Source organism: Photobacterium rosenbergii (assembly GCF_033022775.1).
In the GTDB taxonomy this organism is placed as follows: domain Bacteria; phylum Pseudomonadota; class Gammaproteobacteria; order Enterobacterales; family Vibrionaceae; genus Photobacterium; species Photobacterium rosenbergii_A.
Window position 1 is genome coordinate 1 of the sequence record NZ_JAWJZI010000008.1, and the last position, 115,343, is coordinate 115,343.

The window sequence follows — 115,343 nt, forward strand, 5'->3', positions numbered from 1 at the left end:
GCCGACTTAGCTCAGTAGGTAGAGCAACTGACTTGTAATCAGTAGGTCACCAGTTCGATTCCGGTAGTCGGCACCATCCTTTGAAACCTCATCTTTGATGAGGTTTTTTTTCGCCTGTTGTAAGCCTCCAGAACATTACGCAACATTAGTCATATTGGGGAAATATACTCAGTTAGGTAGAATTGCACTCTGTTTTCAACACGTTGCACGGACGTCATGGCCAGTATCAAACTTTCTGTAGAGCGCTTAACCGAAGGCCTGTATATCAAGCTGCCAGTGCAATGGACTGATCACCCTTTTCTGCTGAACCATTTCAAAATCAAAGATAGCCAGCAAATCAGGCTGATAAAAAACCTCGGGATAAAGCATGTCTTTGTCATTCCGGAAAAGAGTGATACCCAACCTCTTGATCCTGACAATACCTTAGAGGCCATCAGTGAGCATGAAAGCCGTTTTCTAGACCAGCAAGCTGAAAAACTATGGCAAGAAAAACAAGGCCGTATAGAGAAGCTAAAGAACTACAAACGCAAACTGCAACGTTGTGAGAAGAACTTCTCCCGCTCAATGGCACAGCTGCGCTCGATTGTTGGAAAAATAAAGAGCCGCCCGGTAACCGCCGTAAAAGAGGCTGAACTGCTGGTCGAGGAGATGGTCGACGCCCTGCTTGAGTCTGACAATGTCGCCCTCCACCTGATGAACGAGGGTAGCGACAATGAAGATATCTACAGTCATTCGCTCAATGTCGCTATCATGGCGATGATGCTGGCCCGCTCCAGTGGTATGGCTGGGCAGGACATCAAGACTATCGCTATCGGCGCCCTGTTCCATGACATGGGCAAAATCAAAGTACCGACCGCCATTATTCGCAAGACCACGCCGCTCACCGAACCAGAAGAGAACTATTTAAAACTCCACCCAAAATACAGTGTTGATTTGGCAGATTTATCAGACAGCTTTCCCAAGCAAGCTAAACCTATCCTTAGCCAGCACCATGAGCTGCTTGACGGTAGCGGCTACCCCAAACAGCTCAAAGCAGAGCAAATCGATCCCAAGGCTCAGCTGGTATCTGTAGTCAATGCCTACGATAATCTCTGCCACCCGCAAGACCCGGCCAAAGCGCGAATCCCCTATAGCGCCCTCTCATACTTGTTCAAGCACAAGAAAGAGCAATACAACAAGGATTATCTGGCGCTACTCATCCGTCTGCTTGGTGTCTACCCTCCGGGCAGCGTGGTCCAACTTTCCAACCAACAACTGGGGCTGGTGATATCGGTCAATTCGGAAAGCCTGCTGACACCCAATATCTTGCTCTATGATCCAACCGTGCCTTCAAACGAAGCACCGATCATTGACTTGGAAGAGAGCCACCTGCGCATCGAGCAGGTTATCCATCCAAGCAAGCTGCCGGACAAAGTCCATGCTTACCTCAATCCCCGCAGCAGGATCTCTTTCTACTTCGATCCTGATGACTAGTTTTTCTTCCAAAATACAAAACGCCCCTGTCACGGAAATCCGTAACAGGGGCGTTTGGGTTTAACGATATCTGCCAATAGGCTTACCAGCTGAACATCTCTTTGATCCAGCCTGCCGGTTTGCTACCGTCACAGTAGCCTTTGACCACACCGTCCTGATCCCACATCGGCAGAGAATGCTGCCCTGCGCAATCCCTCACCAGGGTGCCGTTGGGCATCTGGCTGAACTTGGCCGTCGTCAGCTTCTGCGGCCATGGCAGCGCCAAGCGCTCGGGCTGACGTCGTTTGAGGTAATCACCATACAAACGCAGCGCACCGGCAGAGCCCGTCAGGTTAACCGGTTTATTGTCATCCCGACCAACCCAGACAGTCACGACTTCACGGCCATCAGCACCGACATACCAGCTGTCGCGGTTTTTATCGGTGGTGCCCGTTTTACCGGCCAAGGCCGCCCAACCAAACTGCGGCTGAAGAAAACGTGCCGTCCCCTGCGAGACCACATTCTTCATGCCGTATGTGGTTAGCCATGCAGCCTGCTCCGGTACCGCCTGGCTGGCCCTTGGTATCCATCGGTAAAGCTGGTTGCCCTGTTGGTCTACAACGGCCCTTAATGCCGTTAGGTCGGCCTTGAGCCCACCGCTGGCAACCGACTGGTACATCTGGGTCACTTCAAATGGCGTCAGGGTGAAAGCGCCTAACAGGATAGAAGGCAGCTTAGGCACTTCGCCACGATCCACCCCCAGATCGACCATGGTATCAATCACCTCGTTGAGCCCCACCTGCATTCCTAGGTTGACCGTTGGGACGTTTAGCGACTTGGCCAGCGCGAAATAGAGCGGCACTTCCCCCCGGAACTTGCGATCGTAGTTACGTGGCTGCCAGTTTTTCCCTTTGCTGCCACTGAGCATAATTGGCTTATCTTCAACCGTAGTGGCCAGAGAAAAGGTCTCTGGGTGGCGCAATGCAGCCAGATACACCGCCGGCTTGACCAAAGAGCCGATCTGTCGGCTGGCATCCAGTGCGCGGTTGAAACCGGCATAGCCCGGATTGCTGCCACCAATCATCGCCCGGATCTCACCCGTTCTGCGATCGGCAGCCACCAAGGCGGTTTCAAGCCCGACACCAGCTTTCTGCTGGAGCTTGGGCACCATGCTGACAACCGCTTCTTCAGCCTCTTTCTGCGACAGGGGATCTAAGGTACTGAAAACTCTCAAACCAACACCCGATGTGTAGTTATTGCCTACCCGCTGCTGTAATTCACGACGCAACTGCTGGAAATAGGCTGGCTGGCGGCGCGCAATCATTGGCCGGGACTGGATGTCCAACGGCCTAGAGGCGGCCAGCTCATAATCCGCACCGGATAGGATCCCGCTATCCATCATCAGTCTCAGTACTAAGTCGCGGCGCTGCTTGGCACGCTCAGGGTTACGCCATGGGTTGTAGTAGGAGGGGCCTTTGGCCATTGCCACCAGCAAGGCCTGTTGGTCGATTCTAAGCTCCTGCAGCGGACGTCCGAAATACAATCTGGCGCCAAGGCCAAAACCATGAACTTCCTTGCCGCCATTTTGACCGAGATAAATCTCATTGAGGTAGGCTTCGAGGATCTGATCTTTGCTGTAGCGGTAATCGATAATAATGGCAATGTAAGCCTCCCGGATCTTACGCCACAGCGAGCGTTCACGAGAGAGGAACATATTCTTGGCAAGCTGCTGGGTCAGGGTACTGCCCCCCTGCACAGTCCTGCCCGCCTTGAGGTTAACCACCATAGCGCGGGCAATCGCCAGAGGCGAGACACCCTCATGATGATAGAAGTCCCGGTCTTCGGTAACCAGCAAGGCATCGACCAGCACCTCAGGGAACTGCTCACGCGGCAGGAACAAGCGCTGCTCGCTCTCTCCGGTTTCCAGCATCCCGAGCATCTTGGGTTCAATCCGCAAGTAACCCAGCTGTCGCTTGGAGCCAGCCTCCTGAATGCTCTTGAGCTCATTGCTATCAAAGGTCAGCATGATATGTCGGGCACCCTCGAAGCCATCGACAAAATCAAACGGGCGGCGGATCAGCTCGATACGTGTCGATGACGAAGAATACTCACCGTTACGCTGCGGGGTTCGTACCTTGTGGTACTGCAAGATATCCAGCTCACGGCGGACTTCCTCTAAGGTGATCGCCTGTCCCGGTTGCAGATCCAGCACCCGGCCATAGACAACCGCTGGCAAATTCCATAGCTGGCCGTCAAAACGGTCACGAACAATATTATCGAGGTATATGCCGACCACCAGCAGCACCGCAAGTACGGCAACAGATAACTTCAGGCCAAAGCCAAGCAGCCACTTGAACCAGCCCGGCAGGCCCTGCCGTTTCCCTTTCGGACTCTTCTTGCGGCTACGGGTCGATTTGGCCGGGCGCTTCTTGGCTGGTGCCTTGGCCTTGCTGGCTGCCGCCGGTTTGCGCTTGCGCACCGGTTTCTTGGTACCGTCCTTGTCCGCAGCGGGCTTTTTCGGAACCTGTTGTTTAGAGGGCTGATTTTTAGCAGCCTGTTTTTGAGCTGCCCGCACCACCGAGCGCATTACTTGCTCTGTCATCATGATCTTCTATTTCTACATGTATTTTTTAGTTTTTTTGGTCGGCTCATGGTTCGCTGGATCATCCGGCCACGGGTGTTTAGGGTAACGCCCTTTCATCTCTTTTTGCACCTCACGGTAAGATCCCTGCCAAAAAGCCGCCAAGTCGCGGGTGATCTGCAATGGTCTCTGAGCAGGCGACAACAACTCCAGCACCACCGCCACCTTGCCATTGGCAATCATCGGCGAGGCTTTCTCACCAAACATTTCCTGCAATTTTACCGCCAGCACAGGGTACTGCCCGGGCTGGTAGCGAATGGCATAGCGCGAGCCTGTCGGTACACTGTAATGGGTCGGCAACGCCTTATCGAGCTGCTGCTTTTTATCCCAGCCCAAGCGAGCTTCCAGTGCTGCCACCAGATCTATACGTTCAAGAGCCTTGAGAGTTTTCATCCCGTTCATGTAAGGCAACAGCCATTCATCCGCAGCCGCCAGCAAGGCCTCATCGTCCATTGCAGGCAAATCCAGCTCTGGCAACCATTCGGCAGCACAGCGGGCACGATTGAGCAGCCCCTCGGCGGCCTTGCTCCATGGCAAAACACCCAGCCCCTTGCGCTGGACGGCATTGAGCAGGGCTTCGCTGGCCTTGGCCGAGTCCGGCTCGCCCATCAACTGACGTTCAACGACCAACTTGCCACAGCACAAGTGCTTCTCTGCGGTCAGTCGACCTTTCTTGTCATCCCAGTCGAGCCATTCACGCCAGACGAAAAGATGCGGCAGTTTGTCTTGCAGTTCCGCGAGTTGGGCTGGTACCGCAGAGAAGATCCGGCTGTCCCCCTGGCGGGTCTTGACGATATCGGCCACCACCAGTAATTCTTCATCTGCCAACGGCTCATCAGGCATCATCATTGCCCCCTGACCATTAGCGAGCTGATATCGGCTATCTTTACCACGAGACAAGGCGATACGGTCCGGAAAGCCTGCCGCCAGCAAAGGAGCAACCCATTCACCCGCCACTTTGATAGCGGTCTTGTTTGCACCTGACTTGTTATTTCCCAATTTAGCCAAATGCTGCGACGCCCGCTGCAGGTAAGCCCTGCTCCGTGATTGCTTGCCACTTTCCACCAAGTTGAGCTGGAACTGCAAATCAGGGTTGTTATTCCCCCGAGGCGGCTCTTCCAGCAAAGCAACCAACAGCGCAGCGGTACTCATCGCCTTCTCACCGTGCTGTTTGGCCAACAGTAACATTGCGGCATGGCGGGGCTCGACACCGAGTTTTTGTATTGCGCCGCCCATTTCGGTCATCCTGCCGCCCTCATCCATTGCTCCCAGAGCGACCAGTAGCGCATGAGCTTGTTTCAGAGCTGGTACGGGCGGCAAATCCAGCCAATGCAGCTCAGTGGCAGACTGGCAGCCCCATTGGGCCAATTCCATCGCCAGCGAAGTGAGGTCTGCCCGCAAAATCTCTGGCTGAGGCGTGGCAGGCTGACGCGCCAACATTTCTTCGCTGTACAATCGCAGGCAGATCCCCGGCTCCAAGCGGCCGGCACGACCTGCCCGCTGCTCGGCAGATGAGCGAGCAATACGCACCGACTCCAGTCGGCTGATCCCAGTTTTCGGATCCCACAGGGCGATACGCTCCAGACCGCAATCCACCACCATCCGGATCCCCTCGATGGTCAAACTGGTCTCGGCAATGTTGGTGGCCAGCACCACCTTGCGCTTGCCTTTGGGTGCTGGCGTAATGGCTTGCTGTTGCTGACTACCGGTAAGCTGGCCATAGAGCGGGCACACTAGTACATCATCACCAAGAAGGCCTTCAAGTTGCTCTGCCAAACGGCGGATCTCCCCAGCGCCCGGCAAGAAGACCAGCATCGAGCCAGGCTCCGAAGACAGCAGGGTTGAAATCTCCTTTGCTGTCGCGTCAATAAGGTGGGTATTTTCCGCCAGCTTTTTGTAGCGTAACTCAACCGGGAAACTACGGCCTTCCGACTCAATATAGCCAGCCTCTGGCAACAGCCCCGTCAGGGCATCTTCATCCAGTGTCGCCGACATCACCAGCAGCTTGAGATCGTCACGCAGCGCTTCCTGTACCTCCAACGCCAGAGCCAGCGAGGTATCGGCATGAATACTGCGCTCATGGAATTCATCGAAGATCAGCAGATCAATGCCAGTCAGCTCCGGATCTTGCTGCAGCATCCTGGTCATCACGCCCTCGGTGACAATTTCCAGCTTGGTCTTGCTGCTAGCGCGGGTCTCCCCCCTCACCCGCAGACCCACGGTATCCCCCACTTGCTCACCGAGCTGAGAAGCCAGGTAGCGGGCAATATTCCTTGCCGCCAAGCGACGGGGCTCCAGCATTACTATCTTGCCGGCTACTGCCCCCTGCTGTAGCAATACCAAAGGCAAACGAGTTGATTTACCGGCTCCGGGAGGGGCTTTGAGGATCAGTTGCGCACGGGCATCAAGTTGGGTCAGCAGTGCTGGAAGCACATCATCAATAGGCAGCTGTGACAATGGGAACACCTTGTGTCATATTCAATTTAGGCTTGGCCATTGTAGCTTACTTAATCTTATGAAAGAGAAAAAACAGCGCCTGTTCTTTGCCTTATCGCCCAACCGCAGCAGCGAAGACTTCCAGCGTCTCGCCCGGCTTTCTTCACAATGCGGCCAGTTCGGCCGTTCGGTTGCCACCGACAATCTCCATATCACCCTCGCATTCCTCGGCATGGTCACTGACGAGCAGGCCGCGAGCGTCGTGGCAGCAGCCGAGCAACTAGCGGCACCACGAGCTTTCTCCCTGAAGTTAGATACATTGGGCTACTGGAAGCGCAGCAAGGTCATCTGGTTGGCTCCAGAGCACCCTCCGCAGGCTTTGCTGACACTGGCACAGCAACTCAAGTCCCTCGCTATAGAATGCGGCCTGGATCAGGAATCACGCCCCTACAAGCCCCATATCACTCTTGCCAAATCAGTCGCAAGGCGTCCCGAGCAACTGCCGCCGCTTGGCAAAATAGATTTTCACTTCAACCACTTTGGCCTGTATATTTCAAAACCAGTCAGCCATAACGGCCGCCAAGGCGTGCAATACATCCAGCTTGGCAAGTGGCCCCTCGGCAATACATAGCAAGAACAATCAAAGGACAAGGCATGAAGTTCAACCCGCCACTGCAATCAGCCACCCTCATCAAACGCTACAAGCGGTTTCTCGCCGATATCACCTTGCCCGACGGCTCAACCACTACCATCCACTGTGCCAATACCGGCGCCATGACAGGGTGCGCCGAGCCGGGCAATACGGTGTGGTATTCAACCTCTGATAACCCAAAACGAAAATATCCGCATAGCTGGGAGCTTTCGCAAACCCAGGAAGGACACGCCATCTGCGTCAACACGGCACAGGCAAACCGGCTGGTGGTTGAGGCCATTAACAAGAATGCCATCACAGAATTGACAGGCTATTCATCACTTCGTACCGAAGTTAAGTATGGTAGTGAAAACAGCAGGATAGATGTTTTATTACAAGACGAATCAAAACCTGATTGCTATATTGAAGTAAAGAGTGTCACTCTGCTGGATCAAGCAAAGGAAGGGCAGGGTTATTTCCCAGACGCGGTGACCACCCGGGGGCAGAAGCACCTGCGAGAATTAATCGAGGTGGCACAAAACGGTGAACGTGCCATACTTTTTTTCGCAATTTTACATTCGGGGATTGAAAAAGTATCTGCGGCACACCATATAGACCCGGACTACTTTTCATTAATACAACAAGCAGAGCGGGCTGGCGTAGAGATCCTTTGTTACAAGGCGGTATTGAACCCAACGGAACTCTACCTCGCGCATCGCATAAAATTCAACCAGTAAGTACCGCAAAGTGATGCTTTCTTCACATTGGTATAAAATTGAATATATGCAGCAATTGCCACACCACTCCCTTTCTGCTATAGATACCGCCCAAATTTAACCAGTGACGGTTATTAGGTATATTAGGAGATGCTATATGCCAGAGAGCAACGTTAAAAAATCGCTAGGCATCCTGGCTATTGCTGGGGTTGAACCTTACCAGGAAAAGGCTGGCGAAGAATACATGGGTGAAGCTCAGCTAGAGCACTTCCGTAAGATTCTTGGTGCTTGGCGCAACCAGCTACGCGAAGAAGTTGATCGTACTGTAAACCACATGCAGGACGAAGCAGCCAACTTCCCAGATCCCGTTGACCGCGCCGCTCAGGAAGAAGAGTTCAGCCTAGAGCTTCGTAACCGCGACCGCGAACGTAAATTGATCAAGAAAATCGAGAAGACCCTTCAGCGTATTGAAGATGATGACTTCGGTTTCTGTGAATCTTGCGGTATCGAGATTGGTATCCGCCGTCTGGAAGCCCGTCCAACAGCCGACCTATGTATCGACTGTAAGACGCTGGCTGAAATCAAAGAAAAACAGATGGCAGGCTAGTACGATTCGTACAGCACCATGATAGTCAAGAGGGAGCGCTAGCTCCCTTTTTCGTTTTAATTGATTTTCTTATGAGTACAAACAAACACTATATCGGCCGTTTCGCCCCATCCCCGTCAGGCCCATTGCACTTTGGCTCGCTGGTTGCTGCCTTGGGTAGTTATTTGCAGGCCAGAGCCAAACAAGGCACTTGGCTAGTACGGATGGAAGATCTGGATCCGCCACGGGAAATGCCCGGTGCTGCGGATGATATCCTACGCACCCTCGAAGCCTATGGCCTCGAATGGGATGGTGGGATCATGTACCAAAGCCAGCGTCACGACGCTTACCAGGCCCAGATTAATACGTGGCTAGATAGCCAACAGGCCTATTACTGCCAATGTACCCGTAAGCAAATCAAGCAAGCCGGAGGCTTCTATCCGGGTCACTGCCGCGACAAGCAACTCGAGGCTGCTGGCAATGCCATCCGACTCAAGGTGGATGCACCCGTATTTGCCTTCGATGACCTGCTGCATGGCCATATCAGTATCCCGGCCCCGCTGGCTGAAGAGGATTTCATTATCCGCCGCCGCGATGGCCTGTTCGCCTATAATCTGGCTGTAGTACTGGATGATATCGAACAAGGGGTTACCGAGGTTGTCCGCGGCGCAGATTTGATTGAGCCGACCGGCCGCCAAATTGGGCTCTACCGCCTGCTCGGCCAACCGGAGGTCAGTTACCTGCACTTGCCGCTGGCGGTGACCGAGAACGGCAACAAGCTTTCCAAGCAGAACCATGCTCCGGCCATCGACAAAGCCAACCCAAGGCCGGCACTGGTAGAAGCGATGCGATTCTTGGGCTTGCAGCCACCAATAGATCTGGCAAGCTCGACAACCCGCGAGATTTTGTGCTGGGGGATTGCCCACTGGCAGATAGCTAACCTGCCGGCAACCACAGCCATTACTTTCGACCCTTCACACGGTTGAAACCAAGTCTCTGCAGTATTGTTGCCCAGCTAAACGTTAACTGCCTTGCTGCCCCCGATATGCCCGCAAATTGCTGCCAAAATGCGAGGGAAACAAGCGCTAGGATTCTAAAATGGCCTGCTGTGATATATGATATGCGGCTGTTTGTTGAATCCGAACCACATGAATGAGGTGTATTATCTTTAATCGAGTCGCCAGCTTTTGCCGTAAGGTACTGAATCGAGACGCAAGTGATCTCGACCATGAGGAACTCGCCTTGCAAATTTATCAGCGCCAAGAGCACGGTATTTCACGTAAAGATATCAGCGAGAATGCGCTGAAAGTCCTTTACCGCCTAAATAAAGCCGGATATGACGCATATCTGGTCGGTGGTGGTGTTCGCGATCTCCTTTTGGACAAACAGCCCAAAGACTTCGACATTGCCACCAACGCCACGCCGGAAGAAATCAAGCAGCTGTTCCGCAACTGCCGCCTGATCGGCCGCCGTTTCCGCCTTGCCCACATCCTGTTTGGCAGGGACGTCATTGAGGTTGCCACCTTCCGCGGCCATCACTCTGACGCCAAGCCGAGCATCAAAGACAAGAAGAATGTCTCGGCCCAGAGCCAGGAAGGCATGCTACTGCGTGACAATGTCTATGGCAGCATCGAAGAAGATGCCGAGCGCCGTGACTTCACCATTAATGCACTGTACTACAGCATCAAAGATTTCACCGTTGCCGATTACGTCAACGGGGTGGAAGATCTCGACAACCGTATTGTCCGCCTGATCGGCGATCCGGAAACCCGCTACCGCGAAGACCCAGTGCGCATGCTGCGAGCTGTGCGCTTTGCCGCCAAGCTGGATATGGATATCGAACCGGCGACCGCGGACCCGATCAAGCCGCTGTCGACTCTGCTGCAGGATATTCCTGCTGCCCGCCTGTTTGAGGAAAGCCTTAAACTACTGCAATCTGGTGATGGTGTAGCGACTTATAAACTGCTGCGCGAGTACAACTTGTTCCAGCAACTGTTCCCGCTGCTGGCCGAGCACTTCACCGAAGATCACAGCAGCCAGACCGAGCGAATGATCGAGCATATCCTGTCGGCCACCGACAAGCGTATCGCCGACGGCAAGCGTGTGAACCCGGCCTTTATGTTTGCCGCTATGCTATGGTACCCATTGGTAACCCGTGCAGAAGAAGTCGCCTTTGCCAGCGGCCTGACCTACTACGATGCCTTCATGGTCGCGGCCAATGATATCCTCGACGAGCAGGTCAAGACGATTGCCATTCCGCGCCGCTTTACCACCACTATCCGTGATATCTGGCAACAGCAGACTCGCTTCAACCGCCGCAGCGGTAAACGCGCCTTCAAGATGATGGAGCACCCGAAATTCCGCGCCGCCTTCGATTTCTTGGAGATGCGTGGCAATTTCGAAAGCGAGGATATTGCTGAGCTCGCCCAATGGTGGGATAGCTTCCAGCACGGTGACCGCAACCAGCGCAGCAAGATGGTGCAGCAAATCAACGAAGGTGGCTCCGGATCTCCTCGTCGCCGCCGCCGTCGCCCGCAGCAGCGTCGCAAAAAGCCACAGGCTAAATCGTCATGACCCTAGCCTATATTGCTATCGGCAGTAACCTTGCCGATCCTGTTGCCCAGTCCAAAAGCGCGATCGAGGTGCTCAAGCAGCACCCCGATCTCAAGGTGGTTGCCGTATCATCGCTCTACAGCAGCACCCCGATGGGGCCGCAGGACCAACCTGACTACATTAATGCCGTCATCGCTGTCGAGACCGAGCTTAGCCCGCTGGCCCTGCTTGACTGCACCCAGTCCATCGAGCAAGAGCATGGCCGGGTCCGCAAGGCTGAGCGCTGGGGACCGCGTACCCTGGATCTCGATATCGTGCTGTACGGCGACCTTGAACACCACTGCGAGCGCCTGACCGTGCCGCATTACGGAATGAAAGTCCGCGAGTTCGTGCTTTACCCACTCGCGGAGATTGCCCCTGAACTGGTACTGCCCGACCACACTCAGCTGAAATCACTGCTGGAGCAGGTAGACCGCAACGGGCTGAGCATCTGGACTCAGTAACCGTTTCTCAGGATTAAAGGGAGAACACATGAAAAAGATCACTATCAACGACCTGATGAAATGGAAGCAGGAAGGTCGTAAATTTGCCTCGGTTACCGCTTACGATGCCAGCTTTTCCCAGCTGTTCGAACAGCAAGGCGTACCAGTCATGCTGGTTGGCGACTCGCTGGGCATGGTACTGCAAGGCAAGCCTGATACCCTGCCGGTAGCGGTGGAAGATATCGCCTACCATACCCGCGCGGTTCGTGCCGGTAGCCCGAACTCACTGCTAATGGCCGACATGCCATTTATGAGCTACGCCACGCCTGAACAGGCTTGTGAGAATGCCGCAACGCTAATGCGTGCCGGTGCCAACATGGTGAAGCTCGAGGGCGGTGCCTGGTTGGCAGAAACCGTGACCAAACTGACCGAACGCGCTGTACCTGTATGTGCCCATTTGGGGCTAACCCCTCAATCTGTCAATATTTTTGGCGGCTATAAAGTGCAAGGACGTGACTCCGACCACGCTGAGCAGATGGTAAAAGATGCTATCCTGCTGAAAAACGCGGGAGCACAAATCATCTTGCTGGAGTGCGTACCAGCCAGCCTGGCAGAGCGTATCACCAAAGCCGTTGAAGTACCGGTGATCGGTATCGGTGCAGGTAATGTCACCGATGGCCAGATCCTGGTCATGCACGATATGTTCGGGATCTCAGCCAACTACATGCCCCGTTTCTCCAAGAACTACCTGGCAGAAACCGGCGAGATGCGCGCAGCCGTCACCAAATACCTAGAAGATGTCGAGGCCGGAACCTTCCCGGGCCCAGAACATACCTTTGAATAAGGAATAAAAATGCAAACATTCGCCGAGATTGCCCAGATCCGTGAGCAGATCCGAAGCTGGCGCCGTGAAGGCCGTCGGATTGCTTTCGTTCCGACCATGGGAAACCTGCATGAAGGCCACTTGACACTGGTCCGCAAGGCCCGTGAAATGGCAGATGTGGTCGTGGTTAGCATTTTTGTCAATCCGATGCAGTTCGACAAAGCAGACGATCTCGACAACTACCCGCGTACTCTGGAAGAAGATCTGGCCAAGCTGAACAACGAAGGCGTGGAGCTGGTCTTCACCCCGACTCCGGACATCATGTATCCGGAAGGTCTGGATCGCCAGACTTTCGTTGAAGTCCCTGGCCTATCGACCATGCTTGAAGGTGCCCTGCGTCCAAGTCATTTCCGAGGCGTTTCGACGATTGTGACCAAGCTGTTCAACATTGTTCAGCCGGATATCGCCTGCTTTGGCGAAAAAGACTACCAGCAGCTAGCCCTGATCCGCCAGATGGTGATCGACCTTGCGATGGATATCGAAGTAGTCGGCGTTGCCACTGTCCGCGAAATGGACGGCCTGGCCATGAGCTCACGCAACGGTTACCTGACTGTCGATGAGCGCCAGCGTGCGCCAGTCTTGGCCCGCACCATGCGCTGGATCAGCAGCCAGATGCGCGGCGGCCGCACCGACTACGCCGAGATCGTGGTCGATGCCAACGACCAGCTGCGAGCCGCAGGCCTACAACCGGATGAAATCTACATCCGCGATGCTGTCAGCCTGCAGCCTGTCAGCGAAGAGACACAACAGGCAGTGATCCTGATGTCCGCCTTCCTCGGCAAAGCCCGCCTAATCGACAACCAGGTAGTTGAGCTGAGCACGGCAACAGCCTCGGCGACAGAAGAATAAGCAGCTGTTTAGAGATAAAAAAATCCCGGCTTTGGCCGGGATTTTTTATATCTAAAGCTTAGATTCTTCTATAGGCTAAACGTTAAGAGCGCAGGCCAATACCGCGGGAAATCAAGTAGTAGCAGATGCTATACAAGATGACAGTGAACACACCCAATACTGCAAACGACGTACCAATGCCGACATCCGACACACCGAGGAAGCCGTAGCGGAACGCATTAACCATGTAGACTATCGGGTTCAGTTTCGACACGCCCTGCCAGAACTCCGGCAGCAAGCTCAGTGAGTAGAACACCCCGCCAAGGTAGGTCAGCGGCGTCAACACGAAGGTCGGGATAATGCTGATATCATCAAACGTCTTGGCAAAGACAGCATTGATCAAACCGCCTAGCGAGAACACCACAGAGGTCATCAATACGGTAGCGACAATGACGCCGATGTGGGCGATCTGCAAATCGACAAACAGCAGGGAAACCACCGAGACAATCACACCAACACCGAGGCCACGCAGTACCCCGCCGCCGACAAAGCCGGCAATGATGATGTAGTTCGGCACCGGTGCCACCAGCAACTCTTCGATGTTGTGCTGGAACTTGGCACTGAAGAACGACGACGCCACATTGGAGTATGAGTTGGTGATCACCGACATCATGATCAGACCAGGCACAATGTATTCCATGTAGCTGAAGCCGCCCATCTCGCCGATCCGGCTGCCGATCAAGCTTCCGAAGATCACAAAATACAAAGTCATGGTAATTGCCGGCGGCACCATGGTCTGCACCCAGATCCGGGCAAAGCGGTTCACTTCTTTGGTGATAAGGCTTTTGAAGGCTATCCAGTACTGCCGATTCATGATTGGACTCCTTGCTTGCTGTTGGCTACCAGCGTCACGAACAATTCTTCTAGCCGGTTTGCCTTGTTGCGCATTGAGATAACATCGATCCCCTGCTCTGTCAGCAAACTGAACACATGATTGAGACTATCCCCTTTGTTGATATCAACCTCAAGGGTATGGTTATCCGGCAGTTTCCAATTGATACCTTCCAGCTCGGGTTTGTTGCCGTTCAATTTGACATCCAGGATAAAGGTTTCAACCTCTAGCTTACCCAGCAGCGCTTTCATCGAGGTGTTCTCGATAAGCTCACCGTGATTGATGATACCGATGTTGCGGCACAGCATCTCTGCTTCTTCGAGGTAGTGGGTGGTCAGGATAATCGTCACCCCTTGGCGGTTGATTTCACGCAGGAAATCCCACATCGAGCGACGCAGCTCGATATCCACCCCAGCCGTTGGCTCATCGAGGATCAGCAGGCGCGGCTCGTGCATCAGCGCACGGGCAATCATCAGGCGTCGCTTCATCCCCCCCGAAAGGTTACGAGCACGCTCTTTGCGCTTGCCCCACAAGTCCAGCTGGGACAGGTACTTTTTCGCCCTCTCCTTCGCCAGCTCCTTCTCAACCCCATAGTAACCAGCCTGGTTGATCACGATCTGCTCGACGGTCTCGAACTGGTTGAAATTGAATTCCTGCGGCACCAGCCCCAGCTGTTTTTTGGCCTCGACCAACTGGGTATCCAGATCATAGCCGAACACCTTCACCTCGCCCGAGCTTTTGTTAACCAGCGAGCTAATAATGCCAATTGTGGTTGATTTACCAGCACCGTTTGGGCCTAAGAGCGCGAAAAAGTCACCGTCCTTAACACATAGGCTCATATTTTTCAGTGCATTAACGCCACCTTTATAGGTTTTGTTTAAATTTTTTATTTCCAAAGCGTTCATAAAATGCGATCTTAATGTTAGAAACTTTCTTCGGACAACTACTCCGATTTGATACCGAGATAGCTTGTGTATAGTTACATCCGGTTTACATAGGTCTCAGGACTGCAAGCAGGACTGATACCTATGTAAATTTGTTTATCCCCAGCCTCAGGAATGCTTCCCTGAGCTGTGGGTATAAAATATCAGAGAAAGGCATCATCATGGCAGATATTAAACAGCTATTCGCAAATAACGTTGCTTGGTCAGAGAACATCAAGGAAGAAAACCCGGAGTTCTTCAGTCATCTTGCGAAAGCCCAGCACCCTGAGTACCTATGGATCGGTTGTGCCGACAGCAGGGTGCCCGCCGAGCGTCTAACCGGGTTGGACTCCGGCGAGCTCTTTGTTCACCGTAACGTGGCCAACCAGGTCATCCATACCGACCTCAATTGCTTGTCAGTGGTCCAGTACGCCGTCGACGTACTGAAAGTTCGCCATATTATTGTCTGCGGCCACTACGGCTGTGGCGGTGTCACTGCCGCTATCGAAAACCCACAGCTCGGCCTTATCAACAACTGGCTGCTGCATATCCGCGATCTGTACATGAAGCACCGTGATGACCTTGCCCAACTGCCCCGTGAAGAGTGGGACGACAAGCTGTGCGAACTCAACGTCGCCTACCAGGTCTACAACCTGGGCAACTCGACTATCATGCAACAAGCCTGGGAGCGTGGTCAGCAAGTGAAAATCCATGGTTGGATTTACGGTATCGGCAATGGCCAGCTACGCAGTCTTGGCGTAACCGCCACCAGCCGAGAGTCGCTGGAAGCGTCATACAATGCTGCGATGGCCGAGATCCTGCCGCACAAAGCCTAATAGCCCGGGTATCAAAGACAAAAAAAGCGACTGTAGCCAGTCGCTTTTTTCATGCAGTGAGATCAGTATCAATCTTCCTGCGGAACCACTTTACCGATGAACGGCAGGTGACGGTACTTCTGAGCGTAATCGATACCGACACCAACCACAAACTCATCAGGAATTTCAAAGCCGACCCACTTCACGTCAACATGGACTTCGCGGCGCTCCGGCTTATCTAGCAGGGTACAGATCTCAATCGAGTTTGGCTCACGCAGAGACAGGATTTCACGTACCTTGTTCAAGGTATTACCGGTGTCGATAATATCTTCAACCAGCAGTACATCCTTACCCTTGATGTCATCATCCAAGTCTTTAAGGATGCGAACATCACGGCTACTTTCCATGGTGTTGCCGTAGCTTGATGCGGTCATGAAGTCGACTTCATGAGGAAGTTCAATCGCACGAGCCAGATCAGCCATAAATACGAACGAGCCACGTAGCAGACCTACCATGACGAGATCTTTGGAATCTTTATAATGTTCAGTGATTTGCTTTCCCAGCTCTGTTACACGTGCCTGAACGTCCTGCTCAGAAATCATTACTTCAATGGTATGTTTCATCTTTATCTCCATCAGAACGGCTGATCTGCCGCCTGTCGGCTTGCGGTAAAACGGAGCCTTATTCTATCACCACTACAAAGTAATAGTTATTTTATCGACACTGTCAATTATATGATACAGAACGAATAAAACATGATTGAATATAGACAGTTGCTGCTGTAAAGTGAACACGCGTACAAATCATAACCAAAATAATGACAATTGAGCTAGGAATCAGAGACATGGATACGATCGCGAAAAGAACAAGGACTCGTCTATCCCCGGAAAAACGTAAAGAACAGCTACTCAACTTCGCTCTAGATGTGTTTGCCAGGCGTGGCATCGGCCGTGCAGGGCACGCAGATATCGCCGATATGGCCAACGTTTCGGTTGCCACCGTATTTAACTATTTCCCTACTCGTGAGGCTTTGGTCGAGGAAGTCTTAACCCAGGTCGAGCATCGTTTCGAGCTAATGATGAATGAATCCTTTGATAGTGGAGAACCTCTTGAGCAGCAACTTTCCGGTGCCTGCTATCATCTTATTGATGCGGTAATCGAGCAGCAAGACTGGATCAAAGTCTGGTTCGAATGGAGCACCTCTGTACGAGAAGAAATTTGGCCGCACTTTGTCAGTAGCAACAAGGATAATTTCAACAAAATTGCCGAGCGGTTCGAACAGGTCAATCTGCCTGATGACTTTTCCGCTTGTGACCGCGCTTGGCAATTCCAGGGATTATGCTATGTGCTTTACCTACAAACCAATATCACCCCTGAGCGAGAAGAGATGCAGACATTGGCAGACAACCATATCAAAGCGCTTTTTCGAAAATAATCTGCATTTTAACTGATATAAAACCAAACGAGGCCGATCACAATGACCGGCCTTGTTGTCTTCTATTCATAGCATTGAGGTCGACGTCTAGCTTGCCGCTGCAAATACGACTGGATCGTGTGGCTCTAGAGTCACTGCAACACGCTCGCCTATCTGCAGGATAAGGTGCGAGTTCACAATCAGGCTATGGCCCTGGAACTCCACTGTATAACGGCAGATATCACCCATAAACAGTTGCTCGGTGATCACCCCTGCGCCATCTTCTGCTGGCTGTACATTGAGGTTCTGCGGACGAAGCAGCCACTCGGCATCGCCGTTGCTTGCTGGGGCGCTATTCACATTAATCGCCCCAAATGGCGTAGACAGGGTCTGGTTATCCGCCAGTGTCACCGGCAAGTATGAACCAGTGCCAAGGAACTCTGCGACAAAGCGGCTGCTCGGCCGGTAGTATAGATCAGTTGCTGTACCGAATTGCTCGATAACCCCGTTGTTCATTACCGCCATGCGGTCAGCAAAAGCAAAGGCTTCCTCGCGGCTGTGGGTAACGAAAATTGCCGTCACTCCCTGAGCCTTGAAGATACGGCGGATCTCTTTGATCAGGCCATGTCGTACCTGGGTATCGATATTGGAAAACGGTTCATCGAGCAAGATCAAATCCGGCTCGCAAGCCAAGGCACGGGCAATCGCCACGCGCTGTTGCTGGCCACCAGATAGCTGGTGCGGGTAACGGTCGTCAAGGCCAGTCAAACGCACCAATTCAAGCATTTGCTGGATCTTGGCTGCCACTTTTTCCTTGCTCCAATCGCGCAGGCCAAAGGCAATATTTTCGGCAACCGTCAAATGCGGGAACAAGGCATAATCCTGGAAGATCATCCCGATGTTACGCTTTTCAGGCGGCAACCAGGTGTTCTCATCGGCAATCGTACGGCCATTGATATGGATTACCCCGCTTTCCAGCGGCAGCAGGCCAGCGATGGCCTTGAGCAGTGTTGTCTTACCACAGCCACTGGCACCGAGCAGGCAGACAATTTCATTATCCTCAACTGGCAGGGACAGGTTTTCCAATATTGCCTGGCCGTTGTATTTGCAGGTCAGGTTACTTACAGATAATGCGTGAGTCATCAGTGTTTCTGCTCCAAAGAACGGTTAACCATCACCAGTGGGATCAGGCCAACAATGACCAGTAGGATCGCCGGCAAGGCAGCCAGCTCAAGCTGCTCGTCAGAAGCGAAGTTATAGACATAGGTTGCCAGTGTCTCGAAGTTAAACGGGCGCAACAGCAAGGCGGCATTGAGCTCTTTCATCGACTCAATGAACACCAGCAGGCCGGCAATCAAGCAACCACGGCGGATCAAAGGCAGGTGGACACGGCGCAGCATCGCCATCGACGCATAACCCATGGTTTTAGATGCCATATCAAGTGACGGCGGTATCTTGGCAAGGCTACTTTCGATACTCCCCACCGCTACCGCGGCAAAACGCACCACGAAGGCAAAGATAATCGCAAACATGGTACCGGAGAAAATCAGCCCCGGCCTACCCAGCCCGTTGGCAATGGTGAAATCGTTAAGCAGGTGGTCGGCACTGGTCAGCGGGATCATCACACCGATTGCCAGCACGGTACCCGGCACCGCATAGCCCAGCGACGAAATCCGGGTTGGTACCACGGTAATACTGCGACCATCCAGGCGACGGTAGAAATTCACAATCAACGCCAGGGCAACAGCCAGCACAGCAGTAATAAGCGAGACTTTTAGGCTATTGATACTGTATTGCTGGAACTGGCTGGTCCAACTGTCACCAAAGTAATGCCAGGCATAGTAACAAAGCTGCATCAGCGGCAATAGGAAGGCAAAGCCAATCAAGCCCCAACACCAACCCATAGCTACCCACTTCTTCCATCCCGACAGGGTGTAACGGATATCATCGCCATGTTCGAATTCCTGCTGGAACATTTTCTGTTTGCGGCGGCTGAAGCGCTCGGCGCTGATCAGCACGAAAATCACCAACAGCATGATGGCCGAAATCTTGGCGGCAGCATTGAGGTTGGAGTACCCAAGCCAGGTATCGTAGACCGCGGTGGTCAGCGTGTTCACCGCAAAATAGCTGACGGCCCCAAAATCCCCCAGGGTTTCCATCGCCACCAGAGACATCCCCACCGCGATAGACGGGCGGGCCAACGGCAGAGAGATACGGCGGAAGCTGTCCAGCGGATTGCATTTGAGCAAACGGGCCGATTGCAACAGGCTGGTACTTTGTTCCATAAACGCCGCACGGGCCAGCAGGTAAATATAAGGATAAAGTACCAAGGCCAGCACCAGGCAAGCGCCACCCAGCGAGCGGATATTCGGGAACCAATAGTCATGAATGGTTTGCCAACCAAAAATATCACGCAGCAAGATTTGCACCGGGCCGGCATAATCGAACCAGTCGGTATAGATATAACCGATGATATAGCCCGGCATGGCCAAAGGTAACACCAACCCCCACTGCAGTACCCGCTCACCGGGAATGCGGCACATGGCCATGATCCAAGCGGCTGGCAAACCAAACAGCAAAGCCAAAATCAGGGTACCTGCCACCAGCCAAAACGTATTGGCGGCATAGGTCGACATCACGGTTCCCATCAAGTGAGAGAAGACGTCATCGGTTTCACCGAGGGCGGTGTAAAAAATGGCCAGAATAGGCAAAACCAGCAGCAGGGAAAAGCCCCAACCGCTGGTTCGCCAAAAGAGATATTTTTCTTTCATTGCTAACTACTTAGTACCTTTTGCAATCAAGATGTGGCACTGCTGCACGTCTTCTGCAGCTGATTTCCGCCTAAGGGGAAAAACCTTGCTACAGGAGGGGAGAAACTACCACAACTTATTGGAAAAAGTACTTAGCCTTGAGCAATAAATGGGGCATTACGCCCCATTTTTTGTAACCAATTACAGATCAAACTTCACTTCGTCTAGAAGCTTGATAGCTGTGCTGTGGTACTCGGCTACTTTATCCAGAGAAACTTCGTCTGCTTTGAAGTCACCCCAAGAAGCCACTAGCTCAGAACGCTTAACACCTTCTTTCACTGGGTATTCGTAGTTCACTTCCGCGTACATCTGCTGTGCTTTGTCGCCAGTCAGGAATTCCATCAGTTTCAGGGCGTTTTCCTGGTTAGGCGCGTATTTCGCCATTGCCATGCCACTTACGTTGACGTGGGTGCCGTTGTTTTCCTGGCCTGGGAAGTTGATGTATACCGCTTCAGCCCAAGACTTCTGCTTGTCATCGTTAACCATTTTGCCCAGGTAGTAGCTGTTACCGATAGCCAGATCACACAGGCCTTCTTTCACAGCTTTCACCTGCGCACGGTCGTTACCCTGCGGCTTGCGAGCTAAGTTTGCTTTGTAACCTTCTAGCCACTCTTTAGTTTCAGCTTCACCGTAGTGGGCAATCATCGAAGAGACTAGAGAAATGTTGTATGGGTGCTTGCCAGAGCGAGTACAGATTTTGCCTTTCCACTCAGGCTTAGCAAGATCAGCGTAATCGAAATCAGCTGGTAGACGGCCTACACGGTCACGTGAAGAGTAAACGTTACGCGTACGTAGCGTCAGCGCGAACCACTCGTCTTCGTTATCGCGGAACTGTGCCGGTACGTTGGCGTCAATCACTTTGCTGTCAACTGCCTGTACCAGTTCTTTGTCTGAAAGCTCAACCAAGCGGCTGATATCCGTTGTCAATACGACGTCTGCAGGGCTGTACTGGCCTTCCTGCTGTAGCTTTTCTGCCAAACCTTCTTTAGCAAACTTAACGTTTACTTTAATGCCCGTTTCAGCAGTAAATTCCTTGAACATTGGCTCAACCAAGAATGGCTGACGGTAAGAGTAAACATTCACTTCTTCAGCCGCGATTGCCGCCTGAGGAGCCGCCAAGCCTACTAGAATTGCCGATGCCAACAGCTTTTTCATTATAATCCTTCCCTTAAACGCAAAATGTAATGATAACGGTTATCAATATCGCTCAATTATACTGTAGACGAAAAGCAAAACAATGCGCAAAAGCAAGAAAAAACAAAAAACGCCGCCTTTCGGCAGCGTTTTTTAAAAGATGCGAACTAAATATATGTTACTTATTTCACACTGACAAACTCAGGGTAAGCATCAATACCACAGTCGTGAAGGTCCATACCCGCCAGCTCTTCTTCTTCGGTTACTCGGATACCTACTGTGTACTTAAGCACTGCCCATACCGCCAAGCTTGCCGCGAATACCCAGCCGAAGATAACGGCTGCACCCAGCAGCTGAGCACCGAAGGTCGCATCGCCGTTGCTGAATGGAACAACCATCAGGCCGAAGAAACCACACACACCGTGTACCGAGATAGCACCAACTGGGTCATCAATCTTGATCTTGTCGAAGCCGATGATGCTGAAGACCACTAGCGCACCGGCAATCACACCGATAATCACAGAAGCAATTGGCGATGGAGACAGTGGGTCTGCCGTAATGGCAACCAGACCAGCCAGCGCACCGTTGAGGATCATGGTCAAGTCAGCCTTACCCCAAGTCGTCTTACACACTGCCAGTGCAGCAATCGCACCTGCCGCCGCAGCCGCATTGGTGTTCAGGAAGATTTGGCCAACCGCAGTTGCGTTCTCGAAGTCAGAAACCATCAGCTGCGAGCCGCCGTTGAAGCCGAACCAGCCCAACCACAGGATGAAAGTACCCAGCGTTGCCAGTGGCATGTTAGAACCTGGGATTGGGTGAACCGCACCGTTCTTGCCGTATTTACCCTTACGAGCACCCAGTAGCATCACACCTGCCAACGCTGCCGCAGCACCTGCCATGTGAACAATACCTGAGCCAGCGAAGTCACTGAAGCCCGCTTCAGACAGGAAGCCGCCGCCCCACGTCCAGTAGCCTTCCAGTGGGTAGATGAAGCCAGTCAAAATGACAGAGAAAATGAGGAAAGACCACAGCTTCATACGCTCGGCAACCGCACCCGATACCACAGACATGGCCGTTGCAACGAATACCACCTGGAAGAAGAAGTCAGATTCGAGCGAGTGGTCAGCACCTTCAGCCTGGGTACCAATCAGGGCACCAATCGATGGCAGCCAGCCGCCTTCACCGTTGTCGACATACATGATGTTGTAGCCAACAATCAGGTACATGGTACAAGCGATGGCATACAAACAGAAGTTCTTGGTCAGAATTTCAGTGGTGTTCTTGGAGCGCACCAAACCTGCTTCAAGCATGGCAAAGCCAGCTGCCATCCACATCACCAGTGCACCAGAAATCAAAAAGTAAAAAGTATCGAGCGCGTAACGCAGCTCACTTACAGTTGTTGCTAGTTCCATAATCTTCGTCCCCTACGCTTAATTCTTATAACGCTTCTAAATCCGTTTCACCGGTACGAATACGTACTGCATGGTCTAGGTCGTAAACAAAAATCTTGCCGTCACCGATCTTGCCGGTCTGTGCTGCCTTTGAAATGGCTTCGATAATGGCTTCTAGGTTTTCTGCCTGAGTCGCAATTTCCAGCTTTACTTTTGGTAGGAAATCCACCTGATACTCCGCCCCACGGTACAGTTCGGTATGGCCTTTCTGGCGACCGAAGCCCTTGACCTCTGAGACTGTCATCCCCTCAACACCAACATCTGCTAGCGCTTCACGTACATCGTCCAACTTGAATGGTTTGATTATTGCGTTGATTAATTTCATTGCCTGCTCCTCGAAAACAGAATTCCTTCTCAATCACAGTTCAATAACAAACAAGCAACGTGCCAACTTTTTTAACTCTTTACTTTCAAGCACTTAATTAATAATGTAATTTTGATACAAAAAAGGCCGCACCTAAATGGTGCAGCCTTTTCACTGAAATGAAGCATTTTTAGCCACTCGGGCGTATCAGAGATCAAAAACGGGTAACGAACGCACGCCAGGCCGTCAAAACCTGTGCAAAGTCCTCGAACCCACACACTGCTACGGCTTCTTCATCATAGAAGTCGAGATTGTCTTCCAGCTCGGTGTCATCTTCTGAAAACAGATAGTTAGCCTGTACCACAGCTTCATTGTCCTGCAAGCTCAGGGTCAGCTCGTCACCAATAATCCGCCACTCCTGGGTGCTGTTTTTCAATGCACCAAGCTGGGACATCACGGTATCCATCTTATCGAAGTCCTTGCCGATCTCTTCCACCAGCCAGCGGCCCAAGGCTTCATGCCCCATCGAGAAGACCGCATGATAGCTACCGTCCAGGGTATTTTTCTTAAAGTCGTAGTCCATAGCTATCCTCTGTGTGATGTCAGTGATCTAAAGTGCAATGATGGTAAACTTGGTAGAGCGGGACGGTGATCCCGCCCTTCGCGCAAGAGCGCACATTTTCAGGATCTGACACAGAAATGCAACTCAATGCGACCATTGCCCGCCAAATTGTCGAACGGGCAATGAAAATCATCCAGCACTCGGTCAACGTCATGGACGAATACGGCCGGATCATCGGCTCCGGCGATCCCAGCCGTCTCAACCAGCGCCATGAGGGAGCCGTCTTGGCGATCACCGATAACCGGGTGGTCGAAATCGATCCCGGTACCGCGCTGCAGCTCAAGGGGGTCAAGCCCGGGATCAACCTGCCAATTGTGTTCCGCGACCAAATTATAGGTGTGGTGGGGATCTCCGGCACGCCGGATCAAGTGCGTAACTACGGTGAACTGGTCAAGATGACCGCCGAGCTGATCGTCGAGCAGGAAGCCCTGATGTCGCAGGTGCAGTGGAACAAGCGCCACCGCGAAGAGCTGGTACTACAGCTGATCAAAGATACCGAACTCAATGATGCCCAACTCAACTCCATCGCCCTAAAACTGGATCTTGACCTGGCCCAACCGCGAATTGCAGCCTTAGTCAAAGTGATCCCTGCTGCCGGCGAATCGCTCTCACTGGAGCACCTGCAAAAAATGGTACACCTGCTCGAATACCCCGAGCGTGACAACCTAGTCGGGATCCACTCGGTCTCGCTCAATGAGATCGTGGTGCTCAAACCGATCACCCTGGAAGATTCAGGCTGGTCACGGTCTATCGAGCAAAAGCGGATCAACAAGCTGATGCGGCGAGTCGCCAAGGAGAGCCACTTCTCAATCCAGATCGCCCTAGGCGACTACTTCCCGGGGCTTCAAGGGCTGTCGCGCTCTTTCCAAACGGCTCAGGCTACCCTCAATGCCGGCAACAGTGAAGAAAGTGTGTTGTTCTACCAAGATCACCTGCTGCCTGTTCTGTTAAGCGGCCTCAAAGATGACCCTTGGCGCTATGAACAACTGATGCAACCCCTTGAAGCCCTCAAGGCCAATGATCCCAAAGGCACCCTGATAAAGACCCTTAAGGTATTTTTTGCTCAGAATTGTGATTTAGCTCAAACATGCGAAATGCTCCATATTCACCGCAATACCCTACGCTATCGGCTCGATCGGATAGAACAGGAAACAAACCTAAGTTTCAATAGCTTATCAGACAAAACCCGGTTATACCTTGCCCTCTCCTGTTAGCTGAAAAAAACACCAATTGTGCAAGTGCACAAAAATTTTAAATCTAGGTAATGATTTTTCGTCACCTCGCCTAAAGCCAAACGCTGCTCACCCGAGTACATTCCACCGCAGTTAGGAATTTTGATTTTATCTTTTTTAATTTGACGTGGAATAGAACATGGTAGAAGTATCAACACTGGGCGCGTTGGCCGCGCTGGTAGTGGCCATTAGCCTGATCCTGAAAAAAGTCCCGCCCGCCTACGGCATGATCATCGGTGCCCTAGTCGGTGGTATCGTCGGTGGCGTCTCGCTGACCGATACCGTAAACCTGATGATTGGCGGTGCCCAGGGCATTGTTACTGCGGTATTGCGTATCCTGGCTGCAGGTGTCCTGGCCGGTGTCTTGATTGAATCCGGTGCCGCGACGTCTATCGCTGAAACCATCGTCAAAAAAGTCGGTGAAACCCGTGCTCTGCTTGCATTGGCTGTTGCCACCATGATTTTGACTGCTGTCGGCGTCTTCGTGGACGTGGCAGTGATCACCGTAGCTCCAATTGCACTGGCCATTGCCCGCCGCGCGGATCTGTCGAAAATGGCTATCTTGCTGGCCATGGTCGGTGGTGGTAAAGCCGGTAACATCATGTCGCCGAACCCAAATGCCATCGCCGCAGCCGATGCCTTCAATGTCCCGCTGACTTCTGTCATGGCTGCCGGTGTGATCCCTGGTCTTTGCGGTATGGCTTTCGCCTACTTCATTGCCAAGAAACTGGTTAACCGTGGCAGCAAAGTTGCCGCGCACGAAGTCGTCGAAATCGACCACAGCCGCCTGCCAAAATTCGGCGCGGCGATTGTCGCTCCGCTTATCGCTATTGCCCTGTTGGCACTACGCCCTATTGCCGGTATCAATGTTGACCCGCTGATCGCCCTACCGTTAGGTGGCTTGGTCGGTGCCGTTGTTATGGGCCGTTTCCGCGATACCAACCACTTTGCTGTATCTGGCCTGACCCGAATGGCCCCTGTTGCGGTCATGCTTTTGGGTACCGGTACACTGGCTGGCATCATTGCCAACTCAGGCCTTAAAGATGGTCTGATTGATCTGCTAACGGCTTCTGGCCTGCCATCTTACCTACTTGCACCTATTTCTGGTTCGATGATGGCACTGGCTACCGCTTCAACCACAGCCGGTACTGCCGTTGCTTCTAGCGTATTCAGCCACACCATCCTTGAGCTCGGCGTCCCTGCGCTAGCCGGTGCGGCGATGATCCACGCGGGTGCAACTGTACTGGACCACATGCCTCACGGTAGCTTCTTCCATGCCACCGGTGGCGCTGTACATATGGACATCAAAGAGCGCCTCAAGCTGATCCCTTATGAATCAGCCGTCGGCCTGATGATTGCCGTCGTCTCAACGCTTATTTTCGGTGTATTCGGTTTCTTCGTTTAAGGATTTATAGCCATGAAAATTATTATTGCCCCAGATTCATACAAAGAAAGTTTGACGGCCATGGAAGTGGCAACGGCTATCGAAGCGGGTTTCCGCCAAGTCCTGCCGGAAGCGGAGTACCACAAGCTACCTATGGCTGACGGCGGTGAAGGCACCGTGCAGTCTCTGGTTGATGCCACCAACGGCTCTATCATCAAGCAGTCTGTTACCGGCCCACTGGGTGAGCAGGTAAATGGCTTCTACGGTGTCATGGGTGACGGTCGTACTGCGATTATCGAAATGGCTGCGGCATCTGGCCTGCACCTTGTTGAGCCTGAACGACGCAACCCACTGAAAACGACAACTTTCGGTACTGGCGAGCTCATCAAAGCCGCCCTGGACAATGGTGTTGAGCACATCATCGTCGGTATCGGCGGTAGTGCCACCAACGACGGTGGTATCGGTATGGCTCAGGCATTGGGTATCCGCCTGCTTGACGAAAACGGCGAAGAGATTGGTTTCGGCGGTGCTGAGCTAGCCCGTATCGCAACCATCGACAAGACCAACCTAGACCCGCGCCTTGCAACCGTGAAACTAGAAGTGGCCTGTGACGTCGACAATCCGCTATGCGGCCCGAAAGGCGCATCGCACATCTTCGGCCCACAAAAAGGCGCGACGCCGGACATGGTCGAGCAACTGGACGCCAACCTAGCCCACTACGCAGGTATCATCAAAGATCAACTAGGCCGTGATGTGAAAGACATGGCAGGTGCCGGTGCCGCGGGTGGCCTTGGTGCCGCCCTACTTGGCCTGCTTGATGCCAGCCTGCGCCCGGGGATCGACATCGTCATGGATGCGGTGAACCTGCTGGACGTCTGCGCGGATGCTGATCTGGTGATCACCGGCGAAGGCCGTATCGACAGCCAAACTATCCATGGCAAAACCCCAATCGGTGTTGCCCGTACTGCCAAACGCTTCCATATCCCAGTCATCGGTATTGCTGGCTGCCTGGCAGCAGACTGCGACGCGGTTTACGACCACGGCATCGACGCGGTATTCAGCGTCACCCCGCGTGCTATGGAACTAAAAACAGCTATGGAAGAAGCAGCGTTCAACGTCGAGATGACCGCACGCAACGTAGCCGCCATGCTGACTGTCGGCAAACGCTAATCCAATCCGTTTAGCTTGCAAATTGATAAGGCCGGTATAGATATACCGGCTTTTTTGTTTGCCCCAAAATCATCTCCCCTCCTCTTGCACCAGCTAGGATTTAATCTCTGATTAATACCCAGAGCCCATCGCCACGTGCCCCTGGCCTAAATGGTGTTAGCTCGCTCACAGAACCACGTTTTGATCGGCGTCATTCAGATTAAAGTCATCTCCCCCGTAGTCTAATAGGGCAAGCTACTCTTTCTCTCTAAAGGATCTGTCATGGACAAACTACTTGCTCTCCTATCCGGCCGCAACGGATCTCACCGCATCGAAGATCTGCTTCTGCTATTGCTCCGTTTGGCTATCGGTGGCGCGATGCTGACCCACGGTATCGGCAAGATCATGAACTTCAGTGAGCTGGCACCGACTTTTATCGACCCGTTTGGCATTGGCTCAACCCCAAGTCTGGTATTGGCTATGCTGGCCGAAGTGCTGGGCTCTATCGCCCTGATGCTCGGCGTGCTGACCCGTGTCAGTGCGTTGGTCTTGCTGTTTACTATGGGCACGGCAACCTACGCGGTAGGTATGCTAAAAGGCTGGGCAGGTGCTGAACTGGCCTTTATCTACTCGCTGGTCTACCTCACCCTGATGGTACAAGGTGGCGGCCGTATCGGCCTCGAGCACTTCTGGCTCAGCAAGCGCCGTAAAGCCAAGGCATTGGCGAAAGAGAAAAGCGCTTAATTAAAGGCAAATACTTAACTAACTGATAGAAACAAAAACGCCTCCAAATGGAGGCGTTTGTATTACTATCAGTCAGTTAACCCTTAGGCTGGCTGCTGGATAATCACATCATCCGCTTTCTTGGTGTACTGCTCCATGCGGTGGAAGTTGAGGTAACGGTAGGTATCCGCTGCCGTCGCATCGATCTGCTTGGCGTACTCCAAGTACTCTTCCTTGGTCGGGATACGGCCAAGGATTGCACCCACTGCCGCCAACTCTGCCGAAGACAGGTACACATTGGCTCCAGTACCCAGACGGTTCGGGAAGTTACGTGTTGAAGTCGACATCACTGTTGCCTTGTCGGCTACGCGGGCCTGGTTACCCATACACAACGAACATCCCGGCGTTTCGATACGTACCCCAGCACGGCCGAAGATACCGTAGTAACCTTCTTCAGTCAGCTGATCTTTGTCCATCTTCGTCGGTGGAGCAACCCATAGGCGGGTATCAAGCGTACCGCCAAACTTCTCTAGCAGTTTACCTGCCGCACGGAAGTGACCGATATTGGTCATACACGAACCGATGAACACCTCATCGATAGATGTGCCCTGTACCTCAGATAGCAGGCGCGCATCATCCGGGTCATTCGGTGCACACAAGATAGGCTCATTGATTTCAGCCAAGTCGATTTCGATAACATGTGCATATTCGGCATCGCCATCGGCTTCCATCAGCTCAGGGTTGGCCAACCACTCTTCCATCGCCGTGATACGGCGCTCGATAGTACGACGATCGCCATAGCCTTCAGAGATCATCCACTTGAGCATCACGATGTTCGAGTTCAGGTACTCGGCAATCGACTCTTGCGATAGCTTAACAGTACAACCAGCCGCACTACGCTCGGCCGATGCATCCGACAGCTCGAACGCCTGCTCTACAGTGAGGTGCTCAACACCTTCGATTTCCAGCACGCGGCCAGAGAATTCATTGATCTTACCGGCTTTCTCAACGGTCAGAAGACCTTGCTGAATAGCGTAGTAAGGGATGGCATGAACAAGATCACGCAGGGTAATACCTTCCTGCATCTCGCCTTTGAAGCGAACCAGAATTGATTCAGGCATATCCAATGGCATCACACCGGTTGCCGCGGCAAAGGCAACCAGACCAGAGCCTGCCGGGAACGAAATACCCAATGGGAAACGGGTGTGCGAGTCACCGCCGGTACCTACGGTATCAGGCAGTAGCATACGGTTCAGCCACGAGTGGATAACACCGTCACCCGGACGCAGCGACACACCGCCACGGTTCATGATGAAATCAGGCAGGGTATGGTGGGTGTTGACATCAACCGGCTTAGGATACGCCGAGGTGTGACAGAACGACTGCATCGTCAGTTCGGCCGAGAAGCCCAGACAGGCCAAATCTTTCAGCTCGTCACGAGTCATAGGACCCGTGGTATCCTGCGAGCCCACCGTCGTCATCTTCGGCTCACAATATGTGCCTGGGCGAACGCCTTCAACACCACATGCTTTACCGACCATCTTCTGCGCTAGGGTGTAGCCTTTGCCTGAATCTTCAACCGCAACCGGACGGCGGAAAACATCAGAAGATGCCAACCCCAGAGACTGGCGGGCACGGTCAGTCAGACCACGACCGATGATCAGAGGAATACGGCCACCGGCACGGACTTCGTCAATCAATACATCGGTTTTCAGCTCGAAGGTAGAAACCACATCGTCGCTGCCGTGAAGGCGGACTTCACCCTTGTAAGGGTAAACATCAATCACATCACCCATGTTAAGCGCGGTAACGTCTACTTCAATTGGCAGTGCACCGGCATCTTCCATGGTATTGAAAAAGATTGGCGCGATCTTACCGCCAAGTACGTAACCACCAGCACGCTTGTTAGGCACATTAGGGATATCATCACCCATGAACCACAGTACCGAGTTGGTCGCAGATTTACGGGAAGAGCCCGTACCGACGACATCACCCACATAAACAAGCTGGTGACCTTTCTCTTTCAGTGCTTCAATCTGCTTGATAGGACCGATCGAACCCGGCTGCTCAGGCTCGATGCCTTCACGTTCGTTCTTCAGCATCGCCAGGGCGTGCAGCGGGATATCTGGGCGCGACCATGCATCCGGTGCCGGAGACAGGTCATCAGTATTGGTTTCGCCAGTCACCTTGAACACTGTCAGGGTGATCTTTTCAGCCAGCTCAGGCTTGGACAGGAACCACTCGGCATCGGCCCAAGACTGGATCACTTGTTTAGCAAAGGCATTGCCGGCTTTGGCTTTTTCTTCGACGTCATAGAAGGCATCGAACATCAATAGAGTATGAGACAGCGCTTTTACCGCAATTGGCGCCAGGGCGTCATCGTCCAGCAATGAAATCAGCGGCTCGATGTTGTAACCACCTTGCATGGTGCCCAATAGCTCGGCAGCTTTTTCCTTGCTGACAATTGGGGATTGCGCTTCGCCTGTCGTCAGTGCGGCAAGAAAGCCTGCTTTAACATAGGCGGCTTCATCCACACCAGGGGGAATACGATTTTCCAGGAGATCTAGCAGAAAGGCTTCTTCACCGGCTGGCGGGGTCTTTAGTAATTCAACCAGGGCGGCAACCTGCTCAGCATCGAGCGGCTTTGGAACAATTCCTTCTGCAGCACGTTCTTCGACGTGTTTACGGTAGGCTTCAAGCACGACATATTCCTCATTTTAGGTTTGGCCGCGATGGCCAAACATCCTTGGAAGTGATTGATCTGCCGTTAGCATGTCTGAAGGGCTTGCTATTCCTTCCGTCACATAAGAAATGTTACTATTTCAGCCAACGGAGACCAAAACCGTTCCTCGAGCATACCAGATTTAACGTAATATTAAAATCCAGTCGTTTTTTACAACATTCACAATTTTTGAATAAATGTAAGCAACTGTTGTAGCCTCAACCAGTCTTTCAACTCTATTTCAGCCAGTTATATTACAGCGCCCCACCGAAGAATACATAGAATGCATGGTTCGACTGCTCTGTACGGCCATACGCCAAGATCAGCGGCCCCACAGGGGTCGTGATCCCCGAATACAAGCTGCCTGCGGTATAGAGCGGCACATCCTTGAAGCTCAGATCTGAATCGTTATATACCCCGCCATACTCCACCGACCCGCCAAAGAAAACCGAGGATTTGAACAAGCCAAAATCTTGCTCCATCAGGTTGTAGCGATAAATGGCCGCAGTGAATATTTTGTTGTTACCAGATAAGCTGTTCTTAGGAATACCGGAGAGATTGAGGAAACCGCCCAATTCCTTAGGATCGAGCCGCAGATCAAAGTCTGAACGCACCCGGCCATATTCCGCCTTGCCCATGAAGGTATGGTCGCCATAGGTCACCGCCCCCTTCCAGTTCGCGTCCATATGGACCGAGAAGTCTTCATACTCAGTTCCACCAAATCGGCTGTTATCATCCGATGCCGCCAGCTCTAGCTCGAGGAGATTACCTTGCTTGGGCAACATAATGTCGTCGAGGGTATCGAGGCTGTAGCGGATATAACCAATTTGGCTCCTGCGCTTGTCGACCCCGAAATCCGGAAAACCCAACACCTCAGTTTCACCGCTGAGATAGCGCATCCCGATCCGGAACTCTTGCCACAACCGCGGCTGCCAGCCAAACGAGGCATCGAAAATGGTATCGGTATAGGTGGCAGGAATGAAGAAATCAATATCTTCCAAAGCCGGCTCTTCGCCGAATAACGGGATATTGTAATCCGTATTTTTATACTCGGCGGTTATCAGAGAAAACCAGTCGTTGTCTTTGACAAACGGCAAATAAAGCCCGGTGGCAATACGCTTGTCCGAGCCGTACTCCAACTCGGTACGCCACTCTGCGCCAGCCCGGCTAAGGCCGGTGACATTGAACGCAACCCCGAAGGAATAATCGGTACTGTTTTCGAAATCGTCCTCAAGGGCAAAGCGGAAATCGATAAAATTCGGCCCCCAGCTTTTCTCCCTCACATCGAGCAAAATGACATTGTCACCGTCAATTTGCTCGATACGGTAATCCACCCGCTCAAAACGATCCAAGGCATAAAGGCTGCGCACACTCTCATCCAACTCTTCAGAGCTGATCACCTTACCGGCCTCCAACTGCATTCGCTCAAGCAACACTTCATCAGAGTAGCTACTGTTGTTTTTCAACCGGATCTCATCAACCGCCATCTCATCGAGCGGGACAAGACGGCGGCGGCGCAGCTGCTTGTGGTCGACATAGTCCTGGAACCAAGTACTGCGGCCTAGGTGAGCAAGCTCATCGGCCATTGCCATCACTTCGACATAACCACTTTCAAACGCCAATGGCATACGGGCAAAATCGGCAGTTTTAATGCCGCGAATATTGGGACGGATCAAAAAGTCTTCATCTGACAACAAGGCAATCTGGCGGTCAGCATTATCACGCACCATAAAGTCCGTCAGCTGATCCATCACGGCAAAATAGTTGCTGAGCTCATCGCGTTTTTTGAATTCGTTACTGATATCAACCGCGATAATGATATCGGCCCCCATATTGCGGACCACTTCAATCGGCAGGTTATCGGTGATCCCACCATCAACCAAGAGCTTGCCATTGAGCTCTTTGGGCGGCAGCAGGCCGGGAATCGACATGCTGGCCTCCATCACTTCAGCCAAATCGCCCTTATCAAGCACCACAGGCTCTAAGTTTTCGATATCTGTTGCCACGGCACGGTAGGGGATCACCATGTTGTCAAAGCTTTCAAAGACCGGCAGGTTGCCCGAGGTCGTACGCAGGATCTCCCCCATGGTCTGGCCCTGAACAATACCTCTTGGCGCTTTTAGCTCCCAGAAGCCAAAGCCCAACTCACTGGTCACTTGGTACCTGTCTTCCTGCTGCTTTTCCCGCACCCGGCGGTCGCCACGCATCACCCGATCTTGGTAACCTTGCTCCCAGTCGACACTGGTCAGCAAGGCTTCAATCTCATCGGCACTCATCCCGGCTGCGTACAAACCGCCGACATAGGCCCCCATACTGGTACCGGCAATATAGTCAACGGGGATCTGCAGATCTTCCAGCGCCTTGAGCACACCAATATGGGCCGCGCCTTTGGCACCACCGCCACCGAGCACCACCCCTACCTTGGGCCGCTCCTCGGCAAGCACGGAAGAAGAAAAAGATACGCTGAACAAGCACAAAAATGTGATACTAAGCACTAAAGTTCTGCAACAGAACTGCAGATAACACAATACGCTGTGAGTTGCCGCAAATGGCTGTTCTTGGGTCATGGGCTACTTATTCCGTGAACGCACGCTACGTTCACATCTTCAGACAAAACTATAAAGACTATGAAGTTCAACCAATTCACAATCAAACAAAAGCTGATCCTAGCTATGGTCCTCGCGGTTCTCGCTTCTACCTTGCTGGTTGGCATCATTAGCCAAAAGCAATCAAGGCAAGTGGTCGAAAACCGCTTAATGCAGTCGGAGCTTCCGGCTACCCTGCTGCAAATTCGCAATACCATTGATAAAGAAGTGTCGCTTATGCTGGCTGCAGCCGAGCAATTGGCCACCAGCCATTTTATTACCGACCTTTATCATGATGGCAGATCGCAAGCCGATGAAAACAAAATCATCCAGCGGCTGAATGATATCAAAAACCAGTACCAATTGTTCGATGCCTCAGTTGCTGATCGTACCAGTGGCGATTACTGGAACCAGAACGGTTTCCTGCGCCGCTTGACGCCACAGCAAGACGCTTGGTTCTATAACTTCACCCAATCCGGCCAAGCCCGCTCGCTGAGCGTTTTCCGTGAGAATAACGGCGATGTGAAACTGTTCGTCAACTACCAGCAGCTGCATGGTAAAGGGATGGCAGGCCTATCGAAATCGCTGGGCGAAATGGTGCGTTTTATCAACCAGTTCCAACTGGAACAAACGGGTTTTGTGTTCCTTACCGATAGCCAAGGCCTAGTCCAGATCCACCGTGACAAAGGTGTTATGGGCAAAATGAAGCTATCCAACCTCTATGGTGCCCAGGCAGCGGCAAGCTTGATGGCAAAAGATGATTTCAATATCGTCCAGCACGTTATCAATGGCAAAGATGTGTTGGTGGCCACCAGCTACATCCCCTCCATGGATTGGTATGTAGTTGCTCAACTGCCGCTGGAAGAAGCCTTTGCCGAGCTGAATCAAGCCCGCCAGGAAATCATGCTGTGGACCGCCGGGATCGCTGCCGTCTTTGTCCTGCTAGCCATCTGGCTTGGAACAAACATCACCCAGCCAATCTCGCGACTGGCTGCAATGTTCAAAGATCTCGGTGAAGGCGAAGGCGATCTGCGCCACCGTATCGATGTCTCAGGCAACGATGAAATCGCCCAGCTATCGGCGGGATTCAACAGCTTCATTGGCAAGATCCACTATTCGGTCAAGGAAGTGGCCGAGACCGGCAACAGCCTGCGCGAAGCCGCTGAGTCCGTCGCACACCAGGCTGAAATCACGCTAGACACCAGCCACAGCCAGCGTGACCGTACTATTCAGGTCGTGACGGCGATTAACGAGATGGGTGCTACGGTTAATGAGATCGCCAGCAATGCCGCACAGGCAGCCGATGCCGCGCAAAATGCCGAAAACGAAACCCAGAGCGGCCAGCAGGTAGTGACTCAGGCCCGCGATACTATCAACCAGCTTTCCAATGATGTCACTCAGGTCAGTGAAGTCATTGAATCACTGGCCAGCAACACCCAAGCGATCGGCAGCATCCTTGATGTGATCCGCGGTATTTCCGAACAAACCAATCTGCTGGCGCTCAACGCTGCAATAGAAGCAGCCCGCGCCGGTGAACAGGGTCGTGGCTTTGCCGTCGTGGCTGATGAGGTTCGCAGCCTGGCCAGCCGCACCGCAGATTCGACCGATGAAATCCAGGCAATGATCAACCGCCTGCAGGAAGAAGCCAGCAATGCGGTTAACGCCATGGTACAGAGCCGCCAGCTGACGTCCGACGGTGTCTCGGCAGCGGATGAAGCATCCGGTGCCCTCTTGTCGATTTCTGATCGTATCACCCTGATTTCTGACATGAACACCCAGGTGGCAACGGCAACCGAAGAGCAGTCGACTGTGGTCAGTGATATCAATTGCAACATCGAAGATATCAACGAGACCACCCAACGCACTGCCGATACGGCCTCTCAGCTGGCACAATCTAGCCAGGAGCTGCGCGATCTGTCCAAGCGCCTTGACGATATGGTCGGTACCTTCAAGCTTTAATTCACTAAAGCCTTGTAAGTAATCGCCACAATTAGCATTTTTTTGCCCTAAGGAGAGCCCGTCGCTCTCCTTTTTTTATGCCAAATTCCCCTCACTCCCCCACCCACTTGTTCGACAGAATGCTTCGCAACATACAAAAATAAAGCCGCTGTCGTTCAAACCTTTTGCATATTCACGTTCTCTCCAAAAAGACAAAAAACAAACAAAACAAAAACTTAAATAAATGGCATTAATTTTGATTTATACCGAAAAGCCATAGGGGGATTTTTGCAATGGATAGAAAAATTTTACTTTCAGTTGTACCTTTTTTGATGTGGAGCCACAGTGCCAACAGCGCGGCCTTTGACACCTGCCCGTATACCGCCTTCCTGATGCAGGATTCACAGACCAATGTTTACGGTGTCAATCTGCTCACAGGTGCCTACCAGACCCTGCAAACGGATATTGGGCAAACAGGAAACCTCAACGCTGCCGGATACAACGAAGCCGATAACTTCATCTATGCCTTCAACACCACCCAGAAAAAAGTGGTTCAAGTTGGCAATGACTTTAAAGCCACGACTCTCGCGGTTACCGGCCTACCGGACTCCCCTTTCTATGTCGGGGATGTTGCCAACAATACCTATTACCTCTACCGTTCCGGTCTGTATACCATTCCACTTGACGAGGGCAGCCCAAACTTCCTCCAAGCGAGCAAGATCGAAGGCAGTGATGGCAGCATGAAGCTGACCGATTTTGCCTTCCATCCGGAAGATGGCAACATCTATGCGGTCGACAATAAGCAAGGCCATCTCTATCGCATCAATCCTACCGATGGTAGCAAAGTAATTTTGGGCAATACCGGAGTGACCGGTACCTTTGGTGCAGCCTACTTCGAGGCCAGCGGCAATTTCTATTTCAGCCGCAATCAGGACGGTATCATCTTTACCGTCGATATCTCGGACCCCAGCAATATCAATACCGCGGCAACCCAGTTTGCTGCCGGGCCAAAATCTGGTCTCAATGATGGCGTTCGCTGCGCGTCTGCCCCGGTGGCCATCGAGTCTATCGACTTAGGGGACGCACCGGACAGCTACCAAACTTCGGTCGATAACAATGGTGCCAGACATGACCTAAGCAACAGCACCCTATTCCTTGGTGGCGTGGCACCAGACAGTGAATCTATACCAGGCAGCAGCGACGATGCGACAGGGGTGGATGACGAGGACGGAGTGATCCTAACCACCTTGCAAGGGGGGGAGTCTGCCCTTGCCAGCATCACAGCCAGTGGTGCGGGCTTCCTCAATGCCTGGATCGACTGGAATAAAGACGGTGACTTCGCCGATAACAACGAGCAGATTTTTAGTGGTCAGGTCCTGAGTGCTGGAACAAACACGCTGGTCATCAATGTTCCCGGCTCAGTCACTGCGGGCGAAACATGGGCTCGCTTCCGCTTCAGTAGCACCGAGGAGCTTCCGGCCTTCGGTGGTGCGCCAGACGGTGAAGTCGAAGACTATGCGGTAACACTTGAAGACGCCTTATTCAGTACAGCAAGTTATGGTCCATTCACTGCCGCCTTTGAAGACAGCTGGCCCCGTGAAGGCGACTACGATCTCAATGATGTGGTGATGCGCTACCGGGTCGAGGTGAAATCCGATCAGGCCGATAACGCCAAGCAAATAAAAATATCAGGCACCCTGCAAGCGCTGGGGGCGGATTACCAGAACGGTTTCGGGATCCATCTTCCGTCTCTCGCCCGCAATGTCGCGGATGAAGGCAATATCGTCTTCCTCGTCAACGGGCAGCCTGTTAGCCGTTCGCCGCTAGAGGCCGGGCAAGGCAACGTGGTATTGATCATTTCGGAGAACCTCACCGCAGACACCCAGTCAACTTGCCGCTTCCACCGTACCAAGGAGACCTGTCAGGAAGCCGAGCGGTTTAGCTTCTCTGTCACCGTACCACTGGAAGACGGTGTTAACACCGGCTCTCTGCCCAATGCACCTTTCGACCCCTTTATCTTTGCAGTTGACGGCTTCAGCCACGGCGAAGGGACGTCACTCGGCCGCGGGCTGGAAATCCACCTTGATGACTTCGAGCCAACCCAGCTCGGTAACGCCAGCCTGGAGCTGATGGGTGACTACGATGACCGCAGCGACAGTGGTATCGGCAGCTTGTACCGCACCGAAAACGGCCTGCCATGGGGGTTTATCCTCACTGAAAACTGGGCTCACCCCGAGGAGCAAGTCGACATGCTACTCGCCTACCCCCGCTTTTTTGACTACTGCACCAAGGGGGATCACGTTGACTGGTTCACCCAGGGCAAACGGGTCAGCCAGCATCTATATGGTATTGAGTAACCGCATAGCACCGATTCACAGCATTTAGATAGATAAAGAGGATTTGACGATGAAACAGTTCACGCTATTACTTTGCGGTTGGATTCTGGCCATGGGGCTCAGTGCATGCGGGGGTGGCGGAGGCGGTGACAGTGCCTCTTCTAGCAGCTCCCCTGCCGATGCTGGTGACGTCGAAAGTAGCGAGCAAGAGCCGGTCACCATGGCGAGCATTAAAGTGGCTCCCGGTTACGACTTCACCACCAGCCAACAGCTAGAGGTTAGCGTTGATGTCAGCGATATGACCAACCAGCGCACCTACATTGCCTTTTATCAAGACTGGAGTGGCACTGAGAGCGCCCCGGTACCCAACCCAGATTCACAACTGCTGATGAAGGTCTCCGACAACGGCCTGCTTAAACAGGCCCTGACCATCGGCAAGCAGCAACAATCCCTGCTCATGGTGGTGATGTTTGCCGATACCGATATCCCCCCAATCACCGATGTGTTTGCGGTGGATGGCGGGGGGTATGCGTATCCGTAAGACACAAAAAAAGCGCCCTAGGGCGCTTTTTTCATATCTTTCAAAGCTGCAAGAATTACTTCTTACGCTTAACCGCTTTCGGGTTAGGAAGGTCAGTGATTGAGCCTTCGAATACCTCGGCAGCCAGGCCGACAGATTCGTGTAGTGTTGGGTGGGCGTGGATAGTCAGAGCGATATCCTCTGCATCACAGCCCATCTCGATCGCCAGACCGATTTCACCCAGCAGCTCACCACCGTTAGTACCCACGATAGCACCACCGATAACACGGTGAGTGTCTTTGTCGAAGATCATCTTCGTCATACCGTCTGCACAGTCAGAAGCGATTGCACGGCCAGAAGCTGCCCATGGGAAAGTCGCCACTTCGTAGTTGATGCCTTCAGCTTTCGCTTCTTTCTCGGTCTTACCAACCCATGCCACTTCTGGCTCGGTATAAGCGATTGAAGGAATAACTTTAGGGTCGAAGTAGTGCTTCTTGCCAGAGATAACTTCAGCGGCAACGTGGCCTTCATGCACACCTTTGTGAGCAAGCATTGGCTGGCCAACGATGTCACCGATAGCGTGGATGTGAGGAACGTTAGTACGCATCTGCTTGTCAACGTTGATGAAGCCGCGCTCGTCAACTTCGATACCCGCTTTCTCTGCGTCGATCAGCTTACCGTTTGGTACACGGCCGATAGCCACAAGAACAGCGTCGTAACGTACAGGCTCAGCAGGTGCTTTCTTGCCTTCCATTGATACGTAGATACCGTCTTCACGCGCTTCAACAGCGGTTACTTTGGTTTCTAGCATCAGGTTGAATTTCTTCTTGATGCGCTTGGTGAAGACTTTAACAATGTCTTTGTCAGCAGCAGGGATAACCTGGTCGAACATCTCAACCACGTCAATCTCTGAACCCAGCGCATGGTATACCGTACCCATTTCAAGGCCGATGATACCGCCACCCATTACAAGCAGCTTCTCAGGCACTTCTTTCAGCTCTAGCGCGTCAGTTGAGTCCCAGATACGTGGATCTTCGTGCGGGATGAACGGTAGCTCGATTGGACGAGAACCTGCCGCAACGATAGCGTTGTCGAAAGTAATGGTTGTTGGACCGTCTTCGCCCTCAACAACGATAGTGTTAGGACCAGTAAACTTACCGTAGCCGTTAACTACGTTTACTTTACGCATCTTAGCCATGCCGCCAAGACCGCCAGTTAGCTGGGTAATGACTTTTTCTTTCCATACACGGATCTTGTTGATATCGGTTTGAGGCTCACCGAATACCACGCCGTGCTCAGCCATCGCTTTTGCTTCTTCGATTACTTTAGCAACGTGAAGCAGGGCTTTAGATGGGATACAACCCACGTTTAGACATACACCACCAAGGGTGCTGTATTTTTCAATTAGAACCGTATCTAGGCCTAGGTCGGCACTACGGAATGCCGCAGAGTAACCTGCAGGGCCTGAACCCAACACCACTACCTGGGCTTTAATTTCTTTACTCATCATGACCTCGTTGTAAGTCTTTTATCCCTAACAGGCTAAGTATTCGTGTTCTACTTTTTTGTTTCAGCTGGCTAACGATTTTACAGAGGTGTTAACAAACTGAAAAGTAAATTGCTATAGCCTGTGAGCTACACAACACTTCCATGCCCGCTTTTGCAGGCATGGAGGTTGAGTGAGGAAACCTTAAAGTACCAGACGGCGAATGTCAGACAGACACGCGTTCAGGTATGTGATGAAGCGAGCACCTTCCGCGCCATCGATCACACGGTGGTCGTATGATAGAGACAGAGGAAGCTGTAGGCGTGGTTCGAACTCTTTGCCGTTCCACACAGGCTTCATTTCAGACTTAGATACACCCAGGATACCCACTTCCGGTGCATTCACGATTGGTGTGAACGCAGTACCGCCGATACCGCCCAGACTTGAGATAGTGAAACAGCCACCCTGCATGTCAGCGGCAGTTAGCTTGCCGGCACGTGCCTTCTTAGACACTGCCATTAGCTCTTCAGATAGCTCGTAAATACCTTTCTTGTTCACGTCTTTGAACACAGGAACAACTAGGCCGTTTGGTGTATCTACAGCGATACCCACGTTTACGTACTTCTTCAGGATCAAGCTTTCGTTGTCTTCAGACAGCGAAGAGTTGAACGCTGGGAAGGCTTCTAGCGCTTTCGCTACCGCTTTCATGATGAATACAAGCGGAGTGATCTTCATGCCAGTATCTTTCTTCGCTTCGATAGCATTCTGCTCTTTACGGAATGCTTCTAGCTCAGTGATGTCTGCATTGTCCCACTGTGTAACGTGAGGGATCATTACCCAGTTACGGTGCAGGTTAGCGCCAGAGATCTTCTTGATGCGAGATAGAGGCTTAGTTTCAGTCTCACCGAACTTGCTGAAGTCAACTTTCGGCCATGGTAGTAGGCCAAGTGCAGAGCCGTCGCCCTTGCCAGATGCCGCAGCACCCGACTCAAGACGCTTAAGTGCTTCTTTAACGAAGTTCTGTACGTCTTCTTTCAGGATACGGTTCTTACGGCCAGTACCTTTAACCTTAGACAGGTTAACACCGAACTCGCGAGCAAGACGGCGAACAACTGGAGACGCGTGAGCGTACTCGTTGTTTTCCTGGAAGTCGCCAGTTGAAGCTGGAGCTGCCGCCGGTGCTGCAGGAGCAGGTGCCGCTGCTGGCGCTGGAGCTGCTGCCGCAGGAGCCGCTGCAGGTGCTGCGCCTGCTACTTCGAATACCATGATTAGCGAGCCAGTTGACACTTTGTCGCCAGCTGCAATCTTGATTTCTTTAACCTTACCAGCGAACGGTGCAGGTACTTCCATAGAAGCCTTGTCACCTTCTACAGTGATAAGAGACTGCTCTTCTTCAATCATGTCGCCAACAGCTACCATGATTTCAGTCACTTCTACTTCGTCGCCACCGATGTCCGGTACGTTAACTTCTTTGTCAGCTGCCGCTGCAGGAGCTGCCGCTGGCGCTTCTACTGCTGCTGGTGCTGGGGCCGCCGCAGGTGCAGAGCCTGCAGTTTCGAAGATCATGATAAGAGAGCCAGTCGATACTTTATCGCCTGCCGCTACTTTAATCTCATTTAGAGTACCGGCGAATGGTGCTGGTACTTCCATTGATGCCTTGTCGCCTTCAACAGTAAGAAGAGACTGCTCTTCTTCGATGCTGTCGCCAACGGCAACCATGATTTCAGTAACTTCTACTTCGTCGCCACCGATATCCGGTACGTGAACTTCTTTAAGTTCTGAAGTAGCAGGAGCCGCTGCTGCCGGAGCTGGAGCAGCAGACGCTGCTTCAGCCGCAGGAGCAGGTGCTGCAGCTGCAGCACCCTCGGCTTCGAAAATCATGATTAGAGAACCGGTAGAAACCTTGTCACCTTCAGCCACTTTGATTTCTTTAACGATACCCGCCTGAGAAGCTGGTACTTCCATAGAAGCCTTGTCGCCTTCTACAGTGATCAGAGACTGCTCTTCTTCAACCTTGTCGCCAACGCTAACAAGAATCTCAGTTACTTCAACCTCATCCGCACCGATGTCAGGTACATTAATTTCGATTGCCATGTTTAATTTGCCTCTTACGCGTATAGCGGGTTGATCTTGTCAGCGTCGATGTCGAACTTCGCGATTGCTTCAGCAATTACAGATTTCTCAACATCACCACGCTTAGCCAGTTCAGTCAGTGCAGCAACAACTACGTAGCCAGCGTTAACTTCAAAGTGGCGGCGTAGGTTCGCACGGCTGTCAGAGCGGCCGAAACCGTCAGTACCAAGTACTTTGAAAGACTCAGAAGGCATGAACGCGCGAACTTGCTCTGCGTAGTTCTTCATGTAGTCAGTTGCAGCGATTGCAGGCTCAGTGCCCATAACCTGTGCGATGTACGGTACTTTCGCTTCTGCTTCAGGGTGAAGCATGTTGAAGCGCTCTACGTCTTGACCTTCACGGGTTAGTTCGTTGAAAGACGTCACAGAGTAGATGTCAGAAGCGATACCGTAGTCGTCGCTTAGGATCTGTGCTGCTTTACGAACTTCGTTCATGATGGTGCCCGAGCTCATTAGCTGAACTTTAGACTTATCACCCGCGTAAGATTCTAGCTTGTAGATACCCTTACGGATGCCTTCTTCAGCGCCTTCTGGCATTGCTGGCATCGCGTAGTTTTCGTTCATTACCGTTAGGTAGTAGAACACGTTCTCTTGCTCGCCGTACATGCGACGGATACCGTCTTGCATGATCACAGCAACTTCGTAAGCGAACGTTGGGTCGTAAGAGATACAGTTAGGAACAGTGTTAGCCATGATGTGGCTGTGACCGTCTTCGTGCTGTAGACCTTCGCCGTTCAGGGTAGTACGACCTGCTGTCGCACCCAGTAGGAAACCACGCGCCTGCTGGTCACCTGCCATCCACGCCATGTCGCCCACACGCTGGAAGCCGAACATTGAGTAGTAGATGTAGAACGGGATCATTGGCAGATCGTTGGTGCTGTATGATGTTGCCGCAGCAACCCATGAAGACATTGCACCCAGCTCGTTGATACCTTCCTGTAGTACCTGGCCCGAAGTTGCTTCTTTGTAGTAAGAAACGATGTCACGGTCCTGCGGGGTGTACTGCTGGCCGTGCGGGTTGTAGATACCGATTTGACGGAACAGACCTTCCATACCGAAAGTACGTGCTTCGTCAGCAATGATAGGAACGATGTTCTTACCGATGTTCTTGTTCTTAAGTAGAACGTTCAGCGCACGAACGAATGCCATAGTCGTAGAGATGTCACGCTTCTGCTCTTCTAGCAGTGGCTTGAACTCTGCAACTTCTGGGATCACTAGTTCTTCAGTGAAGTTAGGCAGGCGCTGTGGCGTGTAGCCGTGAAGTGCTTTACGACGAGCGTGTAGGTACTCGTGCTCTTTCGAACCTTCTTCCAGTTTCAGGTAAGGCAGGTTCTTCACTTCTTCGTCAGATACTAGGTCTTGCAGGCCTAGGCGGTCACGCAGGTGCATAACAGAAGACATGTCCATCTTCTTAACCTGGTGCGCAATGTTCTTACCTTCCGCTGCTTCACCCATGCCGTAACCTTTAACGGTCTTAGCAAGGATAACGGTTGGACGGTCTTTGGTTTCCGCCGCGTTCTTGTATGCCGCGTACAGCTTAGATGACTCGTGACCACCACGCTTAAGGGCGAAGATTTCGTCGTCAGTCATGTCTGCAACCAGGGCTGCGGTCTCTGGGTACTTACCGAAGAAGTGCTCACGTACGTAGGCACCGTCTTTCGACTTGAATGTCTGGTAGTCACCGTCGATGGTCTCGTTCATTAGCTGAAGCAGCTTACCAGAGGTGTCTTTCGCCAGTAGGGAATCCCAGTTGTTACCCCAGATAACTTTAACCACGTTCCAGCCAGCACCCTTGAACAGGCCTTCTAGCTCTTGGATGATCTTGCCGTTACCCATTACCGGGCCGTCAAGACGCTGCAGGTTACAGTTGATTAGGAAGCATAGGTTGTCCAATTTCTCACGCGCAGCGAAAGAAATCGCACCACGTGATTCTGGCTCATCCATCTCACCGTCACCCAGGAACGCGTATACGCGCTGCTCTTTAGTATCTTTCAGGCCACGGCCGTCTAGGTACTTAAGGAAACGTGCTTGGTAGATAGCAGAGATTGGACCCAGACCCATTGATACGGTCGGGAACTGCCAGAACTCAGGCATTAGTTTAGGGTGCGGGTATGAAGGGATACCTTTGCCGTCGACTTCCTGGCGGAAGTTGTCTAGCTGCTCTTCGGTCAGACGACCTTCAACGAACGCACGAGAGTAGATACCAGGGGAAATGTGGCCTTGGTAGTAGACTAGGTCACCGCCGTCCTTCTCGTTTGGTGCACGGAAGAAGTGGTTGAAACAAGTCTCGTAAAACGCTGCAGCAGACTGGAATGAAGCCATGTGACCGCCAAGCTCTAGGTCTTTCTTAGAGCCGCGCAGTACGATCATAGCTGCGTTCCAACGGATGATCGCGCGGATACGGCGCTCAAGCGTTGTGTCACCAGGGTAAGCTGGTTCTTGATCTGATGGGATGGTGTTGATGTAGTTGGTAGTGATACCAGTTGGCATATCTACGCCATCAAGACGAGCCTTGTCCAGTACTTGCTCAAGTAGGAACTGGGCGCGTTCTACACCTTCTTCACGAACGACTGACTCAAGGGCTGCTAGCCACTCTTGAGTTTCCAGTGCGTCCACGTCATTTTTCATGACTTCAGACATGCGATCTATCCTTTCGTTGATAATCTACAAAACTAACAATGTCGCGACTGTTTACTAGTGCCCTCGGCTTATATGAGGGGTACTAATCCAGCCCGTCCTTGCGTTGTTGAATGCGTCGAAGAGAGCGTTCTCGTCTACTGTCTTCACGCGATAAATCCAACAAGGTTTCCTCGATATAAGCCAAATGTGCATGCGATGCTTCGCGGGCCTGTACGGGCTCACCCGAAACAATCGCCTGGACAATGTTGGCTCGATGATTGCGCACCTTTTCCACCACGTCTGGGCGACGGTTCAGGAGCTCAAAGTTTTGTAATACGTTTTGCTCCAGCAGAGGGGCAAGGCTACGGATGATATGGAGCAATACCACGTTGTGTGCGGACTCGGTCACCGCTATCAGGTATTGCATCACTGCGGCGGCTTCGGCCGGCAAATCACCTTGCTGCTGGGCTTCCTGTATACGTGAATGGCAGTCACGAATACGGGTGAAATCTTCTTCGTTGCCGCGCAGAGCGGCATAGTAGGCGGCCAGGCCTTCTAGGGCGTGGCGCGACTCCAGTAAATCTAGCTGGGTTTCTGGGTGGGCGGAGAGGAGTTCCAACAGTGGCTCAGAAAAGCTCTGCCATAGCTTTTCGGTCACAAAGGTACCGCCACCCTGGCGGCGCGTGAGCAGTTTTTTTGCTTCAAGGCGCTGGATAGCTTCGCGGACAGACGGGCGAGAAACATCGAATTGCTTGGCAAGCTCACGCTCAGGCGGCAGCTGCTGACCCGGGGACAGGATGCCCTCTAGGATCAGATGCTCCAGTTCCTGCTCGATAGCGTCGGAGAGCTTGGGTTGGCGGATTCGTTTATAAGTCATTCGTTATTTGTTCTTGGTTGTACTTATACGTTTCAAGGTAGTCCGGAATGCGGATAATTGGTATTACCAATTTAACTATGGAAGGAAAGTTTACAGAAATATTTGAGGATGTCTACCGACAACTTGATTGAAATCATAGAAAGAGGGGTGATTTAACAAAAATTTCAAATTATGAAAACTTGTTAAAACATGACAAACACTAGTATTCAACAGGGGTTAGGGCAATGTTTGACGAGAAAATAGACAATGGTCTGACCAATTGTTTGTTACATTTTCCCGCCATTTTTCTCATCACCAATCGCACTGATTGGCGATTACTTGAGCAATATTGAAGACTTATAGGCAAGCCAATCAAATGCCAAACCCGGGTCGGTTTTGCGCCCAGGGGCGATAAACTCGTGGCCGGTGATCCGGCTGGCATCCGTGCGGGGGTAGTTTTCAAGCAGCACCCGGGTGAGTGCAGCGAGGGTGTCATACTGGGCCTGGGTATAAGGCAGGGTGTCCGTTCCTTCCAGTTCAATTCCGATCGAGTAGTCGTTGCACTTGTCACGGCCTGCAAATGTCGACACACCCGCATGCCAAGCCCGACAGTCAAACGGAACGAACTGGATAATATCGCCATTTCGCCTAATTAGACAGTGAGCCGAGACCCGAAAACCGGAAATTAACTCAAAATAGGGATGTTCGTCAGGTTTTAAGGTGCCGGTAAATAGCTGTTCGATATACGGGCCACCAAACTGGCCCGGCGGCAAGCTGATATTATGAACAACCAGCAGCGAAATATCGTCACCATCCGGCCTGGCGTCGTGGAACGGCGAAGGCACATGTTTGACCCCTTCCAGCCAGTGGTTTTGGTTAATTGTTAGCATTTTATTGAGATCCTAGAGGAGAGTTTCTAGAAAAAGGTCCTGTGGTCCTGTGGTCCTGTGGTCCTGTGGTCCTGTGGTCCTGTGGTCCAACACGCAGGATCGAAGGTCTATGTGAAATTGTCCAGTTAAAGATCATGTAAAATAATGACTTTGCTTAGAAAGTCGCTCTTTCCACAGAACCTTAGGGCCATAGCTCCATAGAACCTATTTTGCATAGTACCTGTATTACCCGACTTAACTATAGAGCCTGAAGCCGCCCTTCTCCCCTAACCACACTCGCTTCTGGCCGCGCATCGCGGTATGATCAGCACCACAAAAACTGGGAGCGGCTCCCGCCCCTATTCAGCAGCCAAACCTTGCTACGGATTTGTCATGACTCAAATGGAAAAGAAGCACGACAGCGAATCGCGCTTGAATTACCTTAAACAGCAGCTTCCCCTCGAAATTACCCGTGCCGTTGCCGACACCCTGCGTGAAGATCTCGGTGGCGAGATTGATGCCAGCCGCGATGTGACGGCCAGCCTGATCCCGGCTGACTGCCAAGGGGTAGCGACCATCATCACCCGCGAGTACGGTATTTTCTGCGGCCGGATGTGGGCCGAGGAAGTGTTCCGCCAGCTGGGCGGTGAAGTCAGTATTGAATGGCATGTTGAAGACGGCGACAAGGTCGAGCCGAACCAGACCCTTTGCACCCTGAGCGGCCCGTCACGCATCCTGCTGACCGGCGAGCGCAACGCGATGAACTTCATCCAGACCCTGTCAGGCTGTGCCACCACAGTAGCCGAGTACGCCAAGCAGCTCGAAGGCACCGGTTGCCGCCTGCTGGATACCCGCAAGACCATTCCGGGCCTGCGCAGCGCACTGAAATACGCCGTGACCTGCGGCGGCGGCTACAACCACCGTATCGGTGTGTTCGACGCTTACCTGATCAAGGAAAACCACATCATCGCCTGCGGCGGCATCAAGCAGGCCATCAGTACTGCCAAGCAACTCAACCCGGGCAAGCCAGTGGAAGTGGAAACCGAGTCGCTGGATGAACTGCAGCAAGCCATCGATGCCGGTGCCGACATCATCATGCTGGATAACTTCACCACCGACATGATGCACGAAGCAGTAAAAATCAACGCTGGCCGCGCCGCATTGGAGAACTCTGGTAACGTGACACTGGAGACCATCCGCGAGTTTGCCCAAACCGGTGTCGATTACATCTCGGTCGGCGCGCTGACCAAGCATCTCAAGGCGATGGATTTGTCCATGCGTTTCAAATAAGCGGTTTAAGTAAGTTTCACGGCACGGGGCAAGTGGCAATAGGCGATTGGATTAAAAACCTTCGTATTCAATCCTTGCTCCAGCTTAATCCTCAAGTTCGACAGCTCCCCTGTCTCTTGTTCTCACTATGTTTTTTCAACCACACGGCTACACCTTCGATAACTATAAGCCCTCCCCCGCTCCTGATATTTAACTCAATTCCCCCGAAGCTCTAAGCTCTTCTCCACTCGCCTAGCGCCAATAGCCTCGGGCCTAGCCCTTTCTCGCAAAACTCTCTGCAACAACTGTAAGCCTTTGATCATTTTTTCAAAGTATTTCCAGCAACCTCTCGCCACCATTAAAACCCGTTGCATATCAGGCGTATGCTAAATCCATAGAAAAATCATGGCAACAAAACAAGGAAAAGAATAATGAAAGGACAAAAAGGCTTTACGCTGATTGAGTTGATGATAGTGGTGGCGATTGTAGGTATTTTGAGCGCCTTTGCAGTGCCTGCTTACCAAGACTATACCAAGAAAGCAACTCTGGCAGAATTCCCGAAAGTTGCGTCAGCAGTAAAACTAGCAGTGGAATTATGTGCCCACCAAGATGCTGCTGATGCCTCATCATTTAGATCTACATGTATAAATGGAACAAGTGCAGCAATTCCTTCTATATCGTTAAATGATATTGGTGTTTCTACAGCAGCTGGAACAGGGAATGATCAAGTTGACATTACTGCAACAGCTACAGCGAATAAGGGCCCAATTAAAAGTGGTGAGAAGTATATTCTGACTGCTACCTATTCATCAGATGGTCTAACTTGGAGTTCTTCTTGCAAGGATGACCAAGGAGCAGCCCAGAATACTTACTGCCCATAATGCACACCAACCTCGCTTCAATCCTGCACCAGGCTGAGCTGATCAGCCCGGTGCAGCTGCAACAGGTGATCGATCAGGTACAGGCAGAGAATCTGTCTGTACCTGCGGCGTTAATTGGCCTCGGGATCATGACCAGCCAGGATTTGGCCCGCCAGCTGGAAATCATTTTTGCCGTCGCGCTAGTTGACGCCCACCAGTACGACTATACCGAATGCTGCAAGAGCCTTAACCTGCGTGATTTGATCCTGCGTCACCGGGTGCTGCCATTAAGTGCTAACGACAACACCCTGTTTATCGGCCTGAGTGATCCCACCTATCTTGATGCCCTTGATGAGTTTCGCTTTGCCACCGGCAAGCATGTCGAGCCTATGCTGCTCGAATATAAGCAGCTCGAAGCGGCAATCCGCAGGGTCTACGGCAGCGAGCTAAAAGGGACCGAGCAACATGCGCCACAGCGGGGGATCAGCGATACTGAGCTGACCGAACTGGTGGAGCTCAGTGATGGCGAGCTGGTTGATGAAACCACGGATCTCAGCAACGACAGTGCACCTGTTACTCGCTATATCAACCAGACCCTGCTTGATGCCCTGCGCAAACATGCTTCGGATATCCATTTCGAGCCTTACGAGAAACACTACCGGATCCGCTTTCGCTGCGACGGCATTTTGCACCAGTATGCGACCCCTCCGGCTAATCTATCCCGCCGCCTATCTACCCGACTCAAGGTGATGTCACGGCTCAATATTGCCGAGCGGCGAGTCCCGCAGGATGGTCGGATCAAGCTCAAGCTCTCCGATACCGTGTCGATTGATCTTCGGGTATCGACCCTGCCGACCATGTGGGGCGAGAAAATCGTGTTGCGGATCCTCGATAGCAATAGCAGCAAGCTGGATATCGACCACCTCGGTTATAACGAAGTGCAAAAACAAGCCTACCTTGATGCATTAAACCAGCCGCAAGGGATGATCCTGATGACCGGGCCGACCGGAAGCGGCAAGACCGTTTCGCTCTATTCGGGACTGAAAATTCTCAATACCGAAGCGCGTAATATTTCGACCGCCGAAGATCCAATTGAGATCAACCTGCCGGGGATCAACCAGGTCCAGATCAACCCAACCACAGGGCTTGGTTTTGCCGAGGCGCTCAGGGCTTTTCTGCGTCAGGATCCGGATGTGGTGATGGTGGGGGAAATCCGCGATCTCGAAACCGGCGGCATTGCGGTTAAAGCGGCACAAACCGGTCACTTGGTGCTATCAACCCTGCATACTAACTCGGCAGCAGAAACTATTACCCGCCTGACCAATATGGGGATCGAGGATTTCAATTTGGCATCATCGCTCAGCCTTATCATCGCCCAGCGCCTTGCCAGAAGGTTATGCCACCTCTGCAAAGAGCCGGACGATCTCGACCCGTTACTGCGCGCCAAGCTAGACATCCCTGCCGATGCCGAGCTGTTCAAAGCCAGCTCGATTGGCTGTGATGACTGCAACAAAGGCTATCTGGGACGGGTCGGTATTTTTGAAGTCATGCCCTTCTCAAGGCCACTGTCACAAGCGCTGATGCAAGGAGCCAGTACCTTGGAGCTGGAAGATATTGCCTGCCAGCATGGCATGATCACTCTGAAACAAGCCGGAGTCGAAAAACTCTGCCAAGGCACAACCAGCCTCGCTGAACTGCAACGCGTCCTGCATTTCGCTTGAACACGCTCTCGAAATATAAGAATCACGTCTAGCAACATAAGGAAAAACCCATGGCCAAGGACAGAAAAATACGTTACTACCGCTGGCGTGGGATCAACCCAACCGGCAAGCGTATCTCTGGTGTGATGCTAGGCTTTCAGGAGCAGGAAATCCGCGCCAAGCTCAGCGAGCAACAGATCATCGTCAAGAAAATCAAGCGCCACCAGCCCTCAACACTGAGCAGACGCAGAAATCAGCTCAAGGCCACCGATATCACCGCCATTACCCGCCAGCTTGCCACTATGGTCAACTCCGGCGTCCCGGTGGTACAGGCGCTCAAGCTGATTTCCACCAGTCACCATAAGGCCGAAGGACGGGCGACCCTTGCTATGATCACCACCCAGGTCGAAGCCGGTTCGACCCTATCCCGCGCGATGCATACCAGCTCACCGCTGTTTGATGATTTCTACTGCGATCTTGTTGCGACCGGTGAGCAGACCGGCCACTTGGCCGAGGCGTTCAACCGCCTTGCCACTTACCGCGAAAAAAGCGAAGCCATGCGCAAGAAAGTGGTCAAGGCGATGATTTACCCGACCATGGTGACCCTGACGGCCATTATCGTCACCGTGATGATGCTGATTTTCGTGATCCCGCAGTTTGCCAATATCTTCAAAAGCTTTGGCGCTGATCTGCCATGGTTTACCCAGCGGATCATCGACACTTCGAACCTCATGATCAGCCACGGCCCCTACCTCGCCCTAGGCTTGCTGCTGGCGATCATCTTTGCCATCACTGCCTATCGTAAATCAGACAAACACAAGCTGCGGGTTCACCGCTTCCTGCTGGTGATCCCCATCATGGGGCCCATCCTGCGCAAAGCCGCCATCGCCCGCTTTGCCCGCACCCTTGCGACCACTTTCTCCTCGGGGATCCCGCTGCTGAGCGGGTTGGAAGCGGCCGGTAGAACCGCGGGCAACCGCTTTATCGAGCAAGCCATACAAGGCGCCCACGGCAATACCGCAGCCGGCATGCCATTGAACTTGGCCCTGCGCCACAGCGAGGTATTTCCCGAGCTGATGCTGCAAATGGTGATGATCGGCGAAGAGTCCGGGTCTATCGATGACATGCTCAACAAAGTTGCCATCAACTACGAGGATGATGTCGACAACACCGTCGATAACCTCGGCAAAATTATCGAACCGCTGATCATCCTGTTCCTCGGCGGCCTGATCGGCGGTTTGCTGATCGCCATGTATATGCCAGTGTTCAAATTGATGAGTGTGGTGGGGTAAGAGTAAGGTGCGAGATCCTGGATCCTAGGTCCTGGGTTCTGGGTTCTGGAAGATGGACAGGCTTAATATCATGTTTTCCTAGGGCCTAGGACCCGCTCTTCCTAGGGCCTTTCTTCTGCTTTTCCTATGATCCCTACCCCATTTCCCCTACAATATTCCCATTGAGTAATATGAGAGTTTTTTCATGACGTTGCTGGTTGTATACCCCTGGTTATTCCCTGCCTTTGCGGCCATTTTTGGTTTGCTGGTAGGTAGCTTCCTCAATGTGGTGATCCACCGCCTGCCTATTATGATGGAACGCCAGTGGAGAGCCGACTGCACCGAATATTTCCCGGAGCTTACCCCCCAGCCAGATACCGGCACCTTCAACCTCAGTATTCCGCGCTCGCGCTGCCCGCACTGCCAGCATCAAATCAGCATGTGGGATAATATCCCGGTGATCAGCTGGCTGCTGCTAAGGGGACAGTGCCGCAACTGCAAGGCCAGCATCAGTGCCCGCTACCCGGCGATCGAAGTACTGACCGCAGCAATCAGCACCACTATCGCCCTTACCCTGCCAGCTTCGGTATGGTCACTGGCGGTGATCCTGTTCAGTTTTGCCCTGATCGCCCTGACCTTTATCGATATCGACAAGATGCTGCTGCCGGATCAGATCACCCTGCCTTTGATGTGGGCAGGCTTGATGCTGTCATTATTGGGGATCTCCCCTGTCAGCCTGCAAGATGCAGTTATCGGTGCTATGGCCGGTTACCTGTCGCTATGGAGCCTGTACTGGGCCTTCAAGCTGCTGACCGGCAAGGAAGGCATGGGTTACGGTGACTTCAAGCTATTGGCTGCACTCGGTGCCTGGCTCGGCTGGCAGCTACTGCCTTTTGTGGTGTTGTTCTCTTCACTGGTGGGGGCTATCTGCGGCATTATCATGATGCGCCGACAGCAAGCCGATGGCCAACAGCCATTCTCTTTTGGCCCTTACCTGGCTATTGCTGGCTGGGTGGCCATGCTATGGGGTGAGCCGTTGCTCAACTGGTACCTAACCAACTATTTGGGGCTTTGATAGATGTCTTTCGTTGTAGGTTTGACCGGCGGGATCGGTAGCGGCAAAACCACTGTAGCCAACTTATTTGCAGATCAGCAGGTCGAGATCATCGATGCCGATATCGTGGCCCGCAAAGTAGTCGAGCCCGGCAGTGCCGGTTTGCAAGCTATTGTTGAGAAATTGGGTTCTGACATCTTGCTGACAGATGGCACGCTTAACCGCAGTAAGCTGCGTGAAGCCATCTTCAGTGATCATCAATTAAAAGAATGGCTTAACCAATTATTGCATCCGATGATCAGGGAAAAGATGCAGCAAGATATTGCTGCCGCCCAGTCGCCTTATTGCTTGCTGGTTGTCCCGCTGATGGTGGAGAACAACCTACAGGCAATGACAGATCGCCTGTTGGTGGTCGATGTCGATGAAGAGATCCAGATCGCCCGGACACAGCAGCGGGATAATGTTCCAGCCGAGCAGGTCCGCAGCATTCTGGCCTCCCAGGCCAACCGTGAGCAACGCCTTGCAGCAGCCGATGATGTGATCTGCAATAATGGCAATGGTAACAACCTTGAACAGCAAGTTGCCAAACTGCACCAACAATACCTGGCGCTGAGCCGCCAGCAGAACAATACGCCGCAGTGCTAACTAATTTGGGTAGGTTGATATGCAAGTAAATCGCTTTGAACACCCGCTAAACGAGAAGGTACGGATTTACCTTCGCCTCGAATATTTGATCCGCCAGATGCAGCATGCCAGCGAGCTCGCTGATCCGTGGCAGCATCAGCTATTCTTCCGCGCCCTGTTTGATTTGCTGGAAATCCTCGACCAAATCCAGCTCAAATCAGAGCTCGCCAAGGATCTGGAAAAGCAGCGTGGCCGCCTCAAGCAGTGGCTCAACATCGAAGGGGTTGATCAAAGCGCCCTGCTGGCATTGCTCGATCAGCTAGAGCTTGCCCAGCACCAGCTGCTTACATCCAACCGTCTCGGCCAAGCCTTGCGCGAAGACCGCTTCCTTGGCGGGATCAAGCAACGCTTGTCTATCCCTGGCGGCAGCTGTTGTTTTGACCTGCCCGCCTTGCACCACTGGCTGCACCTACCACTGGCTCACAAGCAGAATGATCTGACCAACTGGCTCTCGCAAATCAAAGAGCTGAGTGTTGCGCTCAACCTATGGCTCAAGCTGGTAAGGGAAACCGGCCAGTTCCAAGATCAGGTCGCTCGTGGTGGTTTCTTCCAGCATGAAGCGGAAGAAGCCAGTTTGATCCGCCTTGAGATTTGCCCCAGCCATGGTGTCTACCCTATGATATCAGGGCACCGCAGCCGGTTTGCCATCCGCTTCATGCCATTTGAAGAAGGCGCCGGTATTGCCGAGACGATAGAATTTAAACTAGCGATTTGCTGAGGTAACTAGTGACGCAATCCAACACGCCAACCACACCGATCACTGTGGTGAAATGCCCGACCTGCCAGACCGACGTTGTTTGGGGTGAGCAAAGTCCATTCCGTCCGTTCTGCTGCAAGCGCTGCCAGCTGATTGATCTGGGTGAGTGGGCCGAAGAAGAGAAGGCGATCCCGGGCGCTCCGGATATGTCGGATTCCGATGGCTGGTCGGAAGATATGGGGTATTGATCTGCGGCTAGGGGCCCTCGGTCCTAGGCGCGAGGAAGAGCAAGAGCTTATTACTCACTGATTAAAAAAGGTGGCTTATCATAAGATAAACCACCTTTTTTATATCGGACTAGCTCGTTTTATATTGAATAAGCTCGCTCAGCCAATTGCCTCCAGCCGATTAGCCTCAAGCCTCGCTAAGCGTAGCGAGCTTTTGTAGCACTACCTCATTCGCCTCCGGGAAAGCGTAGTTGGTTAGCTCTTTCAGGCGTACCCACTCGCTTGGCTGGCCTTCTTTGCCGTAAGCCTTGCCCTCAAAGGCGCGTACCAAGAAGAAATCAAACTTCAGCGACTTCTCTGGGTAGTCGTGCTCCAGTGCCATGAAGTGCTCCAGCTTTGTTGCCTGGATACCCACTTCCTCGTGAAGCTCTCTGATCACTGCCTGTTCGGCCGTTTCGCCAACTTCAACCTTGCCCCCGGCAAACTCCCAAAAACCGCCCTTGTGCGCTTTGGCTGCGCGCTGGGTAATAAAAACCTTGTCCTGCTCGGCATTGAGGATGATCCCCGCCGAAATCCACACTTGTTTCTTTTCCAAAGCTGTTCCTTTCTCTTTCGTTGCCTGCTGAGCAGATCTCTTCTTTAAGCTTATACCCGGTGTCATATACCCAGTGATAGAGGCCCATTGCGTTATCTCAGTCTAGAAAAAAGGCCGCAGTAGCGGCCTTTTGACTGGGTTAAGCAGCACGGTTAGTTGATTTTACCGTGGCATTGCTTGTACTTCTTGCCAGAGCCACATGGGCAAGGCTCGTTACGGCCCACCTTGCGCTCTTCGCGCTGGTAAGGTGCCGCTTCGTCGCTCTCCTGGCTTTCGTCAGCAATTTGGTTTTCCGCATTCTGGTGCTGGAACTGCTGGCGGCGAGCAAGCTCTTCTGCCTGACGGCGGCGCTCTTCTTCAACACGCTCAACTTCTTCCTGCTGCTGAACACGTACCTTGCTCAGAATCGCAATCACGTCAGACTTCAGGCTTTCCAGCATACCTTCAAACAGTTCAAACGACTCGCGCTTGTATTCCTGTTTCGGGTTCTTCTGGGCGTAACCACGTAGGTGGATACCCTGACGCAGGTGGTCCATTGCCGCTAGGTGTTCTTTCCATAGCGTATCCAGGTTCTGCAGCATTACCGTCTTCTCGAAGTTACGCAGTACTGGCGCACCAACCACTTCTTCTTTGTGACGGTAGATCTCAACCGCTTTCTCGACGATACGCTCACGCAATGCTTCTTCGTACAGCTTCTCTTCGCTGTCCAGCCACTCCTGGATAGGTAGATCCATGTCGTAGTCGGCCTTCAGGCGCTCTTCCAGCCCCTGGATGTCCCACATCTCTTCCAGCGACTGCGGCGGGATGTAGCCATCGATAACGGCTTGGATCACGTCTTCGCGGTTCTGCTCGATCATCTCGCTGATGTCTTCAGCATTCATCAGCTCGTCGCGTAGCTCGTAAACCACCTTACGCTGGTCGTTTGCCACGTCATCGAATTCAAGCAGCTGCTTACGGATATCGAAGTTACGGCCTTCAACTTTACGCTGGGCGTTCTCGATAGCCTTGGTCACCCATGGGTGCTCAATGGCTTCGCCTTCTTCCATACCCAGCTTCTTCATCATGTTAGACACACGATCCGAAGCGAAGATACGCATCAGGCCATCTTCCATCGATAGGTAGAAACGTGAAGAACCGGCATCACCCTGACGGCCAGAACGACCACGTAGCTGGTTATCGATACGGCGAGATTCGTGACGCTCGGTACCAATGATGTGCAGGCCACCAGATGCTAGCACCGCATCGTGTTTTACCTGCCAATCCGCTTTGATCTTGGCGATTTGCTCATCTGTAGGGTTTTCCAGCTTGGCGACTTCGCTCTGCCATGAGCCACCCAGTACGATATCCGTACCACGGCCGGCCATGTTGGTGGCAATAGTCACGGCACTTGGCGCCCCCGCCTGGGCAACGATGTCTGCCTCACGCTCGTGGAACTTGGCGTTCAAGACTTCGTGCTTGATACCTTGCTTCTTCAGCGATTTGGACAGTAGCTCAGATTTCTCGATCGATACCGTACCGACAAGAACTGGCTGGCCGTTTTCGACACGGTTCTTGATGTCTTCGCTGATCGCGGCAAATTTTTCCTGCTCGGTCATGTAAACCAAGTCACCCATGTCATCACGGATCATCGGCTTGTTGGTTGGCAGTACTACGGTTTCAAGGCCGTAGATAGACTGGAATTCGAATGCTTCGGTATCGGCTGTACCTGTCATACCTGACAGCTTGGTGTACAGACGGAAGTAGTTCTGGAACGTGATCGACGCCAGCGTCTGGTTTTCGTTCTGGATCTTCACACCTTCTTTGGCTTCAACAGCCTGGTGCAGACCTTCAGACCAGCGGCGGCCAGGCATGGTACGGCCGGTGTGTTCATCAACGATGATCACTTCGTCGTCTTTAACGATGTAGTCAACGTCGCGCTCGAACAGTACATGAGCACGAAGCGCAGCGTTAACATGGTGCAGCAGGCTGATGTTGGCAGGAGAGTAAAGGGTATCGTCCTCTTCCATCATGCCATTTGTCTTGAGCAGCTCTTCAACAAATTCCTGACCGTTTTCGGTTAGGTGAGCCTGCTTAGACTTTTCATCAACGGTGTAGTGGCCTTCGCCACGGTATTCTTCGCTGTCTTCCTGATCCTGCCTCACCAGCTGTGGGATCAGGGTGTTGATCTTAGTGTATAGCTCAGAGCTGTCTTCCGCAGGACCCGAGATAATAAGCGGGGTACGGGCTTCATCGATAAGGATTGAGTCAACTTCATCGACTACCGCAAAGAAGCGCTCGCGCTGTACGCGGTCTTCCGGGCGGAATGCCATGTTGTCACGCAGGTAGTCAAAACCAAATTCGTTGTTTGTACCGTAAAGGATATCGGCAGCGTAGGCTTCTTTCTTCGCCTGAGGCGGCATGTTTGGCACGTTAACGCCAACGCTCATGCCAAGGAATTCAAATAGTGCACGGTTGGTTTCGGCATCACGCGCAGCCAGGTAGTCATTCACCGTAACGATGTGAACGCCTTTACCCGTCAGAGCGTTGAGGTAAGCAGGCAGGGTTGCCGTCAGGGTTTTACCCTCACCGGTACGCATCTCTGCGATTTGGCAAGCGTTCAGTACCATACCGCCGATAAGCTGAACGTCGAAGTGGCGCATACCGAATACACGCTTGGACGCTTCACGTACCGTTGCAAAGGCTTCTGGCAGTAGCTGGTCAAGGTTCTCACCCTGCTCCAGACGCTCACGGAACTCAACCGTTTTGGCCTTTAGTTCTTCGTCCTGCAAACTTTCGAATTGAGGTTCAAGCTTGTTGATTTGGTCAACAATTTTGCGCATACGACGCAGTGTGCGGTCGTTACGGCTACCGATAACTTTGGTCAGTAGTTTTGATAACATGGCGTTGCCGTTTTCTCTTAGTTATTTCAGCCTATCGAGGCTGAATTCTTAATCTGAATTTTTCAACCGGGATTATATCAGCAAGGCACTAGGCCAAGACTTGCGATTAATCATCCCTGTCCCGTCTAAATTCGCCACTGGTGTGACTACGGAAGCCGATACGAAAAACTATGGTTATTGATGATATTGTGGTACGAGTCGACCATTTCAAGGGATAAATGAAAACAATACCAGAAATTGAACACCATCGGCTATCCGTGGAGGGTGCAAACCCAAGCTGATCCAAGAAGCCAAGCGACCTTGGTCAGTGCTCTCCCAAGCTTGATATAATAAGCCATATTGACAGTGTCGCCTATGGCAAATGGCCCGACGAGGTTTTTCATATTCGAAAAATTAGAACTTAGCCACCACTTTTGCCCCGGAAAGCTGAGTTATGCTCTGCTATTGCCCACCAAGGCAGCCCGTGCAGAAATGAATGCATAAAAAAACGCCGGACAAGGTCCGGCGTTTCTGAAATCGTTTGATGCGCAATGACCGATTAGGCCAGTACCATTCCAGGCTGAGCAAAGGTTACAGGAACCTGCTGTTCATCCGTGAAGGTCGACCACTCATACGCTTCCTGATCAGCAAGCACTGCACGCAGTAGCTTGTTGTTAAGCGCATGGCCTGACTTGTAAGCCACCATTTCGCCAATGATATTGTGGCCACACATGTAAAGATCGCCAATGGCGTCCAGTACCTTGTGGGTAACAAGCTCGTTGTCGAAGCGTAGGCCTTCGTCATTGAGGATACGGTAATCGTCAAGCACGATAGCATTGTCAAAGCTACCACCCAGGCACAGGTTTTGTGACTGGAGGTATTCGATATCACGCATGAAGCCGAAGGTACGGGCACGGCTGATATCTTTAACAAAAGACTGGCTGGAGAAATCCAGTACCAAACGCTGCTGCTCTGATTCAATCGCCGGGTGGTTAAACTCGATAGCGAAATCCAGACGGAACCCGTTGTAAGGACGGAGTTCTGCCCACTTGTCACCATCTTCGACGCGAACAGTTTTCTTGATACGCAAGAAGCGCTTAGGCACATTCAGGGTATCGATGCCGGCAGACTGCAGCAGGTAGATGAACGGGCTCGCACTGCCATCCATAATAGGGATTTCAGGTGCATCAACTTCGATAATAACGTTATCGATACCCATTCCTGCCAACGCAGCGTTAAGGTGCTCAACCGTTGAGATACGTACGCCTTGCTCATTGACCAGGGCAGTACACAACATGGTGTCGCGGACCGAATCTGCATCTGCTGGAAAATCAACAGGCGGATTCAAATCGGTACGGCGATAAATCACACCAGTGTTTGCAGCAGCAGGACGAAGAATAAGCGTCACTTTACGGCCAGAGTGAAGTCCCACCCCAGTCGTTTGCACAATGCTTTTCAGTGTACGTTGTCTTATCATCTGCTTTTCTCAACTATAAAATTGCCATGATATCGGCCCCTATCCTTCGTCAAAATAAGGACAGGGACGCACATCATATCACTTTTTAACCAGTTTCCCAAAATTAATTGCGCGCTTAGTCAGCTTGCTTGCGCAAAAATGCTGGGATATCCAAGTAGTCGTGATCCGCCTGAGGCTTAGGATTTGCTGCCGTTGCCGCCTGCTGGTTCGCCGGTTCCGCCGCCGGAGCTGGCTGGTTTAGTGGCGCAGCTTTAGCTTCTTCAGCAGGTGCTGCCGCAGGGGCTGGTTTCTCAGCAGCGACGGCCTGTACTGGCTTCGCAGTACCAGTTACCAAGGTGATATCTGGCTTGCATTCTTTGCCAATCCCCGTAGCAACAACCGTTACACGTAGCTCGTCAGACATTTCAGGGTCAAGCGATGTACCGATAACAACCGTTGCGTTGTCAGAGGCAAAGGCTTTCACCGTATTACCTACAGTTTCGAACTCATCCAGACGCATGTCCAGGCCAGCGGTGATGTTAACAAGCACACCGCGAGCACCAGCTAGATCGATATCTTCTAGTAGCGGGCTCGAAATCGCCATTTCAGCCGCTTCTTCAGCACGGTCGTCACCAGTGGCAACACCGCTACCCATCATGGCATGGCCCATTTCAGACATCACTGTACGAACGTCCGCAAAGTCGACGTTGATCATGCCCGGACGGGTGATCAGCTCGGCAATACCCTGAACGGCGTTTTTCAGTACGTCGTTAGCCTTGGCAAACGCATCAAGCAATGTGATGCCACGGCCAAGTACTTTCAGCAGCTTTTCGTTAGGGATAGTGATCAACGAGTCAACGTGCTTAGACAGCTCCTCGATGCCCTGCTCGGCAAACGCCATACGCTTTTTGCCTTCGAAGCTAAATGGCTTAGTCACCACCGCAACAGTCAGGATCCCCAGCTCTTTCGCTACCTCAGCAATGATTGGCGCCGCACCAGTACCGGTACCGCCGCCCATGCCGGCTGCGATGAAAATCATGTCAGAGCCTTCAAGCTCAGCTTTAATCGCTTCGCGATCTTCCAGTGCCGAGTCACGACCAACCTGAGGGTTGGCACCCGCACCCAGACCTTTGGTGATAGCCCCACCGATCTGGATCACTGTACTTACATTGGTTTTACGTAGTGCCTGAGCATCAGTGTTCACACTGATAAACTCAACGCCTTCGATTGATTCACGTACCATGTGATCGACAGCATTACCACCACCGCCGCCAACGCCTATGACTTTAATTACCGCTTCGTCAGACATTTCCATCATCGGTTCAAACATGTGTTCTCTCCGTCCATCCTGTTCGCATCAGGTTTTAAAATTCTTTTCTTAACCAGCCACTTAGCTTAGAGAAAAAGCCAGAAACAGAACGTTTCTGCTCAATTTCGCTGTCATCAAATGTCTGACTATCCTTTCCGTAATGCAGTAGACCTACTGCAGTCGCATAATGTGGGAATTGCACATGTTCGGTCAGCCCTGTCACGTTAAGTGGCAGACCAACTCTAACCTGGTTGCTGAAGACACGCTCGGCGCACTCCACCAGGCCTTCCATCTGGGCCGCACCGCCAGTCAAGACGATACCAGCTGCCAACTGGTGCTTCACTCCCGCATTACGCAGTTGTTCTTGTACTTCTATCAGCTTCTGATTAACCAGTCCCAACAGCTCGCTGTAACGGGGCTCTATCACTTCCGCCAATGTTTGGCTCTGCAGGCTACGCGAAGGTCGACCGCCAACACTCGGCACATCTACCTTGGCATCCTTGCTAACAAGTTCGCTTAGCGCACAGCCATATTTCACTTTAATTTCCTCGGCATCACCCAATGGGGTGCCGAAAGCATAGGCAATGTCACTGGTTACCACATTGCCCGCATAAGGAATCACGGCCGCATGGCGCAATGCACCACCGGTCCAGACAGCGATATCCATAGTACCGCCGCCGATGTCGACCACGCAGACACCCAGTTCACGCTCATCAGGCGTCAACACCGCGTGGCTGGCAGCCAAGCCGGAGAAAATAAGCTGATCGACTTTGAGGTCACAGCGCTCTACCGCCTTGACGATATTACGCGCCATGTCGTTATGGCAGGTGATCAAATGAACACTGGCTTCCATGCGTACCCCAGATAGACCAACAGGGTTTTTAATTCCCTCTTGATAATCAATAGCAAATTCCTGAGGAATTACATGCAAAACTTTATGTTCGTCACTAATTTTTACCGATTTAGCGGTATGGATGACATTGTCTACGTCATCCTGAGTGACTTCTTTATCAGAAATCGGCACCATGCCTTCTTCTGTCTGGCAGCGAATATGCTTGCCCGACAAAGACAAAAATACCGATGAAATCTGACAGTCAGCCATCAACTCAGCTTTGTAGATCGCGCCCTGTACCGATTTGACTACAGACTCGAGATCATTCACACCGCCTTTGTCCATCCCACCGGACGGACTGCTACCTTCACCGATGACGTTAACTTCGCCATCCGGTAGCACTTCACCGACCAAAGCACTGACTTTGGACGTGCCAATATCCAGGCCTACTATCAGTTTTTTATCTGCCGCCTTCGTCATAGCGCCTACTCTTATAGTTCTCTTAAGCCAAACAGGCTGCGGCCGAGCCGATCTATTTGGTCTCGCTTTGCTCTGGGTCAGTGACCCAGCCTACAGCAGCTCCGGTATCATAGCGTAAGTCTATGTACTCGATAGCCTTTCCTTGCTGTTCTAATTGCGGGGATAAGGCAATGAAACGTTCAATTCGCTCCATCCGCTCCTTACGCCCTAATTCAAGCCTGACGCCGTTGGTTAACCAAACCCGCCAAGCCCGACGTTCATTCAATGCCAGCGTAGCAATTTCAAAGCCCGCATGCTGTAACCTCGGTTGCATTTCGCGCAATGCGCTCAACACTTCGAGGCTGGTGCCATCCGGCCCTGCCAGACCCACCAGCATTTGGCCGGACTGCTCGGGAGGAGCCTCAAAGACTTCCCCTTCCTGGTTGACCATCGCGCGGCCATTCCAGGAAGCCGCAGGCTCTTGCTCGACCAAAAATACCTTGAGGGTATCGGGCCACTGCTTGCGCACTGCTGCCCTGGCCACCCAAGGCATGGCCTCTAGCACATGTTGAATTTCATCAACGTCCTGGGTCATGAAACTGCCAAGCTGCTCAAGGTGCATAATCCCTTCCCGGACATCACCGGGCGTTAGGTAATGCAACTCACCTTGAATCACCAGCTGTGACAACGGCAGCCGGTTGGCATCTGTCATCCAGTTGATTGCCGCGCTGAACAGCCAGGCAACAAACCCGATCACAAAGAGAAAAAAAGCCAGTCCCCCACGGTGGTGTAACGGCGCCGCAGAGGAAAACGATATTCTTTTTAGGACACTATCAGCCATAAATAGTTTAATCCCGATGTCATAGCCGATATTTACCTAGCAAAAGCGGCAAGGCCATTCCCTCAACCCTTTCCGCTTTCTCGCGTAAAGTTGACAGATTATAGCGAGCAAGCAGCGGCTCTCCAACATCTGAAAGCCGATTCCTCGCAGATCTCTGGCTATAAGCTTAAATCAAAGCAAAAAACAAGCCAAATATATATTTTTTATACGGTATTATTACTGACTCATTTGCTCAATATTCAGTTGCATATCCGCAAGCTGTCGAGCAATCTTGCCAACATCACCAGCACCTTGTGTCAGAACTAAATCATCATTTTGTAGAATATTTGCCAACGCTGACGGCAAAGCATCGATAGTCGGCACGAAAATCGGATCAAGTTTGCCACGGCCACGAATAGTACGGCATAACGCACGGCCATCAGCACCGGCAATCGGTACTTCACCAGCAGCATACACATCCAGCATGACAAGCACATCAACCTGCTCGAGTACATTGGCAAAATCGTCATACAGATCACGGGTGCGGCTGTAGCGGTGCGGCTGGAATACCATTACCAAACGCTTGTCTTCCCAACCTGCGCGCGCAGCCTGAATCGTCACGTCCACTTCGCTCGGGTGGTGGCCGTAATCGTCAACCAGCATCACTTTACCGTTACCGGTCTCGAACTCACCAAGGTGATCAAAGCGTCGGCCTGTACCTTCGAACTCAGCCAGTGCACGGGTGATCGCCTCATCGGCCACGCCTTCTTCCGTTGCCACCGCAACAGCGGCTGTCGCGTTCAGGGCATTATGCTTACCCGGGATGTTCAGTTTTATCTCAAGGGCAGACTTGCCTTTACGTAGTATCGAGAAATGTCCTTGCTGGCCGCGCTGATCATAATCAACCAAACGCACATCTGCATCCTCAGAAAAGCCGTAAGTGATCACCTGGCGGCCAATTCTTGGAAGAAGCTCACGCACGACAGGATCATCAATACACATAACCGCCAAACCGTAGAACGGCAGGTTGTGCAGAAAATCGACAAACGTCTGCTTCAGCACTTCGAAGTCGCCGCCATAGGTATCCATATGGTCCGCTTCGATATTGGTCACCACACACACCATCGGCTGCAGATGCAAAAATGATGCATCACTTTCGTCGGCTTCGGCAATCAGATAACGGCTTGAGCCAAGGCGGGCATTGGTCCCCGCACTTTTCACCAGACCGCCGTTGACGAATGTCGGATCCAAACCTGCTTCAGAGTAGATCTGGGTAACCAAAGCCGTTGTCGTCGTTTTGCCGTGGGTACCGGCAATGGCAATACCATGGCGGTAGCGCATCAGCTCAGCCAGCATCTCTGCTCGGCGTACTACCGGAATACGCAGCTCACGGGCAGCAGCCAACTCAGGGTTGCTCTGATCAATCGCCGTCGAGGCAACCACCACGCTAGAGCCTTCGATGTTGCTCGCTTGGTGACCGAAGAAAATCTCGGCACCCTTGCTCGCCAAACGGTTGGTCACGGCATTCGGTGCCAGATCAGATCCGCTGACGTGGTAACCTTCGTTAACCAAAACTTCTGCGATACCGCTCATGCCGGCACCGCCGATCCCAACAAAGTGGATGCGCTCTACGCGGCGCATCTCTGGCACCATGGTTCTAATTTTTGCTAATTGCTGGTTATCCAGTTTACTCATCACTTTGTCTCGTCTTATTGCTTTGCCAACGACTTGATCACCTCCGCCACCCGGCGGTCAGCATCAATAATCGCTGCGTCCCGTGCCGCCTGCGCCATCTTGGCCAGCTGTGCACGGTCTAATTGTTGTAAGGTGTCGGCCAGACCTTCTACCGTCAGATCAGGCTGTTCAATCATTTTTGCCGCGCCGCACTGCACCAGATGGTCGGCATTGAGCGCCTGCTGGCGATCCTTGTGCATGAATGGCACAAATACCGCACCAAGACCGGCAGCCGATAGCTCAGAGACGGTCAGGGCCCCCGAGCGGCAAACAACGATATCAGCCCAGGCATAAGCCGCGGCTACATCGTCGATAAATTCTGTGACGTGGTAGTTGTCACCCTGCGCATCGGCATACTGGGCGTAATCTTGTTCGGTTTGCGCCTGCGCACCTTTACCGGCCTGATGCCATACTGTGACTGTATCGCCCAGCATACCCGCAACTTGAGGCAGAGTTTGGTTAAGGATGCGTGCCCCCTGGCTGCCTCCCATCACCAATACCCGAATAGGCCCGTCCCGCTCGGCAAAGCGTTGCTCCGGCGCAGCCAATTCGACAACGTCCTGACGGACTGGGTTACCCACCACTTCGCGGTTTGGGAAAGCGCCCGGGAATGCCTGAAGCACACTCGCCGCAATGCGTGAAAGCCACTGATTAGTCAAACCGGCGACCGCGTTTTGTTCATGCAAAATCACCGGTACGCCCGACAGCCAAGCCGCGACGCCACCCGGCCCGCTGACATAACCGCCCATGCCGAGTACCGCATCTGGCTGCCACGCTTTGATATATTTTCTGGCCTGCAAAATTGCACCAACAATCTTGAAAGGCGCTGCCAACAAGCGGGTAATACCCTGGCCGCGCAAGCCCTTAACCTTGATAAAGTCGATGTCGATGCCGTGCTTTGGCACCAACTCGGCTTCCATACGGTCGGCAGTGCCGAGCCAGCGAATTTCCCAGCCTTCTTGCTGCAAACGCTTGGCAACGGCCAAGCCCGGGAAGACATGGCCTCCGGTGCCGCCCGCCATCACCAGCAAGCGTTTATTCTTGTTCATTGTCATTTTCTTCTACTTCCGGATCCGGCATCGCTTTAGCAGCGATGCGCTGCTCGTAGTCAATCCGGATCAAAATGGCGACCGCAGTAGCCATAATAAATAAACTGGAGCCACCGTAACTGATCAGTGGCAAGGTCAAGCCCTTGGTCGGTACCATGCCGGCGGCCGCGCCGACATTGACCAAGGTCTGGAAAGCAAACCAGAAGGCAAAGCCAAAAGCGAGGAAACCGCCGTATAACTGCTCGGTCTGCAAGCAGCGGCGGCCAATCATCAAGGCTTTAAATACCAAAGCGAAGATAAGCAGCAGCACCACAGTGACCCCGATAAGGCCAACTTCCTCGGCCAGTACCGCAAATACAAAGTCAGTGTGGGCCTCGGGCAAATATTCCAGCTTCTGGATTGAGTTGCCCAGCCCCTGGCCCAGCCATTCACCACGGCCAAAGGCCATCAGGGATTGGGTAAGCTGGTAGCCGCTACCGAATGGATCATCCCACGGGTCGAGGAAAGAGGTAACACGGCGCCAACGGTACGGCTCGAAATAAATCAGGGAGGCAATACCGACACCCGCCGTGGCTATCATCACGATGAATTGCCACAGTTTGGCACCGGCGATAAACAGCATGCCGACCGTGGTAACGAACATCACGACAAACGAGCCGAGATCGGGCTGTTCAAGCAGCAAGGCACCAAGCAGGACAAGTACCAGCAACGGCTTGGCAAAACCAACAAAGGTTTCACGCACTTGCTGGTACTGACGTACCAGATAGCCGGATAAAAACAGAAACAGGGAAAGTTTGGCGACTTCGGCAGGCTGCAGGTTGAAAATCCCGAGCGGGATCCAACGCGATGCACCGTTTACCGAGCGACCGACACCCAGTACCACAATCAATAGCACTATCGATACGATCAGCATCGGCACGCTGTACTGGCGCCACTTCTCTAGCGGGATCATCAGCACAAAACTGGCCAGCACCAGTGAGCAGAATAGAAAGAAGCCATGGCGCAGGGCAAAATAGAACGGCATATCCGTCAGGCGGGTCGCGATCGGCACCGAGGCAGACGTAACCATCACCAAGCCTGTTGCCATCAAGGCTAATGCAATCCAGACCAGTTGCCTGTCATACGGGCTCTGTGCTGCCGGTTTTGTCATCCAATCAAAAAACTGCCCCATCCCTTCCTTTACCGCTCCTGCCATCAGCTGTCCTTGCCTACCTGGTGCTGTAGCGTCTGTGCCAGTTCGACAAACGTGTCACCACGCACCATAAAGTTAGCAAATTGATCGAAGCTCGCACAGGCCGGAGATAACAAGATCATATCTCCCGCACAGGCTGTTTGTGCAGCCTGTGACATGGCTTGCGCCATGGTCTCGACCATCACAGGGTTATCGACCAGCGGCGCAAAATGAGTGCCGTCGCGGCCAAAGCAGTACAACTGAGCATCTAATGTTGCCAGAACGGGTGCCAGTTCGGAAAAGTCGGCCCCCTTGCCATCACCGCCTACCAGCAAGTGAAGCTTGCCATTGAGCTGCAAACCATTGAGTGCCGCCAAGGTACTGGCAAGATTGGTGGCCTTGGAGTCATTGACCCATTTCACGCCATGTTGCTCAGCCACCAGCTGGCAGCGGTGGGCCAAGCCGTTGTAGCGACGCAGCGCACGGCACGAGGCCTCGCGCTCAATACCTACTGCATCCGCCAGCGCCAGGGCCGCCAGGCTGTTGGCGACATTGTGGCGGCCGACCAAGGCAATCTCGTTGCTTGGCATTACCGGCTTGCCAGCGATAGCCAGCCACTCTTCGCCTTGGTGCTCGGCCAAGCCGTAACGCTCGCTGCTCTCACTGCTACCGGTGTTGTTACCGGTATTGAGGCCAAAGCTGACCAGCCCAATCTCACGACCATCAGTATCCGGCTTGGTCGCCAGATCTTCGCGGTTGAAAACCGCCAGCTCGGCATGGTTGAAAATACGCATCTTGGCCGCGCTGTACTGAGCCAGGCCGCCAGGGTACCTGTCCATATGGTCTTCAGACAGGTTGAGGTAAGCCGCTGCTTTGAGCGACAGACTCGAAGTAGTTTCCAGCTGGAAGCTGGACAGCTCGAGGACATACAGGTCGTGATCTTCTGCCAGCATATCCAGCGCAGCAAAGCCGATGTTGCCGCCAACACCAACGTTGATGCCGGCCTCTTTGGCCATTTCGCCAACCAGGCTGGTCACAGTGCTCTTGCCGTTGGAGCCTGTGATCGCGACCACTGGCTTCTCTACCGCACGGGCAAACAGTTCGATATCACCGACAATTTCAATCCCCGCAGTAGCTGCTTGCTGCAGCTGCGGAGTAGCCAGGGCGATGCCCGGGCTTGAAACAATCAAGTCGGCAGTCATCAGCCAGTCCATCTGCCACTGACCACTGCAAAGTTGAACCGAGTCAGGGAGCTGTTCGCGGCCCGGAGGGTGCTCACGGGTATCAATGACCTTGATGTCCAACGGCTGAGTTGCCCTCAGCAGATGGTTCACCACCGACAGGCCGGTCATACCCAGCCCGATCACTACCACCTGCTTTACGCCTTCCAAGCCTTTCATCTTAACGTACCTTCAGGGTTGCCAGCGCGATCAGTACCAACATCAGGGTAATGATCCAGAAGCGCACGATAACGCGTGGCTCCGGCCAGCCTTTCAATTCATAGTGGTGGTGGATTGGCGCCATGCGGAAGATACGCTGGCCACGCAGTTTGTATGAGCCAACCTGCAGGATCACCGATACCGTTTCCATTACGAACACACCGCCCATGACAACCAGCAATAGCTCTTGGCGAACCAAAACGGCGATAGTGCCCAATGCGCCACCTAGTGCCAGCGAGCCTACATCGCCCATAAAGACTTGAGCCGGATAAGTGTTGAACCACAAGAAGCCCAGACCTGCACCGACAATCGCGGTACAGACAACCACCAGCTCACTGGCATCTTTGAGGTAAGGAATGTGCAGGTAGTTGGCAAAGTTGACGTTACCGGTCGCCCAAGCGATGAACGCCATACCACCGGCTACCATTACGGTCGGCATAATCGCCAAGCCATCTAGACCATCGGTTAGGTTAACAGCATTACTGGTACCAACAATCACGAAGTAGGTGAAGACGATGTAGAACAAGCCAAGTTGTGGCATCACATCTTTGAAGAAAGGTACCACCAGCTGGGTGGCAACGGTGTCCTGGCCATGAACATACAGTGCAAAGGCCACACCCAGTGCAATCACTGACTGCCAGAAGTATTTCCAACGGGCGATCAGGCCATCGGTATTCTTGCGTACCACCTTACGGTAGTCATCAACAAAACCAACTGCACCGTAGCCCAGCATCACGGTCAGTACCGCCCAAACATACGGGTTAGTCAGATCAGCCCAAAGCAATACCGTGATCGCAATAGAGGCTAGGATCATGATCCCGCCCATTGTCGGGGTACCACGCTTGCTAAAGTGTGACTCAGGGCCATCGTGGCGAACCACCTGGCCGATCTGCAGCATCTGCAGGCGGGCAATCAAACGCGGGCCCATCCACAACGACAGCATCAACGCCGTCAAGATGCTGATGATGGCGCGGAAAGTCAGGTATTCAAACAGTCGAAAAAATGGAAATGTCGATTCCAGTAAATCAGCTAACCAGTAAATCATTCTTTATGTTCCTGCAGTGCAACAATCACATCTTCCATGCGGGAGCTACGCGCTCCTTTTGCTAGCACTGTCACTTGGATGTTGTCTTCATTGAGCAAAGGATCAAGCTGTTGGTGCAACGTCTCAATCAATGCTGTTTTATCGTTAAAATGTTGGCCGTTGTTGAGCGTACTGACGATTTGGCTCGCTTGGCCAAATGTCAGCACCTTGTCGAGGCGACGCGCGCGCGCATACTCTGCAACTTCTTGGTGCAGGGCTGCACTGTCATCACCCAACTCAGCCATATCCCCCAGCACAAACCAGCGCTGGCCATCAAAACCGGCCAGCAAGTCAATCGCGGCCTTTACAGACGCAACACTGGCATTGTAGGTATCATCGACCAACCTCAGGTTAGGGCGCGGCTCGGTCACATCGCCACGGCCTTTCACATTCGCCACACCACCTAGGCCAGCCTGTACCTGCTCTGGTGTTGCCCCCATCGCCATAGCCAACGCTGCGGCAGCAAGAGCATTGGCGACATTATGACCACCTGCCAGCGTCAAACTGACCGGAAATGTTGCCAAGGGGGTGCGCATTGTAAAGCAAGCGCGCCCCATACTGTTAATGTTTATGTCAAGAGCGTGAAAATCTGCGTCAGCTTGAGTCGCAGAAAACGTCTGCAGCTGATGCTTGTCCAGCATTGACTGCCATTTTTCCTGGGCATTAGAGTCTAGATTGATAATCGCGACGGCGTCTTTACCGCGCGCTTCCAAGCCTTCGAAGATCTCCCCTTTAGCTTTCGCCACCCCGTCCAGCGAACCAAACCCTTCTAGATGGGCGGCAGCCAGGTTGTTGATCAAGGCCACTTGCGGCTTGACCAGATTGGTGGTGTAGGAAATCTCTTTCTGGTGGTTGGCACCGAGCTCAATCACCGCAAACTCATGCTCTGGCTCCAAGCGAAGCAGGGTCAGCGGCACGCCAATGTCGTTATTGAAGTTGCCGCCCGTTGCCAGCACCTTGCCTTTTTGCGCCAAAATAGCCGCCGTCATCTCTTTGACCGTGGTTTTTCCACAGCTACCTGTCAAAGCGACCGTCTTCAGGCCGTGATGCTGCTCCATCTCGGCTTTTAGCCAAGCGCCAAGCTGGCCTAACGCCTGGTGGGTATCATCAACCACCAGCTGTGGGAGCTCAACCGGTAAGTGCTTGCTTACTAGCAATGCTGCTGCACCTTGCTCTTTGGCGTTCTGGCAGAAGTCGTGGGCATCAAAGCGTTCGCCGATCAAGGCAATAAACAGGGTATCATCCGCGATCTGGCGGGTATCGGTCGAGACAGCCGAGATAGTCGTGTCAGCGCCAATCAGTTGGCCATCCAATACGTCAGCCAATAGAGAAAGTTGAACCGGGATCATCCCTTTGCCTCCAGCAATTCGGCGACCGTTTCACGGTCGGAGTAATGAATAGTGCGGTCAGCCAAGATTTGGTAATCCTCATGGCCTTTACCCGCAACCAGAACGATGTCATCGGCACCGGCTTGGGTAAGTGCCCACTGACATGCTTCGCGGCGGTCATGAATGGTATGGGCGAGTTCCGGCTTCGCCAAACCTGCCAGCATATCTGCCATAATCGCTTCCGGCGCTTCGCTACGCGGGTTGTCATCGGTCAGGATCACCTGATCTGCCAGATTTTCCGCCGCCACGGCCATCAAAGGGCGCTTGCCGCGATCACGATCGCCGCCACAACCGAAAATGCACCAGAGTTTGCCATGGCAGTGTACGCGCAGCGCCTGCAGGGCTTTTTCCAGTGCATCTGGGGTGTGAGCATAATCAACAACCATCATAGGTTTGTCAGGCGTTTGAAAAACTTCCATGCGCCCGGTTACCGCCTGAAGCTGCGGCGCCGCAGCCAATAAAGCCGCCATTTCATGGCCTGTCGCCAGTAAGGTGGCCAGTGATAACAGCAAATTAGTGACATTAAAAGCGCCAACCAAAGGTGCGGTAAACTGCCCGGCCCCCCAGCTGGAATCAAAAGCAACAGTCACGCCCTTTGCGCTGTATTCAACCGATTCCAGCCAAAGTGCCTGACCTTGATGGCCTGCAACATTTTCCTGCGCCATGGCCACTGCGACTGCCTGCGGCAGATCAGCAAGCCATTCACGACCAACTTCATCATCGGCATTGATCACCGCTACACCACTCTGGTGCTCGGTAAACAGGGTTTTCTTCGCAGCGGCATAACTTGCCATGTCACCGTGGTAATCAAGGTGGTCACGGCTCAGATTGGTAAAAATGCTGGCCTTGAACGCAAGGGCTTTCACCCGCCCCTGCACCAAGCCATGGGAAGAGACTTCCATCGCAGCAAAGCGGGCACCTTGGCCTGCCATCTTGCCCAGTTCGCAAGGGATTTCCAATGCGCTGCCCGTAGTATTGGTCGCAGGCTGGATTTGCCCCAACAGACCATTACCTGTGGTCCCCATCACTCCCGCAGGCTTGCCCAGCAGCATTGCCCACTGCGCCAGTATCTGGCTGATGGTGGTTTTACCATTGGTTCCCGTTACGGCAACCACTTCGATCTGTTCATCCGGAGCGCCATAAAAGCGCTTGGCAATTGCCGACAGCGAGTCACCAAGAGCAGGGAGATAAATCACGGCACCGCCGACGGTATGCTCAAGAGAAGGCTGCTCGGTATCGGCCTCTGCCAATACAACAGCCGCACCGGCTTGCTGCGCTTTGGTGATAAACTTGCGGCCATCGACAGTGTGGCCCTTCACGGCAACGAACATCTCACCGGCACTGATCTGCCGGCTATCAAGGGTCATCCCAGAAATGGTCTCTGCCGCCAAGGATTCAGGCAGGCAAAGGCCCTCCAGCCATGGTGACAACAGCTCACCAACAGCATGTATTTGTTTAGGTTCCGGCATGGGTATTGCCTCTGTGGTTCACAACGGTTAAATCTTCAAGCGTTCCCGCATCCGGCGGGATATTCAAAATCTGTAAAGCGCTCTCCATTACTTCGGAGAAAATCGGGGCAGCAATCGCACCACCGTAATAAGCATCACCCTGAGGCTCGTTGACCACCACAACCATCGCCAGTCGTGGGTTGCTGATCGGGGCCAAGCCAGCAGTCATCGCCACATATTCATCGCTATAGCCACCGGCGGCAGCTTTTTTCGCCGTACCCGTTTTGGCACCGACACGATAGCCAGGAACAGCCGCTCGGCGGGCACTGCCCCCTTTATGGGTAACCAGCTCAAGCATATTGAGCAGTTTGCGGGTATTTTCAGCCGATACCACCTGGCGCCCTGGCACCACGGCCTCGGTCTTGAGAATAGAGAGCGGTCGGTTTACACCCATTGCGCCAAGCGTGGCATAGGCACGAACCAACTGAATTGGGGTAACAGAAATACCGTAGCCGAAAGACAGCGTTGCACGCTCAAAGTCAGACCAACGACGGCGATCAGGGAAGAAGCCTTGTGCCTCACCGATCAGGTTGATACCCGACGCATCGCCCATACCGACGCTGCTGTACATCCCCAGCACAGCATCAACCGGCATCGCCAGCGATAGCTTACTGACACCTATATTACTGGATTTCTGCAAGATTTTGGCAAGGTTCGCTTTGCCGACACGGGATACATCGCGCACCCGGCTACCACCGATCTGCATCAGTCCGTTGCCGGTATCAATCACCGTCTCTTCATCGGCAACGCCGTTTTCCATCGCCGCCAATACCACAAACGGCTTGATGGTCGAGCCCGGCTCCATCGCATCGGTGATCGCCCGGTTACGCATCCTGAAGCTCTGCAGCTGGTCACGGTTGTTCGGGTTGTAGGACGGTGCATTGACCATCGCTAGTACCTCGCCGGTACGCACATCCACCATAACCACCGACGCTGAAGTTGCCTGGTAATCAGCAACGGCCTGTTTTACTGCACGGTATGCAACAGCCTGTAAGCGCTGGTCGATACTCAGGCTAAGTGACTGGCCCGGTTCCCGTTTTTTGAGGGAAATGTTTTCAACTACCCGACCATAGCGGTCTTTACGCACGGTACGGCGGCCCGGCTCCCCGGTCAGCCAACCATCGTAGGTTCGCTCTACGCCTTCAAGACCGTGGCTGTCGATGCCCGTCACACCGATCAGGTGAGCGCTGACTTCACCTGCAGGGTAGAAACGGCGGGATTCGTCTTTAAGACCAATGCCGGGTAGTTTGAGTTTGCTGACGTAGGCAGCCATTGCGGGGCTGACCTGACGTTGCAGGTAGATAAAACGGCGTTTGCTGTTCTTCTCGAGGCGCGTCATCAGACCTTGGCGATCCAGCCCCAGCACATCAGCCAGCGCATACCAACGCTCGGCCTGAGCCAAGCCACCATTTTTGAAAATCTGGACCGGATCAGCCCATACCGCCTGGACAGGCACACTGACCGCCAGCTGTTCACCGTTGCGATCGGAAATAATGCCGCGGGCAGAAGGGAGCGCCTTAACCCGCAGCGAGCGCAGGTCACCTTCCTGGATAAGCTTGCCTGGCTCTAGGACCTGGATGTAGGCCGAGCGCGCAATCAGCGCGACCATAGCCAGTAAAATACATGTACAAATAACACCAAAGCGCCACGGGATAAATGCCGGTGGCGCTTTTTGGCGGCGTTGATTCTGTTTGTCAGAACGCTTGAAGGGTTTTGTTATTTTCATTATTTAACAATAATTTCGCTATCACGGGATGGACGCTGCATCTCCATCTCCTGTTCGGCTAAACGTTCAATTCGACTGTGCTCGGCCAGTGAACTTTCTTCAAGGATCTGATTTCGCCACTCGATATCAAGCTGATCCCGCTCAATAAGCAATTGCTCCTGCTGGGCAATCAGTTGGCGTGAATGGTGGGTGATCAAGACCACCCCCATGGCAGAAATCAGTACCAGAACCAACATTATCAGCGGGATACGGCCGACAGAGATCAAATCCCGACCAATAATCTGGGCCAGGTTGTCCGTTGGTTCCGGCTGCTGGTTCATAGGCGTTCAGCCAGTCGCAGTACAGAGCTACGGGAGCGAGCATTGTCGCTCACTTCATTTTTCGATGGTTTGATCGCTTTACCGACCGGCTTGAGATCAGCACTACCCAGTGCTTTGATCTGCTCTTCCGTCAAAGGCAAGCCAGCTGGGACTTCCGGCCCTTTGCTCTGCTTGCGGATAAAACGCTTAACCATACGATCTTCCAGCGAGTGGAAGCTGATCACCGACAGGCGACCACCGGTTGCCAAGATATTCACTGCACCTTTCAGCGCTGTTTCAATCTCTTCAAGCTCGCTGTTGATGTAAATACGGATTGCCTGGAAGCTACGGGTAGCCGGGTGCTTATGCTTATCCTTGAACGGTGATACATCCGCGATCAGCTTGGCCAGCTGAGTGGTACGGGTCAACGGCTCGTTTTCAGGATCTTCACGGTAAGCCACAATGCCACGGGCAATACGCTTGGCAAAACGCTCTTCACCAAACTCTTTTAATACCCAAGCAATATCATCGGCTTCGGCTTCTGCCAGCCAATCAGCGGCAGAAATGCCCGATGTTGGGTCCATACGCATATCAAGCGGCCCATCGCGCATAAAACTAAAGCCACGTTCGGCATCGTCCAACTGCGGCGAGGAAACGCCAAGATCTAATAGCACACCATCAACACGGCCAATCAGATCGCGCTCTTCCATGTATTTTTCCATGCCAGAAAACGGGCCATGAATAATATTGAAGCGTGGATCATCAATCTTCTGGGCTTCGGCAATCGCCTGGGGATCGCGGTCAATACTGTAAAGGCGTCCGTTTTCACCTAGCTGGGATAGGATCAGGCGGCTGTGTCCACCGCGACCAAATGTACCATCGATGTAGATACCATCTGGCTTGATGGCCAAGCCATCAACAGATTCATGAAGTAAAACCGAGACGTGCTCAAACTGTTCAGACATAAGTAATTATTCAGCTCTTGTAAAAGCGAGCCAACCCGTTAGTCAACAAGTAGGCATAAAATCCAGTAACAGTGGAAATTCATTAACTTAGGCTATTAAAACACTGTTTTAAAAGCATTTTCCGCAAATTCCCACCGCAAAGTGTACGTATTTGATAAAAAAGATGTCAAGCCGAGGGCCGCAATTCTAACAATCACTTGAAACTTATCGCGGAGGCTAAAGCAGAGGCCAACGGTAAAATCACCGGGCCCAAAACGACAAAAGGTGATGTAAAGCCTCATTTGAGACCTCACATCACCTTTCGTACTTAAAGGGGTGAGTTGGCCGATGAGCCGGGTTCTGTCCCGCTTGCGCGGTGGTAACCATTCCTCTAGGCCTGCAATCACTCACAGGCTCAAGCAACCTACCCGTCCCCAACGCGGGCCACGCCATTAGGGACCTATTTGGTCTTGCTCCGGGTGGAGTTTACCGTGCCACGAACTATTACTAGCCGCGCGGTGCGCTCTTACCGCACCCTTTCACCCTTACCTGTGCACCACTCCGAAGAATGGGCCATCGGCGGTCTGCTCTCTGCTGCACTGGTCGTAGGCTCGCGCCTCCCAGACGTTATCTGGCACCCTGCCCTGTGGAGCCCGGACTTTCCTCCCCCCCGTCAGTCTCCCAAAGGACATCAACGAGGCAGCGGTTACCTGGCCAACTCAGGCGGGCGATTGTATAGGACTTGGCTCACAGTTACCAGTGAAAAAGCCGACAAAAGCGCGAAGCGGTGGAAATAGCAACAGGTGGCTATAGGCCATTGGCTTGGGGCGCTAGGCGAAAAGCATACAATCCCCCCCCAGCCTCTAGCCTCTAGCCTCTAGCCTCTAGCCTCTAGCCTCTAGCCTCAGTCTAGATTTTCCAGTCCCCACTTATACAGCGCGTTCTTCTTCACGCCGTGGATTTCTGCCGTTAGGGCCGCGGCCTTCTTGAGCGGTAGCTCTTTGACCAGCAGGCCAAGGGTACGCAGGGCATCAGCCGGTAGGTATTCTTTCTCGGCGCGATGGCCTGCCACCAGCAATACCATTTCCCCACGGGTACGGTTGCTGTCTTCACCCAGCCAGTCAATCAGCTTCCCCAGCGGCGCGCCGTGGATAGTCTCGTAGGTCTTGGTCAGCTCGCGGGCCAGCACCACCTGGCGCTCTGGACCGAGGACAGCCAGCATGTCTGCCAGCGAGTCCATGATACGGTGCGGTGACTCGTAGAAAATCATGGTACGCTCGTCATTGGCCAGCTCCTGGAAGCGATCGCGACGGCCCTTGCTTTTCGGCGGCAGGAAGCCTTCGAAGCTGAAGCGATCCGACGGCAGACCAGCGCCACTCAATGCGGTAACCACCGCGCAAGGTCCTGGAAGTGGGACAACTTTAACACCCGCCTGACGACAACGATTGACAAGATGGTATCCTGGATCACTGATCAGCGGCGTACCAGCATCGGATACAAGAGCGATACTGGTACCACCCTGAAGTTTCTCGATCAGATAGTCAGCTTTTTGCTGCTCGTTGTGATCGTGAAGCGCAAAGGTGCGGGTCGAGATCGAAAAATGGGTCAGCAGGCGCGATGTGTGTCGCGTATCCTCGGCGGCAATCAGATCGACATTTGCCAAAACGTCCAATGCACGCTGCGTGATATCCGCCAAATTACCGATTGGAGTAGGTACGATGTACAAAGTTGCGACATCTACCGTGCATGAATTGGTCTCACTCATTTGTCTAAGATCTCATCTGCAATTAATATAGAGAGTAATTTGTCACAGTTGAATGAATTCAATGCTCAATTTTACCCATAAGCGTAAAAGTGTATCACGACTGTTAGCCCCTGTAGCCCTTGCCGTGCTTCTGGCAAGCTGTAGTACCTCTAACCAACCTGTCGTGGTCACCGATATTACAGCTGCCGCTACTGATAGCGCAGCCAATTATCTGATCAAAGCCGAGTCAAGTGAAGGTGCCGAGAGCATCAACTGGAATATCCTGGCACTCAAGGCATTGATCAAGGAAGGCCAGTGGAACCAGGCCGAGCAATTAGCCGACCGTCTGAGCCGGATGAACATGGATCCGCTGCAGATGGCCGAATGGCAGTTGGCACGTGCGACCCTGCGCTACCAGCAAGGCCAGCCTAAAGCCGCCCTTGATTCACTCAACTTCCAGCCATGGTGGACGCTGGCAGACAGCCAGTACCTGCGCTACCACATGCTGCGTGCCGAACTGTTCCGCCAGACCAACCAGTCACTCAATGCGGCCCGCTCCCGCACGGCTTTGGATCAATACCTGAGCAATGACAAGAAAGCGGCCAACTGGCAGAACCTGTGGCAGGACTTGTCCAACTACAACAACAACCAGCTGCAGTCCGTCACCCTTGCCGGTGATGAAGAAGTGCTGCGCGGCTGGATCCAGTTAGCCGTCCTGAAAAACACCTACTCACAGCGCCCAGCCAAGCTCAAGGCGATGGTCGAAGAGTGGCTGGGTAGCAACCCATATCATCCGGCAAACCAATACCTACCGACTGATCTCGACAGCATCATGTCGCTGGAAATTGCCCAGCTAGACAACGTGGCGCTATTGCTGCCGCTAACTGGCCGTTTCGAGCAGTCAGGCAAGGCCGTACGCGATGGCTTTATCAATGCCATGCTCGACGATTCCGGTCGCGAAGCCGAAACTGAGCTGACCGTCTACGATACCGAGGCAGAAAGCATGGCATCCATTATGGCCAAGCTAGAGCAAAGCGGCGTAGAAATGGTGATAGGTCCACTGCGCAAGAACAAAATCACTGAATTCCAGCGCGCCAACAATAGCAACATTGCCTTGCTAGCACTGAACGAGCCGGATCCAAGCCAGCTGACTCAAGACAACGCGTGTTATTTCTCGCTATCGCCGGAGCAGGAAGCCGAGCAAGCTGCCCGTCACTTGTTTGCCAAAGGACATCAGTACCCGATGGTCTTGGCGCCGGGCAACAGCTACGGTGAGCGTGTCAGCAATGCCTTCATCGAGCAATGGCAGCAGCTGACCGGCAAGACACCAGCGACCCGCCAGTTCAGCTCTCGCAAGCAGATCCAGCAAGAAATTGCCTCGGTATTTGGCTTGACCGACAGCCAGAGCCGTATCCAGCAAATGCAGCAAGTATTAGGCATGGAACTGGAAGCCGAGCCGCGTAGCCGCCGTGATACCGATGCGGTTTACCTGATTGCCAACGTCAATGAGCTAACACTGCTCAAGCCGTTTATCGAAGTGGCAATCAACCCGGATGCCTCGCAGCCGAAGCTATATGCCAGCTCACGCAGCTACCCTGACCGCGATGCAGATACCTCGGAAATCCGTGGTATCGAGTTCAGCGACATCCCGTTACTGGTTGATGCCAACCACAACTTCATGAACCGCTATGAAGAATTGTGGCCGGATAGCAATAATACCGATGTTCGCCTCCACGCCTTCGGGATGGATGCCTACAAGATGGTGTCCGAGCTACCGCAAATGCGTGTGGTCGATAACTACAGCACCCAGGGCAACACCGGTCAGCTCAGCCTTGATGACCAGTGCGTGATCCAGCGCCAGCTGAGCTGGGCAATCTATACCGGGAACGGTATTGAGCCAGCTCAATAAGCGCCAGCTAGGGCAAACCTACGAGGCCATGGCCGAGCAGTATCTCTGCCGCCATGGCCTGCGACCCCACACCCGCAACTTCCAGTGCCGCAGCGGCGAAATCGACCTGATCATGCGCCATCAGCAATGCTGGGTCTTTGTCGAAGTCAAATTCCGCAAAAACAATCATTACGGTTCGGCCGCAGAAGCGGTAAACTGGCGCAAACAGCAACGCGTTAAGCGTGCAGCCTTGTTTTGGCTAAAGAAAAATGGCTTTGCCATTGAACATACAGAGTTTCGATTTGATGTGGTCTCACTCGAGGGCACGCCACCGCAAATCGAATGGTTTACCAACACCCTAGTAGAAGGTTAATCCATGCTAGAGAGCATCAAAGAAAGTTTCACCGAAAGCATCCAAACCCAGATTGCCGCCGCCGAGGCTCTGCCAGACGCAATTTCCCAGGCAGCCCAGGTCATGGTGCAAAGCCTGCTCAATGGCAACAAAATCCTCTGCTGCGGTAATGGTGGCTCGGCGGCAAACTCACAGCACTTTGCCTCCTGCCTGATCAACCGTTTCGAGACCGAGCGCCCAAGCCTTCCGGCTTTGGCTCTGACGGCAGATACCACAACATTGACAGCGGTTGCCAACGATTACCACCACGATGAAATCTTCTCCAAGCAAGTCAGAGCCCTAGGCCAGGGTGGCGATATCCTGTTTGTGTTATCTACCAGCGGTAACAGCAAGAACATCATCAAGGCAATGGAAGCGGCATTGACCCGTGATATGACCATCATTGCCCTGACCGGCAAAGACGGTGGCGAAATGGCAGGACTGCTGGGGATTCAGGATGTCGAGATCCGTATTCCGTCCCAGCGCACGGCTCGTATCCAGGAAGGCCAACTACTGGTGGTCCACTGCCTGTGTGACCTCATCGACAAGGTCTTGTTCCCCCACCACGAAGGATAAGTACGACTAAGGAAGGTAACCATGAACTGGCGTCCGCTAATTGTCCTCCTGCTGGCGTTCGGCCTGCAGGCATGTGCCGCGCTTGACCCGGCAGATACTCGTTCGACCAAACAGCAATGGTATGATCAAGAGATCGAAATGGAAGTCGGAGGGCTCGCCAACAAGCCGCCCTATCGCCAGCATGCCCGGGTCAATGCGATTGCTGTTGAAGGCAAGGTGCTGCTCGTTGGCCAGGCTACCGAGCAAACCTACAGCCACCAGCTGGAGCAGCAGATCCGTGAGCTGAAAAACGTCAACACAGTTTACAATCAGATCCAGATCCGACCGCTGCCACAATTTGGTGAATTCAGCAAAGACAGCTGGCTGACGACTAAGGTCAAGGCACAGCTCATCGGCAGCAAGCAATTACGTGATGCGACTATCAAAGTCATCACCGAGGGCCAGGAAGTGTTCCTGCTCGGCTATGTCAGCCGCGAACAAGGTAATATTGCAGCAGAGCTCGCTCGCAATGTTTCCGGCGTCAAGAAAGTCGTCAAGGTATTTGAATATCCTGATAGCTAGAAGCCGATAGGCAAAACGAAGAAACTATAGTGCAGAACGAATAAGCTATAGTTGAGAAAAAGAAAAACGCAGCAAATGCTGCGTTTTTTAATGCGGTAACTTAACCGTGCGATTATTATGCCATGAAATTACTTCACAACTCGCAGGCTTGGACGGCCGCGAGGGCGCGGTGGCTCATCGTCAGGCTCGATATCCGAAACGGCTTCGGCCACAGGCTCAACAGGTGCTAGCGCGTCCTGATGATCTTCTGCAATCTCTTCCATTTCTTCGATGTCCGCCATATCTGTCGCATAAGCAGGCTCTGGCTCGAACATGGTGCCAGCACCATTTTCACGCGCATAGATAGCCATCGCAGCATAAAGCGGAACGATCACCGAATGAGGACGGCCGCTGAAGCGGGCACTGAAGCTGATCGCCTCGTTACCCAGCTCCAGATTACCCACAGCACGCGGGGCAACGTTCAGGACAATCTGTCCGTCACTGACAAATTCCATCGGAACCTTGACACCCGGCAGCGTAGCATCGACCACCAAGTGAGGGGTCAAATCGTTATCTACCAACCAATCATAGAAAGCGCGTAGCAAATACGGTCGACGCGGTGTCATGTTGTCGATGTCCATCATTAATTGCCGGCCAAACGCATTTCGCGCTCAGCTTCAGTCAATGAAGCCAAGAATGAATCACGTTCGAAAACGCGGGTCATGTAGTTTTTAACTTCTTTAGCGCCAGCACCAGCCAGTTCGATGCCCATTTCAGGCAGACGCCACAATAGCGGAGCCAGGTAGCAATCAACCAGGCTGAACTCGTCGCTCATGAAGTAAGGGAACTCAGCAAATACAGGCGCAAGAGCCAGTAGCTCTTCACGCAACTGCTTACGTGCTTTATCCGCTTCGTCGGCAGAGCCTTTGTTGATCTTCTCAGCCAATGTGTACCAGTTACGTTCGATACGGTACATCATCAAACGGCTGTTACCACGAGCAACAGGGTAAACAGGCATCAATGGTGGATGAGGGAAACGCTCATCCAGATACTCCATAATGATGCTTGCTTGGTAAAGTGCAAGCTCACGGTCAACCAAAGTCGGCACAGAGTTGTACGGGTTTAGGTCTAGCAAGTCTTCAGGCAGGTTGTTTGGGTCAACCAGCTCGATTTCAACGCTTACACCTTTTTCTGCTAGTACGATACGCACCTGATGGCTGTAGATGTCAGAAGCATCAGAATACAGAGTCATCACAGAGCGTTTATTGGCAGCAACAGCCATTAACCCCTCCAGTATACTTAAATACACAAAAAGCAACGGGGGCACCGGCCCCCATTGCGAGATTCTAACCCACTAGATTACCTGATCAGTGGACATCACGCCAATATTCTTTCTTCAACAGTAATGTTAGTACAAAGAATATGACAATAAAGCCCATTACCCAGTAACCCAGACGCTGGCGTTCCAACTTCATTGGCTCTGCTGAATATTCGAGGAAATTGACCAGGTCGCGAACCGCCTCGTCATATTCTTCGTCATTCAACTCGCCCGTGCCGTCAGATTTGATACCGACATACTCCTGCACTTCCTCACCGTCAATCAGGCGGGTTTCGTACACTTTCGTCGGGACACCTTGCAGCTCTTCCAGAACATGTGGCATACCCACACTCGGGAAGACAACGTTGTTGACTCCAAACGGACGGCTAGGATCCGCATAGAAAGAGCGCAGGTAAGTGTAAAGCCAGTCGCTACCACGAACACGGGCAACCATAGTCAGATCCGGGGCCGGAGCACCGAACGAAGCCGCAGCGTATTCGGTCGGGATAGCATTGACCATCAGATCACCAATTTTGGCTTCCGGATCAAACACCATATTATCCATCATCAAGTTGGCAGGGATACCAAGATCCGTCGCCACTCGCTCATAGCGCTGGTACTGGGTCGCATGACAGCCGAAGCAGTAGTTCATGAAGGTCTGGGCACCACGCTGCAGCGAGGCTTTGTCCGTCAGATCATTGCCGGCTTTGTCCAGTGGTACCGATGGTCCCGCCGCCATAGCCAGAGACGGCAGCAGGGCAAATAGCATGACAATCAACTTCTTCATTTGAATGTTACCCTCTCTGGTAGTGGTTTGGTTGCTTCATTCTTGCTGTAGAAGAACAGCAGGACGAAGAACATGAAATACGCAAAGCTGAAGATCTGCGCCAGGATGGTGTATGTCGGCGTTGCTGGCAGTGCACCCAGAATACCCAAAGCAATGAAGCTGATGGTGAACTGGACGATGTTCGCCAGGTGCAGCTTGCTGCGGTAGCGGTATGAACGCACCTTACAGCGATCCAGCCATGGCAGCAGGAACAACACCACAATCGAGGCCCCCATCGCAATAACCCCCAGCAGCTTGTCCGGAACCGCACGCAAGATGGCGTAGAACGGGGTAAAGTACCAAACCGGGGCAATGTGCTCAGGGGTCTTCAGCGGGTTGGCCGCTTCAAAGTTAGGTGGCTCAAGGAAGTAGCCGCCCATCTCAGGGTTGAAGAAGATCACGTAGCTGAACAGGAAGGCGAACACGGCAACACCCACCATATCTTTCACTGTCCCGTACGGGTGGAAAGGAATGGAGTCGATAATGTCGTATTTCTTGCTGTAGTAGCTATGGAATGGGAACTGGGTTTTGTAATCATCACCCTTCGTCCCCTTAGGCAGCTTGGTCTCGATACCATCCGGGTTGTTCGAACCCACTTCGTGCAACGCCAGAATGTGCAGAACCACCAGCAGCAGCAGCACGATAGGCAGTGCGATAACGTGAAGGGCAAAGAAGCGGTTCAGGGTCGCGCCGGAGATCACGTAGTCACCACGGATCCAAAGTGTCAGATCATCACCGATCACCGGAATCGCACCGAATAGCGAGATGATTACCTGGGCACCCCAGTAAGACATCTGGCCCCATGGCAATAGGTAGCCCATAAAGGCTTCAGCCATCAGTACCAGGAAGATCAGCATCCCGAACAGCCATAGCAGCTCACGGGGCTTCTGGTAAGAACCGTAGATCAAGCCACGGAACATGTGCAGGTAGACCACGACAAAGAAAGCCGAGGCCCCGGTCGAGTGCATATAACGCAGCAGCCAACCGTACTCAACATCACGCATGATGTATTCAATCGAGGCAAATGCCCCGTCGCCGGAAGGCACGTAGTTCATGGTCAGCCAGATACCGGTAATGATCTGGTTTACCAGTACCAGCATGGCCAATGATCCGAACAGATACCAGAAGTTGAAGTTCTTCGGCATCGGGTATTCCGACAAATGCTTTTTATAGGCATTCATCATCGGCAGGCGTTTTTCAACCCATCCAAGTAAAGCGTCCATTAGGCTGCCTCCTCATCTACACCGACCAGAATGGTATTGTCATCCAGGAACGTATGAGGCGGCACGACCAGGTTCAATGGTGCTGGCACCCCTGCAAAGACCCGGCCAGCCATGTCAAACTTCGACCCGTGGCATGGGCAGAAGAAACCGGCCGAAATACCGCTAACCTGCTCACTGAAGGTATTTGGTAAATAGGTAGGTGAACAGCCTAGGTGGGTACAAATACCTACGGCTAGAAAGATTTCAGGTTTAACTGAACGAAATTTATTTTGGGCATATTCGGGCTGCTGCGGTTCCGCCGAAGACGGATCACGAAGCTGGCCATCATGGCCACCCAATTCATTTAAAACAGCATCGCTACGGCGGACCACCCAGACAGGTTTACCACGCCACTCGACGCGGACCATCTGGCCTTCTTCCAACTTGCTGATATCAACTTCGACTGGTGCACCGGCGGCTTTTGCTTTCGCGCTCGGGTTCCAAGATTTGATAAAAGGCACGGCTACAGCGGCTGCACCTAAGCCTCCAACAACCGAAGTCGTCGCAGTCAGGAAGCGGCGTCGGCCGTTACTTACTGGCGCATTGCTCATCCAACATTCTCCCATGTGCTCCCGCTCTGGATTATTATTATGTCCTTGTGCGTCCCTGGAGCTTACGGCTAACTTTCAACGGAAAGAAACAACAGCAACCCCTTCCAACCCGGAAGGTTAAAGTGGCGGTCTAAAGCTGTTGCTTATCACGCCAAATGATAAAGAAAACCCCACTTTATGACAAGATAAAGCTACTTTTTCGCAACAAATGTGAGAGGTATGTTCTTTTTGTTACTTTGTGTAATGCAAACGGCTGTTGTACAGCTAATTTGAACTGGAGAAAGGATCAATCAAAGGCGCGGATATAGGCCGGAGCAAGGCCAGTTTGTTGCTCAGATGTGATAGGGATAACAGGATTTTCAGGCAATAAAAAAGCCCAACCCGAAGGTTGAGCTTTTGCACACAGTTTCCAGAATAAATTCTGAAGCGTAAAATTAACGCTTAGAGAACTGTGGACGACGACGTGCTTTACGTAGACCAACTTTCTTACGCTCAACTTTACGTGCGTCACGAGTTACGTAACCCGCTGCGCGTAGAGCTGGACGTAGAGTCTCATCGTATTCCATAAGTGCACGAGTGATACCGTGACGGATAGCGCCTGATTGACCAGTGATACCACCACCTTTAACAGTGATGTATAGATCTAGTTTCTCAATCATTTCAACTAGCTCAAGAGGCTGACGAACAACCATGCGAGCAGTTTCGCGACCGAAGTATTCTTCGATGCTACGCTTGTTGATTACGATGTTACCAGTACCCGGTTTAATGAAAACGCGAGCAGCTGAGCTTTTGCGGCGACCAGTGCCGTAGTATTGATTCTCTGCCATTGTCATCTTCCCCAATTAGATGTCTAGAACTTTAGGCTGTTGTGCAGCGTGGTTGTGCTCAGTACCCGCGTAAACTTTCAGCTTACGGTACATAGCACGGCCTAGAGGACCTTTAGGAAGCATGCCTTTAACAGCAGTCTCGATAATCATTTCTGGTTTCTTATCAAGAAGCTTGTCGAAGCTGATAGACTTCAGACCACCGATGTAGCCAGTGTGGTGGTGGTACATCTTGTCAGTGCGCTTAGCACCAGTTACTGCAACTTTTTCAGCGTTGATAACTACGATGTAGTCACCAGTGTCAACGTGCGGAGTGTACTCCGGCTTGTGCTTACCACGTAGACGAGATGCGATTTCAGTTGCTAGACGACCAAGAGTTTTACCTTCAGCGTCAACAACATACCAGTCACGTTTTACAGTTTCTGGTTTAGCAACGAAAGTTTTCATGCTAATTCTTACCCAAAATTAAATAGTTTCACTTTACAGGAGCAGCATTGCTCCCTCTGTACAGAGCCCTCTCATCACCCCTTCGAGTGGTTGGCACTCCCGGCTTTTGCCGTTACAGGTACGGTGGGTCGCAAGATTATAGGGAAGGGTGGAGAAAAAATCACCTTTTTTTGAAAAAAAATTGCGATTTTTTCTCTGGCAGGGTTTGAGGCCCAAAACAACAGGTTATCAGCCACCAATTCGGGCTATTTCCCCTATCGTTGAGCCTTGTCAGTACAAACCATTCTCATGGGAGATGCGGGCTGGCCAAGTAATCGTGGCTCTGCATCTCGATAAGCCTTGAACAACAGCGCTTGAACTCGAAAGCCAGCCTTTCACCCTGATAAAGCTGGGCCAGCTCAACCTCGGCCGAGATGATCAGTTTGACATTGCGCTCATAGAATTCATCAACCAGGGCAATAAAGCGTCTTGCCGCGTCACTGTCGCCCTCTTGCATCTGGGTCACCTCTGATAACAAGACGGTATGGTAGAGCTGCGACAACTCCATATAGTCGCTCTGACTGCGGGCAGTCTGGCACAGGGTGGCAAAATCAAAGTGGATCACCCCTTCTCCCTTATGCCGGATAGGCAAGACCCTGTTATTAACTTCTATCGTCCCCCCCGTTCGGTGTTCGCCGGCAGCCAACTGCTGAAAATAGTGCAACATGTTTTGCTCGGCCTGCTCATCGAGCGGGTAATGGTAGATTTCAGCCTGTTCGAGGGTGCGCAGGCGGTAATCCACCCCAGAATCGACATTAACCACTTCGCAATGGGTATGGATAAGGTCGATAGCCGGCAGGAAACGTGCCCGCTGCAGGCCATTACGGTAAAGCTCGTCAGGCGGAATATTCGACGTGGCCACCAAGGTAATTCCCCTGCGGAACAAGGATTCAAACAAGGTACCGAGGATCATCGCATCGGTAATATCCGAAACAAAAAACTCATCAAAACAAATGATATCGGTCTCGGCAGCAAACCGTTCGGCCACCACTTCCAGCGGATCACTTTGCAGCTCCAGTTGCTTCATTTCCTGATGCACCCGGTGCATGAAACGGTGGAAGTGGACCCGCATCTTGCGCTCTGTCGGCAAACAATCGAAGAACGTATCAACCAGGTAGGTCTTGCCGCGCCCCACCCCGCCCCAGAAATAAAGCCCCTTCACCGGCGCAGGCGACTCGACCGGGCGGCGCATCAGGCGATCAACCCAACTTTGCGTGACTTCCGGCTTCAGTGCCTGAAGTCGATGGTACAAATCATCAAGGTGGCCAACGGCCATTGCCTGGGCCGGATCGGCAACGAAATCGCTACGCTTAAGATCTTGTTGGTATTTTTGTTGTGGGGTCATCCTTGTAAAGCCCAAACCGTCATTCTCCGTATGCGAGATAGTACCATGCTGCTTCATGTACATGTATAGTATCTAGACAAGTTGATGAGCAGATGAAGTTGACGTGCTATTCAGCACCAATTAAATCTCGATGTTATACAACAGGCGTGATGATGTACGTACACCACTCCCCCCTGCAGGCTAGCCTGCCTGTAGTACGTTATCCCCCTGTCCCTATATAAGAGAAGAGCAAAAGGAGTTTTTCATGGCTTGGATTTATGCGCTGCTGATTTTCATTGCCGGTGCCATTGTCGGTGCCTTTGCCACTAGGCTGAGCAACAAAGGCTTGAAACAGCAAAAAGAACTGAAAAAAGAGCTGGATAAGTCAAAATACGAACTAGAGCAATTCCGCCAGGAACTGGTCGATCATTTCGCCCAGAGCTCTGAGCTGCTTGATAACATTGCCAAAGACTACAGCAAGCTTTACGAGCACATGGCAAAAACCTCAACCGAGCTGATGCCAAACCTACCAGAGCAAGACAACCCATTTGCCCACCGCATCAGCACACTGGAAGCGGTAAAAGAGGTAAAAGACAGCCAAGACGAGCAACCTCGCGATTACGCCAACGGCGCAACGGGTCTACTGAAGGACCAAAAACCTGAAGTCGTTACCGAAGAGCCAAAGCCTGCTGCTGAAGAGTCAAAGGCAAGCTAAGAAAATTCTTAGGAACTAAACACCGGTTTTCAAGTCTGAGATTAAGCAGCCATATCAACACACTAGGATGTGTGGCTGCGATTGGACTTGAAAACCGGAGTTTAGTAATAATGAAAAAAACATTACTTGTTTTAAGTGCCCTGACTATCGGCATCAGCTCAGTTATTACCCCAGTGACGGCAACCGCCGCCCTTCCCCAGTCAGTCAACAACCAGCAGGTCCCCAGCCTGGCCCCGATGCTAGAGCAAGTGACCCCTGCTGTCGTCAGCATTGCCGTTGAAGGTAAACAAGTATCCAAACAGCGTTTACCAGAAACGTTCCGCTTCTTTTTCGGCCCCGACTTCCCTGAAGAGCAAATCCGCGAGCGACCTTTCCGCGGCTTGGGCTCAGGGGTCATCGTCGATGCCGACAAGGGCTATATCGTCACCAACCACCACGTCATCGGTGGGGCGGATAAGATCCTGGTCCAGCTACACGATGGCCGTGAGGTCTCTGCCGAACTGATCGGTAGCGACGAGATGTCAGATATCGCTCTGCTCAAACTTAAAGACGTCAGCGATCTGACCGAAATTAAACTGGCTGACTCAGACAAACTGCGGGTCGGTGATTTCGCGGTTGCCATCGGTAACCCGTTCGGCCTCGGCCAGACAGTCACCTCCGGGATCATCTCAGCCCTAGGCCGCAGCGGCCTGAATATCGAGAACTTCGAAAACTTTATCCAGACCGATGCCGCGATCAACAGCGGTAACTCAGGCGGCGCTTTGGTCAACCTCAATGGTGAGCTGGTCGGTATTAATACCGCTATCCTTGGCCCTAACGGCGGCAACGTCGGTATTGGCTTTGCGATTCCGGTCAATATGGTGAAAAACCTGACCGAGCAGATCATTGAATTCGGTGAGGTCAAACGCGGTATTCTTGGTGTTCAGGGCGGTGAGCTCACCTCAGAGCTAGCCGAAGCCTTCGGTTACGAAACCAACCATGGCGCCTTTATCAACCAGGTCATGCCTGACTCGGCAGCCGAGAAAGCAGGCTTGAAGGCCGGTGATATTATCGTGTCGGTTAACGGCAAGCAGATCCGCACCTTCGGCGAGCTCAGAGCGAAAATTGCCACCCTAGGGGCCGGCAAAGACGTGTCACTGGGTATTGTCCGTGACGGCAAAGAGCTCGATGTCACAGCCAAGCTGCAGGAAGCCTCGATCAATAAGGTCAAGGCCGACAGCTTGCATGAAGGCCTAGCCGGTGCCGAATTTGCCAACACCACCTCAAAAGATAATGCCAAAGGGGTTAAGGTCACCAGCCTGCAGGAAAACTCTGAAGCAGCCCGCTACGGTTTGCGTGAAGGCGACATCATCCTTGGTGTCAACCGCCAGCCAATTCGTAACCTGGGTGAGCTAAGAAAAGCGCTGGACAAGAAACCTAGCGTACTGGCTCTCGAAGTGAAACGAGACAACAGTATCCTCTACCTCATCATCCGCTAAACGTTACCCTCGGCAGCCGGTCGACACCGGCTGCCATACCTCCTCCCCATATCTATTGCCGCATAAATATCCCGGCTAAGCTTTCATTACATTATTCAGTAAAATACACAGCCAACATTTGGTATCTTGTCTAAGGTAATGGTACCCTCTTCGACTATTATCAGTAGTTTATTCATTCAAGGGAGCGAACATGCTGGCTTTTTGGGCTAGATCAACGTTGCTGGGTGTCGTTACAGCCATCGCTCTACTGCTGCTCTTCCCTGATCTCCGAACCCAAATGCTCAATACGCCTCAGGTATTGGCCCCGGTTGAAGTCAACCAGACTCAAGTCTCTTTCAACTATGCCGTCCGCCGTGCTTCGCCGGCTGTCGTCAATATCTATAACCGTCGCTACAATGCCGAAGACCGTCTGCAGCTCAGTACTCAGGGCCTGGGATCCGGCGTGATCATGAGCGACAAAGGCTACATCGTTACCAATTACCATGTTGTCGCAGAGGCCGACCAGGTCATCGTCGCCCTGCAAGATGGCCGCATCCTTACCGCCCAGTTGATTGGTAAAGATCAGCGTACTGATTTGGCGGTATTGAAAATCCAGGCCGAAAACCTGCCGGTCATCCCAACCAGTCCAGACTACCGCCCGGCAGTTGGCGATGTCGTTTTGGCAATCGGTAACCCTTACAACCTCGGCCAAACGACAACTTACGGCATCATCTCGGCCACTGGCCGTTCAGGCATGAGCTTCTATGGCAGGCAGGACTTCCTCCAGACCGACGCCGCCATCAACGAAGGCAACTCCGGTGGTGCCTTGGTCAACACCCGCGGCGAGTTGGTCGGCATTAATACCGCCTCCTTCCAGCAGGCGACCGACATTGAAACCTACGGTATCTCTTTTGCGATCCCTTATGAACTGACCCGTAAAATCATGGACAAACTGATTGCCGACGGACGGGTGATCCGGGGTTATATCGGTTTGGAAGCACGGGATATCAACCCGGTAATGGCAAGGCTCTACGATGCCGAACAGATCAGCGGGATCATCGTCATGGGCATGGATCCTAATGGCCCTGCGGCCAAGGCAGGTTTCAAGGTACAGGATATCCTGATCGAGATTGACGGCAAGCGGGTTACTGACCGCCGAAACGTGCTGGATATCGTTACCGAGCTTCGCCCGGGAACAGAAGTGCCAATGAAGGTTCTGCGCAATGGCGAGCCAACCGATCTGATGGTTCGGATTGGTGACGAGCCGAATGGATACTGAGCCGATGGCGAGGGGCAATAGGCCATAGGAAAAGCCGGCCCTAGGCACTGGGAAGAGCCTAAGAGCATTACAATGATGTTGCTTCGGACTTCGTTTGTCTTTGGCTTTTCCCGATAGCCCCTAGCCAAGGACCCAGAGCCTCTTTTAACCAAAAAAATCCTCGGCCAAGGCCGAGGATTTCTCACGTATTCAATTCAAGCAGAACCGCTCTTACTCGCTAAAGCGCTCGATGTTCATGCCTAGGGCGCTGAACTTGTCCTCGATGTGCTCGTAACCACGGTCGATGTGGTAAATGCGGTCAACGATGGTCTCGCCTTTGGCAATGCTGCCGGCAATCACTAGGCTGGCAGACGCACGTAGGTCGGTTGCCATCACCTGCGCACCGCTCAGGCCGTCGGTATCACCGCAGATCACTGTGTTGCCTTCGATTTCCGCACGAGCGCCCATACGGATCAGCTCAGGAATGTGCATGAAGCGGTTTTCGAAGATGGTCTCGGTAATGATGCCTGTGCCTTTGGCAATCAGGTTCAACAGCGAGAACTGGGCCTGCATATCGGTTGGGAAGCCAGGGTGCGGAGCCGTACGGATATTCACCGCCTTCAGTTCGCGATCTGTCATGTCCAAGCTGATCCAGTCATCACCGGTTTCAATCTTGGCACCGGCTTCTTCCAGCTTCGCCAACGCCGCTTCAAGCAGTGATGGGCGGGTGTTGCGACACATGATCTTACCGCCAGATACCGCAGCAGCTACCAGGAAAGTACCGGTTTCGATACGGTCTGCGACCACTTCATGGTAGCCACCGCCCAGGCGCTCAACACCTTCGATAGTGATGGTATCGGTACCCGCACCGGTGATTTTGGCACCCAGGGTATTAAGGAAGTCCGCCGTATCAACGATTTCTGGCTCGCGGGCTGCATTCTCGATCACGGTTGTGCCTTCAGCCAACGTGGCCGCAGACATGATAGTCACGGTCGCACCGACACTGACCTTATCCATCACGATGTGGGCACCCTTCAGGCGGCCATCAACCGTGGCTTTGACGTAACCTTCTTCCAGGGTGATTGTTGCGCCCAGCTGCTCAAGTCCGTGAATATGCAAATCAACGGGACGAGCACCAATCGCACAACCACCCGGTAGCGATACTTGGCCCTGACCAAAACGCGCCACCAGCGGACCCAAGGCCCAGATAGACGCACGCATGGTTTTCACCAAATCATACGGCGCACAAAATTCGTTAACCGGACCCGCATCGACATACACGGAACCGTTGCGCGATACCTTGGCACCCAGGCGGCTCAAGAGCTCCATGGTGGTGTCGATATCACGTAGCTTTGGTACATTCGCGACTTCTACCGGCTCTTCGGCCAACAGGGCTGCGAACAAAATAGGCAATGCTGCATTCTTAGCACCAGAAATGGAGACTTCGCCGCTTAATGGGCCACCGCCCTGGATTCGAAACTTCTGCATCATTTACCTCTTAAGACAGCGACATCAATTTTTTGTCACGTGCCCACTCTTCCGGTGTGTACGTCTTGATGCTCAACGCATGAATTTCATTCGCTGCGATCTGTCCCATCAGCGGGCCGTAAATAGCCTGCTGCTTCTTCACACGGTTCATACCTTCAAACATTGCACCAACCGCAATCACTTCGTAGTGACTGCCGTCGCTCTTGACGATCACTTCGTCAAGTTCCAGAGCATTTTCTAGAATTTCTTTAATTTCAGAGATTTCCACAAGCTATCCTCTTTCGCAGCTCACTCGATGCAAGCCGCTAACATTGACTCAACGTGACTCAGACGAAGCAGCGTGACAAGCTGCTCTGGCACATTCAATATTTTCAGCTCAGAGCCATTCTGGCTCAGCTGTTGGTATACGTGTAGCAACATCACCATACCGGCAGAATCGATACGCCCGACCGCTGCCAGATCCAGCTGTACCTGGCTATCTTTCGGCATCCATTCATGGCGTTGCTGCCAAAAAGCTGGAACTGTGTCACGTTCCAATGTCCCTGACAAGCAGTAAAGGCCATTTTCCTGAGCTTGCCACTCGATCTTTTGCTTACTCATTGTTTTCTGGCTCGCGACGAATCGGCTTGGCAGCCAATCGCTTCAGATCCTGGGTCACGGCATCCACCCCCTGGCTACGCAACTGGCCACTCCACTCACTCTGCTTGGTCGAGATCATGCTGACCCCTTCGGCCACCATGTCGAAGCCCTGCCACTCACCGGTTTTCTTGTTCTTGCGCAGTTTGAAATCCAAACGAATTGGCGGGCGCTTGGTATCGACGATATCCACCCGAACAGACACCACACTGCGATCAGCAGGGATCGATTTAGGTGACTCGATCTCAATATCCTGATCGGTGTACTGGGTCAGCACCTGGGCATAAGACGCCACCAGGTAATCGGTGAACGCGGCCACAAAATCATTGCGCTGCTGTGGGGCGGTACTTTTCAGGTGGGGCCCAAGCACTTTATAGGCGGCATAACGGGTATTGATGTACGGCAGCAACTCTTGCTGCACCACGGTACGCAGACGTTCAGGATTTTGCTGAATCAGGCTCTGCTCCGACTTCAGCCGAGAAAAGGTCTTCTTCGACACCTGATCCATCATGGTATAAGGGTTCGTCTTGTCGACAGGGGCCGCCTGCGTGACCAACGGCAGGCAGACAAACATCATAAGTACATAGCGAAACCATTTCATCATCGTGCTCTCTTAGTTAGTGTCTCCGCCGATGCTATAAAGCACCTGGCCAATCATATCTTCCAATACAAGTGCGGACTTGGTGTCCTCAAGGAGATCGCCGTCGCCCAGCATTTCAATGTCTTCATCGACAAACCCCGGAGAAATACTTAGGTACTGCTCGCCCAGCAGGCCAGAAGTCAAAATAGCGGCGGAACTCGTCTCTGGGAAAAAGCCAAATTTCTTTTCAATAGATAACGCCACCACAGGAACATAAGTTTCAGTATCCAGGGTGATATTTGTAATTTTGCCGACGGTTACCCCTCCGACCTTGATGGGTGAGCGGACTTTCAAGCCTCCGATATTATCGAAGTGGGCCTTGAGGGTGTAAGTCTCCGCGCCACCTAAATTCTGGACATCGGCAACCTTGAAGATCAACACCAGCAGGGCAGCAAAGCCAGCCAATACGAAGCTGCCTACCCATAATTCTAATTTTTTCGTTTGCTGCATCAGTTTATTCCTGTTGTATTACCGCATCGCGGTTTTATCAGTTGCCAAACATCAGGGCCGTAAGGACAAAATCCAGCCCCAATACTGCCAATGACGAGTTCACCACGGTACGTGTGGTTGCCCGGCTGATCCCTTCTGAGGTCGGTACTGCATCGTAACCATTGAAGACCGCAATCCATGTCACGGTGATAGCAAAAAACACTGATTTGATAATGCTATTACCAATGTCGTAGCCAAGTTCGACCGAAGACTGCATCACCGACCAAAAACTGCCGTGATCGATTCCTTTCCATTCGACCCCGACCAGCTGACCGCCCCAGATCCCCACGGCACAGAACAGCATCGCCAGCAATGGCATCGAAATCACGCCGGCCCAGAACCGCGGAGCGATGACCTGACGCAGCGGGTCGACCGCCATCATCTCCATGCTCGACAACTGTTCGGTGGTTTTCATCAAGCCGATTTCGGCAGTCAGCGCCGACCCTGCCCGACCGGCAAACAGCAAGGCGGTCACCACCGGCCCGAGCTCGCGCAACAAGGACAAGGCGACCATCTGACCCAAGCTGGTTTCAGCCCCGAAGTCCACCAGCACAATGTAGCCCTGCAGACTCAGTACCATCCCGATAAACAGCCCCGAGACCAGAATGATAGCAACCGACAACACACCAACGTTGTAAAGCTGGCTCATCAGTAGCGGGAACATCTTGCCAGGCTGCGGTCGGCTGACCAGCGCGCCATACAACACCAAGGTTGCTCGGCCCATGGTCTGGAAGATATCCAGCGCCCGACGTCCCTGGCGGGAAATAAACTCTGTGATCATGCTCGGTGCTCCTGGCCGCTAAGGGCAAACAGCGTCTGCTCCATCGGCTCGGCAGGGAAGCGAAACGGCACCGGCCCATCAGCATCACCATCGAGAAACTGGCGCACGCGTGGATCAGGGTTATCGCGCAACTGCTGCGGCGTCCCCTGACCGATGATCTTGCTGCCAGAGAGTATGTAGACATAGTCCGCAATACTCATTACCTCGGACACATCATGGGAAACAATCACCGATGTGATCCCCAGCGCCTGGTTAAGCGCGCGGATCAGCTTGACCAGCACCCCCATGTTGATCGGGTCCTGACCAACGAACGGCTCGTCGTACAAGATCATATCCGGATCCAGCGCAATCGCCCGGGCCAGCGCGGCCCGCCGAGCCATCCCGCCAGACAACTCACTCGGCATCAATTGCGCCGCCCCGCGCAGCCCTACGGCTTCCAGCTTGAGCAGTACCAAGGTATGCAAGAGGTCCTCCGGCAGCTGGGTATGCTCACGCAGCGGGAACGCGACATTATCAAATACCGTCATGTCAGTGAACAGCGCCCCTGATTGGAACAGCATGCTCATTTTTTTGCGCGCCCGGTACAGCTCGCTGCGACCAAGGGTCGGGATATTCCACCCCTCAAACCAGATATCACCGCTATCAGGCAAGATCTGGCCGCCAATTAACCGTAGCAAGGTGGTTTTACCAATCCCTGACGGGCCCATTATGGCTGTTACTTTGCCCTTGGGCACATCCAACGAAACATCATCAAAGATTTTTCGTTCACCACGGGAGAAGGTCATTTGCCGGATAGAAACCAGCGCCTCTGTCTGCTCCATAGTTACCTTTATGGCTGTCCTGCCAGTCCAAAAGTCGGCCTGCTAACATAGCAAGCGACATTATATGAATAGAATTAATTAGTTATCTTTATATCTTTGATGATAGGTAGATTATGCAACCAACTCAAGGGATGAACTGTAAGAAGTCTGTGATTTCTCGGTCAGCACAGTGCTAAGAAGGACGATATTCCCTTGTAAACATTGAGTGTAATGGCCTATACCCTGCAAGACATAAGGCTGTTTGGGTCGAATCCATCCCGCCTTGTTTCGACATTGTCCCAACCGGTTAAAAATCCATAGACAATAATCATTTTCTCGTCCCTTTTGCTTTCCTTTTCATGGCCGAACCGTCAAAATTAGTCTCTTATTATTAATCACCCCAATTGGATCACAGCCGCTTTCCGGCATGCAGTCGTGATTCAATCCAGCACAATTTTACAAAAGGGATAACAATGCTCGAAGCCATCGTGTTTCTCTGTATCGGCCTGACCTTACTGGTATGGAGCGCAGATCGACTTGTTTATGGCGCTGCGGCGCTTGCAAAAAATCTTGGTGTCACCCCACTTGTCATCGGTATGACCATTCTTGCCATGGGCTCTTCGGCCCCTGAGATGATGGTATCGGCCACCGCCGCTCTGGATGGCAAAACAGACACTGCAGTCGGTAACGTGCTGGGTTCGAATATTGCCAACATTGCCCTTATTTTGGGTATTACTGCACTTATCAAGCCTTTATCAATCAGCTCGGAGATTATCCGCCGCGAGCTGCCGTTGATGATGGGCGTGACCCTGATTGCCGGTGTTCTGTTGTGGGATAGCCACCTGGGTTTTTTTGAAGGTGTACTGCTGGTTGTTCTATTTGTGGCCTTTCTGCTGGCGATGCTCAGGATCAGCCGCAATGCCAAAGCAACCGGCGGCGATCCGCTGGTTGAAGAGCAAGAATCCGATATCCCAGAGGGTGTCAGCAACCCGAAAGCGATTATGTGGACACTTATCGGCTTGGTGCTGCTGCCTTATGCGGCCAGCATGCTGGTTGACTCTGCGGTGACCATTGCCAAGTATTTCGGCATGAGCGATCTGGTGATCGGCCTGACCATTATTGCGATCGGGACCAGCCTGCCGGAATTGGCTGCTTCGGTTGCCAGCCTGTTCAAAGGCGAAGATGACATGGCAGTCGGTAATATCATCGGCTCCAACGTCTTCAACATCCTTGCGGTGATGGGGATCCCCGGCCTGCTGAACCCCTCCACCCTGAGCCCGCTGGCCATGGGCCGCGACTACTATGTGATGCTGGGTGTATCGATCTTGCTGGTTTTGATGGCGCTAGGAAAGCGCCGCCGAATCAATCGTGTAGAAGGCTTCATCCTATTGGCGACCTTTATCGCCTATCAAGGCTATCTGTTTTATAATCTGGCAGCCTAACGGAGAGGAATATTATGTCTACAGCGTTTGATTATTGCGAGATTGGCCGTAAAGTTATTGAAATTGAAGCAGAAGCTCTTCATGGACTGACCCATTACATCAATGGCAGCTTCACCGAAGCTTGCCAGTTGATCAGCCAATGCAATGGCAAGGTCATTGTGATGGGGATGGGAAAATCAGGCCATATCGGTAACAAAATGGCAGCGACCCTCGCCAGTACCGGTACGCCAGCCTTTTTTGTTCACCCTGGCGAAGCCAGCCATGGCGACTTGGGCATGATCGAAAAAGGCGATGTGGTGCTTGCAATTTCTAACTCGGGCGAAGCATCGGAAATTTTGACGTTGCTGCCGGTGATCAAACGCTTGGGCATTCCATTGATCAGCATGACGGGCAAGCCGGAATCAAGCATGGCGAAGCTGTCGCAGATCCACTTGCAGATCACCGTCAACAAAGAAGCCTGCCCGCTGAATCTCGCCCCGACCTCAAGTACCACAGCAACACTGGCGATGGGTGATGCGCTGGCCATAGCCCTGATGGAAGCACGTGGCTTTACCGCCGATGACTTCGCCCTATCTCATCCGGGTGGTGCGCTGGGCCGCAAACTGCTGCTCCGCATCAGCGATATCATGCACACAGGCGATCGCCTGCCGGTTGTTGGCGAGCAGGCCCTGATCAAAGATGCCTTGCTGGAAGTCTCTCGCAAAGGCTTGGGAATGACGGCTATCATTGATAAAGACCAACAACTGCTTGGTATCTTTACCGATGGCGACCTTCGCCGCCTGCTGGATAACCTGGTAGACATTCACACCACAACCATTGGTGAGGTGATGACCCGTCACCCAGCGACCATCAGTGCTGATGTACTGGCTGCCGAAGGGCTGAAAATGCTGGAAGATCGTAAGATCAGCGGACTGCTGGTTACCGACAACGGCAAGCTGGTTGGCGCCCTGAACATGCATGACCTATTGAAAGCGGGAGTGATGTAATGCAAATCGAAACACTTTATGGTCCAGTCAGCCAAGCCATATTCTCCCGTGCCCGCACCATCCAGCTACTGATCTGCGATGTCGATGGTGTCTTTTCCGATGGCCGTATCTACATGGGCAATGATGGCGAAGAGCTGAAAACCTTCCACACCCGTGACGGCTACGGCATCAAATCCCTGATGGGCGCCGGTATTGAAGTGGCCATTATCACCGGCCGCAAGTCGGCGATTGTCGAGAACCGCATGTCCGCTCTGGGTATCAAGCATGTCTACCAGGGACAGGACAACAAGCTGGCCGCCTATGAAGATATCATAGCCAATCTGGGTATCTCACCAGAGCACACCGCCTACATCGGCGACGATCTCATTGATTGGCCGGTGATGGAAAAAATTGGCCTGTCTGTCTGCGTTGCCGACGGCCACCCGCTATTGGCCCAACGTGCCGACTTTGTTACCCGTGTCCAAGGCGGGTTCGGTGCCGTACGCGAAGTGTGTGATCTGATCCTTGAAGCCCGAGGAGAATTAGATAAACATAAAGGCTTAAGTATATGACCTTACAACGGCTAATCTATGCACTGCTCATTGTGTTCTGTGCATGGACAGGCTATTACCTGCTGGAGAAGCACTGGGCTGAAGATGTCCAGGTTGCTCCGGATGCAGAGAAACCGATCTTTACCGGTAAGTCCGTTGTCAATACGTCCTACAATGAATCAGGACAGCGCAGCTATCAAATAGATGCCGATCATCTCGAGCATTTTAGCCAAAGTGGCAATACGGACTTCGTTGAACCGGTCTTGTGGGTATACAAGGACGGCAGCGAGACCGAATGGCGGATCAGCTCCAATGAAGCGCGTTTGGACAAAAACCATGTCCTGCAGATGACAGGCAATGTGCGTATCTTCAACTTGCTGCCAGAATCTGCTGTTCGCGTCATCCAGACCGATACCCTGCGGTTGGACTTGGTCAGCAAAGATTTTGACACCCCGGATCATGTCATTATCACCGGTGATGCCTTCCAGAACGAAGGGACAGGCATGAAAGGCAACATGGACCGTAACATCGCCACCTTATTGAATAATGTAAAAGGTAGATATGAAGCGCTATAAATTGACCACCCTGCTCTGCCTGTGCCTGAGCACAGCCAGCTGGGCACTGAGTAATGACACTGAGCAGCCTATCTATATCGACTCAGACAACCAGGAGCTAGACATTCAAAACAATGTCGTCACCTTCACCGGTAATGTCATCCTGCGCCAAGGCAGTATCGATATCCGTGCCGACAAAGTGGTTGTCACCCGCCCTGGCGGTCAGGAAGGCAAAGAGACCATCGATGCCTATGGTAACCCAGCGACCTTCCATCAGGTAATGGACGACGGAAAACCGATTGACGGCGCAGCCAAGAAGATGCGCTACGAAACCGCCACAGAGTTCCTCAAAATGACCGAGGAAGCCGTTCTGATCCAGGAAGGCAGTGAAATCAAAGGTAATGTGATCAGCTACCGTATCGACCAGCAAAAACTGGTGGCCGAAAGCGGCAAGAAACAGCGTGTTACCACGATCCTGCAGCCTAACCAGCTCAACAACGACAAGAAGTAACCACGCATGGCAACCTTAAAAGCACAGCATCTGGCCAAAAGCTATAATGGCCGCAAAGTGGTTTCTGATGTCAGCCTCGCGGTTGAGTCGGGCAAAATTGTCGGTTTGCTTGGCCCTAACGGTGCCGGCAAAACCACCTCTTTCTACATGATCGTTGGCCTTGTTGCCCGCGATGAAGGCACCATCACCATTGATGATACCGACATCAGCTTGCAGCCAATGCATAACCGTTCGCGGATGGGGATCGGCTACCTGCCGCAGGAGGCTTCTATTTTCCGTAAGCTCTCTGTGCACGATAACCTGATGGCCGTTTTGCAAACCCGCAAAGAGCTATCCAAGCGTGAACGTCAGGAAAAACTGGAAGAATTGTTGGATGAATTCAACATACAGCACATTCGTAACAGCTTAGGTATGGCACTATCAGGGGGTGAACGACGCCGGGTAGAAATCGCCCGAGCGCTAGCCGCAAACCCAAAATTCATCCTGCTGGATGAACCTTTTGCCGGCGTTGACCCTATATCCGTGATCGACATCAAGAAAATCATTGAACATTTGCGCGATCGTGGGCTTGGCGTACTGATCACCGATCATAATGTTAGGGAAACGCTGGATGTCTGTGAGCAAGCCTACATCGTCAGCCAGGGGCACCTGATCGCCCATGGTACGCCATCAGAAGTGCTTAATGATGAACATGTAAAACGAGTCTATCTGGGTGACCAGTTCCGTCTATAGTTAACTTATAGAGGCGTCATGGGCGTCGGAGTGGCAGCAGAGGATTCGTTCACCTTTTGGGTATTAGGCAGCAAGAACCAGCGATAAGAATAAGGTACATACAATAATATGAAAACCTCGCTCCAGCTTAAACTTGGTCAACAATTGGCAATGACGCCGCAGCTCCAGCAGGCTATCCGCTTGCTGCAGCTTTCTACCCTGGATTTGCAACAGGAAATCCAGGAAGCATTGGATGCAAACCCGTTACTCGAGCTGGAAGAAGGAAGCCCTGAAGCCACCAACGGCGAGGACGACAGCAGTTCCGCAACGGCCGAGGCAAGCGACAGCAGCAATGACGACGGCTTGTCCGACGTTGCCGATACCGAAACCTTCGATACTTCCGATGCCATTGAACAACAGGAAATGCCGGAAGACCTCCCTGTCGATACGACCTGGGACGATGTCTACAGCGCCAGTACCGGCAATACCGGTATCGCGCTTGATGACGATATGCCGGTTTACCAGGGCGAGACTACCGAAAGCCTGCAAGACTACCTGATGTGGCAGGTCGAACTGACGCCGTTCAGCGAAACAGACCGCACCATCGCCACGGCTATCATTGATGCCATCGACGAGAAAGGTTACCTGACCTGCTCGGCCGAAGACATTCTTGAGAGCATGGGTGACGACGATGTCGAGCTTGACGAAGTGGAAGCCGTGCTCAAACGGGTGCAGCAATTTGACCCGCTCGGTGTCGCCTCGCGCAACCTGCAGGAATGTCTAATGCTGCAGCTTGCCACCTTCCAACCTGATACCCCTTGGCTGGCTGAGGCCCGGATGCTGCTGACCGATTACATCGATCTGCTGGCCAACCGAGACTACCGCCAGTTAATGCGTGATACCAAGCTCAAAGAGCCTGAACTCAAGCAGGTAATGCAACTGATCCATGGCCTTGACCCACGCCCGGGCAATCGCGTGGTTGCTTCCGACACTGAGTATGTGGTGCCGGATGTGTCGGTATTCAAAGATCATGGTAAGTGGGTAGTGACTATCAACCCTGATAGCGTGCCGCGTATCAAGGTTAACCAACAATACGCCGCCCTTAGCAAAAATACCCGTAACTCGGCAGACAGCCAGTTCATCCGTACCCATTTGCAAGATGCAAAATGGCTGATCAAAAGCCTGGAAAGCCGCAACGAAACCTTATTGAAAGTCGCCCGCTGTATTGTCGAGCACCAACAGGACTTCTTCGAATATGGCGAGGAAGCCATGAAGCCGATGGTACTCAACGATATCGCGCTGGCGGTCGATATGCATGAATCCACCATATCCCGCGTCACGACGCAGAAGTACATGCACACACCGCGCGGGATTTTTGAATTGAAATACTTCTTCTCCAGTCACGTCAGCACCGACAACGGTGGCGAGTGTTCATCCACCGCTATCCGGGCCTTGGTGAAAAAGCTGGTTGCAGCCGAAAACCGGGCCAAACCGCTGAGTGACAGCAAAATAGCGACATTACTGGCGGAACAAGGGATCATGGTAGCAAGACGGACCATTGCCAAATACCGTGAATCGCTGGGCATTCCGCCGTCCAACCAGCGAAAACGTCTGCTCTAACAGACGCAAACAGAAGGAAGATGTCTATGCAAATCAATCTCACTGGCCACCATGTAGAAATTACCCCATCCATGCGTGAGTACGTGGAGACGAAGTTCAACAAGCTAGAGCGGTTTTTCGATAAAATTAATAATGTCCAGGTCATCCTGAACGTGGAAAAACTCCAGCAGGTGGCTGAAGCGACCTTGCACATTAACGCGGGAGAAATCCACGCCAAAGCGGATTCGGAAAATATGTATGCCGCTATTGATGCATTAACTGATAAACTGGTACGTCAACTTAACAAACACAAAGATAAGCTCAACAGCCACTGATATCATGCAACTGAGTAATGTATTGAGCCTGGACTGCACCAAAAGTGCAGTCCCTTGCTCCAGTAAGAAACGTGCCTTGGAGATCATCAGCGAAGTCGCTGCCAAGCACCTAGACCAAAACCCCCAGCCGCTGTTCGAGTGTATGCTCAACCGCGAGAAAATGGGCAGTACCGGTATTGGTAACGGTATCGCGATCCCGCATGGCCGGATCAGCAGCAGTGACCAAGCTATTGCTGTGCTTATCCAGTGCCAGGATCCGATTCAGTTCGATGCTATCGACAACCAGCCTGTCGACCTGCTGTTTGCCTTGCTGGTTCCCGATGAGCAATGCCAACTGCACCTCAAGACCCTATCCAGCATGGCTGAAAAACTCAGCAACAAACAGATTTGCAAGCAACTCCGCACCGCAAAAAGTGACGAAGAGCTTTATCAAATACTCACCTGTGATTCATAATGACCCTACACCATCGATGAATGTTAAGGACTGCCAACCATGATGTTAATGGTCGTAAGCGGACGCTCGGGCTCAGGTAAATCCATTGCCCTGCGGGTATTGGAAGATCTGGGCTACTACTGCGTTGATAACCTGCCGGTCAACCTGCTGCCTCAATTCATCGAGACCCAGCAAGGCAATCAGCAAAACATCGCCGTCAGTATTGATGTGCGCAACATGCCGGAAGATCCCGAGGAAATCAGCCATACCCTGGACACTCTCGGTGACGATGTCGACGTCAATGTGATATACCTTGATGCCGATGACAAGACCTTGGTCAAACGCTACAGTGAAACTCGTCGCCTGCACCCGCTTTCCCGCCATGGTATGACTCTTGAGCAGGCCATCCAGTCCGAGAGTGCTAAGCTTTCCAGCCTCAAGGCGCGTTCAGATCTGGTTATCGATACCACCACCAAGTCCATTCATGATCTGAGCGAAACTGTCCGCTCACGAGTGCTTGGCCGCGAATCGCGCGAGCTGATCATGGTGTTCGAGTCATTCGGCTTCAAGCACGGCCTGCCGAACGATGCCGACTATGTGTTTGATGTCCGTTTCCTGCCGAACCCACACTGGATCCCCGAGCTCAAGCCTCTGACAGGCTTGGATCAGGAAGTCAAAGACTACCTCTCTGGCCATGCGGAAGTGAGCCAGCTGATCTATCAAGTGCGCAACTTCATCGAAACCTGGCTACCTATGCTGGAAAAGAACAACCGCAGCTACCTCACGGTGGCGATCGGTTGCACCGGAGGCCAACACCGCTCGGTCTATATCACCCAGCAATTGGCAGAATACTTCCGCTATGAAGGGCACCAGGTCCAGGTCAGGCACCGTACGCTGGAAGCCAAGTCATGACCGTGTTTTCGCGCGAGCTGTTTATCAAGAACCGCCTGGGCCTGCACGCCCGGGCTGCGATCAAGCTGGTTGAACTGGCACAAAGCTTCGAATCCTGCATCACTATCAGCAACGGTGAGAAAAGTGCCACCGCCGACAGTGTGATGGGGCTGCTGATGCTCGAGTCGGCTCAGGGCCAGCAAGTCGTGGTCTGTGCCGAGGGCGGCGATGCAGAGAAAGCAATCAATGCCGTCAGCTCCCTGATCGAAGCTGGTTTCGACGAAGAGAGCTAGCCAGCGGCAGCATATCCCCCTGCCCGCTTTCCTCCGGGCAGGCAATTCTTCAATAATTCATCAATTCCTCTCACATCTGGTGAGACAACACCCTAACGATTGCGTTAAAATTCAATTTATTGCGCTGATATACCGTCCAGTCATCCATCCGATGCATTCAGGACACACTGGGGTATTTCACATCCGAGTCATTTGGGGTACTGCAAACAATGGCCGATGTCATCGATCAAGATCAAACTCATCAAACGCTGCAAGAAGTCAACCAGGCGCTTGAAAACGGCATGTTTGTCCATGTCCGCCGTCTGCTCCAGGATATGGAGCCGGAAGATATCGCCCACCTGCTAGAGGCCTCTCCCCCCAAAGAACGTCAGGTTCTGTGGCAGCTGACCGATCCCGAAGAGCAGGGTGAAATCCTCGACGAGCTGTCAGAAGACGTCAAGGACGGCATCGTTGCCCAGATGGCACCGGATAAGCTGGCAGCGGTTACCGAAGGCATGGAAACCGATGATGTTGCCTACGTTCTGCGTAGCCTGCCTGATAGCAAGTACCAGGAAGTACTGGCCCAGATGGATGCCACCGATCGGCACCGGGTCGAAAAAGCGCTGGCCTACCCGGAGGAAACCGCCGGCGGGATCATGAGCACCGACTTCATCACTATCCGCGGTGATGTCACCGCCGATGTGGTGCTGCGTTACCTGCGTATGAAAGGCGAACTACCGGAAGCAACCGATGCCCTGTATGTGGTAGATCAGAACGAAAAGCTGATCGGCCACCTGTCGCTGGCGACCCTGATCACCACCCAGCCCGATATCGAAATCCATGATGTGATGGACGATGCCGACGAGGCGATCCCGGTTGATATGGACGATGGCGAGGTAGCCAATCTGTTCGAGCGCCGTAACTGGCTATCGGCCCCAGTCGTCGATGCCGACGACCAGCTTGTCGGCCGTATCACCATCGATGACGTGGTTGATATCATCCGTGAAGATGCCGAGCACTCGATGATGAGTATGGCCGGTATGGATGACGATGAAGACACCTTTGCACCTGTGGTCAAATCGGCCAAGCGACGCAGCATCTGGCTCGGGGTCAATGTACTGGCAGCGCTGGCAGCAGCTTCGGTTTCCAACCTGTTCGAAGATACCTTGGAGCAAATGGCAGCCATTGCTATCCTGATGACCATTGTTCCCTCTATGGGGGGGGTTGCCGGTAACCAGACCGTGGCACTGGTGATCCGTGGTTTGGCCGTTGGCCATATCGGTGAGACCAACACCCGTTGGCTGCTTAGCAAAGAAGCCCGCGTCGGCCTGCTCAACGGTATCCTGTGGGCAGCTATCATTGGCGGCGTAGTCGTTCTGTGGAAAGGCAATCTGTTACTCGGTGCCATTATCGCCGGTGCGATGCTGACTAACCTGTTGGTTGCTGGCGTGGCCGGGGTCTGTATCCCTATCCTGCTCAAGAAGATGAATATCGACCCTGCGCTGGCGGGCGGTATGGCTCTGACCACCATTACCGACATTGTCGGCCTGTCGGTCTTCCTCGGCTTGGCGACCCTCTTTCTTGTCTAAACAATTTTTGTAAACCGCCAAGACCGAACGATACATATAAAAAAGCGAGAGGTGGAAGCCTCTCGCTTTGTTGTATCAGGTCATCGGCTATAGGCCAGAGGCTCTAGGTTTGCCCTCTTTTCCATAGCCACATGCCGCTGGCCTACTCGCCCGCTATCTTCATACTATCAAGCAGCATCGAGCCAGTTTGGATCTGGCTGCGGGTTTCGGTATCGCTACCGATCGCCACGATGTTCTGCATCATGTCTTTAAGGTTACCGGCAATGGTGATTTCACTCACCGGGTATTGGATTTCACCGTTTTCTACCCAGAAGCCTGCTGCGCCACGGGAGTAGTCACCAGTCACGATGTTAACACCCTGTCCCATCAGCTCGGTAACTAACAGGCCACGATCCATCTTCTTGAGCATCTGCTCGAAGCTCTCACCGGTCGAGTTCACCAACCAGTTGTGGATGCCACCGGCATGGCCGGTAGGCTGGCGACCCAGCTTGCGGGCAGCGTAGCTGGTCATCAGGTAAGTCTGCAGGCGGCCGTCCTGGATGATTTCCAAGTCTTTGGTTGCCAACCCTTCGCTGTCAAATGGCGTACTGGCCATACCGCGCAGGATATGCGGACGTTCGCTAATGTTCAGCCACTCTGGGAAGATTTGCTCGCCCAGCTTATCAAGCAGGAATGACGACTTGCGGTACAGGTTCGAACCACTGATCCCCATCACCAAGTGACCGAACATACCCGTTGCGATATCGGCGGCAAACATCACCGGTGCTTCGCGAGTGGACAATTTCTGCGGGTCGACTCGGCTAGCGGTACGTTCAGCCGCTTCGCGGCCCACCGTTTCAGGAGTCCACAGATCATTGGCACGACGTGCCGTGGTGTAGCTGTAGTCACGCTCCATCTCACCATTCTTGCCTTCGGCAATCACACAGCAGCTGGTGCTGTGACGGCTTGACGCGTAGCTTGCCAGCATACCGTGACTGTTGCCGTACACACGAATACCGTAGTGACTGTCGTAGCTAGCACCATCACTCTGCTTGATGCGAGGATCAAACTCCAGTGCGGCCTGCTCAGCCCGGGCAGCAATTTCGGCAGCATGATCAGGCTCTGGCTCATCAGGGTGGAACAGGTCCAGATCAGGAATTTCCTTGGCCATCAGCTCAGCCGGTCCAGGCCCCGCAAACGGGTCTTCAGAGGTATAACGAGCAATATCCAGCGCCGCTGCCACGGTTTGGGCTATGGCTTTCTCACTCAGATCAGACGTTGATGCGCTGCCTTTTCGCTGGCCACGATAAACCGTGATGCCAAGGGCACCGTCACTGTTGAACTCAACATTCTCGACCTCGCACATCCGGGTCGATACGCTGATCCCTGTGGTTTTGTTGATAGCCACTTCTGCTGCATCGGCTTGCTGACCGGCAACTTCCAGCGCTTTTGCCACCGCTGCCTCTAGTTCCACACGCTGCTGAGCAACCTGTTCTCTCACGTCCATAATTATTATCTCAATAATGGCCCAACCTATATCGCTGCTTAGCAACGCTCGAGGTAAGCCAATGAAATTGGTATTACTCTTAGGATAACACTGCACAGGTGGATTTTGCGCCCCAAATCACGATTAAACTGGTAAAATAAAACCAAATGCAAAATTCATGAGCCCGTTATGAGTCGTAAAAACCAAAAAGCCCCATGGGAACCGGAAGAAGAAATCATCTGGGTAAGTAAATCCGAGATGAAGCGCGACATGGAAGCCCTGCAAAAGCTAGGTGAGGAACTTGTTAACCTCAAGCCTAATGCCCTGGCGAAAGTGCCGCTTGATGAAGAAATGCTTGAGGCGGTCAAAGACGCGCAGCGCTTCAACAAAGAAGCCCGCCGTCGCCAGCTACAGCGTATCGGTAAGCTGATGCGCCAAGTTGAAGTTGAGCCTATCCAAGCGGCACTGGACAAGATCAACAACAAGCACAACCAAGCGACAGCCGAGCTGAAGAAACTGGAGCAAAAGCGTGAAAAGCTGATCGAAAACGGTGACAGCATGATCAACGCCATTATGGTTGATCACCCTGATGCCGACCGCCAGCGCCTACGCCAGCTAGTTCGCCAGGCCAACAAAGAAAAGGCCCAGAACAAGCCAGCAAAAGCCTACCGCGAAATCTTCCAGTACTTGAAAGAGCTATATCTGGAAGACTAAAATCAGACACCCCATTTTAAAGCTTGGGGCAAGGCGATAACAAAGTGACGGATAAAAAAGCCAGCTGACGCTGGCTTTTATTTTACTGGGTACCGCCGACTGTCATCGACTCGACTTTCAAGGTTGGCTGACCAACGCCGACAGGAACACTCTGCCCCGCCTTACCGCAGACACCGACCCCACGGTCGATATCCAGGTCATTACCGACCATCGACACCTGCTGCATCGCTTCGATACCACTACCGATCAAAGTCGCCCCTTTGATTGGACGGGTGATCTTACCATTTTCGATCAAGTAAGCTTCCGATGCCGAGAACACAAACTTACCGGAGGTAATATCAACCTGACCGCCACCGAAGTTCGGCGCGTAAACGCCCTGTTTGACGCTGGCAATGATCTCTTCCGGCGAGTGCTCGCCCGGTAGCATGTAGGTATTGGTCATACGCGGCATCGGCAAATGTGCGTAAGACTCACGGCGGCCGTTACCGGTCGGCGCGACGCCCATCAGGCGGGCATTAAGCTTGTCCTGCATATAACCTTTGAGCTTGCCGCCCTCCACCAACACGTTGTACTGGCCCGGCGTACCTTCGTCATCAATATTGAGCGAGCCACGACGATCTTTCAGGGTGCCATCATCGACAATGGTACATAGGCTTGATGTTACCTGCTGGCCCATCTGGCCCGAGAACATCGACGAGCCCTTGCGGTTGAAATCGCCTTCGAGGCCATGACCGACCGCTTCGTGCAGCAATACACCCGGCCAACCAGCACCGAGTACCACAGGCATGGTACCTGCCGGCGCTTCATCGGCATCGATATTGATCAGCGCCTGGCGGATAGCCTCATCGGCATAGTTCAGTGCCACCGATTTGCCGTTGGTTTCTTCGGTCTGAAAGTATTCGTAGCCATAACGGCCACCACCGCCAGCACTACCGTGCTCACGCTTGTCACCCTTCTCAATCAATACGCTGATAGACAGGCGAACCAGCGGACGGATATCCGCCGCATAGGTGCCGTCCAGCGCCGCCACCAGCACCTGCTCGTAAACGCCATTGATACTGACAGACACTTCCTTGACCAAAGGCTCTTTGGTGCGGATGTAACGGTCGATTTCTTCCAGCAGAGCAATCTTCTGGTGCTTGTCGAAGCTGTCCAGCGGATTGACTGGCGCATAGATGCCATTGGCCGTTACCGGAGCAAATGCCTTGACCTGACCATTGCCGCCGCTACGGGTAATACCACGGGCCGCTTTGGCAGATTGCTGCAAGGCAAGCTGGTTGATTTGATCAGAATAAGCGAAGCCTGTCTTCTCGCCAGACACCGCCCTCACACCGACACCTCGATCAATGTTAAACGAGCCATCTTTAATGATGCTGTCTTCAAGCACCAGGGACTCATGCCAGCATGACTGGAAATAGATGTCGGCATAATCAACATTGCGTGCCGCCACCAGTCCCAGTACCTGATTAAGCTCTTCACGTCCTAACCCAGATTGGGCCAGCATTGTGTTTTCTACAGTTTCCAGCGTCATTTAATTTGCTCTTATATTCATTGCCAGCCGGCCCCTCTGCCGGTCAGCCTTCACGTTGCTGAACACTGAATCGTGCGTGTTCAACAAGTGGCATGTTTGTTCGGATCGCCTTGCTCAAATCAAGGTCGACATCGGCCACCATGACCCCAGTGCCCTGTTGCTGGCAAGCAACGACCTGGCCCCAAGGGTCAACAATCATTGAGTGGCCCCAGGTTTCACGCTGTTCATTGTGCTCACCCCACTGAGCGGCAGCGACCATCCAGCACTGGGTTTCAACAGCACGGGCTCGTAGCAAAAGCTCCCAGTGCGCCTTGCCGGTTACCTTGGTAAAAGCAGCAGGTACGACAATTATGTCGGCCCCCTGCTCACGCAATGCCGCATAAAGTTGCGGGAACCTGACATCATAACAGATAGATAAACCAATATTGCCAAACGGCGTAGGGATTACCTTGGTTTCGCGGCCAGCCCGGAAGGTGTCAGATTCACGATAACTTTGATGGGCATCGTCGATCTCCACATCGAACATATGCAGCTTATCGTAATGCCCCCGAAGCAGGCCCTGATCATCGAACAGCAAAGCCGTCGAGGTGATCGCCCCATCAAGCTGGCGGATAGGCATAGAGCCTATCAGCACCCAGATCCCCAGTTGCTTAGCCAAAGCGGCCACTTGCGCCTGAAGCGGGCCTTCGCCCAGCGGTTCGGCATGAGCTAGGTAGTCCTCGCGTGAGCCAAATACCAAGCAGTTTTCCGGCGTAACAACCAACTTGGCACCCTGCAATTGCAAGCCTTTGAGTTTCATTTTCAGGTGCTTGAGATTTATCTCAGGATCCGCGCCCGAAGTCATTTGTACAATACCGAATTTAGCCATCTGCATTCTCCCTTTGCTGCCGCTATCAAGCTACCTTTCTTTATACCTATACGGTAGCTTGGCGGGTATTGTTGTTATTTTGCTTCCTTATCTTTGCCTTTTAGCATCTCTGAGACATTGTACTCACCCGTGAAGCGCGACTGCTCTGTCACCACCGGCGAATCAATCGGCCCTTTCACCACGTAGTTTACTTGGGTAAATACATCCAGAACGGGCGACAGTGCCGTTGAAATAGCAAAGACATATATTGCAGTTTGAGGCGCTACCGCAAACGCGGTCAGAACTGGAATGCCTGATGTAAAATCAGGAATGAATCTCACCCTTGCATCAACTGTCTCATTGACAAGATTAGCACTTCCGCGGATAAACATGTCACCGGCAAGTGCTTGCATTTTAATATTGTCAGTCTCAAAGTGGCCGTTTTCAATTCTACCGCTACCACGGATGTAATTGAACGCCAGACCTTCGTCAAAAATACCTGAGAAATCAAGCTGCATTCGGCGGATCAGCGAGTCAATACTGAACAGGCCTAGCAAACGGCCCGCACCACCAATATCACTGATAACCCCTTGCCCAGTTTCTGATTTCAGCTCACCGGTCAAGGTTTCGCGGTGCATCGACCACGGTGCGCCCTGCCACTGGATAGAGGCATAGGTACTGAATTTCGCGCCCTGGATGCCACCTGTGATACCAAATCGCCCCATCAAGTCAGAGCTGTTCTGCCCATCAATATCAAAAGCGATCTGGGTTTCACTGCGATCGCCATCAAGGCTCCAGTGACCATCAAGATTCAGAGAGGTAGCCCCGGAGTCAACGGTAAAGTTTCTCAACTCCAGCATGTTGCCTTCACGACGCAGTTTGCCGGACACCTCACCGAGACGGTAGCCCTGCAACCAGCCATCACGCAGCATCAAATCTATCTCGGGCATATTGGCCATCATGCTACGGTCAAAGTCGGTCGCAGCAGGGATATCCCGTTGCGGCCGGTACTTTTCCTTCGGCTTGTTGTCATCGACCTGGGGCAGGTTGAGATGGAAAGTATCAACCGCCAAATTCAGTGGCTGCCCCTCTGGCCAGCGTGCTTGCCCCTTGATCTCCCGGCTATCTAAACGGAACTGCCACGTATCGGCCTGATTATTGGCTGCCAGTTCGACCCGGTTCCAGTCCAGAGACGCCAATGTCAGCAGGCGGATTTTGGCATCAATCCGAGTGGGAATGGGCACTTCAGGCTTGACTGACGCATGGCCAGCGGCGGCTTCAGCCTGCTCCTGCTCATTCACCGCCAGCATCAAGTCAGCCCAGGTATCGCCGTCCACTTTGTCGGCGACCACATTCAGGCCATGTTCGCCCTCTTTGAGTGGGTGCAGCACGGCATTGCCGACCGCCATCTGGCTGGCATCGATATTGAGCTTGTCGCCAGTAAGGTTAATCTTGGCCTGATAGGCCACGCCTGGCAGCCTTGCCTTGCCGACCAGTGACTGGCCGTTACCCGTCACATCAAGTTTAAAGAGATCTGGGCTACCGGCGGTGAGCGCCAATGGATAGGGCAAGGTGCTCACCGCCTCTTTCAATGCCGCCTGAATGCCAACCTGATATTCAAAACCGGTATCATTGAGATCGACACCCACCTTACCTTGCCAGCGGCTTCGCCCGGTCACGTTTGCCAGCAACGGATCTTGCACCTGCAGCTGCAGAGTCTCGACTTGCCAGTTGCCATCCAGCGCGACATCGACCCGGTAGCCCTCGGCCACACTGTTGCCGGTAAAGCCGACATTGACCGGCTGCGCCAATAGATTGGCCGTAATTTTCTCGGCCGATACCTTGTCATCATCAAACTTAATGGTGCCGCTTGCCCCTTCAAGCAAAAGCGGCGGCGCATCCAGTTTTACCTGATTGTCAGTCAGCTCCGCGCTACCCCACGCCCGGACATCTTCACCATCGAAGGGAATATCAAGCTTAAACTGAGAGGTCACCGGACCACTCACCTGCACCGTTGTCAGTGCCGCACCGACAGAGTCCACCAGCGGGGTCGCCAACATGTAATCACGAACCTGATCACCCTCGGCAGCCACATCGACCGTCAGCTTCAAGTGGCCGTCACTGCTGAGCTCGGCATCGCCAGTCACCCTGGAAGCCGTCGCCCCCATGGTCTTGGCATGCGTAGCATCGAGGTACATAAAATCGTTTTCAAACAGCAGATCAAGCTTGAGATCGGTCAGTTCGGGCCAAGCAGTATCAAAACTGAACTTGCCTTGGCGCAGCGGAACATACGCCTGGAACACCCCGTCGTGGTTACCGTAAGGGAAATCGGATAGCTCGCCGTACCACAACAGCTGTGCCGACTCTGCCTGGCCGCCGCGGATCGCTGCCGAGAGATAATCGGTCAGGCTGCCGCCCAGCGCCAAGGTAGGAAGATAGCGCCAGGTTTCACCGGCATTATTCAGGCTGGCTTCGCCGTAGAATGACAGCCACGATGGGGCATCAGCCGGGAAATCCAAGCGGAACTGGCCATCTACCTTGAGGTGTGGCGTCGCCACATCAATCTTATCGCTCCACAAACGCCAGCCGTCTTCACCGACTTGCCAATAAGCCGTCACATCTGCAGCTCTAATGTTGAGCGGGGCCTGAAAGACCTCGCCATACGGCAGCTCATCATCTTGCAGGCTAACGATAGCGCGGCCACGCTGGGTATTGCCCGCGACCACGGCATCCAACTTATGGATCCCCGGTAGCAGCTCCCATTGCTTCAAACCTAGCTGGCTAACATGGAAAGAGAACTGCGGCGCATTCCCCTTGCTGGCAGCCACGCGGATATCGCTGATCTGGCCAGAAGGCTGCAACGTCGATAGCACCTCAACCAACTTGCTGTCATCCGGCAGAAAAGTGACAAACGGCTGCAGATTCTGCAGAGATAGGTTACTCGCAGCCAGTTTCCAGTCATCAGGCAACCAGCTGGCAGCGATATCAAACGCAGGCCAAAGCGTGTCATCAGTTTCCAAAACCATCTGATCACTGTCGATGCGCCACCCCGGCTCACCAACTTCGTTATCCAGCGGCTCAAGCTGCACCAAGCCCTGGCGAACCCGGAACTGGTGCTTGTCTTCGCCCAGTTGCCAGCGCAGGAAACTGTCATCAAGCTTGACCAAGCTCTGTTGCAACTTACCGCCCGACAGGGTCAGCCACACTTCGGCATTGAGGTTACTACCGGTAATATTGGCATCAGTTAAATGCTGCTTGTTGAGCCATGGTGTCACAGACAGGTTACGCGCCTGCAAATAGATATCGCCGGACATCTTGGCCCAGGAGCGGTTATCGGACAGGTTAGCAATCACTTGCATCTGGCTGAAATGGGTATCGGCAATACTGACAATCCCTTCCGCCCGGCGCTGGCGGTTGTGGGTATCCCATTTGAGCTCCTTGATATCGACCGTCAGCTTCTCGTCTGCCGGTGACATCAGGGTAATATCGGAATTACGGACCGAGAATTGGCCCAGTTGGACAAACAGCAACTCTTCCAGCCGCTCGACGGTTGCCATCTGGCTACGCTCAGAGTTGTCGGCATTGCTACTTTCCGTGCCTGACAGGCGAGTCAGATCCAGACTCAGCTCGTCAATACGGATATCCTGGAAGACCGGGCTGAGACTCAACACCGAGCCCAGCAGATCCAGCTGCATCGATACATCGCCGACTTTAACCAGCGACTCGGGCGCGCCTGGCAGGTTAACCTTGACGCCCTGCAGCACAAGCGACGGGCCAAAGTTGCGCCAGTGGCCCTCGACCAACTCAAGGTCGAGATCCATATCGATTTGCTCGGCAGCCCATTGGCGGATCGGCTCGCGGTATTCATTGAGCTGGGGAAGGTAAAACCGCAGACCGCTAATCGCAACAGCGGCCAGTACCAACACTGTCAGTACCAGCCACATCAATCCACGCGCCAGTCGAACTGGAACTGTTGTCACTCTATTGCTCCGCTTTACATCATCACGACATCAAACTGTTCTTGTACGTACAGCGGCTCTGCCTTGATTTTCACTTGCTTGCCGATGAAGACTTCCAACTCGGCAAGGGCATGGTATTCATCACCGGCCAACGCTTCGGCCACTGCCGGTGACACGTATACGACAAACCTGTCAGCATCGTAGGCACGGTTGACTCGGGTGATCTCACGAAGAATTTCGTAGCAGACACTTTCCACCGTTTTCACGGTACCACGACCTTCACAGGTCGGGCAGGTATCACACAAGACATGCTCGATGCTCTCGCGGGTACGCTTACGTGTCATCTCAACCAGGCCCAGCTGGGTAAAGCCATTGATGTTGGTCTTAACCCTATCGTAGGACAAGGCCTGCTCCAGCGCCATCAATACCCGGCGACGGTGATCGTCATGGGCCATATCGATAAAGTCGATAATGATGATCCCGCCCAAGTTACGCAGGCGCAACTGACGAGCAATGGCCTTGGTGGCTTCGATATTGGTATTGAAGATGGTCTCTTCAAGGTTGCGGCGGCCGACAAAGGCACCGGTATTGATATCCACCGTGGTCATCGCTTCAGTCTGGTCGATGATCAGGTAACCACCTGATTTCAGTTCAACCTTGCGATCTAGCGAGCGCTGAATTTCATTCTCGGTGTCGAACAAGTCAAAGATTGGCTGCTCGCCGGCATAGTATTCCAGCTTGTCGCTCAGCTCCGGCACGAACTCATCGGTAAATTCCTTGAGCTTTTCGTAGCCCAGGCGGGAATCAACCTGGATGCAATCTAGCTCGGTGCCAACAAAGTCACGCAGGATACGCTGCGCCAGACCCAGCTCACCGTAAAGCATAGATTTCGGCTTGTACTTGGCACGGCGCTCAAGCACTTTACGCCATAGATGTTTGAGGAACGCCGCGTCCTGCGCCATTTCTTCATCAGTTGCCCCTTCCGCGGCGGTACGGATGATGAAACCGCCCAGATCATCGCAGTATTCATTTACCACGGCTTTGAGACGCTCGCGCTCATCTTCACTTTCGATTCGCTGCGAAACGCCAACATGGCTTGCCCCCGGCATGAACACCAAGTAACGAGATGGCAAAGTGACATCCGTCGTCAGGCGGGCACCCTTGGTACCCAGAGGATCTTTGACTACCTGTACCACCAGATCCTGACCCTGGCGAACCAACTCAGAAATATCGCGAACCTGGAACTGCTGCTTCTCGTTCTCCGCCACACATTCGGTGTGCGGAACAATGTCCGAAGCGTGCAAGAAAGCCGCTTTTTCCAAGCCGATATCAACAAAGGCCGCCTGCATTCCCGGTAGAACGCGGCTAACACGCCCTTTGTAAATATTGCCAACAATCCCGCGCTTGGACTCACGTTCAATGTGGACTTCCTGCAGGGTGCCCGACTCGACCATAGCGACGCGAGTTTCACTCGGGGTCACGTTAATTAGCAGCTCTGTGCTCATGGTTGCCTCTAAATTGATAAATCTAAAAAGTCTTGAACCATGATGTCGGTTTCCACCAAAGGTAACCCCACCACAGCGTAATAACTGCCATCGATACGTTCGACGAACTTGCCGCCGATCCCCTGAATGCCGTAGCTTCCTGCTTTATCCTGCGGCTCACCACTTTGCCAGTAGTCTTCTATTTCTTTATCTGACAGTGTCTTGAACCACACGTCGGTCACCACCAAGCGCGTTTCGCGGCGCTCTTCACTGGCCACGGTCACCGCCGTCATCACCTGATGGCGCTTGCCTGACAGTAGGCTAAGCATTTGCCGGGCATCGTCAAAATCCTTGGGTTTTTCCAAGATGCGATCCCCCGACACTACAATCGTATCTGCGCCCAATACCGGTGCCTTGCCATCGACAACTGCAACACCCGCCATTGCCTTGTCGACAGACAAGCGCTGGACATAATCAGCAGGCGATTCACCAACTTGGTGCTGTTCTTCAACATCGACCACGACCCGTTCAAACTGGTAGCCAAGTTGGGTCAAGAGTTCTTTGCGGCGCGGCGAGCCCGAGGCCAAATAGAGTTGCGGTGTCGACATGATATCATTCATTTGGTTTTGTGTGATAAATCAAAGTGATCCATTCAAGCAGGTTCGATGTGTCTGGTTACACCCTAGCATTGAACGGATCCCATTGGGAGACCATTTTAACGAATTGAGAGCTTACGGCGCATCCGTCGCAACAACAGGAATAACCATGGCCATAACAAGAAGTTAAGCAGTACAGCCCATAGCCTTTCCGGATCAAAAGTGATCACGGAAACCAGGTATTCAGCCCAGAATTCAACCAGCTTGCCACCGAGTGTCAGCAAGGCCACCAGCATCGCCTGCTGCCACAATGAAAGGTTACGCAATACCTGAAAGTTTAGCG

103 protein-coding genes, 1 tRNA gene and 1 other RNA gene (1 of these 105 running past the window's edge) are annotated in these 115,343 nt (G+C 52.8%); 47 read left to right on the forward strand and 58 right to left on the reverse strand.

Translation table 11 applies throughout. The features are described 5' to 3' along the window. Nucleotides 1-76 (forward strand) — tRNA-Thr (locus R2X38_RS17675). Nucleotides 77-216: 140 nt separating this feature from the next. After that, nucleotides 217-1,473 (forward strand): HD-GYP domain-containing protein, encoded by a 1,257-nt coding sequence (locus R2X38_RS17680; protein ID WP_317523654.1) that lies wholly within the window; start codon nt 217-219, stop codon nt 1,471-1,473. An 82-nt stretch (nt 1,474-1,555) separates the two neighbouring features. On the opposite strand, the gene mrcB is transcribed toward R2X38_RS17680, so the two are convergent. Then, on the reverse strand, nt 1,556-4,054 hold the full coding sequence (mrcB, locus tag R2X38_RS17685) for a penicillin-binding protein 1B (protein ID WP_317523655.1): 2,499 nt from the start codon (nt 4,052-4,054) through the stop codon (nt 1,556-1,558). Nucleotides 4,055-4,069: 15 nt separating this feature from the next. Next, nucleotides 4,070-6,550, reverse strand: a complete 2,481-nt coding sequence (gene hrpB, locus R2X38_RS17690) for an ATP-dependent helicase HrpB (protein ID WP_317523656.1) — start codon at nt 6,548-6,550, stop codon at nt 4,070-4,072. Nucleotides 6,551-6,608: 58 nt separating this feature from the next. Here hrpB and thpR point away from each other — a divergent pair, with 58 nt between their 5' ends. The 8 genes from thpR to panC all read left to right on the forward strand — a co-directional run bounded on the left by thpR (nt 6,609) and on the right by panC (nt 13,229). Beyond that, complete coding sequence (gene thpR, locus R2X38_RS17695) at nt 6,609-7,160, forward strand: RNA 2',3'-cyclic phosphodiesterase (RefSeq protein WP_317523657.1); 552 nt, start codon at nt 6,609-6,611, stop codon at nt 7,158-7,160. Between the two features lie 23 nt (nt 7,161-7,183). Further along, nucleotides 7,184-7,897, forward strand: a complete 714-nt coding sequence (gene sfsA / locus R2X38_RS17700; protein WP_317523658.1) for a DNA/RNA nuclease SfsA — start codon at nt 7,184-7,186, stop codon at nt 7,895-7,897. Between the two features lie 136 nt (nt 7,898-8,033). Beyond that, entirely contained in the window at nt 8,034-8,483 is a 450-nt protein-coding gene (gene dksA, locus R2X38_RS17705) for an RNA polymerase-binding protein DksA (RefSeq protein WP_107301166.1), read from the forward strand. A gap of 71 nt (nt 8,484-8,554) precedes the next feature. Further along, nucleotides 8,555-9,448 carry a tRNA glutamyl-Q(34) synthetase GluQRS gene (gluQRS, locus tag R2X38_RS17710; RefSeq protein WP_317523659.1) on the forward strand — a complete coding sequence of 298 codons (894 nt, stop codon included), beginning with the start codon at nt 8,555-8,557 and terminating at the stop codon, nt 9,446-9,448. A 214-nt stretch (nt 9,449-9,662) separates the two neighbouring features. Then, a complete protein-coding gene (gene pcnB / locus R2X38_RS17715; protein ID WP_411185486.1) occupies nt 9,663-11,036 on the forward strand; it encodes a polynucleotide adenylyltransferase PcnB in 1,374 nt (457 codons plus the stop codon). After that, nucleotides 11,033-11,518 (forward strand): 2-amino-4-hydroxy-6-hydroxymethyldihydropteridine diphosphokinase, encoded by a 486-nt coding sequence (gene folK, locus R2X38_RS17720; protein ID WP_317523663.1) that lies wholly within the window; start codon nt 11,033-11,035, stop codon nt 11,516-11,518. The genes pcnB and folK overlap by 4 nt, the downstream gene beginning before the upstream one ends. Nucleotides 11,519-11,546: 28 nt before the next feature. Continuing rightward, complete coding sequence (gene panB / locus R2X38_RS17725) at nt 11,547-12,341, forward strand: 3-methyl-2-oxobutanoate hydroxymethyltransferase (RefSeq protein ID WP_317523664.1); 795 nt, start codon at nt 11,547-11,549, stop codon at nt 12,339-12,341. A gap of 9 nt (nt 12,342-12,350) precedes the next feature. Continuing rightward, nucleotides 12,351-13,229, forward strand: coding sequence for a pantoate--beta-alanine ligase (panC, locus tag R2X38_RS17730; protein ID WP_317523665.1), 879 nt, complete (start codon nt 12,351-12,353; stop codon nt 13,227-13,229). An 82-nt stretch (nt 13,230-13,311) separates the two neighbouring features. On the opposite strand, the gene R2X38_RS17735 is transcribed toward panC, so the two are convergent. Both R2X38_RS17735 and R2X38_RS17740 read right to left on the reverse strand, forming a co-directional pair. After that, a complete protein-coding gene (locus tag R2X38_RS17735) occupies nt 13,312-14,082 on the reverse strand; it encodes an ABC transporter permease (protein ID WP_317523666.1) in 771 nt (256 codons plus the stop codon). Next, complete coding sequence (locus R2X38_RS17740) at nt 14,079-15,005, reverse strand: ABC transporter ATP-binding protein (protein ID WP_317523667.1); 927 nt, start codon at nt 15,003-15,005, stop codon at nt 14,079-14,081. Before R2X38_RS17740 ends, R2X38_RS17735 begins: the two co-directional genes overlap by 4 nt. Nucleotides 15,006-15,205: 200 nt before the next feature. Here R2X38_RS17740 and can point away from each other — a divergent pair, with 200 nt between their 5' ends. Next, on the forward strand, nt 15,206-15,859 hold the full coding sequence (gene can, locus R2X38_RS17745) for a carbonate dehydratase (protein WP_317523668.1): 654 nt from the start codon (nt 15,206-15,208) through the stop codon (nt 15,857-15,859). 68 nt (nt 15,860-15,927) lie between these two features. On the opposite strand, the gene hpt is transcribed toward can, so the two are convergent. Then, nucleotides 15,928-16,461, reverse strand: coding sequence for a hypoxanthine phosphoribosyltransferase (hpt, locus tag R2X38_RS17750; protein ID WP_317523669.1), 534 nt, complete (start codon nt 16,459-16,461; stop codon nt 15,928-15,930). 221 nt (nt 16,462-16,682) lie between these two features. On the opposite strand from hpt, the gene R2X38_RS17755 reads away from it, so the two are divergent. After that, complete coding sequence (locus tag R2X38_RS17755) at nt 16,683-17,273, forward strand: TetR/AcrR family transcriptional regulator (RefSeq protein WP_317523671.1); 591 nt, start codon at nt 16,683-16,685, stop codon at nt 17,271-17,273. An 87-nt stretch (nt 17,274-17,360) separates the two neighbouring features. Here R2X38_RS17755 and R2X38_RS17760 read toward each other — a convergent pair whose 3' ends face one another. The 6 genes from R2X38_RS17760 to R2X38_RS17785 form a co-directional block, all read right to left on the reverse strand. Beyond that, on the reverse strand, nt 17,361-18,395 hold the full coding sequence (locus R2X38_RS17760; protein WP_317523672.1) for an ABC transporter ATP-binding protein: 1,035 nt from the start codon (nt 18,393-18,395) through the stop codon (nt 17,361-17,363). Next, nucleotides 18,395-20,023, reverse strand: coding sequence for an iron ABC transporter permease (locus R2X38_RS17765; protein ID WP_317523673.1), 1,629 nt, complete (start codon nt 20,021-20,023; stop codon nt 18,395-18,397). Before R2X38_RS17765 ends, R2X38_RS17760 begins: the two co-directional genes overlap by 1 nt. 180 nt (nt 20,024-20,203) lie before the next feature. Beyond that, complete coding sequence (locus tag R2X38_RS17770) at nt 20,204-21,217, reverse strand: Fe(3+) ABC transporter substrate-binding protein (protein ID WP_222551822.1); 1,014 nt, start codon at nt 21,215-21,217, stop codon at nt 20,204-20,206. Between the two features lie 161 nt (nt 21,218-21,378). Continuing rightward, a complete protein-coding gene (locus tag R2X38_RS17775) occupies nt 21,379-22,608 on the reverse strand; it encodes an ammonium transporter (protein ID WP_107301152.1) in 1,230 nt (409 codons plus the stop codon). Between the two features lie 25 nt (nt 22,609-22,633). Continuing rightward, nucleotides 22,634-22,972: a P-II family nitrogen regulator gene (locus tag R2X38_RS17780; RefSeq protein WP_107301151.1), complete on the reverse strand. Its 339-nt coding sequence runs from the start codon at nt 22,970-22,972 to the stop codon at nt 22,634-22,636. 193 nt (nt 22,973-23,165) lie between these two features. Next, nucleotides 23,166-23,534, reverse strand: coding sequence for a YacL family protein (locus R2X38_RS17785; RefSeq protein ID WP_317523675.1), 369 nt, complete (start codon nt 23,532-23,534; stop codon nt 23,166-23,168). Nucleotides 23,535-23,650: 116 nt separating this feature from the next. On the opposite strand from R2X38_RS17785, the gene R2X38_RS17790 reads away from it, so the two are divergent. From R2X38_RS17790 to R2X38_RS17805, 4 genes are all read left to right on the forward strand, one after another. Then, on the forward strand, nt 23,651-24,787 hold the full coding sequence (locus tag R2X38_RS17790) for a sugar diacid recognition domain-containing protein (protein WP_317523676.1): 1,137 nt from the start codon (nt 23,651-23,653) through the stop codon (nt 24,785-24,787). Nucleotides 24,788-24,944: 157 nt separating this feature from the next. Then, nucleotides 24,945-26,210, forward strand: a complete 1,266-nt coding sequence (locus tag R2X38_RS17795; protein ID WP_317523677.1) for a GntP family permease — start codon at nt 24,945-24,947, stop codon at nt 26,208-26,210. A gap of 12 nt (nt 26,211-26,222) precedes the next feature. Then, nucleotides 26,223-27,359: a glycerate kinase gene (locus R2X38_RS17800; protein WP_317523678.1), complete on the forward strand. Its 1,137-nt coding sequence runs from the start codon at nt 26,223-26,225 to the stop codon at nt 27,357-27,359. Nucleotides 27,360-27,620: 261 nt separating this feature from the next. Next, on the forward strand, nt 27,621-28,082 hold the full coding sequence (locus tag R2X38_RS17805) for a DoxX family protein (RefSeq protein WP_317523679.1): 462 nt from the start codon (nt 27,621-27,623) through the stop codon (nt 28,080-28,082). An 83-nt stretch (nt 28,083-28,165) separates the two neighbouring features. Here R2X38_RS17805 and acnB read toward each other — a convergent pair whose 3' ends face one another. Both acnB and R2X38_RS17815 read right to left on the reverse strand, forming a co-directional pair. Next, complete coding sequence (gene acnB / locus R2X38_RS17810; RefSeq protein WP_317523680.1) at nt 28,166-30,763, reverse strand: bifunctional aconitate hydratase 2/2-methylisocitrate dehydratase; 2,598 nt, start codon at nt 30,761-30,763, stop codon at nt 28,166-28,168. Nucleotides 30,764-31,037: 274 nt separating this feature from the next. Further along, nucleotides 31,038-33,350: a patatin-like phospholipase family protein gene (locus R2X38_RS17815; protein ID WP_317523681.1), complete on the reverse strand. Its 2,313-nt coding sequence runs from the start codon at nt 33,348-33,350 to the stop codon at nt 31,038-31,040. A gap of 60 nt (nt 33,351-33,410) precedes the next feature. Here R2X38_RS17815 and R2X38_RS17820 point away from each other — a divergent pair, with 60 nt between their 5' ends. From R2X38_RS17820 to R2X38_RS17830, 3 genes are all read left to right on the forward strand, one after another. Beyond that, nucleotides 33,411-35,327 (forward strand): methyl-accepting chemotaxis protein, encoded by a 1,917-nt coding sequence (locus R2X38_RS17820; protein WP_317523682.1) that lies wholly within the window; start codon nt 33,411-33,413, stop codon nt 35,325-35,327. Nucleotides 35,328-35,599: 272 nt separating this feature from the next. Next, complete coding sequence (locus tag R2X38_RS17825) at nt 35,600-37,663, forward strand: LruC domain-containing protein (RefSeq protein ID WP_317523683.1); 2,064 nt, start codon at nt 35,600-35,602, stop codon at nt 37,661-37,663. 49 nt (nt 37,664-37,712) lie between these two features. Then, nucleotides 37,713-38,183: a hypothetical protein gene (locus R2X38_RS17830; protein WP_317523684.1), complete on the forward strand. Its 471-nt coding sequence runs from the start codon at nt 37,713-37,715 to the stop codon at nt 38,181-38,183. Between the two features lie 55 nt (nt 38,184-38,238). Here the strand turns inward: R2X38_RS17830 and lpdA are convergent, their stop codons facing one another. From lpdA to ampD, 5 genes are all read right to left on the reverse strand, one after another. Continuing rightward, a complete protein-coding gene (lpdA, locus tag R2X38_RS17835) occupies nt 38,239-39,669 on the reverse strand; it encodes a dihydrolipoyl dehydrogenase (RefSeq protein ID WP_317523685.1) in 1,431 nt (476 codons plus the stop codon). Nucleotides 39,670-39,852: 183 nt separating this feature from the next. Continuing rightward, a complete protein-coding gene (gene aceF / locus R2X38_RS17840; protein ID WP_317523686.1) occupies nt 39,853-41,742 on the reverse strand; it encodes a pyruvate dehydrogenase complex dihydrolipoyllysine-residue acetyltransferase in 1,890 nt (629 codons plus the stop codon). A gap of 14 nt (nt 41,743-41,756) precedes the next feature. After that, nucleotides 41,757-44,420 (reverse strand): pyruvate dehydrogenase (acetyl-transferring), homodimeric type, encoded by a 2,664-nt coding sequence (gene aceE / locus R2X38_RS17845; protein ID WP_317523687.1) that lies wholly within the window; start codon nt 44,418-44,420, stop codon nt 41,757-41,759. 82 nt (nt 44,421-44,502) lie between these two features. Then, on the reverse strand, nt 44,503-45,276 hold the full coding sequence (gene pdhR, locus R2X38_RS17850) for a pyruvate dehydrogenase complex transcriptional repressor PdhR (protein ID WP_281026346.1): 774 nt from the start codon (nt 45,274-45,276) through the stop codon (nt 44,503-44,505). A gap of 314 nt (nt 45,277-45,590) precedes the next feature. Beyond that, nucleotides 45,591-46,145, reverse strand: a complete 555-nt coding sequence (gene ampD / locus R2X38_RS17855) for a 1,6-anhydro-N-acetylmuramyl-L-alanine amidase AmpD (protein ID WP_317523689.1) — start codon at nt 46,143-46,145, stop codon at nt 45,591-45,593. A gap of 381 nt (nt 46,146-46,526) precedes the next feature. Here ampD and nadC point away from each other — a divergent pair, with 381 nt between their 5' ends. The 8 genes from nadC (at nt 46,527) to yacG (ending at nt 53,907) form a co-directional block, all read left to right on the forward strand. After that, nucleotides 46,527-47,414: a carboxylating nicotinate-nucleotide diphosphorylase gene (nadC, locus tag R2X38_RS17860; RefSeq protein WP_317523776.1), complete on the forward strand. Its 888-nt coding sequence runs from the start codon at nt 46,527-46,529 to the stop codon at nt 47,412-47,414. 410 nt (nt 47,415-47,824) lie between these two features. Then, the gene (locus R2X38_RS17865) at nt 47,825-48,274 is read left to right on the forward strand and encodes a prepilin-type N-terminal cleavage/methylation domain-containing protein (RefSeq protein ID WP_317523690.1); all 450 of its coding nucleotides are present in this window, start codon (nt 47,825-47,827) and stop codon (nt 48,272-48,274) included. After that, a complete protein-coding gene (gene pilB / locus R2X38_RS17870) occupies nt 48,274-49,974 on the forward strand; it encodes a type IV-A pilus assembly ATPase PilB (protein ID WP_317523691.1) in 1,701 nt (566 codons plus the stop codon). Before R2X38_RS17865 ends, pilB begins: the two co-directional genes overlap by 1 nt. Before the next feature lie 50 nt (nt 49,975-50,024). Beyond that, nucleotides 50,025-51,245 (forward strand): type II secretion system F family protein, encoded by a 1,221-nt coding sequence (locus tag R2X38_RS17875; protein ID WP_317523692.1) that lies wholly within the window; start codon nt 50,025-50,027, stop codon nt 51,243-51,245. A gap of 184 nt (nt 51,246-51,429) precedes the next feature. After that, complete coding sequence (locus R2X38_RS17880) at nt 51,430-52,299, forward strand: A24 family peptidase (RefSeq protein ID WP_317523693.1); 870 nt, start codon at nt 51,430-51,432, stop codon at nt 52,297-52,299. A gap of 3 nt (nt 52,300-52,302) precedes the next feature. Beyond that, nucleotides 52,303-52,923, forward strand: coding sequence for a dephospho-CoA kinase (gene coaE / locus R2X38_RS17885; protein WP_317523694.1), 621 nt, complete (start codon nt 52,303-52,305; stop codon nt 52,921-52,923). A 19-nt stretch (nt 52,924-52,942) separates the two neighbouring features. Further along, nucleotides 52,943-53,680 (forward strand): cell division protein ZapD, encoded by a 738-nt coding sequence (gene zapD / locus R2X38_RS17890; protein ID WP_317523695.1) that lies wholly within the window; start codon nt 52,943-52,945, stop codon nt 53,678-53,680. 8 nt (nt 53,681-53,688) lie between these two features. Continuing rightward, nucleotides 53,689-53,907: a DNA gyrase inhibitor YacG gene (yacG, locus tag R2X38_RS17895; RefSeq protein ID WP_039459319.1), complete on the forward strand. Its 219-nt coding sequence runs from the start codon at nt 53,689-53,691 to the stop codon at nt 53,905-53,907. A gap of 166 nt (nt 53,908-54,073) precedes the next feature. Here yacG and mutT read toward each other — a convergent pair whose 3' ends face one another. The 18 genes from mutT to rsmI all read right to left on the reverse strand — a co-directional run bounded on the left by mutT (nt 54,074) and on the right by rsmI (nt 76,322). Then, nucleotides 54,074-54,481 carry an 8-oxo-dGTP diphosphatase MutT gene (gene mutT / locus R2X38_RS17900; RefSeq protein ID WP_317523696.1) on the reverse strand — a complete coding sequence of 136 codons (408 nt, stop codon included), beginning with the start codon at nt 54,479-54,481 and terminating at the stop codon, nt 54,074-54,076. Between the two features lie 152 nt (nt 54,482-54,633). Then, complete coding sequence (gene secA / locus R2X38_RS17905; RefSeq protein WP_317523697.1) at nt 54,634-57,360, reverse strand: preprotein translocase subunit SecA; 2,727 nt, start codon at nt 57,358-57,360, stop codon at nt 54,634-54,636. 538 nt (nt 57,361-57,898) lie between these two features. Beyond that, complete coding sequence (gene lpxC, locus R2X38_RS17910; RefSeq protein ID WP_317523698.1) at nt 57,899-58,816, reverse strand: UDP-3-O-acyl-N-acetylglucosamine deacetylase; 918 nt, start codon at nt 58,814-58,816, stop codon at nt 57,899-57,901. 115 nt (nt 58,817-58,931) lie between these two features. Next, a complete protein-coding gene (ftsZ, locus tag R2X38_RS17915) occupies nt 58,932-60,125 on the reverse strand; it encodes a cell division protein FtsZ (RefSeq protein WP_317523699.1) in 1,194 nt (397 codons plus the stop codon). Nucleotides 60,126-60,159: 34 nt separating this feature from the next. Further along, nucleotides 60,160-61,416 carry a cell division protein FtsA gene (gene ftsA, locus R2X38_RS17920; RefSeq protein WP_317523700.1) on the reverse strand — a complete coding sequence of 419 codons (1,257 nt, stop codon included), beginning with the start codon at nt 61,414-61,416 and terminating at the stop codon, nt 60,160-60,162. Nucleotides 61,417-61,468: 52 nt separating this feature from the next. Beyond that, the gene (locus R2X38_RS17925; RefSeq protein WP_317523701.1) at nt 61,469-62,236 is read right to left on the reverse strand and encodes a cell division protein FtsQ/DivIB; all 768 of its coding nucleotides are present in this window, start codon (nt 62,234-62,236) and stop codon (nt 61,469-61,471) included. Between the two features lie 216 nt (nt 62,237-62,452). Continuing rightward, nucleotides 62,453-63,910, reverse strand: a complete 1,458-nt coding sequence (gene murC / locus R2X38_RS17930) for a UDP-N-acetylmuramate--L-alanine ligase (protein WP_317523702.1) — start codon at nt 63,908-63,910, stop codon at nt 62,453-62,455. Nucleotides 63,911-63,924: 14 nt separating this feature from the next. Then, complete coding sequence (gene murG, locus R2X38_RS17935; protein WP_317523703.1) at nt 63,925-64,998, reverse strand: undecaprenyldiphospho-muramoylpentapeptide beta-N-acetylglucosaminyltransferase; 1,074 nt, start codon at nt 64,996-64,998, stop codon at nt 63,925-63,927. Next, nucleotides 64,985-66,193, reverse strand: a complete 1,209-nt coding sequence (gene ftsW, locus R2X38_RS17940; protein WP_317523704.1) for a cell division protein FtsW — start codon at nt 66,191-66,193, stop codon at nt 64,985-64,987. The genes murG and ftsW overlap by 14 nt, the downstream gene beginning before the upstream one ends. Then, complete coding sequence (gene murD / locus R2X38_RS17945) at nt 66,193-67,569, reverse strand: UDP-N-acetylmuramoyl-L-alanine--D-glutamate ligase (protein WP_317523705.1); 1,377 nt, start codon at nt 67,567-67,569, stop codon at nt 66,193-66,195. The genes ftsW and murD overlap by 1 nt, the downstream gene beginning before the upstream one ends. Before the next feature lies 1 nt (nt 67,570). Further along, on the reverse strand, nt 67,571-68,653 hold the full coding sequence (gene mraY / locus R2X38_RS17950) for a phospho-N-acetylmuramoyl-pentapeptide-transferase (protein ID WP_317523706.1): 1,083 nt from the start codon (nt 68,651-68,653) through the stop codon (nt 67,571-67,573). Beyond that, nucleotides 68,650-70,041 carry a UDP-N-acetylmuramoyl-tripeptide--D-alanyl-D-alanine ligase gene (gene murF / locus R2X38_RS17955; RefSeq protein WP_317523707.1) on the reverse strand — a complete coding sequence of 464 codons (1,392 nt, stop codon included), beginning with the start codon at nt 70,039-70,041 and terminating at the stop codon, nt 68,650-68,652. The genes mraY and murF overlap by 4 nt, the downstream gene beginning before the upstream one ends. Beyond that, nucleotides 70,038-71,549: a UDP-N-acetylmuramoyl-L-alanyl-D-glutamate--2,6-diaminopimelate ligase gene (murE, locus tag R2X38_RS17960; protein WP_317523708.1), complete on the reverse strand. Its 1,512-nt coding sequence runs from the start codon at nt 71,547-71,549 to the stop codon at nt 70,038-70,040. Before murE ends, murF begins: the two co-directional genes overlap by 4 nt. Further along, on the reverse strand, nt 71,536-73,314 hold the full coding sequence (gene ftsI / locus R2X38_RS17965) for a peptidoglycan glycosyltransferase FtsI (protein ID WP_317523710.1): 1,779 nt from the start codon (nt 73,312-73,314) through the stop codon (nt 71,536-71,538). Before ftsI ends, murE begins: the two co-directional genes overlap by 14 nt. Then, on the reverse strand, nt 73,314-73,634 hold the full coding sequence (gene ftsL, locus R2X38_RS17970) for a cell division protein FtsL (protein ID WP_107300032.1): 321 nt from the start codon (nt 73,632-73,634) through the stop codon (nt 73,314-73,316). The genes ftsI and ftsL overlap by 1 nt, the downstream gene beginning before the upstream one ends. Further along, nucleotides 73,631-74,578 carry a 16S rRNA (cytosine(1402)-N(4))-methyltransferase RsmH gene (gene rsmH / locus R2X38_RS17975; protein ID WP_317523711.1) on the reverse strand — a complete coding sequence of 316 codons (948 nt, stop codon included), beginning with the start codon at nt 74,576-74,578 and terminating at the stop codon, nt 73,631-73,633. Before rsmH ends, ftsL begins: the two co-directional genes overlap by 4 nt. Before the next feature lie 312 nt (nt 74,579-74,890). Further along, nucleotides 74,891-75,279: RNase P RNA component class A (rnpB, locus tag R2X38_RS17980), an RNA gene on the reverse strand. A 182-nt stretch (nt 75,280-75,461) separates the two neighbouring features. Next, a complete protein-coding gene (rsmI, locus tag R2X38_RS17985; protein ID WP_317523712.1) occupies nt 75,462-76,322 on the reverse strand; it encodes a 16S rRNA (cytidine(1402)-2'-O)-methyltransferase in 861 nt (286 codons plus the stop codon). A 61-nt stretch (nt 76,323-76,383) separates the two neighbouring features. Here rsmI and R2X38_RS17990 point away from each other — a divergent pair, with 61 nt between their 5' ends. Genes R2X38_RS17990 through R2X38_RS18005 form a run of 4 tightly spaced genes read left to right on the forward strand, consistent with a single transcriptional unit; the run spans nt 76,384 to nt 79,717 of the window. Further along, a complete protein-coding gene (locus R2X38_RS17990) occupies nt 76,384-78,210 on the forward strand; it encodes a penicillin-binding protein activator (RefSeq protein ID WP_317523713.1) in 1,827 nt (608 codons plus the stop codon). Between the two features lie 28 nt (nt 78,211-78,238). Continuing rightward, nucleotides 78,239-78,562 (forward strand): YraN family protein, encoded by a 324-nt coding sequence (locus R2X38_RS17995; protein WP_317523778.1) that lies wholly within the window; start codon nt 78,239-78,241, stop codon nt 78,560-78,562. Nucleotides 78,563-78,565: 3 nt separating this feature from the next. Beyond that, nucleotides 78,566-79,156, forward strand: coding sequence for a phosphoheptose isomerase (locus R2X38_RS18000; protein WP_107300027.1), 591 nt, complete (start codon nt 78,566-78,568; stop codon nt 79,154-79,156). Between the two features lie 21 nt (nt 79,157-79,177). Then, on the forward strand, nt 79,178-79,717 hold the full coding sequence (locus tag R2X38_RS18005) for a BON domain-containing protein (RefSeq protein WP_317523714.1): 540 nt from the start codon (nt 79,178-79,180) through the stop codon (nt 79,715-79,717). Nucleotides 79,718-79,845: 128 nt separating this feature from the next. Here the strand turns inward: R2X38_RS18005 and sspB are convergent, their stop codons facing one another. The 8 genes from sspB to zapE form a co-directional block, all read right to left on the reverse strand. Next, nucleotides 79,846-80,337 (reverse strand): ClpXP protease specificity-enhancing factor, encoded by a 492-nt coding sequence (gene sspB, locus R2X38_RS18010; protein ID WP_317523715.1) that lies wholly within the window; start codon nt 80,335-80,337, stop codon nt 79,846-79,848. 2 nt (nt 80,338-80,339) lie between these two features. Further along, nucleotides 80,340-80,978: a stringent starvation protein SspA gene (gene sspA, locus R2X38_RS18015; protein ID WP_317523716.1), complete on the reverse strand. Its 639-nt coding sequence runs from the start codon at nt 80,976-80,978 to the stop codon at nt 80,340-80,342. A gap of 85 nt (nt 80,979-81,063) precedes the next feature. After that, nucleotides 81,064-81,801, reverse strand: coding sequence for a cytochrome c1 (locus R2X38_RS18020; protein ID WP_317523717.1), 738 nt, complete (start codon nt 81,799-81,801; stop codon nt 81,064-81,066). Further along, nucleotides 81,798-83,063 (reverse strand): cytochrome bc complex cytochrome b subunit, encoded by a 1,266-nt coding sequence (locus R2X38_RS18025; RefSeq protein WP_317523718.1) that lies wholly within the window; start codon nt 83,061-83,063, stop codon nt 81,798-81,800. The genes R2X38_RS18020 and R2X38_RS18025 overlap by 4 nt, the downstream gene beginning before the upstream one ends. Further along, complete coding sequence (gene petA, locus R2X38_RS18030) at nt 83,063-83,653, reverse strand: ubiquinol-cytochrome c reductase iron-sulfur subunit (RefSeq protein ID WP_107300021.1); 591 nt, start codon at nt 83,651-83,653, stop codon at nt 83,063-83,065. Before petA ends, R2X38_RS18025 begins: the two co-directional genes overlap by 1 nt. A gap of 434 nt (nt 83,654-84,087) precedes the next feature. After that, the gene (gene rpsI / locus R2X38_RS18035; protein WP_107300020.1) at nt 84,088-84,480 is read right to left on the reverse strand and encodes a 30S ribosomal protein S9; all 393 of its coding nucleotides are present in this window, start codon (nt 84,478-84,480) and stop codon (nt 84,088-84,090) included. Nucleotides 84,481-84,495: 15 nt separating this feature from the next. After that, a complete protein-coding gene (gene rplM, locus R2X38_RS18040) occupies nt 84,496-84,924 on the reverse strand; it encodes a 50S ribosomal protein L13 (RefSeq protein WP_107300019.1) in 429 nt (142 codons plus the stop codon). Nucleotides 84,925-85,210: 286 nt separating this feature from the next. Then, a complete protein-coding gene (gene zapE, locus R2X38_RS18045) occupies nt 85,211-86,308 on the reverse strand; it encodes a cell division protein ZapE (RefSeq protein WP_317523779.1) in 1,098 nt (365 codons plus the stop codon). 244 nt (nt 86,309-86,552) lie between these two features. On the opposite strand from zapE, the gene zapG reads away from it, so the two are divergent. From zapG to degS, 3 genes are all read left to right on the forward strand, one after another. Continuing rightward, nucleotides 86,553-87,002: a Z-ring associated protein ZapG gene (gene zapG / locus R2X38_RS18050; protein ID WP_317523719.1), complete on the forward strand. Its 450-nt coding sequence runs from the start codon at nt 86,553-86,555 to the stop codon at nt 87,000-87,002. Nucleotides 87,003-87,112: 110 nt separating this feature from the next. Beyond that, on the forward strand, nt 87,113-88,480 hold the full coding sequence (locus R2X38_RS18055) for a Do family serine endopeptidase (protein ID WP_317523720.1): 1,368 nt from the start codon (nt 87,113-87,115) through the stop codon (nt 88,478-88,480). A 190-nt stretch (nt 88,481-88,670) separates the two neighbouring features. Next, nucleotides 88,671-89,738 (forward strand): outer membrane-stress sensor serine endopeptidase DegS, encoded by a 1,068-nt coding sequence (gene degS / locus R2X38_RS18060; protein WP_317523721.1) that lies wholly within the window; start codon nt 88,671-88,673, stop codon nt 89,736-89,738. 210 nt (nt 89,739-89,948) lie between these two features. Here degS and murA read toward each other — a convergent pair whose 3' ends face one another. The 7 genes from murA to mlaF are packed head-to-tail and all read right to left on the reverse strand — an operon-like array spanning nt 89,949 to nt 94,572. Continuing rightward, nucleotides 89,949-91,205: a UDP-N-acetylglucosamine 1-carboxyvinyltransferase gene (gene murA, locus R2X38_RS18065; protein ID WP_317523722.1), complete on the reverse strand. Its 1,257-nt coding sequence runs from the start codon at nt 91,203-91,205 to the stop codon at nt 89,949-89,951. A gap of 10 nt (nt 91,206-91,215) precedes the next feature. Continuing rightward, complete coding sequence (ibaG, locus tag R2X38_RS18070; protein WP_107300014.1) at nt 91,216-91,473, reverse strand: BolA family iron metabolism protein IbaG; 258 nt, start codon at nt 91,471-91,473, stop codon at nt 91,216-91,218. A 20-nt stretch (nt 91,474-91,493) separates the two neighbouring features. Continuing rightward, a complete protein-coding gene (locus R2X38_RS18075; protein ID WP_317523723.1) occupies nt 91,494-91,805 on the reverse strand; it encodes a lipid asymmetry maintenance protein MlaB in 312 nt (103 codons plus the stop codon). Continuing rightward, nucleotides 91,798-92,442: a phospholipid-binding protein MlaC gene (gene mlaC / locus R2X38_RS18080; protein ID WP_317523780.1), complete on the reverse strand. Its 645-nt coding sequence runs from the start codon at nt 92,440-92,442 to the stop codon at nt 91,798-91,800. Before mlaC ends, R2X38_RS18075 begins: the two co-directional genes overlap by 8 nt. Before the next feature lie 12 nt (nt 92,443-92,454). Continuing rightward, nucleotides 92,455-92,931, reverse strand: a complete 477-nt coding sequence (gene mlaD / locus R2X38_RS18085) for an outer membrane lipid asymmetry maintenance protein MlaD (RefSeq protein ID WP_317523724.1) — start codon at nt 92,929-92,931, stop codon at nt 92,455-92,457. Between the two features lie 37 nt (nt 92,932-92,968). Further along, nucleotides 92,969-93,751, reverse strand: a complete 783-nt coding sequence (gene mlaE, locus R2X38_RS18090) for a lipid asymmetry maintenance ABC transporter permease subunit MlaE (protein WP_317523725.1) — start codon at nt 93,749-93,751, stop codon at nt 92,969-92,971. Beyond that, nucleotides 93,748-94,572 (reverse strand): phospholipid ABC transporter ATP-binding protein MlaF, encoded by an 825-nt coding sequence (mlaF, locus tag R2X38_RS18095; protein ID WP_317523726.1) that lies wholly within the window; start codon nt 94,570-94,572, stop codon nt 93,748-93,750. Before mlaF ends, mlaE begins: the two co-directional genes overlap by 4 nt. A gap of 452 nt (nt 94,573-95,024) precedes the next feature. Between mlaF and R2X38_RS18100 the strand changes: the two genes are divergently transcribed. The 12 genes from R2X38_RS18100 to mgtE all read left to right on the forward strand — a co-directional run bounded on the left by R2X38_RS18100 (nt 95,025) and on the right by mgtE (nt 104,404). Next, nucleotides 95,025-95,993 carry a calcium/sodium antiporter gene (locus tag R2X38_RS18100; RefSeq protein WP_317523727.1) on the forward strand — a complete coding sequence of 323 codons (969 nt, stop codon included), beginning with the start codon at nt 95,025-95,027 and terminating at the stop codon, nt 95,991-95,993. Between the two features lie 14 nt (nt 95,994-96,007). Further along, entirely contained in the window at nt 96,008-96,979 is a 972-nt protein-coding gene (locus tag R2X38_RS18105) for a KpsF/GutQ family sugar-phosphate isomerase (protein ID WP_317523728.1), read from the forward strand. Further along, the gene (kdsC, locus tag R2X38_RS18110; protein WP_317523729.1) at nt 96,979-97,530 is read left to right on the forward strand and encodes a 3-deoxy-manno-octulosonate-8-phosphatase KdsC; all 552 of its coding nucleotides are present in this window, start codon (nt 96,979-96,981) and stop codon (nt 97,528-97,530) included. The genes R2X38_RS18105 and kdsC overlap by 1 nt, the downstream gene beginning before the upstream one ends. Further along, entirely contained in the window at nt 97,527-98,084 is a 558-nt protein-coding gene (gene lptC / locus R2X38_RS18115) for an LPS export ABC transporter periplasmic protein LptC (protein ID WP_317523730.1), read from the forward strand. Before kdsC ends, lptC begins: the two co-directional genes overlap by 4 nt. Next, entirely contained in the window at nt 98,071-98,574 is a 504-nt protein-coding gene (gene lptA, locus R2X38_RS18120) for a lipopolysaccharide transport periplasmic protein LptA (protein ID WP_317523731.1), read from the forward strand. The genes lptC and lptA overlap by 14 nt, the downstream gene beginning before the upstream one ends. A 6-nt stretch (nt 98,575-98,580) precedes the next feature. Beyond that, nucleotides 98,581-99,306 carry an LPS export ABC transporter ATP-binding protein gene (gene lptB / locus R2X38_RS18125; protein ID WP_317523732.1) on the forward strand — a complete coding sequence of 242 codons (726 nt, stop codon included), beginning with the start codon at nt 98,581-98,583 and terminating at the stop codon, nt 99,304-99,306. Between the two features lie 108 nt (nt 99,307-99,414). Next, nucleotides 99,415-100,905 (forward strand): RNA polymerase factor sigma-54, encoded by a 1,491-nt coding sequence (gene rpoN / locus R2X38_RS18130; protein ID WP_317523733.1) that lies wholly within the window; start codon nt 99,415-99,417, stop codon nt 100,903-100,905. Nucleotides 100,906-100,931: 26 nt separating this feature from the next. Further along, nucleotides 100,932-101,219 (forward strand): ribosome hibernation promoting factor, encoded by a 288-nt coding sequence (gene hpf / locus R2X38_RS18135; protein ID WP_317523734.1) that lies wholly within the window; start codon nt 100,932-100,934, stop codon nt 101,217-101,219. Between the two features lie 4 nt (nt 101,220-101,223). Then, complete coding sequence (gene ptsN / locus R2X38_RS18140; RefSeq protein WP_317523735.1) at nt 101,224-101,673, forward strand: PTS IIA-like nitrogen regulatory protein PtsN; 450 nt, start codon at nt 101,224-101,226, stop codon at nt 101,671-101,673. A 39-nt stretch (nt 101,674-101,712) separates the two neighbouring features. Continuing rightward, nucleotides 101,713-102,564 carry an RNase adapter RapZ gene (gene rapZ, locus R2X38_RS18145; RefSeq protein ID WP_317523737.1) on the forward strand — a complete coding sequence of 284 codons (852 nt, stop codon included), beginning with the start codon at nt 101,713-101,715 and terminating at the stop codon, nt 102,562-102,564. Beyond that, nucleotides 102,561-102,836 carry an HPr family phosphocarrier protein gene (locus R2X38_RS18150; RefSeq protein WP_317523738.1) on the forward strand — a complete coding sequence of 92 codons (276 nt, stop codon included), beginning with the start codon at nt 102,561-102,563 and terminating at the stop codon, nt 102,834-102,836. Before rapZ ends, R2X38_RS18150 begins: the two co-directional genes overlap by 4 nt. 209 nt (nt 102,837-103,045) lie before the next feature. Beyond that, the gene (mgtE, locus tag R2X38_RS18155) at nt 103,046-104,404 is read left to right on the forward strand and encodes a magnesium transporter (protein ID WP_317523739.1); all 1,359 of its coding nucleotides are present in this window, start codon (nt 103,046-103,048) and stop codon (nt 104,402-104,404) included. A 142-nt stretch (nt 104,405-104,546) separates the two neighbouring features. On the opposite strand, the gene pmbA is transcribed toward mgtE, so the two are convergent. After that, nucleotides 104,547-105,890 (reverse strand): metalloprotease PmbA, encoded by a 1,344-nt coding sequence (pmbA, locus tag R2X38_RS18160; RefSeq protein ID WP_317523740.1) that lies wholly within the window; start codon nt 105,888-105,890, stop codon nt 104,547-104,549. Nucleotides 105,891-106,058: 168 nt separating this feature from the next. Between pmbA and yjgA the strand changes: the two genes are divergently transcribed. Continuing rightward, nucleotides 106,059-106,583, forward strand: a complete 525-nt coding sequence (gene yjgA / locus R2X38_RS18165) for a ribosome biogenesis factor YjgA (protein ID WP_317523741.1) — start codon at nt 106,059-106,061, stop codon at nt 106,581-106,583. An 82-nt stretch (nt 106,584-106,665) separates the two neighbouring features. On the opposite strand, the gene tldD is transcribed toward yjgA, so the two are convergent. From tldD to mreD, 6 genes are all read right to left on the reverse strand, one after another. Next, complete coding sequence (tldD, locus tag R2X38_RS18170; protein WP_317523742.1) at nt 106,666-108,114, reverse strand: metalloprotease TldD; 1,449 nt, start codon at nt 108,112-108,114, stop codon at nt 106,666-106,668. 43 nt (nt 108,115-108,157) lie between these two features. Next, nucleotides 108,158-108,982: a carbon-nitrogen hydrolase family protein gene (locus R2X38_RS18175; protein ID WP_317523743.1), complete on the reverse strand. Its 825-nt coding sequence runs from the start codon at nt 108,980-108,982 to the stop codon at nt 108,158-108,160. 74 nt (nt 108,983-109,056) lie between these two features. Continuing rightward, the gene (locus tag R2X38_RS18180; protein WP_317523744.1) at nt 109,057-112,941 is read right to left on the reverse strand and encodes a YhdP family protein; all 3,885 of its coding nucleotides are present in this window, start codon (nt 112,939-112,941) and stop codon (nt 109,057-109,059) included. Nucleotides 112,942-112,955: 14 nt separating this feature from the next. Continuing rightward, nucleotides 112,956-114,425 (reverse strand): ribonuclease G, encoded by a 1,470-nt coding sequence (gene rng, locus R2X38_RS18185; RefSeq protein ID WP_317523745.1) that lies wholly within the window; start codon nt 114,423-114,425, stop codon nt 112,956-112,958. 8 nt (nt 114,426-114,433) lie between these two features. Continuing rightward, entirely contained in the window at nt 114,434-115,012 is a 579-nt protein-coding gene (locus R2X38_RS18190) for a Maf family protein (RefSeq protein WP_317523746.1), read from the reverse strand. Between the two features lie 107 nt (nt 115,013-115,119). Then, a protein-coding gene (mreD, locus tag R2X38_RS18195; protein ID WP_317523747.1) for a rod shape-determining protein MreD crosses the window boundary here: on the reverse strand, nt 115,120-115,343 show its final stretch. 265 nt of this gene lie beyond the right edge of the window; the window shows 224 of its 489 coding nt (coding positions 266-489); its start codon lies off the right edge, out of view; it ends in the stop codon at nt 115,120-115,122.

Excerpts from the sequence above, each read along its gene's own strand:
- R2X38_RS17880 (WP_317523693.1), top strand. The coding sequence starts at position 51,430 with ATGACGTTGCTGGTTGTATACCCCTGGTTATTCCCTGCCTTTGCGGCC.
- murD (WP_317523705.1), bottom strand. The coding sequence starts at position 67,569 with ATGAAAGGCTTGGAAGGCGTAAAGCAGGTGGTAGTGATCGGGCTGGGT.
- rapZ (WP_317523737.1), top strand. The coding sequence starts at position 101,713 with ATGATGTTAATGGTCGTAAGCGGACGCTCGGGCTCAGGTAAATCCATT.
- ftsL (WP_107300032.1), bottom strand. The coding sequence starts at position 73,634 with ATGAACCAGCAGCCGGAACCAACGGACAACCTGGCCCAGATTATTGGT.
- R2X38_RS17785 (WP_317523675.1), bottom strand. The coding sequence starts at position 23,534 with ATGGACTACGACTTTAAGAAAAATACCCTGGACGGTAGCTATCATGCG.
- R2X38_RS18105 (WP_317523728.1), top strand. The coding sequence starts at position 96,008 with ATGTCTACAGCGTTTGATTATTGCGAGATTGGCCGTAAAGTTATTGAA.
- R2X38_RS17925 (WP_317523701.1), bottom strand. The coding sequence starts at position 62,236 with ATGGCTGATAGTGTCCTAAAAAGAATATCGTTTTCCTCTGCGGCGCCG.
- ftsI (WP_317523710.1), bottom strand. The coding sequence starts at position 73,314 with ATGAAAATAACAAAACCCTTCAAGCGTTCTGACAAACAGAATCAACGC.
- murG (WP_317523703.1), bottom strand. The coding sequence starts at position 64,998 with ATGAACAAGAATAAACGCTTGCTGGTGATGGCGGGCGGCACCGGAGGC.
- ampD (WP_317523689.1), bottom strand. The coding sequence starts at position 46,145 with ATGCTAACAATTAACCAAAACCACTGGCTGGAAGGGGTCAAACATGTG.
- R2X38_RS18100 (WP_317523727.1), top strand. The coding sequence starts at position 95,025 with ATGCTCGAAGCCATCGTGTTTCTCTGTATCGGCCTGACCTTACTGGTA.
- panB (WP_317523664.1), top strand. The coding sequence starts at position 11,547 with ATGAAAAAGATCACTATCAACGACCTGATGAAATGGAAGCAGGAAGGT.
- R2X38_RS17865 (WP_317523690.1), top strand. The coding sequence starts at position 47,825 with ATGAAAGGACAAAAAGGCTTTACGCTGATTGAGTTGATGATAGTGGTG.
- R2X38_RS17790 (WP_317523676.1), top strand. The coding sequence starts at position 23,651 with ATGCAACTCAATGCGACCATTGCCCGCCAAATTGTCGAACGGGCAATG.
- aceE (WP_317523687.1), bottom strand. The coding sequence starts at position 44,420 with ATGTCTGAAGTCATGAAAAATGACGTGGACGCACTGGAAACTCAAGAG.
- R2X38_RS17825 (WP_317523683.1), top strand. The coding sequence starts at position 35,600 with ATGGATAGAAAAATTTTACTTTCAGTTGTACCTTTTTTGATGTGGAGC.
- R2X38_RS18020 (WP_317523717.1), bottom strand. The coding sequence starts at position 81,801 with ATGAAGAAGTTGATTGTCATGCTATTTGCCCTGCTGCCGTCTCTGGCT.
- zapE (WP_317523779.1), bottom strand. The coding sequence starts at position 86,308 with ATGACCCCACAACAAAAATACCAACAAGATCTTAAGCGTAGCGATTTC.
- ftsA (WP_317523700.1), bottom strand. The coding sequence starts at position 61,416 with ATGACGAAGGCGGCAGATAAAAAACTGATAGTAGGCCTGGATATTGGC.
- rsmI (WP_317523712.1), bottom strand. The coding sequence starts at position 76,322 with ATGAGTGAGACCAATTCATGCACGGTAGATGTCGCAACTTTGTACATC.
- zapG (WP_317523719.1), top strand. The coding sequence starts at position 86,553 with ATGGCTTGGATTTATGCGCTGCTGATTTTCATTGCCGGTGCCATTGTC.
- mlaC (WP_317523780.1), bottom strand. The coding sequence starts at position 92,442 with ATGAAATGGTTTCGCTATGTACTTATGATGTTTGTCTGCCTGCCGTTG.
- R2X38_RS17995 (WP_317523778.1), top strand. The coding sequence starts at position 78,239 with ATGGCCGAGCAGTATCTCTGCCGCCATGGCCTGCGACCCCACACCCGC.
- nadC (WP_317523776.1), top strand. The coding sequence starts at position 46,527 with ATGGAAAAGAAGCACGACAGCGAATCGCGCTTGAATTACCTTAAACAG.
- hpt (WP_317523669.1), bottom strand. The coding sequence starts at position 16,461 with ATGAAACATACCATTGAAGTAATGATTTCTGAGCAGGACGTTCAGGCA.
- R2X38_RS17820 (WP_317523682.1), top strand. The coding sequence starts at position 33,411 with ATGAAGTTCAACCAATTCACAATCAAACAAAAGCTGATCCTAGCTATG.
- dksA (WP_107301166.1), top strand. The coding sequence starts at position 8,034 with ATGCCAGAGAGCAACGTTAAAAAATCGCTAGGCATCCTGGCTATTGCT.
- mrcB (WP_317523655.1), bottom strand. The coding sequence starts at position 4,054 with ATGACAGAGCAAGTAATGCGCTCGGTGGTGCGGGCAGCTCAAAAACAG.
- panC (WP_317523665.1), top strand. The coding sequence starts at position 12,351 with ATGCAAACATTCGCCGAGATTGCCCAGATCCGTGAGCAGATCCGAAGC.
- gluQRS (WP_317523659.1), top strand. The coding sequence starts at position 8,555 with ATGAGTACAAACAAACACTATATCGGCCGTTTCGCCCCATCCCCGTCA.
- R2X38_RS17740 (WP_317523667.1), bottom strand. The coding sequence starts at position 15,005 with ATGAACGCTTTGGAAATAAAAAATTTAAACAAAACCTATAAAGGTGGC.
- rpoN (WP_317523733.1), top strand. The coding sequence starts at position 99,415 with ATGAAAACCTCGCTCCAGCTTAAACTTGGTCAACAATTGGCAATGACG.
- R2X38_RS17875 (WP_317523692.1), top strand. The coding sequence starts at position 50,025 with ATGGCCAAGGACAGAAAAATACGTTACTACCGCTGGCGTGGGATCAAC.
- R2X38_RS17830 (WP_317523684.1), top strand. The coding sequence starts at position 37,713 with ATGAAACAGTTCACGCTATTACTTTGCGGTTGGATTCTGGCCATGGGG.
- mgtE (WP_317523739.1), top strand. The coding sequence starts at position 103,046 with ATGGCCGATGTCATCGATCAAGATCAAACTCATCAAACGCTGCAAGAA.
- pilB (WP_317523691.1), top strand. The coding sequence starts at position 48,274 with ATGCACACCAACCTCGCTTCAATCCTGCACCAGGCTGAGCTGATCAGC.
- R2X38_RS18150 (WP_317523738.1), top strand. The coding sequence starts at position 102,561 with ATGACCGTGTTTTCGCGCGAGCTGTTTATCAAGAACCGCCTGGGCCTG.
- R2X38_RS18005 (WP_317523714.1), top strand. The coding sequence starts at position 79,178 with ATGAACTGGCGTCCGCTAATTGTCCTCCTGCTGGCGTTCGGCCTGCAG.
- ftsZ (WP_317523699.1), bottom strand. The coding sequence starts at position 60,125 with ATGTTTGAACCGATGATGGAAATGTCTGACGAAGCGGTAATTAAAGTC.
- ftsW (WP_317523704.1), bottom strand. The coding sequence starts at position 66,193 with ATGGCAGGAGCGGTAAAGGAAGGGATGGGGCAGTTTTTTGATTGGATG.
- can (WP_317523668.1), top strand. The coding sequence starts at position 15,206 with ATGGCAGATATTAAACAGCTATTCGCAAATAACGTTGCTTGGTCAGAG.
- secA (WP_317523697.1), bottom strand. The coding sequence starts at position 57,360 with ATGTTATCAAAACTACTGACCAAAGTTATCGGTAGCCGTAACGACCGC.
- coaE (WP_317523694.1), top strand. The coding sequence starts at position 52,303 with ATGTCTTTCGTTGTAGGTTTGACCGGCGGGATCGGTAGCGGCAAAACC.
- ptsN (WP_317523735.1), top strand. The coding sequence starts at position 101,224 with ATGCAACTGAGTAATGTATTGAGCCTGGACTGCACCAAAAGTGCAGTC.
- petA (WP_107300021.1), bottom strand. The coding sequence starts at position 83,653 with ATGAGCAATGCGCCAGTAAGTAACGGCCGACGCCGCTTCCTGACTGCG.
- R2X38_RS17735 (WP_317523666.1), bottom strand. The coding sequence starts at position 14,082 with ATGAATCGGCAGTACTGGATAGCCTTCAAAAGCCTTATCACCAAAGAA.
- pmbA (WP_317523740.1), bottom strand. The coding sequence starts at position 105,890 with ATGGACGTGAGAGAACAGGTTGCTCAGCAGCGTGTGGAACTAGAGGCA.
- rng (WP_317523745.1), bottom strand. The coding sequence starts at position 114,425 with ATGAGCACAGAGCTGCTAATTAACGTGACCCCGAGTGAAACTCGCGTC.
- murA (WP_317523722.1), bottom strand. The coding sequence starts at position 91,205 with ATGCAGAAGTTTCGAATCCAGGGCGGTGGCCCATTAAGCGGCGAAGTC.
- rplM (WP_107300019.1), bottom strand. The coding sequence starts at position 84,924 with ATGAAAACTTTCGTTGCTAAACCAGAAACTGTAAAACGTGACTGGTAT.
- R2X38_RS17760 (WP_317523672.1), bottom strand. The coding sequence starts at position 18,395 with ATGACTCACGCATTATCTGTAAGTAACCTGACCTGCAAATACAACGGC.
- R2X38_RS17800 (WP_317523678.1), top strand. The coding sequence starts at position 26,223 with ATGAAAATTATTATTGCCCCAGATTCATACAAAGAAAGTTTGACGGCC.
- pdhR (WP_281026346.1), bottom strand. The coding sequence starts at position 45,276 with ATGACTTATAAACGAATCCGCCAACCCAAGCTCTCCGACGCTATCGAG.
- sfsA (WP_317523658.1), top strand. The coding sequence starts at position 7,184 with ATGAAGTTCAACCCGCCACTGCAATCAGCCACCCTCATCAAACGCTAC.
- degS (WP_317523721.1), top strand. The coding sequence starts at position 88,671 with ATGCTGGCTTTTTGGGCTAGATCAACGTTGCTGGGTGTCGTTACAGCC.
- R2X38_RS17770 (WP_222551822.1), bottom strand. The coding sequence starts at position 21,217 with ATGAAAAAGCTGTTGGCATCGGCAATTCTAGTAGGCTTGGCGGCTCCT.
- lptB (WP_317523732.1), top strand. The coding sequence starts at position 98,581 with ATGGCAACCTTAAAAGCACAGCATCTGGCCAAAAGCTATAATGGCCGC.
- R2X38_RS17775 (WP_107301152.1), bottom strand. The coding sequence starts at position 22,608 with ATGGAACTAGCAACAACTGTAAGTGAGCTGCGTTACGCGCTCGATACT.
- lptA (WP_317523731.1), top strand. The coding sequence starts at position 98,071 with ATGAAGCGCTATAAATTGACCACCCTGCTCTGCCTGTGCCTGAGCACA.
- R2X38_RS17795 (WP_317523677.1), top strand. The coding sequence starts at position 24,945 with ATGGTAGAAGTATCAACACTGGGCGCGTTGGCCGCGCTGGTAGTGGCC.
- yjgA (WP_317523741.1), top strand. The coding sequence starts at position 106,059 with ATGAGTCGTAAAAACCAAAAAGCCCCATGGGAACCGGAAGAAGAAATC.
- R2X38_RS17780 (WP_107301151.1), bottom strand. The coding sequence starts at position 22,972 with ATGAAATTAATCAACGCAATAATCAAACCATTCAAGTTGGACGATGTA.
- R2X38_RS17755 (WP_317523671.1), top strand. The coding sequence starts at position 16,683 with ATGGATACGATCGCGAAAAGAACAAGGACTCGTCTATCCCCGGAAAAA.
- R2X38_RS17805 (WP_317523679.1), top strand. The coding sequence starts at position 27,621 with ATGGACAAACTACTTGCTCTCCTATCCGGCCGCAACGGATCTCACCGC.
- kdsC (WP_317523729.1), top strand. The coding sequence starts at position 96,979 with ATGCAAATCGAAACACTTTATGGTCCAGTCAGCCAAGCCATATTCTCC.
- R2X38_RS18075 (WP_317523723.1), bottom strand. The coding sequence starts at position 91,805 with ATGAGTAAGCAAAAGATCGAGTGGCAAGCTCAGGAAAATGGCCTTTAC.
- R2X38_RS17680 (WP_317523654.1), top strand. The coding sequence starts at position 217 with ATGGCCAGTATCAAACTTTCTGTAGAGCGCTTAACCGAAGGCCTGTAT.
- sspA (WP_317523716.1), bottom strand. The coding sequence starts at position 80,978 with ATGGCTGTTGCTGCCAATAAACGCTCTGTGATGACTCTGTATTCTGAT.
- rpsI (WP_107300020.1), bottom strand. The coding sequence starts at position 84,480 with ATGGCAGAGAATCAATACTACGGCACTGGTCGCCGCAAAAGCTCAGCT.
- R2X38_RS18175 (WP_317523743.1), bottom strand. The coding sequence starts at position 108,982 with ATGGCTAAATTCGGTATTGTACAAATGACTTCGGGCGCGGATCCTGAG.
- murC (WP_317523702.1), bottom strand. The coding sequence starts at position 63,910 with ATGAGTAAACTGGATAACCAGCAATTAGCAAAAATTAGAACCATGGTG.
- sspB (WP_317523715.1), bottom strand. The coding sequence starts at position 80,337 with ATGGACATCGACAACATGACACCGCGTCGACCGTATTTGCTACGCGCT.
- R2X38_RS18190 (WP_317523746.1), bottom strand. The coding sequence starts at position 115,012 with ATGTCGACACCGCAACTCTATTTGGCCTCGGGCTCGCCGCGCCGCAAA.
- R2X38_RS18025 (WP_317523718.1), bottom strand. The coding sequence starts at position 83,063 with ATGGACGCTTTACTTGGATGGGTTGAAAAACGCCTGCCGATGATGAAT.
- folK (WP_317523663.1), top strand. The coding sequence starts at position 11,033 with ATGACCCTAGCCTATATTGCTATCGGCAGTAACCTTGCCGATCCTGTT.
- hpf (WP_317523734.1), top strand. The coding sequence starts at position 100,932 with ATGCAAATCAATCTCACTGGCCACCATGTAGAAATTACCCCATCCATG.
- murE (WP_317523708.1), bottom strand. The coding sequence starts at position 71,549 with ATGCCGGAACCTAAACAAATACATGCTGTTGGTGAGCTGTTGTCACCA.
- R2X38_RS18055 (WP_317523720.1), top strand. The coding sequence starts at position 87,113 with ATGAAAAAAACATTACTTGTTTTAAGTGCCCTGACTATCGGCATCAGC.
- lpdA (WP_317523685.1), bottom strand. The coding sequence starts at position 39,669 with ATGAGTAAAGAAATTAAAGCCCAGGTAGTGGTGTTGGGTTCAGGCCCT.
- mraY (WP_317523706.1), bottom strand. The coding sequence starts at position 68,653 with ATGATTTACTGGTTAGCTGATTTACTGGAATCGACATTTCCATTTTTT.
- mlaF (WP_317523726.1), bottom strand. The coding sequence starts at position 94,572 with ATGGAGCAGACAGAGGCGCTGGTTTCTATCCGGCAAATGACCTTCTCC.
- rsmH (WP_317523711.1), bottom strand. The coding sequence starts at position 74,578 with ATGTCTGAACAGTTTGAGCACGTCTCGGTTTTACTTCATGAATCTGTT.
- R2X38_RS17815 (WP_317523681.1), bottom strand. The coding sequence starts at position 33,350 with ATGACCCAAGAACAGCCATTTGCGGCAACTCACAGCGTATTGTGTTAT.
- aceF (WP_317523686.1), bottom strand. The coding sequence starts at position 41,742 with ATGGCAATCGAAATTAATGTACCTGACATCGGTGCGGATGAGGTTGAA.
- lptC (WP_317523730.1), top strand. The coding sequence starts at position 97,527 with ATGACCTTACAACGGCTAATCTATGCACTGCTCATTGTGTTCTGTGCA.
- R2X38_RS17765 (WP_317523673.1), bottom strand. The coding sequence starts at position 20,023 with ATGAAAGAAAAATATCTCTTTTGGCGAACCAGCGGTTGGGGCTTTTCC.
- lpxC (WP_317523698.1), bottom strand. The coding sequence starts at position 58,816 with ATGATAAGACAACGTACACTGAAAAGCATTGTGCAAACGACTGGGGTG.
- mlaD (WP_317523724.1), bottom strand. The coding sequence starts at position 92,931 with ATGCAGCAAACGAAAAAATTAGAATTATGGGTAGGCAGCTTCGTATTG.
- mlaE (WP_317523725.1), bottom strand. The coding sequence starts at position 93,751 with ATGATCACAGAGTTTATTTCCCGCCAGGGACGTCGGGCGCTGGATATC.
- R2X38_RS18000 (WP_107300027.1), top strand. The coding sequence starts at position 78,566 with ATGCTAGAGAGCATCAAAGAAAGTTTCACCGAAAGCATCCAAACCCAG.
- thpR (WP_317523657.1), top strand. The coding sequence starts at position 6,609 with ATGAAAGAGAAAAAACAGCGCCTGTTCTTTGCCTTATCGCCCAACCGC.
- zapD (WP_317523695.1), top strand. The coding sequence starts at position 52,943 with ATGCAAGTAAATCGCTTTGAACACCCGCTAAACGAGAAGGTACGGATT.
- tldD (WP_317523742.1), bottom strand. The coding sequence starts at position 108,114 with ATGACGCTGGAAACTGTAGAAAACACAATGCTGGCCCAATCTGGGTTA.
- R2X38_RS17990 (WP_317523713.1), top strand. The coding sequence starts at position 76,384 with ATGCTCAATTTTACCCATAAGCGTAAAAGTGTATCACGACTGTTAGCC.
- murF (WP_317523707.1), bottom strand. The coding sequence starts at position 70,041 with ATGATCCCGGTTCAACTTTCTCTATTGGCTGACGTATTGGATGGCCAA.